Annotated in this window: 109 protein-coding genes, 1 tRNA gene and 1 pseudogene (1 of these 111 cut by a window edge); 92 read left to right on the top strand and 19 right to left on the bottom strand. The window is 60.3% G+C overall.

The window, feature by feature from the left end; all coding sequences use genetic code 11:
• The 11 genes from rpmD to dsbD all read left to right on the top strand — a co-directional run.
• Positions 1 to 59, top strand: the final stretch of a protein-coding gene (rpmD, locus tag AC1RBA_RS12310; RefSeq protein ID WP_010394435.1) for a 50S ribosomal protein L30. 121 nt of this gene lie to the left of the window's left edge; the window shows 59 of its 180 coding nt (coding positions 122–180); its start codon lies beyond the left edge, outside the window; the stop codon is at positions 57 to 59.
• Between the two features lie 30 nt (positions 60 to 89).
• Positions 90 to 521 carry a 50S ribosomal protein L15 gene (gene rplO, locus AC1RBA_RS12305; RefSeq protein WP_034753211.1) on the top strand — a complete coding sequence of 144 codons (432 nt, stop codon included), beginning with the start codon at positions 90 to 92 and terminating at the stop codon, positions 519 to 521.
• Positions 522 to 553: 32 nt separating this feature from the next.
• The gene (gene secY / locus AC1RBA_RS12300) at positions 554 to 1,888 is read left to right on the top strand and encodes a preprotein translocase subunit SecY (protein WP_010394438.1); all 1,335 of its coding nucleotides are present in this window, start codon (positions 554 to 556) and stop codon (positions 1,886 to 1,888) included.
• An 18-nt stretch (positions 1,889 to 1,906) separates the two neighbouring features.
• Positions 1,907 to 2,125 carry a translation initiation factor IF-1 gene (gene infA, locus AC1RBA_RS12295; protein ID WP_005663428.1) on the top strand — a complete coding sequence of 73 codons (219 nt, stop codon included), beginning with the start codon at positions 1,907 to 1,909 and terminating at the stop codon, positions 2,123 to 2,125.
• A 42-nt stretch (positions 2,126 to 2,167) separates the two neighbouring features.
• Positions 2,168 to 2,281, top strand: a complete 114-nt coding sequence (gene rpmJ, locus AC1RBA_RS12290) for a 50S ribosomal protein L36 (RefSeq protein WP_010394471.1) — start codon at positions 2,168 to 2,170, stop codon at positions 2,279 to 2,281.
• A 14-nt stretch (positions 2,282 to 2,295) separates the two neighbouring features.
• The gene (gene rpsM / locus AC1RBA_RS12285; RefSeq protein ID WP_046681666.1) at positions 2,296 to 2,661 is read left to right on the top strand and encodes a 30S ribosomal protein S13; all 366 of its coding nucleotides are present in this window, start codon (positions 2,296 to 2,298) and stop codon (positions 2,659 to 2,661) included.
• 17 nt (positions 2,662 to 2,678) lie between these two features.
• Positions 2,679 to 3,083, top strand: a complete 405-nt coding sequence (rpsK, locus tag AC1RBA_RS12280) for a 30S ribosomal protein S11 (protein ID WP_010394475.1) — start codon at positions 2,679 to 2,681, stop codon at positions 3,081 to 3,083.
• Between the two features lie 258 nt (positions 3,084 to 3,341).
• Positions 3,342 to 3,965, top strand: coding sequence for a 30S ribosomal protein S4 (gene rpsD, locus AC1RBA_RS12275; RefSeq protein WP_010394478.1), 624 nt, complete (start codon positions 3,342 to 3,344; stop codon positions 3,963 to 3,965).
• 111 nt (positions 3,966 to 4,076) lie between these two features.
• The gene (locus AC1RBA_RS12270; RefSeq protein ID WP_008444343.1) at positions 4,077 to 5,054 is read left to right on the top strand and encodes a DNA-directed RNA polymerase subunit alpha; all 978 of its coding nucleotides are present in this window, start codon (positions 4,077 to 4,079) and stop codon (positions 5,052 to 5,054) included.
• A gap of 133 nt (positions 5,055 to 5,187) precedes the next feature.
• On the top strand, positions 5,188 to 5,580 hold the full coding sequence (gene rplQ / locus AC1RBA_RS12265) for a 50S ribosomal protein L17 (RefSeq protein ID WP_034753219.1): 393 nt from the start codon (positions 5,188 to 5,190) through the stop codon (positions 5,578 to 5,580).
• Between the two features lie 158 nt (positions 5,581 to 5,738).
• Positions 5,739 to 7,688, top strand: coding sequence for a protein-disulfide reductase DsbD (gene dsbD / locus AC1RBA_RS12260; protein WP_492418424.1), 1,950 nt, complete (start codon positions 5,739 to 5,741; stop codon positions 7,686 to 7,688).
• 112 nt (positions 7,689 to 7,800) lie between these two features.
• Here the strand turns inward: dsbD and AC1RBA_RS12255 are convergent, their stop codons facing one another.
• Entirely contained in the window at positions 7,801 to 8,334 is a 534-nt protein-coding gene (locus AC1RBA_RS12255; RefSeq protein ID WP_492418422.1) for a Spy/CpxP family protein refolding chaperone, read from the bottom strand.
• A 186-nt stretch (positions 8,335 to 8,520) separates the two neighbouring features.
• Between AC1RBA_RS12255 and AC1RBA_RS12250 the strand changes: the two genes are divergently transcribed.
• The 5 genes from AC1RBA_RS12250 to AC1RBA_RS12230 all read left to right on the top strand — a co-directional run bounded on the left by AC1RBA_RS12250 (position 8,521) and on the right by AC1RBA_RS12230 (position 16,139).
• Positions 8,521 to 9,249, top strand: a complete 729-nt coding sequence (locus AC1RBA_RS12250; protein ID WP_034753223.1) for a response regulator — start codon at positions 8,521 to 8,523, stop codon at positions 9,247 to 9,249.
• The gene (locus AC1RBA_RS12245; RefSeq protein WP_070292329.1) at positions 9,246 to 10,604 is read left to right on the top strand and encodes an ATP-binding protein; all 1,359 of its coding nucleotides are present in this window, start codon (positions 9,246 to 9,248) and stop codon (positions 10,602 to 10,604) included. The genes AC1RBA_RS12250 and AC1RBA_RS12245 overlap by 4 nt, the downstream gene beginning before the upstream one ends.
• Positions 10,605 to 10,692: 88 nt before the next feature.
• Positions 10,693 to 11,865, top strand: coding sequence for an efflux RND transporter periplasmic adaptor subunit (locus tag AC1RBA_RS12240; RefSeq protein WP_492418420.1), 1,173 nt, complete (start codon positions 10,693 to 10,695; stop codon positions 11,863 to 11,865).
• Positions 11,862 to 14,972 (top strand): efflux RND transporter permease subunit, encoded by a 3,111-nt coding sequence (locus AC1RBA_RS12235; protein ID WP_492418418.1) that lies wholly within the window; start codon positions 11,862 to 11,864, stop codon positions 14,970 to 14,972. Before AC1RBA_RS12240 ends, AC1RBA_RS12235 begins: the two co-directional genes overlap by 4 nt.
• Before the next feature lie 318 nt (positions 14,973 to 15,290).
• Positions 15,291 to 16,139, top strand: coding sequence for a hypothetical protein (locus AC1RBA_RS12230; RefSeq protein WP_083287974.1), 849 nt, complete (start codon positions 15,291 to 15,293; stop codon positions 16,137 to 16,139).
• A gap of 76 nt (positions 16,140 to 16,215) precedes the next feature.
• Here the strand turns inward: AC1RBA_RS12230 and yihA are convergent, their stop codons facing one another.
• A complete protein-coding gene (gene yihA / locus AC1RBA_RS12225; RefSeq protein WP_070221698.1) occupies positions 16,216 to 16,953 on the bottom strand; it encodes a ribosome biogenesis GTP-binding protein YihA/YsxC in 738 nt (245 codons plus the stop codon).
• Between the two features lie 186 nt (positions 16,954 to 17,139).
• Here yihA and AC1RBA_RS12220 point away from each other — a divergent pair, with 186 nt between their 5' ends.
• The 5 genes from AC1RBA_RS12220 (at position 17,140) to msrQ (ending at position 23,034) form a co-directional block, all read left to right on the top strand.
• Positions 17,140 to 17,811, top strand: a complete 672-nt coding sequence (locus AC1RBA_RS12220) for a c-type cytochrome (RefSeq protein WP_492418416.1) — start codon at positions 17,140 to 17,142, stop codon at positions 17,809 to 17,811.
• A gap of 185 nt (positions 17,812 to 17,996) precedes the next feature.
• Positions 17,997 to 20,093 carry a cytochrome c biogenesis protein ResB gene (locus AC1RBA_RS12215; protein WP_492418414.1) on the top strand — a complete coding sequence of 699 codons (2,097 nt, stop codon included), beginning with the start codon at positions 17,997 to 17,999 and terminating at the stop codon, positions 20,091 to 20,093.
• A gap of 64 nt (positions 20,094 to 20,157) precedes the next feature.
• Entirely contained in the window at positions 20,158 to 21,309 is a 1,152-nt protein-coding gene (ccsB, locus tag AC1RBA_RS12210) for a c-type cytochrome biogenesis protein CcsB (protein WP_070221695.1), read from the top strand.
• 84 nt (positions 21,310 to 21,393) lie between these two features.
• On the top strand, positions 21,394 to 22,371 hold the full coding sequence (gene msrP, locus AC1RBA_RS12205) for a protein-methionine-sulfoxide reductase catalytic subunit MsrP (protein WP_070221694.1): 978 nt from the start codon (positions 21,394 to 21,396) through the stop codon (positions 22,369 to 22,371).
• 9 nt (positions 22,372 to 22,380) lie between these two features.
• Positions 22,381 to 23,034, top strand: a complete 654-nt coding sequence (msrQ, locus tag AC1RBA_RS12200) for a protein-methionine-sulfoxide reductase heme-binding subunit MsrQ (RefSeq protein WP_492418412.1) — start codon at positions 22,381 to 22,383, stop codon at positions 23,032 to 23,034.
• Here msrQ and lptM read toward each other — a convergent pair.
• Positions 23,031 to 23,213: an LPS translocon maturation chaperone LptM gene (gene lptM, locus AC1RBA_RS12195; protein WP_070221692.1), complete on the bottom strand. Its 183-nt coding sequence runs from the start codon at positions 23,211 to 23,213 to the stop codon at positions 23,031 to 23,033. The two genes, msrQ and lptM, sit on opposite strands and share 4 nt — an antisense overlap.
• Positions 23,214 to 23,253: 40 nt before the next feature.
• Between lptM and cyaY the strand changes: the two genes are divergently transcribed.
• Entirely contained in the window at positions 23,254 to 23,583 is a 330-nt protein-coding gene (gene cyaY, locus AC1RBA_RS12190; RefSeq protein ID WP_070221691.1) for an iron donor protein CyaY, read from the top strand.
• A gap of 138 nt (positions 23,584 to 23,721) precedes the next feature.
• Here the strand turns inward: cyaY and AC1RBA_RS12185 are convergent, their stop codons facing one another.
• Positions 23,722 to 26,067 carry a penicillin-binding protein 1A gene (locus tag AC1RBA_RS12185; RefSeq protein WP_070221690.1) on the bottom strand — a complete coding sequence of 782 codons (2,346 nt, stop codon included), beginning with the start codon at positions 26,065 to 26,067 and terminating at the stop codon, positions 23,722 to 23,724.
• Positions 26,068 to 26,367: 300 nt separating this feature from the next.
• On the opposite strand from AC1RBA_RS12185, the gene pilM reads away from it, so the two are divergent.
• The 10 genes and pseudogenes from pilM (at position 26,368) to AC1RBA_RS12135 (ending at position 40,769) form a co-directional block, all read left to right on the top strand.
• A complete protein-coding gene (gene pilM / locus AC1RBA_RS12180; protein ID WP_070292335.1) occupies positions 26,368 to 27,000 on the top strand; it encodes a pilus assembly protein PilM in 633 nt (210 codons plus the stop codon).
• Positions 27,001 to 27,005: 5 nt separating this feature from the next.
• On the top strand, positions 27,006 to 27,572 hold the full coding sequence (locus AC1RBA_RS12175; RefSeq protein ID WP_492418409.1) for a PilN domain-containing protein: 567 nt from the start codon (positions 27,006 to 27,008) through the stop codon (positions 27,570 to 27,572).
• Positions 27,573 to 27,722: 150 nt separating this feature from the next.
• The gene (locus tag AC1RBA_RS12170; RefSeq protein WP_492418408.1) at positions 27,723 to 28,736 is read left to right on the top strand and encodes a pilus assembly protein PilP; all 1,014 of its coding nucleotides are present in this window, start codon (positions 27,723 to 27,725) and stop codon (positions 28,734 to 28,736) included.
• 92 nt (positions 28,737 to 28,828) lie between these two features.
• Positions 28,829 to 30,154 (top strand): annotated as a pseudogene (locus AC1RBA_RS12165) (type IV pilus secretin PilQ); the annotation flags it as partial.
• A 112-nt stretch (positions 30,155 to 30,266) separates the two neighbouring features.
• The gene (locus tag AC1RBA_RS12160; RefSeq protein WP_162995528.1) at positions 30,267 to 32,477 is read left to right on the top strand and encodes an Ig-like domain-containing protein; all 2,211 of its coding nucleotides are present in this window, start codon (positions 30,267 to 30,269) and stop codon (positions 32,475 to 32,477) included.
• Between the two features lie 102 nt (positions 32,478 to 32,579).
• Entirely contained in the window at positions 32,580 to 34,199 is a 1,620-nt protein-coding gene (gene aroKB / locus AC1RBA_RS12155) for a bifunctional shikimate kinase/3-dehydroquinate synthase AroKB (protein WP_070292465.1), read from the top strand.
• A 2-nt stretch (positions 34,200 to 34,201) separates the two neighbouring features.
• On the top strand, positions 34,202 to 35,353 hold the full coding sequence (locus AC1RBA_RS12150) for a deoxyguanosinetriphosphate triphosphohydrolase (protein WP_070312504.1): 1,152 nt from the start codon (positions 34,202 to 34,204) through the stop codon (positions 35,351 to 35,353).
• A gap of 357 nt (positions 35,354 to 35,710) precedes the next feature.
• Positions 35,711 to 36,421, top strand: a complete 711-nt coding sequence (gene dsrO / locus AC1RBA_RS12145) for a sulfate reduction electron transfer complex DsrMKJOP subunit DsrO (protein WP_070221683.1) — start codon at positions 35,711 to 35,713, stop codon at positions 36,419 to 36,421.
• 3 nt (positions 36,422 to 36,424) lie between these two features.
• Positions 36,425 to 37,537 (top strand): NrfD/PsrC family molybdoenzyme membrane anchor subunit, encoded by a 1,113-nt coding sequence (nrfD, locus tag AC1RBA_RS12140; RefSeq protein ID WP_492418406.1) that lies wholly within the window; start codon positions 36,425 to 36,427, stop codon positions 37,535 to 37,537.
• 10 nt (positions 37,538 to 37,547) lie between these two features.
• The gene (locus AC1RBA_RS12135) at positions 37,548 to 40,769 is read left to right on the top strand and encodes a molybdopterin dinucleotide binding domain-containing protein (protein WP_492418404.1); all 3,222 of its coding nucleotides are present in this window, start codon (positions 37,548 to 37,550) and stop codon (positions 40,767 to 40,769) included.
• Here the strand turns inward: AC1RBA_RS12135 and AC1RBA_RS12130 are convergent.
• From AC1RBA_RS12130 to mutM, 5 genes are read right to left on the bottom strand one after another with little or no spacing between them, the layout of a single operon-like run.
• Positions 40,766 to 41,389 carry a response regulator transcription factor gene (locus AC1RBA_RS12130; RefSeq protein WP_070221680.1) on the bottom strand — a complete coding sequence of 208 codons (624 nt, stop codon included), beginning with the start codon at positions 41,387 to 41,389 and terminating at the stop codon, positions 40,766 to 40,768. The genes AC1RBA_RS12135 and AC1RBA_RS12130 overlap by 4 nt on opposite strands.
• On the bottom strand, positions 41,386 to 43,188 hold the full coding sequence (locus tag AC1RBA_RS12125) for a sensor histidine kinase (RefSeq protein ID WP_492418402.1): 1,803 nt from the start codon (positions 43,186 to 43,188) through the stop codon (positions 41,386 to 41,388). The genes AC1RBA_RS12130 and AC1RBA_RS12125 overlap by 4 nt, the downstream gene beginning before the upstream one ends.
• Positions 43,188 to 44,351 carry an A/G-specific adenine glycosylase gene (gene mutY, locus AC1RBA_RS12120; RefSeq protein WP_492418400.1) on the bottom strand — a complete coding sequence of 388 codons (1,164 nt, stop codon included), beginning with the start codon at positions 44,349 to 44,351 and terminating at the stop codon, positions 43,188 to 43,190. Before mutY ends, AC1RBA_RS12125 begins: the two co-directional genes overlap by 1 nt.
• Positions 44,352 to 44,385: 34 nt before the next feature.
• Positions 44,386 to 46,287 (bottom strand): dynamin family protein, encoded by a 1,902-nt coding sequence (locus AC1RBA_RS12115; RefSeq protein WP_492418398.1) that lies wholly within the window; start codon positions 46,285 to 46,287, stop codon positions 44,386 to 44,388.
• A gap of 22 nt (positions 46,288 to 46,309) precedes the next feature.
• On the bottom strand, positions 46,310 to 47,146 hold the full coding sequence (gene mutM, locus AC1RBA_RS12110; RefSeq protein WP_070221676.1) for a bifunctional DNA-formamidopyrimidine glycosylase/DNA-(apurinic or apyrimidinic site) lyase: 837 nt from the start codon (positions 47,144 to 47,146) through the stop codon (positions 46,310 to 46,312).
• A gap of 167 nt (positions 47,147 to 47,313) precedes the next feature.
• On the opposite strand from mutM, the gene AC1RBA_RS12105 reads away from it, so the two are divergent.
• The 7 genes from AC1RBA_RS12105 to pth all read left to right on the top strand — a co-directional run bounded on the left by AC1RBA_RS12105 (position 47,314) and on the right by pth (position 53,427).
• Entirely contained in the window at positions 47,314 to 49,104 is a 1,791-nt protein-coding gene (locus AC1RBA_RS12105) for a tetratricopeptide repeat protein (RefSeq protein ID WP_070221675.1), read from the top strand.
• Between the two features lie 61 nt (positions 49,105 to 49,165).
• On the top strand, positions 49,166 to 49,816 hold the full coding sequence (locus AC1RBA_RS12100) for an outer membrane lipoprotein LolB (protein ID WP_230506592.1): 651 nt from the start codon (positions 49,166 to 49,168) through the stop codon (positions 49,814 to 49,816).
• Positions 49,813 to 50,697 carry a 4-(cytidine 5'-diphospho)-2-C-methyl-D-erythritol kinase gene (gene ispE / locus AC1RBA_RS12095; protein ID WP_492418396.1) on the top strand — a complete coding sequence of 295 codons (885 nt, stop codon included), beginning with the start codon at positions 49,813 to 49,815 and terminating at the stop codon, positions 50,695 to 50,697. The genes AC1RBA_RS12100 and ispE overlap by 4 nt, the downstream gene beginning before the upstream one ends.
• A 78-nt stretch (positions 50,698 to 50,775) precedes the next feature.
• Positions 50,776 to 50,852 (top strand) — tRNA-Gln (locus AC1RBA_RS12090).
• A gap of 150 nt (positions 50,853 to 51,002) precedes the next feature.
• Entirely contained in the window at positions 51,003 to 51,953 is a 951-nt protein-coding gene (locus tag AC1RBA_RS12085; protein WP_034753270.1) for a ribose-phosphate pyrophosphokinase, read from the top strand.
• A gap of 165 nt (positions 51,954 to 52,118) precedes the next feature.
• Positions 52,119 to 52,727 (top strand): 50S ribosomal protein L25/general stress protein Ctc, encoded by a 609-nt coding sequence (locus tag AC1RBA_RS12080; protein ID WP_070221672.1) that lies wholly within the window; start codon positions 52,119 to 52,121, stop codon positions 52,725 to 52,727.
• 115 nt (positions 52,728 to 52,842) lie between these two features.
• Positions 52,843 to 53,427, top strand: a complete 585-nt coding sequence (gene pth, locus AC1RBA_RS12075) for an aminoacyl-tRNA hydrolase (RefSeq protein ID WP_034753275.1) — start codon at positions 52,843 to 52,845, stop codon at positions 53,425 to 53,427.
• Here pth and AC1RBA_RS12070 read toward each other — a convergent pair whose 3' ends face one another.
• On the bottom strand, positions 53,428 to 54,525 hold the full coding sequence (locus tag AC1RBA_RS12070) for a serine hydrolase domain-containing protein (RefSeq protein WP_492418394.1): 1,098 nt from the start codon (positions 54,523 to 54,525) through the stop codon (positions 53,428 to 53,430).
• A gap of 118 nt (positions 54,526 to 54,643) precedes the next feature.
• Here AC1RBA_RS12070 and AC1RBA_RS12065 point away from each other — a divergent pair, with 118 nt between their 5' ends.
• From AC1RBA_RS12065 to AC1RBA_RS12035, 7 genes are all read left to right on the top strand, one after another.
• On the top strand, positions 54,644 to 55,219 hold the full coding sequence (locus AC1RBA_RS12065; RefSeq protein WP_492418392.1) for a hypothetical protein: 576 nt from the start codon (positions 54,644 to 54,646) through the stop codon (positions 55,217 to 55,219).
• Entirely contained in the window at positions 55,219 to 55,452 is a 234-nt protein-coding gene (locus AC1RBA_RS12060) for a helix-turn-helix domain-containing protein (protein ID WP_034778346.1), read from the top strand. The genes AC1RBA_RS12065 and AC1RBA_RS12060 overlap by 1 nt, the downstream gene beginning before the upstream one ends.
• A 151-nt stretch (positions 55,453 to 55,603) precedes the next feature.
• Positions 55,604 to 56,695, top strand: a complete 1,092-nt coding sequence (ychF, locus tag AC1RBA_RS12055; protein ID WP_071325626.1) for a redox-regulated ATPase YchF — start codon at positions 55,604 to 55,606, stop codon at positions 56,693 to 56,695.
• Positions 56,696 to 56,920: 225 nt separating this feature from the next.
• On the top strand, positions 56,921 to 58,093 hold the full coding sequence (locus AC1RBA_RS12050) for a tyrosine-type recombinase/integrase (protein WP_492418390.1): 1,173 nt from the start codon (positions 56,921 to 56,923) through the stop codon (positions 58,091 to 58,093).
• A complete protein-coding gene (locus tag AC1RBA_RS12045) occupies positions 58,090 to 58,809 on the top strand; it encodes a hypothetical protein (protein ID WP_492418389.1) in 720 nt (239 codons plus the stop codon). Before AC1RBA_RS12050 ends, AC1RBA_RS12045 begins: the two co-directional genes overlap by 4 nt.
• Before the next feature lie 3 nt (positions 58,810 to 58,812).
• Positions 58,813 to 59,118, top strand: coding sequence for a cyclic-phosphate processing receiver domain-containing protein (locus AC1RBA_RS12040; protein WP_492418387.1), 306 nt, complete (start codon positions 58,813 to 58,815; stop codon positions 59,116 to 59,118).
• Positions 59,119 to 59,211: 93 nt separating this feature from the next.
• Entirely contained in the window at positions 59,212 to 60,399 is a 1,188-nt protein-coding gene (locus AC1RBA_RS12035) for a hypothetical protein (RefSeq protein ID WP_492418385.1), read from the top strand.
• Between the two features lie 234 nt (positions 60,400 to 60,633).
• Here the strand turns inward: AC1RBA_RS12035 and AC1RBA_RS12030 are convergent, their stop codons facing one another.
• Positions 60,634 to 60,768 carry a hypothetical protein gene (locus tag AC1RBA_RS12030; RefSeq protein ID WP_436512181.1) on the bottom strand — a complete coding sequence of 45 codons (135 nt, stop codon included), beginning with the start codon at positions 60,766 to 60,768 and terminating at the stop codon, positions 60,634 to 60,636.
• An 8-nt stretch (positions 60,769 to 60,776) separates the two neighbouring features.
• On the opposite strand from AC1RBA_RS12030, the gene AC1RBA_RS12025 reads away from it, so the two are divergent.
• The 16 genes from AC1RBA_RS12025 to AC1RBA_RS11950 all read left to right on the top strand — a co-directional run bounded on the left by AC1RBA_RS12025 (position 60,777) and on the right by AC1RBA_RS11950 (position 74,638).
• A complete protein-coding gene (locus AC1RBA_RS12025) occupies positions 60,777 to 60,959 on the top strand; it encodes a helix-turn-helix transcriptional regulator (protein ID WP_082260922.1) in 183 nt (60 codons plus the stop codon).
• Positions 60,960 to 61,185: 226 nt separating this feature from the next.
• Complete coding sequence (locus AC1RBA_RS12020) at positions 61,186 to 61,725, top strand: hypothetical protein (protein WP_492418383.1); 540 nt, start codon at positions 61,186 to 61,188, stop codon at positions 61,723 to 61,725.
• A gap of 8 nt (positions 61,726 to 61,733) precedes the next feature.
• Positions 61,734 to 62,009 (top strand): hypothetical protein, encoded by a 276-nt coding sequence (locus AC1RBA_RS12015; protein ID WP_492418381.1) that lies wholly within the window; start codon positions 61,734 to 61,736, stop codon positions 62,007 to 62,009.
• On the top strand, positions 62,009 to 63,880 hold the full coding sequence (locus AC1RBA_RS12010) for a replication endonuclease (RefSeq protein ID WP_492418379.1): 1,872 nt from the start codon (positions 62,009 to 62,011) through the stop codon (positions 63,878 to 63,880). The genes AC1RBA_RS12015 and AC1RBA_RS12010 overlap by 1 nt, the downstream gene beginning before the upstream one ends.
• A 106-nt stretch (positions 63,881 to 63,986) precedes the next feature.
• Positions 63,987 to 64,325 carry a single-stranded DNA-binding protein gene (locus AC1RBA_RS12005; RefSeq protein WP_492418377.1) on the top strand — a complete coding sequence of 113 codons (339 nt, stop codon included), beginning with the start codon at positions 63,987 to 63,989 and terminating at the stop codon, positions 64,323 to 64,325.
• A gap of 21 nt (positions 64,326 to 64,346) precedes the next feature.
• Positions 64,347 to 64,433: a tail virion protein G7P-2 gene (locus AC1RBA_RS12000; protein WP_492418790.1), complete on the top strand. Its 87-nt coding sequence runs from the start codon at positions 64,347 to 64,349 to the stop codon at positions 64,431 to 64,433.
• 301 nt (positions 64,434 to 64,734) lie between these two features.
• Positions 64,735 to 64,950, top strand: coding sequence for a major coat protein (locus tag AC1RBA_RS11995; RefSeq protein ID WP_492418375.1), 216 nt, complete (start codon positions 64,735 to 64,737; stop codon positions 64,948 to 64,950).
• 65 nt (positions 64,951 to 65,015) lie between these two features.
• Positions 65,016 to 66,587, top strand: a complete 1,572-nt coding sequence (locus tag AC1RBA_RS11990) for a hypothetical protein (RefSeq protein WP_492418373.1) — start codon at positions 65,016 to 65,018, stop codon at positions 66,585 to 66,587.
• A 23-nt stretch (positions 66,588 to 66,610) separates the two neighbouring features.
• The gene (locus tag AC1RBA_RS11985; RefSeq protein WP_492418372.1) at positions 66,611 to 67,021 is read left to right on the top strand and encodes a hypothetical protein; all 411 of its coding nucleotides are present in this window, start codon (positions 66,611 to 66,613) and stop codon (positions 67,019 to 67,021) included.
• 10 nt (positions 67,022 to 67,031) lie between these two features.
• On the top strand, positions 67,032 to 67,334 hold the full coding sequence (locus AC1RBA_RS11980) for a hypothetical protein (RefSeq protein WP_070345888.1): 303 nt from the start codon (positions 67,032 to 67,034) through the stop codon (positions 67,332 to 67,334).
• 188 nt (positions 67,335 to 67,522) lie between these two features.
• Positions 67,523 to 68,677, top strand: a complete 1,155-nt coding sequence (locus tag AC1RBA_RS11975) for a zonular occludens toxin domain-containing protein (RefSeq protein WP_492418369.1) — start codon at positions 67,523 to 67,525, stop codon at positions 68,675 to 68,677.
• Positions 68,674 to 69,963: a type II secretion system protein GspD gene (locus AC1RBA_RS11970; protein ID WP_492418367.1), complete on the top strand. Its 1,290-nt coding sequence runs from the start codon at positions 68,674 to 68,676 to the stop codon at positions 69,961 to 69,963. Before AC1RBA_RS11975 ends, AC1RBA_RS11970 begins: the two co-directional genes overlap by 4 nt.
• A gap of 355 nt (positions 69,964 to 70,318) precedes the next feature.
• Positions 70,319 to 70,546, top strand: coding sequence for a hypothetical protein (locus tag AC1RBA_RS11965; RefSeq protein WP_492418365.1), 228 nt, complete (start codon positions 70,319 to 70,321; stop codon positions 70,544 to 70,546).
• 1,024 nt (positions 70,547 to 71,570) lie between these two features.
• Entirely contained in the window at positions 71,571 to 72,272 is a 702-nt protein-coding gene (locus AC1RBA_RS11960) for a hypothetical protein (protein WP_492418364.1), read from the top strand.
• 793 nt (positions 72,273 to 73,065) lie between these two features.
• Positions 73,066 to 73,944 carry a hypothetical protein gene (locus AC1RBA_RS11955; protein WP_492418363.1) on the top strand — a complete coding sequence of 293 codons (879 nt, stop codon included), beginning with the start codon at positions 73,066 to 73,068 and terminating at the stop codon, positions 73,942 to 73,944.
• Positions 73,937 to 74,638: a hypothetical protein gene (locus AC1RBA_RS11950; RefSeq protein ID WP_492418361.1), complete on the top strand. Its 702-nt coding sequence runs from the start codon at positions 73,937 to 73,939 to the stop codon at positions 74,636 to 74,638. Before AC1RBA_RS11955 ends, AC1RBA_RS11950 begins: the two co-directional genes overlap by 8 nt.
• A gap of 263 nt (positions 74,639 to 74,901) precedes the next feature.
• On the opposite strand, the gene AC1RBA_RS11945 is transcribed toward AC1RBA_RS11950, so the two are convergent.
• Complete coding sequence (locus AC1RBA_RS11945; protein WP_492418359.1) at positions 74,902 to 75,738, bottom strand: MipA/OmpV family protein; 837 nt, start codon at positions 75,736 to 75,738, stop codon at positions 74,902 to 74,904.
• On the bottom strand, positions 75,735 to 76,127 hold the full coding sequence (locus tag AC1RBA_RS11940) for a hypothetical protein (RefSeq protein ID WP_492418357.1): 393 nt from the start codon (positions 76,125 to 76,127) through the stop codon (positions 75,735 to 75,737). Before AC1RBA_RS11940 ends, AC1RBA_RS11945 begins: the two co-directional genes overlap by 4 nt.
• 133 nt (positions 76,128 to 76,260) lie before the next feature.
• Between AC1RBA_RS11940 and AC1RBA_RS11935 the strand changes: the two genes are divergently transcribed.
• The 3 genes from AC1RBA_RS11935 (at position 76,261) to AC1RBA_RS11925 (ending at position 79,529) form a co-directional block, all read left to right on the top strand.
• Positions 76,261 to 77,355, top strand: coding sequence for a type II asparaginase (locus tag AC1RBA_RS11935; RefSeq protein WP_121668345.1), 1,095 nt, complete (start codon positions 76,261 to 76,263; stop codon positions 77,353 to 77,355).
• Positions 77,356 to 77,485: 130 nt separating this feature from the next.
• Positions 77,486 to 78,337 carry an MOSC domain-containing protein gene (locus tag AC1RBA_RS11930; protein WP_492418355.1) on the top strand — a complete coding sequence of 284 codons (852 nt, stop codon included), beginning with the start codon at positions 77,486 to 77,488 and terminating at the stop codon, positions 78,335 to 78,337.
• A gap of 34 nt (positions 78,338 to 78,371) precedes the next feature.
• Positions 78,372 to 79,529 carry a GGDEF domain-containing protein gene (locus AC1RBA_RS11925; protein ID WP_492418353.1) on the top strand — a complete coding sequence of 386 codons (1,158 nt, stop codon included), beginning with the start codon at positions 78,372 to 78,374 and terminating at the stop codon, positions 79,527 to 79,529.
• 14 nt (positions 79,530 to 79,543) lie between these two features.
• Here AC1RBA_RS11925 and AC1RBA_RS11920 read toward each other — a convergent pair whose 3' ends face one another.
• The gene (locus AC1RBA_RS11920; protein WP_492418351.1) at positions 79,544 to 81,523 is read right to left on the bottom strand and encodes a cation:proton antiporter domain-containing protein; all 1,980 of its coding nucleotides are present in this window, start codon (positions 81,521 to 81,523) and stop codon (positions 79,544 to 79,546) included.
• Between the two features lie 84 nt (positions 81,524 to 81,607).
• On the opposite strand from AC1RBA_RS11920, the gene AC1RBA_RS11915 reads away from it, so the two are divergent.
• The 8 genes from AC1RBA_RS11915 to AC1RBA_RS11880 all read left to right on the top strand — a co-directional run bounded on the left by AC1RBA_RS11915 (position 81,608) and on the right by AC1RBA_RS11880 (position 88,320).
• Positions 81,608 to 82,642 (top strand): KpsF/GutQ family sugar-phosphate isomerase, encoded by a 1,035-nt coding sequence (locus tag AC1RBA_RS11915; RefSeq protein WP_492418349.1) that lies wholly within the window; start codon positions 81,608 to 81,610, stop codon positions 82,640 to 82,642.
• Entirely contained in the window at positions 82,642 to 83,175 is a 534-nt protein-coding gene (locus tag AC1RBA_RS11910; RefSeq protein ID WP_070221654.1) for a KdsC family phosphatase, read from the top strand. Before AC1RBA_RS11915 ends, AC1RBA_RS11910 begins: the two co-directional genes overlap by 1 nt.
• A 42-nt stretch (positions 83,176 to 83,217) precedes the next feature.
• Positions 83,218 to 83,829, top strand: coding sequence for an LPS export ABC transporter periplasmic protein LptC (gene lptC / locus AC1RBA_RS11905; protein ID WP_070221653.1), 612 nt, complete (start codon positions 83,218 to 83,220; stop codon positions 83,827 to 83,829).
• 25 nt (positions 83,830 to 83,854) lie between these two features.
• Positions 83,855 to 84,436 carry a lipopolysaccharide transport periplasmic protein LptA gene (lptA, locus tag AC1RBA_RS11900; protein WP_492418347.1) on the top strand — a complete coding sequence of 194 codons (582 nt, stop codon included), beginning with the start codon at positions 83,855 to 83,857 and terminating at the stop codon, positions 84,434 to 84,436.
• Positions 84,436 to 85,191 (top strand): LPS export ABC transporter ATP-binding protein, encoded by a 756-nt coding sequence (lptB, locus tag AC1RBA_RS11895; protein WP_034753325.1) that lies wholly within the window; start codon positions 84,436 to 84,438, stop codon positions 85,189 to 85,191. The genes lptA and lptB overlap by 1 nt, the downstream gene beginning before the upstream one ends.
• Before the next feature lie 4 nt (positions 85,192 to 85,195).
• The gene (locus AC1RBA_RS11890) at positions 85,196 to 86,674 is read left to right on the top strand and encodes an RNA polymerase factor sigma-54 (RefSeq protein WP_070221651.1); all 1,479 of its coding nucleotides are present in this window, start codon (positions 85,196 to 85,198) and stop codon (positions 86,672 to 86,674) included.
• Positions 86,675 to 86,743: 69 nt separating this feature from the next.
• Positions 86,744 to 87,103: a ribosome hibernation-promoting factor, HPF/YfiA family gene (hpf, locus tag AC1RBA_RS11885; RefSeq protein ID WP_070221650.1), complete on the top strand. Its 360-nt coding sequence runs from the start codon at positions 86,744 to 86,746 to the stop codon at positions 87,101 to 87,103.
• Positions 87,104 to 87,234: 131 nt separating this feature from the next.
• Positions 87,235 to 88,320 (top strand): enoyl-CoA hydratase/isomerase family protein, encoded by a 1,086-nt coding sequence (locus AC1RBA_RS11880; RefSeq protein WP_492418345.1) that lies wholly within the window; start codon positions 87,235 to 87,237, stop codon positions 88,318 to 88,320.
• Here AC1RBA_RS11880 and rapZ read toward each other — a convergent pair whose 3' ends face one another.
• From rapZ to ilvA, 5 genes are all read right to left on the bottom strand, one after another.
• Positions 88,321 to 89,184: an RNase adapter RapZ gene (gene rapZ / locus AC1RBA_RS11875; RefSeq protein WP_492418343.1), complete on the bottom strand. Its 864-nt coding sequence runs from the start codon at positions 89,182 to 89,184 to the stop codon at positions 88,321 to 88,323. It abuts the gene before it with no gap.
• 166 nt (positions 89,185 to 89,350) lie between these two features.
• A complete protein-coding gene (gene hprK / locus AC1RBA_RS11870) occupies positions 89,351 to 90,286 on the bottom strand; it encodes an HPr(Ser) kinase/phosphatase (protein WP_034753337.1) in 936 nt (311 codons plus the stop codon).
• Positions 90,287 to 90,322: 36 nt separating this feature from the next.
• Positions 90,323 to 90,805, bottom strand: coding sequence for a PTS sugar transporter subunit IIA (locus tag AC1RBA_RS11865; RefSeq protein ID WP_034753339.1), 483 nt, complete (start codon positions 90,803 to 90,805; stop codon positions 90,323 to 90,325).
• A 343-nt stretch (positions 90,806 to 91,148) separates the two neighbouring features.
• Positions 91,149 to 91,991 (bottom strand): NADPH-dependent 7-cyano-7-deazaguanine reductase QueF, encoded by an 843-nt coding sequence (gene queF, locus AC1RBA_RS11860; RefSeq protein ID WP_492418342.1) that lies wholly within the window; start codon positions 91,989 to 91,991, stop codon positions 91,149 to 91,151.
• A 95-nt stretch (positions 91,992 to 92,086) separates the two neighbouring features.
• Positions 92,087 to 93,622 (bottom strand): threonine ammonia-lyase, biosynthetic, encoded by a 1,536-nt coding sequence (ilvA, locus tag AC1RBA_RS11855; RefSeq protein WP_034753344.1) that lies wholly within the window; start codon positions 93,620 to 93,622, stop codon positions 92,087 to 92,089.
• 201 nt (positions 93,623 to 93,823) lie between these two features.
• Here ilvA and AC1RBA_RS11850 point away from each other — a divergent pair, with 201 nt between their 5' ends.
• The 19 genes from AC1RBA_RS11850 to AC1RBA_RS11760 all read left to right on the top strand — a co-directional run bounded on the left by AC1RBA_RS11850 (position 93,824) and on the right by AC1RBA_RS11760 (position 112,204).
• On the top strand, positions 93,824 to 94,315 hold the full coding sequence (locus AC1RBA_RS11850; protein WP_070221645.1) for a YqaA family protein: 492 nt from the start codon (positions 93,824 to 93,826) through the stop codon (positions 94,313 to 94,315).
• Positions 94,316 to 94,571: 256 nt separating this feature from the next.
• On the top strand, positions 94,572 to 98,612 hold the full coding sequence (locus AC1RBA_RS11845) for a DUF3683 domain-containing protein (protein ID WP_070221644.1): 4,041 nt from the start codon (positions 94,572 to 94,574) through the stop codon (positions 98,610 to 98,612).
• On the top strand, positions 98,609 to 99,061 hold the full coding sequence (locus tag AC1RBA_RS11840) for an HIT family protein (RefSeq protein WP_492418339.1): 453 nt from the start codon (positions 98,609 to 98,611) through the stop codon (positions 99,059 to 99,061). Before AC1RBA_RS11845 ends, AC1RBA_RS11840 begins: the two co-directional genes overlap by 4 nt.
• 9 nt (positions 99,062 to 99,070) lie before the next feature.
• On the top strand, positions 99,071 to 99,523 hold the full coding sequence (locus AC1RBA_RS11835; RefSeq protein WP_492418337.1) for a gamma-butyrobetaine hydroxylase family protein: 453 nt from the start codon (positions 99,071 to 99,073) through the stop codon (positions 99,521 to 99,523).
• A gap of 97 nt (positions 99,524 to 99,620) precedes the next feature.
• The gene (locus AC1RBA_RS11830; protein ID WP_492418335.1) at positions 99,621 to 99,965 is read left to right on the top strand and encodes a YciI family protein; all 345 of its coding nucleotides are present in this window, start codon (positions 99,621 to 99,623) and stop codon (positions 99,963 to 99,965) included.
• 2 nt (positions 99,966 to 99,967) lie between these two features.
• A complete protein-coding gene (locus tag AC1RBA_RS11825) occupies positions 99,968 to 101,209 on the top strand; it encodes an RNA polymerase sigma factor (protein WP_492418333.1) in 1,242 nt (413 codons plus the stop codon).
• Positions 101,210 to 101,238: 29 nt separating this feature from the next.
• The gene (gene ubiE / locus AC1RBA_RS11820) at positions 101,239 to 101,973 is read left to right on the top strand and encodes a bifunctional demethylmenaquinone methyltransferase/2-methoxy-6-polyprenyl-1,4-benzoquinol methylase UbiE (RefSeq protein ID WP_034753359.1); all 735 of its coding nucleotides are present in this window, start codon (positions 101,239 to 101,241) and stop codon (positions 101,971 to 101,973) included.
• Positions 101,974 to 102,004: 31 nt separating this feature from the next.
• Positions 102,005 to 102,946: a Tim44 domain-containing protein gene (locus tag AC1RBA_RS11815; RefSeq protein WP_492418331.1), complete on the top strand. Its 942-nt coding sequence runs from the start codon at positions 102,005 to 102,007 to the stop codon at positions 102,944 to 102,946.
• A 152-nt stretch (positions 102,947 to 103,098) separates the two neighbouring features.
• Entirely contained in the window at positions 103,099 to 103,737 is a 639-nt protein-coding gene (locus AC1RBA_RS11810; RefSeq protein WP_070292362.1) for a ubiquinone biosynthesis accessory factor UbiJ, read from the top strand.
• A complete protein-coding gene (gene ubiB, locus AC1RBA_RS11805) occupies positions 103,734 to 105,305 on the top strand; it encodes a ubiquinone biosynthesis regulatory protein kinase UbiB (RefSeq protein ID WP_070221638.1) in 1,572 nt (523 codons plus the stop codon). Before AC1RBA_RS11810 ends, ubiB begins: the two co-directional genes overlap by 4 nt.
• A gap of 19 nt (positions 105,306 to 105,324) precedes the next feature.
• The gene (locus AC1RBA_RS11800; protein ID WP_492418329.1) at positions 105,325 to 105,927 is read left to right on the top strand and encodes a methyltransferase; all 603 of its coding nucleotides are present in this window, start codon (positions 105,325 to 105,327) and stop codon (positions 105,925 to 105,927) included.
• Positions 105,928 to 106,007: 80 nt separating this feature from the next.
• Positions 106,008 to 106,316: an FmdB family zinc ribbon protein gene (locus AC1RBA_RS11795; RefSeq protein ID WP_070221636.1), complete on the top strand. Its 309-nt coding sequence runs from the start codon at positions 106,008 to 106,010 to the stop codon at positions 106,314 to 106,316.
• Positions 106,317 to 106,356: 40 nt separating this feature from the next.
• Positions 106,357 to 106,998 (top strand): DUF502 domain-containing protein, encoded by a 642-nt coding sequence (locus AC1RBA_RS11790; protein ID WP_070292364.1) that lies wholly within the window; start codon positions 106,357 to 106,359, stop codon positions 106,996 to 106,998.
• Between the two features lie 69 nt (positions 106,999 to 107,067).
• Positions 107,068 to 108,864 carry an aspartate--tRNA ligase gene (aspS, locus tag AC1RBA_RS11785; RefSeq protein WP_070221635.1) on the top strand — a complete coding sequence of 599 codons (1,797 nt, stop codon included), beginning with the start codon at positions 107,068 to 107,070 and terminating at the stop codon, positions 108,862 to 108,864.
• An 84-nt stretch (positions 108,865 to 108,948) separates the two neighbouring features.
• Complete coding sequence (gene nudB / locus AC1RBA_RS11780) at positions 108,949 to 109,413, top strand: dihydroneopterin triphosphate diphosphatase (protein WP_070221634.1); 465 nt, start codon at positions 108,949 to 108,951, stop codon at positions 109,411 to 109,413.
• A 19-nt stretch (positions 109,414 to 109,432) separates the two neighbouring features.
• Complete coding sequence (locus AC1RBA_RS11775; protein ID WP_099409257.1) at positions 109,433 to 109,726, top strand: hypothetical protein; 294 nt, start codon at positions 109,433 to 109,435, stop codon at positions 109,724 to 109,726.
• A 97-nt stretch (positions 109,727 to 109,823) separates the two neighbouring features.
• Complete coding sequence (locus AC1RBA_RS11770; protein ID WP_070221632.1) at positions 109,824 to 110,645, top strand: endonuclease/exonuclease/phosphatase family protein; 822 nt, start codon at positions 109,824 to 109,826, stop codon at positions 110,643 to 110,645.
• Positions 110,646 to 110,654: 9 nt separating this feature from the next.
• Positions 110,655 to 111,818, top strand: coding sequence for a cardiolipin synthase ClsB (gene clsB, locus AC1RBA_RS11765; protein ID WP_070221631.1), 1,164 nt, complete (start codon positions 110,655 to 110,657; stop codon positions 111,816 to 111,818).
• Positions 111,815 to 112,204, top strand: coding sequence for an RNA-binding S4 domain-containing protein (locus AC1RBA_RS11760; protein ID WP_492418326.1), 390 nt, complete (start codon positions 111,815 to 111,817; stop codon positions 112,202 to 112,204). Before clsB ends, AC1RBA_RS11760 begins: the two co-directional genes overlap by 4 nt.
• The last annotated feature ends 112 nt before the right edge of the window (positions 112,205 to 112,316 follow it).

The raw sequence follows: 112,316 nt of genomic DNA, 5'->3' as shown, positions 1-112,316 counted from the left end.
CCCCATCCGTACGCGGCATGATCAATAAAGTATCGTATCTCGTTAAAGTTGTCGGGTAAGCCTTCGGGCTTACACGAACGGAGCAAATCATGGAATTGAATACTATTGCACCAGCCGAAGGCGCTAAGCACTACAAGCGTCGCGTCGGTCGCGGTATCGGCTCCGGCCTGGGTAAAACCTCGGGTCGTGGTCACAAAGGTCAGAAATCGCGTTCGGGCGGCTTTCATAAAGTCGGTTTCGAAGGCGGTCAGATGCCTCTGCAACGCCGTCTGCCTAAGCGCGGTTTCAAATCGATGCACGCAACCTTCAAAGCTGAAGTGCGCCTGTCCGATCTGAACAACCTGGCTGTTGGCGATGTCGACATTCTGGTCTTGAAGCAAGCTGGCGTTCTGGGCGTGTTGGCCCGTGACGTGCGCGTGATCTTGTCCGGCGAAATCACCAAAGCGGTGAATTTGAAGGGCTTGAAAGTGTCCGCTGGCGCGAAAGCCGCCATCGAAGCAGCCGGCGGCTCGGTAGCCTGAGTTGACCGCTAACAGCTTGATCGGAGCGAAAATTGGCGACTAATCCACAACTTGCTAAAAGTGCAGCGGCCGGTTTCCCTTGGGGACGGCTCTGGTTTTTGCTTGGCGCATTGGTGGTTTATCGTATCGGTGCTCACGTCCCGGTTCCCGGGATTGACCCGACACAATTAGCCTCGCTGTTCAAGGAGCACGAAGGCGGCGTCCTGGGCATGTTCAACATGTTCTCGGGCGGTGCCTTGTCTCGTTTTACAGTGTTTGCGCTGGGTATCATGCCTTATATCTCGGCCTCGATCATCATGCAATTGCTGTCGATCGTGTCACCGCAGATGGAAGCGTTGAAAAAAGAAGGCGAAGCAGGTCGTCGCAAGATCACCCAGTACACCCGGTATTTCACGGTTGCCCTGGCACTGTTCCAAGCGTTAGGCATTGCAGTCGCACTGGAGTCGCAAGCTGGTCTGGTGTTGGAACCTGGTCTTGCATTCCGCTTCGTGACGGTCGTCACTTTGTTGACCGGAACAATGTTTTTGATGTGGTTGGGTGAGCAAATTACCGAGCGTGGCTTGGGGAATGGCATCTCGATCATCATTTTTGCCGGGATTGCAGCAGGTCTGCCGTCGGCGTTGGGTGGCTTGTTCACTCAGGTGTCGAATGGTTCGATCGGCAGCTTCAGCGCGATTTTCATCGTGATCCTGGTAGCACTGGTAACGTACTTCGTTGTATTCGTCGAACGTGGTCAGCGCAAAATATTGGTCAATTACGCGAAGCGCCAGGTAGGCAACAAGATTTATGGCGGTCAAACCAGCCATTTGCCGTTGAAGCTGAACATGGCCGGCGTGATCCCGCCGATCTTTGCTTCTTCGATCATCTTGTTCCCGGCCACTATCGTGGACTGGTTTTCAAAGGGCGCCGACAACGCTAACCCTGCGGTGCGGTTCTTGAAAGATTTGGCAGCATCGATGGGGCCTGGTGAGCCTATCCATGCGCTGTTGTACGCAGTGGCGATCGTGTTTTTCTGTTTCTTCTATACAGCGCTGGTATTTAACAGCAAGGAAACAGCGGATAACTTGAAGAAAAGCGGTGCGTTCATTCCCGGGATCCGTCCAGGCGAGCAGACAGCCCGTTACATCGACAAGATCCTGACACGCTTGACACTTGCCGGCGCAGTCTACATCACCCTGGTGTGTTTATTGCCGGAATTTATGCAAGCCCAGTGGAAAGTACCATTCTATTTCGGCGGTACTTCTTTATTGATTATTGTAGTTGTCACCATGGATTTCATGGCGCAAGTACAGAACTACGTGATGTCGCAGCAATATGATTCGCTGCTGCGCAAAGCAAATTTCAAGGGCGGAATTCCGACGCGTTAAGCGCGGTAAACATACCGAATGGCAAAAGACGACGTCATACAGATGCAGGGCGAGATTCTTGAGAATCTCCCAAATGCAACATTTCGAGTGAAGCTGGAGAACGGACACGTGGTGCTCGGGCATATTTCAGGTAAAATGCGGATGAACTATATTCGCATTCTCCCTGGAGACAAGGTGACGGTGGAGTTGACGCCGTACGACCTGAGCCGAGCCCGCATTGTGTTCCGTACCAAGTAACACACTGAATCAAACCAAAGAAGCGAAAGAAAGAGCCCCAAAATGAAAGTTCTCGCATCAGTCAAGCGGATCTGCCGCAACTGCAAGATCATCAAGCGCAAAGGCGTAGTCCGCGTAATCTGCGTGGAACCACGTCACAAGCAGCGTCAAGGTTAATCGAGGAATAACAAATGGCACGTATTGCAGGGGTTAATATCCCAAATCATCAGCATACCGTTATCGGCCTGACGGCCATCTACGGTGTGGGCCGTCCACGCGCAGAGAAAATCTGTGCATCGACCGGTGTAGCAACCAACAAAAAGATCAAAGATCTGGATGACAGCGAACTGGAAAAGCTGCGCGATGAAGTAGGTAAATTCATCGTCGAAGGCGATCTGCGTCGTGAACTGTCCATGAACATCAAGCGTTTGATGGATCTGGGTTGCTACCGCGGCATGCGTCATCGTAAGGGTCTGCCTTGCCGTGGCCAGCGTACGCGTACGAACGCACGTACCCGCAAGGGACCGCGTAAAGCCGCTCAATCGCTGAAAAAATAATCCGCTAGGGAATAATTATGGCTAAGTCGCAAAATAACGCCGCATCAGCACGCGTGCGTAAAAAAGTTAAAAAGAACGTCGCTGAAGGCATCGCGCATGTCCACGCATCGTTCAATAACACCATCATTACCATCACCGATCGTCAAGGCAATGCCTTGTCGTGGGCTACCTCCGGCGGTGCAGGCTTCAAGGGTTCGCGTAAATCGACCCCGTTCGCAGCGCAGGTCGCCGCGGAAGCCGCTGGTAAAGTGGCTGTTGAGTGTGGCGTCAAGAACCTGGAAGTACGTATCAAGGGCCCAGGTCCTGGTCGTGAATCCGCCGTTCGCGCGCTGAACAACCTGGGCATCAAGATCACCGAGATCCAGGACGTGACGCCGGTACCGCACAACGGTTGCCGTCCACCGAAACGTCGTCGTATCTAAGATAGTGTTGCAGAGGGCGCTTCGGCGCCAGCTGCTTTGCTGTCTGTTGTAACTCAGTACAGTTGTGTGAAAACGCTGGAGCAGGGAGCCGGAAACGGTTATACTGCCCGGCTGTTCTTGCCTGTCAAATTCTGTTTGACGGGTTTTTCGTTTTCAGCCACCGTCTGATTGAAACCAAATCAGACTAGCGCCTAACCGCATCAGTGTGTTTGATCATGCATGTGGCTGGGGCGTTATCATTTAAAAAAAGGAAGTATCGTGGCACGTTATATCGGACCTAAAGCAAAACTTTCCCGCCGTGAAGGTACAGACCTGTTCCTGAAGAGCGCCCGCCGCTCGCTGGACAGCAAGTGCAAACTGGACGTCAAGCCAGGCCAGCACGGTGTCAAATCCGGCGCCCGCACCTCGGACTACGGTAACCAACTGCGCGAAAAGCAAAAAGTCAAGCGCATGTACGGCGTGCTGGAACGTCAATTCCGCCGCTACTTCGCTGAAGCAGACCGTCGTAAAGGCAACACCGGCGAAACGCTGTTGAAGTTGCTGGAAACGCGTCTGGACAACGTTTGCTACCGCATGGGCTTTGGCTCGACCCGCGCTGAAGCGCGTCAATTGGTCAGCCACAAAGCGTTCACCGTGAACGGTATCGTTGTGAACATCGCTTCGTACGCAGTCAAAGTTGGCGACATCGTTGCTGTTCGTGAAAAATCGAAAAAGCAAGTGCGTATCGTTGAAGCACTGTCGCTGGCTGAACAAGTTGGTATGCCTAGCTGGGTTTCGGTTGATGCCAAGAAAATGGAAGGTACCTTCAAGTCCCTGCCAGAGCGTAACGAAATCGCTAACGACGTCAACGAATCGCTGATCGTCGAGCTGTACTCGCGTTAATAGTAGTCAGTAGCAAGATCTCCGCCCACTTTGCTTTTGTAAAGTGGGCGTTTCACTAATGCCATCAGCCTTATCGGTGTAATGAGCCGAGGGTATTGAAAAGGACATTTCATGCAAAACAGTTTGTTGAAGCCACGTATTATCGATGTTGAAGCTCTCGGTGCAGGTCACGCCAAGGTCGTGATGGAACCGTTCGAGCGCGGCTATGGCCACACATTGGGTAACGCGTTGCGCCGCGTTCTGCTGTCGTCGATGGTAGGCTACGCGCCGACCGAAGTGACGATCGCTGGCGTCGTCCACGAATATTCCTCCCTCGATGGCGTGCAAGAAGACGTCGTCGATCTGTTGCTGAACTTGAAGGGTGTGGTTTTCAAAGTCCACAACCGCGATTCGGTAACCCTGACCCTGAAAAAAGAAGGCGAAGGCGCGATCCTGGCCTCCGACATCGACCTGCCGCATGACGTCGAACTGATCAACCCTGACCACGTGATCGCCCACCTGACCGCTGGTGGCAAGCTGGACATGCAGATCAAGGTTGAAAAAGGCCGCGGCTACGTTCCTGGTAACGTGCGTCGCCTGTCGGAAGACACGAACAAGACCATCGGCCGCATCATTCTCGATGCATCGTTCTCGCCAGTGCGCCGTGTATCGTACTTCGTTGAATCGGCCCGCGTTGAACAGCGTACCGACCTGGACAAGCTGATCATCAACATCGAAACCAACGGCGTGATCTCGCCGGAAGAAGCGATCCGCCAGTCGGCCCGCGTCCTGGTGGACCAGTTGAATGTGTTCGCTGCCCTGGAAGGCACGGAAGCTGCCGCCGAAGCGCCATCGCGCGCTCCGCTGGTCGATCCTATCCTGTTGCGTCCAGTCGACGACCTGGAGTTGACCGTGCGTTCGGCAAACTGCCTGAAAGCGGAAAACATCTACTACATCGGCGACCTTATCCAACGTTCGGAAAACGAACTGCTGAAAACGCCAAATCTGGGCCGCAAGTCCCTGAACGAAATCAAGGAAGTGCTGGCATCGCGCGGCTTGACCTTGGGCATGAAGCTGGAAAACTGGCCGCCTGCCGGCCTGGAAAAGTAATTCGTAGTTGTAGCAAACTGCCTGGGACAGGTGTCCCAGGCTTTTATTTTGTAGTACCAAACCGGCCCGCGATGAAGCTTCTGCCTCATTGATCGAAGAGCTGGAATTTAAACACTCACCGAAAGGATTTATCATGCGTCACGGTCACGGCCTCCGTAAACTGAATCGTACCTCGTCCCACCGTCTGGCAATGCTGCGCAACATGACAGTATCGCTGCTGCGTCACGAAGCGATCAAAACCACCCTGCCAAAAGCAAAAGAACTGCGCCGCGTTGTCGAGCCAATTCTGACCCTGGGCAAAACCGACTCCCTGGCAAACAAGCGTCTGGCCTTCAACCGCCTGCGCGACCGTGAAATGGTCGTCAAACTGTTCGCTGAACTGGGCCCACGTTTCGCCAACCGTAACGGTGGTTATGTGCGTATCCTGAAAATGGGCTTCCGCGTCGGCGATAACGCTCCTATGGCGTTCGTTGAACTGATGGATCGTCCAGATACGACCGAAGCAGTTGAAGTTGCTGGCGAGTAATCCCAGTAATTGCATCTGAGAAAGCCAGGCCTAGCCTGGCTTTTTTGTTTTCTGCTGCAGCTATCCTTTCAGCGGTGTACTATTCTTCTTTCGCGCCGGCCCGGCACAAGCGCTGCCTGCTCCGCGCGTCCTCTGTCGAATGGTCGAAAAGGTAGTTCATGTCCCGTTTCCCCTCCAGCGCCTCCGCGCGCGCCGCTCCATTACATCAATTGCTGATCTGGCTTGCCGCCTGTTTACTGCTGGCCATGGCCGTCTTCGGCGCCAGTCATGCCCGCGCTGACGATGAGTTCCTCGATCCGGAACTGGCGTTCAAGTTTTCCGCCCGCATGCAGGATCCGTCCACCATCGCCGTCACCTACGTGATCGCCGACGGCTACTATATGTACCACGAGCGCTTCAAGTTCGAGGCCGTGGGCGCCAAGCTGGGCACGCCCGTGTATCCGGCTGGCAAGGTCAAGTTTGACGACACCTTCCAGAAGAATGTGGAAACCTTCCGCAAGACCCTGACCATCACCATTCCCGTTGTGGCGGCCGGCGCGTTCACCTTGAAAGCGACAGGCCAGGGCTGCTCCGACAAGGGCCTGTGCTATGCGCCGCAGGATGCGACAGCCCAGCTGGTGGGCGGGGGCGGCGGCCAGAGCGTGGCGCCCGGCGCCGGCCTGCCGTCGAAATTCGCCTTGCCCGCCGCGCCGGCAGTCGACACGGCTGCCATCAACGGTCCGCAGGCGCAGGCGTCGCCCGGCGTGTCCGTGCTGAGCATTCCCCAGGCCGATATTATCAGCACGCCAGAGCCGGTAGCGGCGGCGCCCGTGGCGGCAAGCGCCGCGCCCGCGCAAAGCGAGATGGGCAAGATCGAGGCGGCCCTGAAGGGCGGCAAGCTGCTCGTCATCGTGCCCCTGTTCATGCTGCTGGGCCTGGGGCTGGCGTTTACGCCGTGCGTGCTGCCGATGGTGCCGATTTTGTCGTCGATCATCATCGGCGATGGCGCCAAGGTCAGCCGCTCACGCGGCTTGCTGCTGTCGCTGACCTACGCGCTGGGCATGGCCATCGTCTACACGGCGCTGGGCGTGGCGGCTGGCCTGGCGGGCGAAGGCCTGGCGGCGCAACTGCAAAACCCGTGGGTGCTGGGCTTCTTTGCCTTGCTGATGGCGGGCCTGGCCTTGTCGATGTTCGGTTTTTATGAGCTGCAAGTGCCGGCTTTCCTGCAAGGCAAGCTGACGAGCGTATCGAACCAGCAATCGTCGGGCCGCCTGGCGGGCGTGTTCGTCATGGGCGCCATTTCCGCGCTGATCGTGGGGCCCTGCGTGGCCGCGCCGCTGGCCGGCGCCTTGCTGTACATCAGCCAGACGCGCGACGTCGTCATCGGCGGCAGCGCCCTGTTTGCCATGGCCGTGGGCATGAGCGTGCCGCTGCTGCTGGTGGGTGTGTCGGCCGGCACCTTGCTGCCGCGCGCCGGCGCGTGGATGGGTGCCGTCAAACGCTTCTTTGGCGTGCTGCAGCTGGGCGTGGCCTGGTGGCTGGTCTCGCCCGTGCTGCCGGGTGCCGTGCAAATGCTGGGCTGGACGGTCTTGTTCGTCGGCTACGGCATGTATCTGCTGGTGGGCAAGAGCGGCGCGCAACACGCCTGGGTGGCCAAGGCCTTCGGCCTCGTGTTTGCCGTGCTGGGCGCGATGCAGCTGGTCGGCGTGGCCAGCGGTGGCCGCGATCCGCTGGCGCCGCTGGCACACCTCGGCGGTGGCCAGGTGCACGCACAACCGTTTACGCGGGTAAAGACCGTGGCGCAGCTCGATGCGGCACTGGCGCAGTTGGGTGGCAAGCCGGCTTTGCTGGACTTTTATGCGGACTGGTGCGTGTCGTGCATCGAGATGGAAAAGCTGACCTTCGTCGACCCCGCCGTGCGCGCGAAGATGGGGCAAGCCGTGCTGCTGCAGGTGGACGTGACGGCCAATGACGCGGACGACAAGGCCATGCTGAAACGTTTTCAGCTGTTCGGCCCGCCGGGCATCATCATGTTCAACCCGCAGGGGCAGGAAATCGCCCAGTCGCGCGTGATCGGCTTCCAGAACGCTGCCACCTTCCTGACTTCGTTGCGCAAGCTCGAGCAGTAGGAGGGGCAGGTCGGGTAGGTCGGGTTAGCCCGTCAGGGCGTAACCCGACGCCACCGCATACGTCAACCATGTTGTCGGATGACGCGGCGTTGCCGCTAATCCGACCTACGATTTACCCTGCTTTCGGATGCTGCTGCATGCCATGGTGGCCACCGCGATGGCCGCCGTGCCGGCCGGCCGGCACGCTGTCATCAAACACTTTCTTTTGCTCCGGCGTCAGCACGGCATAAAAGGTTTTCAACGAGGCCAGGCGGCTTTCCTGGTCTGCGATGCGTTCCTTCGACATGGCGATCCATTGTTCCATGCGTTCCGGCGCCGACAGCTTGGCCATCGCTTCGTGCCTGGCCTTCCAGTCGCCCATCGGTTTTTTCGGCGCATTGGCGGCCGTGAACGTGGCCCAGGCCGGTTCCTGGGCGGCCGTCAGCTTCAGCTTGTCATGCAGGCGGCCCTGGTACTTGGCCATGCGCTCGGCCGGGTTGCCACCGCGGTGCTGGCCGCGCTGGCCTTCATGTTGCATCTTGGTGCTGGCCGCAGGCGCGCTGGCGGCCGCTTCCTGGGCGTGGACGGTCAGCGATGCCGCACCCATGCCGAGTACGCTCATGGCGATGATCAAATTCTTGCGCAAGGTTGTCATTGAGGCGTTCATCTGGATTCCTTTGTAAAAGTGAGGGATGTACATGTTGCTGCACATGAATCCATGTTGGACGCCCCATGTTTCCCCGAAGTGTCCGCTGCCAGACAGTTTGTATCTATATGTTTCTTCGGGTCTTCTATATACAAGACGATACAAATGCGTTGTGCAAGGGCGGGGGAAGTGGGGATAATTCGTACCATGGAACCCACTTCTACAATTCTCATCGTCGACGACGACCGCGATATCCGCAGCTTGCTGGCGGACTACCTGGAAACGAACGCCTACCGCACCCTGGGCGCGGCGGATGGCACGGCCATGTGGAAAATCCTCGATGAAACGCGGCCCGATTTGATCGTGCTCGACTTGAACCTGCCCGGCGACGACGGCCTGACCCTGTGCCGCAAGCTGCGCGCCCAATCGACGGTGCCGGTGATCATGTTGACTGCGCGCAATGAGCCGCTGGACCGTATCCTGGGCCTGGAGATGGGCGCCGACGATTACTTGCCGAAACCGTTCGAGCCGCGCGAATTGCTGGCGCGCATACGCAGTGTCTTGCGCCGCAGCCATGCCATGCCGTCGAACGTCCCGTCGGACAAGGCGCAGCAAATCCGCTTTTCCGGCTGGACCCTCGACTTGACGGCGCGCCACCTGCTCAATCCCAGCGGCCTGGTGATCATGCTGTCGGGCGCGGAATTTCGCTTGCTGCGCGTGTTCCTCGAGCACCCGAACCGCGTGCTCAACCGCGACCAGTTGCTGAACCTGACGCAGGGCCGCGACGCGGACCCGTTCGACCGCTCGATCGATATCCAGATCAGCCGCCTGCGGCAAAAGCTCGGTGAAGATGCCCGCTTGCCGCAAATCATCAAGACCGTGCGCAACGGCGGCTACGTGCTGGCCGGCCAGGTCAATGTGGAGCCGCACGCGTGAAGGCCTTCCTGGGATCGATGACGGGCCGTGTTTTTATGTTTTTGCTGATCGGCATCGTCGCTTCGGCCGCGCTGACGCAGTGGCTGGCCGTGGGCGAACGCCAGCGCGCCATCGAGCAATACCGCGACTACCACGCCGTCGAGCGGGCCGAGCAGCTGGTGATGGCGGCCGACGTGGTGCCGCTGGCCTCGCGCGCCGCGTACCTGAAGGTGGCCAACAAGGGCAGCGTACGCCTGGAATTGCGTCCCGACGTCGAGCATGTGCCGGGCAAGCCGACGGAATTTTCCTCCGCCCTGCAAGCCAAATTGGGCGAAGGCTTCAAGGTCAGCGCGCTGGCCGAGCGCCCGGAAGCCTGTGTCAAGCCGCGCCAGTCGCCGGGCATGTTTTCCGCCAAGCCATGGGGCGGTACCTGCGAAAACCTCGACGTGCGCATGCAGGATGGCCACGTGTTGCGCCTGATGGTCTTGCCGCCGCGCCAGCAGCCGCCGTTCAATGAACATAACGACTGGATGACTCTGCTGCCTTTCCTGATCAGCATCGCCATCCTCGCCTACCTGGTCACGCGCATGACCATGCGCCCGCTCAAGCAACTGGCGCAGGCGGCGAAAGACCTCGGTAACGACATCAACCATCCGCCGCTGACCCTGTCGGGCGCCAGCGAGATCCGCCAGGCCAGCGCCGCCTTCAATGCCATGCAGGCGCGTATCCGTCAGCATATTTCCCAGCGTACACAGATGCTCGCTGCCATCACGCACGACTTGCAGACGCCGCTGACGCGCTTGCGCCTGCGCCTGGAAAAAGTGGCCGATACGGAATTGTATGACCGTCTGGTGGGCGACCTGTCGGCCATGCAGAGCATGGTCAAGGAGGGGCTGGACCTGGCCCGTTCGATGGATAGCACGGAAGCGATGCAGGCGCTCGATCTCGATTCGCTGTTGGATAGCGTTTGCTCCGACGCGGCCGATGCGGGCCAGAATGTGACCCTGGCCGGGCAGGCCGGCATGGCCTTGATGGCGCGCCCGATCGCCATGCGGCGCTGCCTGGTGAACCTGATCGACAATGCCGTCAAATATGGCCAGTACGCGCAGGTGACCGTCGAGCGCATCGCCGGCGCGGCACGCATCCGCATCCGCGATGGCGGGCCGGGGATTGCGCCAGATCAGCTGGCCAAGGTGTTCGAACCGTTTTACCGGATAGAAACCTCGCGTTCGCGCGAATCGGGCGGTACGGGCCTGGGCCTGACCATCGCGCGCAATATCGCCGAGCAGCACGGCGCCACGGTTTTGCTGGCCAATCACGTCGACGGTGGACTGGAAGTCACCCTCATCGTGCCAGAGTATTACGCAGGAAAGTGAGCATTTCCGTGCGACAATATTGCGCGTTAGGCCTCCCTGGCAACTACATTCAACCTGCAGCCCTGCGCTGCGACAGCGTGACAGAACAATGAAAAAGACTAGTCTGGCAATCCTCGTGGGTGCGGCCCTGTGTATCGGTGGCGGCATCTGGTATTTCAATCATCAGCCGGGCAAAGCGGCCGCTGGGCAGGATGGCAAAGGGGGCAAGGGCGGGCAGGCGCCGACGACGGTGAGCGTGGTCGCGCCGGTGCGCCAGGATGTGCCGATGCTGCTGCAAGCCAATGGCAGCGTGACGCCGATCAGCAGCGTCGACTTGCATCCGCAGACGACCAGCACGATTACCAAGGTGCACATCCGCGAAGGCCAGTTCGTCAAGCAGGGCGAGCTGATGTTTACGCTGGATGCGCGCAGCGAGCATGCGAACGTCGACAAGGCGCAGGCGCAGGTCTTGCGCGACCGCGCCTCGGTAGCCGATCTCGAACGCCAGCTCAAGCGCAACCAGGATTTGTTGAGCAAGAATTTCATCGCCCAGGGCGCCGTGGACACGCTGCAAAGCCAGCTCGACGCGGCACGCGCCTTGCTGGCCGCCGACCAGGCCGCCTTGCGCGCCGCCCAGGTCGACTCCAGCTACACCGTCCTGCGCGCGCCGCAGGCGGGCCGGGTGGGCGCCATCAATGTCTACGCGGGCAGCCTGGTGCAGCCGGCCACGTCGCTCACCAGCATCACCCAGCTCGACCCGATCGACGTGGTCTTCACCTTGCCGGAAAGCAGCCTGTCGGGCTTGCTGGCGGCGCAAAAGGCGGGCGAGGTACCCGTCACGGCCCTGTTGTCGGACGCGGGCGGCAAGCAGCTCGATGGCAAACTGAACTTTATCGACAATGCCGTCGACCCCGCTACGGGCGTCATCAAGGTCAAGGCGCGCTTCAACAATGGCGGCACCGACCTGTGGCCTGGCCAGTACGTGAATACGCAGCTGACCGTGCGCACGCTCAACGATGCGCTGGTGATCCCGCAAAACGCCATCATCACGAGTACCGCCGGCACCTTCGTGTACTCGATGGAGGCGGACAACACGGCCAAGATGCGCAAGATTACCCGCGTGTATGCATTCGGACCGAGCGCCGTCGTCACCGGCCTGGTGGGCGATGAAAAAGTCATCGTCGACGGCAAGCAGAACTTGCGCCCGGGTAGCAAGGTGCGCCTGGCGGAAAAACACAAGGCTGCCGACGGCGCCGCCGCAGCGCAGGGCAAGCCAGCATGAACCTGTCCGAACTGAGCATCCGCCGCCCCGTCATGGTGGTGTTGCTGTCCCTCTCCATCATCCTGGCCGGCGTGCTGGCCTATCTGCAAATTCCCGTGGCGGCCTTGCCGAGCTACAACACGCCCGTCATCAACGTCAGCGCCGACCTGGCCGGCGCCAGCCCGGAAACCATGGCCTCGTCGGTGGCCTTGCCGCTGGAAAAGCAGTTTTCCACCATTTCCGGCCTGAGCCTGATCACGTCCACGAGTACCCTGGGCAATACGTCGCTGACCCTGGAGTTTGACGCCAGCATCAATGTCAACGAGGCGGCCGTCGATGTGCAGGCGGCCCTGCTGCGCGCACAGCGACAGTTGCCGACGGAAATGACGGATTTGCCGTCTTACCGCAAGGTCAATCCGGCCGATGCGCCGGTGCTGTTCATCCAGATGACGTCGCCCTCGCTGAACTTGTCGGATCTCAATGATTATGCGGAAAACCTGATCGCGCCCAGCCTGTCGACCCTGCCTGGCGTCGCCCAGGTCATCGTCAATGGCCAGAAACGCTTCGCCGTGCGCGTGCGCGCCCGTGCCGACCTGATGAATGCGCGCAACCTGACGATGGACGAGCTGGCTGTTGCTTTGCGCACCTCGAACACGAATTCCCCGCTGGGCATCCTTGACGGTCCGAGCCAGACCCTGACTATCCAGGGTAATCCACAAATGATGAAGGCGGCTGATTTTGCCGAACTGATCATCGCCAGCCGCAACGGCCAGCCCGTGCGCCTGAAAGACGTGGCCGAGGTGGAAGACAGCTTTCAATCGATCAAGTCCGTCGGCAGTTTCAACGGCGAGCGCTCGATCAGCCTGATGGTGCAGCGCCAGCCGGACGCCAACACCGTGCAAGTGGTCGACGGCGTGCGCCGTTTGCTGCCGGGCTTCAAGGAGCAATTGCCGCAGTCGATACAAATCAGCCTGGTCAACGACCGTTCGCTGTCGATCCGCGAAGCCATCCACGACGTCAATCTGACCCTGGCGCTGACGGTGGTGCTGGTGGTGCTGGTGATCTTTTTGTTCCTGCACCGCGCGGCCGCGACCTTCATTCCGGCCGTCACCATGCCGATCTCGCTGCTCGGTGCGCTGGCCCTGCTGTACTGGCTCGGCTACAGCCTCGACAACGTGTCCCTGCTGGGCATTACCTTGGCCGTGGGCTTGGTCGTCGACGATGCCATCGTGGTGCTGGAAAACATCGTGCGCCATATCGAGATGGGCAAGAAACCGATACGCGCGGCCCTGGAAGGGGCGAAAGAGATGGGCTTTACCATCATCTCGATTTCCGTCTCGCTGGTGGCCGTGTTCATCCCCATTTTCTTCATGCCGGGCGTGATCGGCTTGCTGTTCCACGAGTTCGCCGTTGTCGTCTCGCTGGCCGTGCTGGTGTCCGCCGTCGTGTCGCTGACCCTGGTGCCGATGCTGGCCAGCCGCTTCCTGCCGGCCGACTCGCGCGAGCACAATGACAGCGACCCCAGTCATGGCGAGAAAACCTTTATCGGCCGCCATTTCGAAGCCGGTTTCACGAAATTGCGCAACGGCTATGTGCATCTGCTCGACAAGGCTCTGGCGCACCGCAATGTGGTGCTGTTCGTTGCCGTGTGCACCTTTGCGCTGACGGTGCTGCTGTACGCGACCATTCCCAAAGGTTTCTTCCCCGAAGAAGACCTGGGCCAGATCCAGGTGAATACGGAAGCGTCGGAAGATATTTCGTCCGCGGCATTGCAGGACTTGCAAGCCCGCGTGGCGGCCGTGCTCAAGGCGGACCCAAGCGTGCAGGACGTGACGTCGTTCGTCGGCGGCGGCAACACGGGCCGCATGTTCATGGTCTTGAAACCGCGCAGCGAGCGCCCGAAAATGCCCGTGGTGCTGGAAAACCTGCGCCGCGCGGCGGGCACCGTGCCCGGCATGGCCGTGTATTTCCGGCCCGTGCAAAACTTGCAGCTGGGCGGGCGCCAGAGCAAGAGCCGCTACCAGTACACCTTGCAAAGCGTCAGTCCCGACGCCCTGAATGACTGGGCGGAAAAGTTCATTGCAGGCATGCGCACCGATCCCGCCTTCCGCGACGTCACCAGCGATTCGCAGATCAAGGGCTTGCAGGCATCGCTCCGGATCGACCGCGACAAGGCCAACCTGCTGGGCGTGCAGATGTCCGATATCCGCACGGCACTGTACAGCGCCTTTGGCGAGCGGCAAGTGTCGACCATCTATTCGTCGGCGGCCAGCTATTACGTGATCCTGGAAGCGGCCACGGCGGACCGCCAGTATGACGATGCGCTCACGCGCGTGTCCGTGCGCAGCAAGTCGGGCGAACTGGTGAAATTGTCGAGCATTGCCTACGTGGGACGCACGATCGGCCCCACCTCCGTCAACCACCAGGGGCAGCTGCAAGCCGTCACCATCGCCTTCAACCTGGCGCCGGACGTGCCGCTGGGGATCGCCACGGGCAAGATCGACGCAATGGCCAAGGACATGAGCTTGCCGGCCTCCATCATCACGCGCTACGGCGGCGACGCGGCCGTGTTCCAGAGCTCGCAATCGAGTCAGATCATCCTCATCATTGCCGCGCTGGGCGTGATCTATGTGCTGCTCGGCGTGCTGTATGAAAGCTATATCCACCCGCTCACCATCCTGGCCGGCTTGCCGTCGGCGGCCGTGGGCGCGCTGTTGACCTTGCGCCTGTTCGGCATGGACCTGACCATGATCGCCATCATCGGCATTTTGATGCTGATCGGTATCGTCAAGAAAAACGCCATCATGATGATCGACTTCGCCCTGCATGCGCAGCGCAACGAAGGGCTGGCGCCGGTAGAGGCCATCCGCCAGGCCTGCATCCTGCGTTTTCGTCCCATCATGATGACGACGGCGGCGGCCCTGATGGGCGCCTTGCCGATCGCTCTGGGCCTGGGCGCCGGCGCCGAGCTGCGCCAGCCGCTTGGGCTGGCCGTGGTCGGTGGCTTGTTGTTTTCACAAGTGATTACCCTGTTCATCACCCCCGTCATCTATTTATTCCTGGACAAGTACAGCGGCACGGGGCCGATGACGGACGAGCAACTGGTGGCGCTCGACAACAAGGCTTGAGCGCATGCGTGACTGATGACCCGTGACCGGCGCCCCATTTCTGCGTGAATGGGGCGCCGGTTTTGTATGGGCAGTGATACATACGGTAACAACCGTCAAGGGATGGCTCGGGTACTCTGGTCAGCGCTGCAAGGAATGTCGCTATCCTGTACGCTTCGGGTTGGAAAGGCCGAGGAAGTGTTCCCAAAAGCAAGGGACTCTGGCACTATGGCTGCCCTGTAATGTTATTTCTTCGCTACACAGAAAGCACGATTCATTTTGCATGACACGACCCATTTGTTGGCTGCCGATTCCGATGTTTGCCCCACCTGCGGGCAAGTGATCCAGCCACCTCCGGCCTACGGGTCCAAGACCAGCACCACGCGCAAGGTTGCGCTCGGCGTGTCCGTCTTGCTGCACGTGCTGCTGGCGGCGTATGTCCTGTTGCGCAGTGACACCATCGAAAAGATTCCGCCGCCGAAGAAGGAAAGCGCGATGGTCTACATCGCGCCGCTGAAGGACAAGCCGCAACCGAAGCCGCAGCCCAAGCCCACACCCAAGCCAAAGGACACGAAAGTGGCCAAGGTGAAACCGCCGCCGGCCCCGAGCAAGCGTGTGGTCACAAAAGACGTGCCGCGCGATAAACCGAAACTGGAAACCTACACGCCGCCGCTGGTATCGAAAGTGCCGTTGCCGCCGCCGCCCGCTGAAGACATGAGTTCGATGATCGAGCAGCGCCGCAAGCAGCGCGAGGCGCAGAACCCCGCGCCGCCGGCCGAAGAAAGCGAAAACGACCGTGCCATGCGTGTTGCCAAGGCGAATATCGCCGGCGCGCAGGGACGCAATTCCGGCAGCGACCGCGAGGATTCGGGCGGCGTGTTTTCCATCGTCAACCAGACCTCGTTCAGCGCCGAAGTCAAGTTCAAGGGCTGGAACGGCAACTTCAAGCGCAACTGGCTGAAGCAGGAAAAAGTGGAACTGGGCAACGAGCCCGATATCGAAACGGCCATCATCAAGAAGATGATCCAGCTGATCCGTGCCGAAAAGCCCGGCGATTTCGTCTGGGAATCACGCCGCCTGGGGCGTAACGTCAACCTCAGCGCCCGCGTGGAAGACACGGCCGAGCTGAGCGCCTTCCTGCGCCAGGAATTCTTTTCCGAGAAGCGGCCAGGACCGGGACGGCGCTAGGCGCCCGGCGCCCGCGCAATAAAAAAGGCTGTACCGTGTGAACGGGCAGCCTTTTTTTACGCAGCGTTGATCTCGATCAAGCCGGCTTGTCGGATTCCGGCTCGACGTCGTCTTCCATGTCGATCAGGTCGACCATCTGGGCCGCGCCATCTTCGCTGATGCCGGCCAGTTCCATGATCTTGTCGTTGGCTTCGTCGATACCGACTCTTTTCAGGGCCGAGAACAGTTGCACGGTGAACGGGAAGCCGACGCCGTCTTCGTCCACATAGCTGTCGAGCTTGGCTTTCGCCTGGCGCAAGGCATTCACGGATTCATTGCGGTTCAGCTTATCGACTTTCGTCAGGATGCAGTGAATCGGTTTGCCCGTCGGGGCGAACCATTCCAGCATCTGGATGTCCAGGTCGGTGAACGGGCGGCGCGAATCCATGATCAGGATCAAACCGGCCAATTGTTCGCGGCGCTGCACGTAGTCGCCCAGCAGGCGCTGCCAGTGCAATTTCGCCGAGCCCGATACTTCCGCGTAGCCGTAGCCCGGCAAGTCGACCAGCAGGCATTCGATCTCTTCGACGATGGTGGCATCCTTGCGGTGCTGCGCCACGTGGGCGCCGCCGATGGAGAAGTAGTTGATGTGCTGGGTACGGCCAGGTGTCTTGGAGGCGAACGCCAAACCTTTCTGATTACACAAGATGTTGATGGCGGTCGATTTACCGGCATTGGAGCGGCCGGCAAAGGCGATTTCCGGCACCGTGGTATCGGGCAGGTCACGCAATTGGTTGACGGTCGTAAAGAAGCGGGCTTGCCAGAGTTTTGACATGGGAGTAGTAAAGCAACAAAAGGGAGCGATAAGGGAGCGATAACGCCAAGAAGCTATTGTACAATAAGGGGTTGTTTATTGTTGCCGGCGTAGCAGCGATGCGGCTTGCGGCCCTGAAAATAAAGCAAAAATCCACAGGGCGCGGCAATGTCCACCACTAATTTCTCACTGTCTCAGGGTGCCTGAATGAATCGTGCGTTTTCACCGTTGTTCAAATCCATGCTGCTCGCTTTGCTGGCTGTATCGGCAACTGCCTCCGCGGTCGAAGCACCAAAACCGGCCGTCAAGGCCGACGCTGCCAAGGGCGCTACCCTGTACGCCGATGGCGATGCGGCGCGCGGCTTGCCCGCCTGCGTCTCCTGCCATGGCGCGGCCGGCAATTCGACCATCACGGTCAATCCGAAGCTGGCCGGCCAGCACGAAAGCTATATCTACAAGCAACTGGTCGACTTCACCACGCCGGAACGCAACCAGCCCGTCATGACGACGTACGCGAAGATGCTCAGCGACGCCGACAAGAAGAATATCGCCGCCTACCTGGGCGCGCAGCTGTCCAAGCCGGGTGCCGCGAAAAACAAGGATACGATTGATTTGGGCAAGAAAATCTACCGTGGTGGTATTGCTTCCAAGCAAATTGCCGCCTGCGCCAGCTGTCATGGCGCGACGGGCAATGGCATTCCCGTCCAGTATCCGCGCATCGCCGGCCAGCACCAGGATTACACGGTGGCCCAGCTGACGATGTTCCGCAGCACCAAGGCGGACGCCCGCAAGAACAGCGCGCAAATGCACACCATCGCCGCCCGCATGTCGGATGACGAAATCGCCGCCGTGGCCGACTATATCGCCGGCCTGAAGTAAGTTTTCATAGTGGCAAGAGATTGCCAGGCGCAGCAGCGCGCGTGAACAAGGGCGGCCGTTTCCACAGGCTGCCCTTTTTCATGGCAGGGGCCAAACAGGAGTATGCTGCCGCCTTGCGCGGAGAAACACTCTGCTCCATGCCTACATTTCCTTGAAGATTGCATATCCCGTATGAGTATCCACGTATGAGCACAGGCACGACCGGAATCGAGTTAAAGAACCAACGCCGCAGCCTGGCTGAATTCGTCGAGCTGGTCTCGTCGATGCGCTTTGCCATCAGCTTGCTGACCCTGATCGCCGTCGCCTCCATCATCGGCACCGTGCTCAAGCAAAACGAGCCCATGCCCAATTATGTCAACCAGTTCGGTCCGTTCTGGTTTGCCGTCTTCGACAAGCTGAGCCTGTATTCCGTGTATTCGGCCTGGTGGTTCCTCGTCATCATGGGCTTCCTCGTCGCCTCGACCTCGCTGTGCATCGTGCGCAATGCGCCGAAGATGCTCAAGGACATGCGCAGCTGGCGCGAAACCGTGCGCGAGCAATCCTTGCGCAATTTCCACCACAAGCTGGAATGGCAGGCGCCGCTGCCGCGCGCCGTGCTGGCGCAGCAGATGGTGATGCGCCTGAAAGACGCCGGTTACGGGGCCAAGGTGGTCGAGAAGGACAACGCCACCCTGGTGGCGGCCAAGCGGGGCGCCGCGAATAAATGGGGCTATATCTTTGCCCATGGCGCCATCGTCATCATTTGCGTGGGCGGCTTGCTCGATTCGGAAATGCCGATCCGCGTACAGCAATGGTTCTTTGGCAAGACGCCGTTTTCCGGCAGTGGCGTGATCGCCGACATTCCCGCCCAGCACCGTCTGAGCCTGTCGAATCCTACTTTCCGCGGCAACACCATGATCCCGGAAGGCTCGTCGAGCAACACGGCCATCATTCCCCAGGCCGATGGCGTGCTGATCCAGGATCTGCCCATCACCATCCTGCTGAAGAAATTCCACATCGATTTCTACAGCACGGGCATGCCCAAGCTGTTCGCCAGCGATGTCGTCATCACCGACCATGCAACGGGAGAAAGTTTTCCTGCAACCATCAAGGTCAACCAGCCGCTGCTGTACAAGGGCCTGGCCCTGTACCAGTCCAGCTTTGAGGATGGCGGCAGCAAGCTCAAGTTGACCGGTTTTCCCATGACGGGCAAGACGACGAAACGCTTCGATATCGGCGGCGAAGTGGGCGGCAGCACGCCGCTCGAGCGCAGCGACGGCAATTCCTACACGGTGGAATGGTCGGGTTTCCGTCCGTTTAACGTGGAAAACCTCAGCGCGGGCCAGGACGTGCGCGCCGTCAACAAGGCGGAAAGTTTCAATGATAAATTCGCCGTCGGCCTCGATAAGCGCCTCGGGTCGGCCGCGAAAAACGCCAACAACAAGGATCTCAAGAACGTGGGGCCGTCGGTGCAATACAAATTGCGCGACAAGACGGGACAGGCGCGCGAGTACCAGAACTATATGCAGCCGGTCACGGTCGATGGCACGACGGTGTTCCTGGCCGGCATGCGCGTCAACCCCAGCGACCCGTTCAGCTATCTGCGCATTCCCGCCGACGACAATGTCAGCGTGAATGAGTGGATGCGCTTGCGTGCCGCGCTGCAAGATCCAGCGCTGCGCCAGCAGGCCGCCGCCCGCTATGCGGCGCGCGCCATGCCGCAGGCGAACGCGGAAGCCTTGCGCGGCCAGTTGCAGGAATCGGCGGCGAAAAGCCTGGGCATTTTTGCCGGCAACGGGCAAGAGGGCGGTTTCCTCGCCATTTCTCGTTTCCTGGAGAAAATCCCTGCCGCCGAGCAAGAAAAAGCGGCCGATATCTTCATGAAAATCCTCAATGGCAGCCTGTGGGACTTGTGGCAGGCGGCACGCGCCCAGGATGGCTTGAAAGCCGTCGAGGCCGATGACAAGCACGGCCGCTTCCTGCAGCTGGCCACGAATGCGCTGTCCGACAGCTTCTTCTATGGCGCGCCCGTGTACCTGCAGCTTGACGACTTTACGGAAATCAAGGCCTCCGTGCTGCAGGTGACGCGTTCGCCGGGCAAGAGCGTGGTCTACCTCGGTTGCCTGTTCCTCGTGATCGGCGTATTTTCCATGTTTTATATCCGCGAGCGCCGCCTGTGGGTGTGGATCAAGGATGGCGAGGGCGGCAGCGAGGCCCTGATGGCCATGAGCACGCAACGCAAGACGCTGGATTTTGAAAAAGAATTTGAGAACTTGAAGGCAAAGCTGCCGCAATCGGCGTAAGCTGCGCTGAGTTGGATTGGCTGAGTTTCGGGACGCTTGCGCGTCGCCGGGAATGGAGAAAATGATGGAATTGGCAAACAAGCAAATATATACGCAGGAAGCAGGATTTTTCAAGCGCCTGAGCCTGATCGATTGGCTGTACGGCGCCGGCTTGCTGGCGGCCTCACTGTTCGGCCTGATGCGCTTTGGCGCCTTCATGGATATCTATGAAAAGGCCATCCTGCTGGCCGCGGCGCCCACGTTCGCGTGGCTGGGCTGGTACTGGAAGCCCGTGCGCTGGCTGATCCCGCTGGCTGCCGTGCTGTCGTTGTTCGCCATCGAACTGTATAGCGGCCACCTGGAGATGGCGAACCAGAAATTCTTCCTGAAATACATCTTGTCGAGCCAATCGGCCATCCTGTGGATGGGCACCCTGTTCGTGCTGTCGACCCTGTTCTACTGGATCGGCCTGGTGGCGCGTTCTGAATTCGGTTCGTCCGTCGGCTCCCTGCTGTGCTGGGCCGGCGTGGTGCTGGGCCTGACGGGCATGCTGGTGCGCTGGTACGAGTCTTACCTGATCGGCGCCGACGTGGGTCACATTCCCGTGTCGAACCTGTATGAAGTGTTCATCCTGTTTTCCCTGATCACGGCCATGTTCTACCTGTATTACGAGCAGCATTATGCGACGCGCCAGCTGGGCGCCTTCGTCATGCTGGTCATTTCGGCGGCCGTCGTGTTCCTGATGTGGTACACGGTCACGCGCGACGCGGCGGAAATCCAGCCGCTGGTGCCGGCCCTGCAAAGCTGGTGGATGAAGATCCACGTACCGGCCAACTTCATCGGCTACGGCACGTTTGCCCTGTCGGCCATGGTGGCGGCGGCCTACCTGCTCAAATCGAGCGGCTATCTGGTCGACCGGCTGCCGTCGCTGGAAGTGCTCGACGACGTCATGTACAAGGCCATTTCCGTCGGTTTCGCTTTCTTCACGGTAGCGACCATCCTGGGCGCCCTGTGGGCGGCTGAAGCGTGGGGCGGCTACTGGTCGTGGGACCCGAAGGAAACGTGGGCGCTGATCGTCTGGCTCAACTATGCAGCCTGGCTGCACATGCGATTGATGACGGGCTTGCGCGGCCGCGTCGCCTCGTGGTGGGCGCTGGTGGGCTTGCTGGTGACCACGTTTGCCTTCCTGGGCGTGAATATGTTCCTTTCAGGTTTGCACTCTTACGGCAAGCTGTAATTCATTTTTGCATGACAGAAGCGTCATGAACGGCCCGGAAAAACTGGTGTAAGGTATATCCAATCACCTTTTTCCGGAGCCGCCATGTTGATCAAGCGCAGTCCCAACGGCATTGAGTTGCCGTACTCTTCCGAAATCACGCCGCGCGCCGTGTTTGAATCGCGCCGCAGCTTCATCAAGCAAGTGGCGCTGGGCTCGATGTCCAGCGCGGCCTTGCTGGAAATGGCCAGCCGCGAAGCCTTCGCGCAAGGCACGAATCCCAAGCTGGCAGCCAAACTCAATCCCGCCTATTCGGCGCTGGACAAGCAGACGGCCTATAAAGACGCCACCAGCTACAACAATTTCTACGAATTCGGCACGGACAAGAGCGACCCTGCGCAAAACGCGGGCACCCTGCGCACGCGGCCGTGGACGGTCAGCATCGAAGGCGAAGTGAAAAAGCCGATGACGCTGGACCTCGATGCGTTGCTCAAGCTGGCGCCGCTGGAAGAGCGCGTCTACCGGCTGCGCTGCGTGGAAGGCTGGTCGATGGTGATCCCGTGGGTCGGTTACTCCTTCTCGGAAATCATCAAGAAGGTCGAGCCGACGGGCAATGCCAAGTACGTGGAATTCATCACCCTGGCCGACAAGAAGCAGATGCCGGGCGTGGGCAGCCGCGTACTGCAGTGGCCCTATACGGAAGGCTTGCGCATCGACGAAGCGAACCATCCGCTGGCGCTGCTGACCCTGGGCATGTACGGCGAAACCTTGCCGAACCAGAACGGCGCGCCCGTGCGCATGGTCTTGCCGTGGAAATATGGCTTTAAATCGGCCAAATCCATCGTCAAGATCCGTTTCGTCAAGGAACAGCCGCGCACGTCCTGGAACCTGTCGGCGCCGTCCGAATACGGTTTTTATTCGAACGTGAACCCGAACGTCGATCATCCGCGCTGGTCGCAGGCGTCCGAACGGCGCATCGGCGAAGACGGTTTTCTTGCGCGCAAGCGCAAGACCCTGATGTTCAACGGCTACAACGATGTTGCTTCCTTGTACGCGGGCATGGATCTGAAAAAGTTCTTTTAAGGAAAGACCATGGCCCTCAATCCCTCGATCAGGCAGTTGTCGCTGCTTAAAAGCCTGATCTTTTTGCTGGCGCTGCTGCCGTTCGTGCGCATGGTCTGGCTGACATACACGGGGCAACTGGTGGAGCCGCTGGAATTCATCACGCGCGGCACGGGCGACTGGACCCTGTATTTCCTGTGCATCAGCCTGGCGGTGACGCCCTTGCGGCGCTTCACCCAATGGAATTGGCTGATCAAGCTGCGGCGCATGCTGGGCCTGTTTGCGTTTTTCTACGCGGCGCTGCACTTCACCACGTTTTTATGGTTCGATCACTTTTTCGATCTGCAGGAAATGTGGAAGGATGTGCTCAAGCGGCCGTTCATCACGGTGGGCTTTATTGCCTTTGTGTTGCTGATTCCGCTGGCCGTGACGAGCACGAACGGCATGGTCAAGCGCCTGGGCGGCAAGCGCTGGCAGTGGCTGCACCGGTTGATCTATGTGATCGCGCCGCTCGGCATCCTGCACTTCTGGTGGATGAAGGCGGGCAAGCACAATTTCGCGCAACCGATCCTGTTCGGCAGCATCGTCGCGCTACTGCTGTTAATCCGCGTGGTTTTCGCCTGGAGCAAGCGCGCCAAGAACGCCAGGGCGGCGCATGCCGCCGCCCCGGTGCGCTCCGTTTAGGTCGCCGGCACGATGACGGGCGGCGGCGGCACGGGGGCCGGTTCGACGGGGCCTTTGGCCGGTGCGCCCTTGGCCGCTGGTGGCTTGGGCAGATACAGGGGACCGGGCTGGCCGCAGCCGGCCAGGACGCTAGAAACCACAATGGCGATGCCGATATAAAACGCTGAGGATGACTTCACGATTAGAATCACGGTTTGATTAAGATCTTTGGAGTGTAGCATGAGCGAATCGGAATTCCTGGCCCTGGCCGAAGCCACCCTGACCCAGATCGAGGCGGCGCTGGACCGGCTGAACGATGAAGATGTGCTCGACGTCGAATGCAGCCGCAGCGGCAATGTGCTGGAAATCGAATTCATCGACAACGGCACGAAAATCATCGTCAACAGCCAGGCTCCCATGCGCGAAATGTGGGTGGCCGCCCGTTCCGGCGGTTTCCACTACAAGCGCGTGGGCGACGAGTGGATCAACACGCGCGACGGCTCGGAACTGTTTGCGGCCTTGTCCGGCATGGCCAGCGAGCAGGCGGGCGCACCGGTGGTATTGAAGTAATTGTTTTAGCCGCGCGCAATAAAAAAGGGCAGCCTGCATGGGCTGCCCTTTTTGCTTGCGTAATCCGACAACATTTGGCGCCGGCGTGGTGTCGGGTGACGGCCTGCGGCCTAACCCGACCTACTCCATGCGCTGCCGTCAGAACAACTCGTTCTTCACGGCTTCTTTCGCCTTTTCTTCTTCCGGCGTACCGCGCGCCGCGCCTTCCAGGCTGCCGACGCCCGTGCCCGGCGGATTTTCCGCATAGTAGTACTCATCGCCCACGCGGATCAGGCCTTCCGGCACGGCGCGCTCCTCGACGGGAATGCTTTTCAGGGCTTTCGCCATGTAGCTGATCCAGATCGGCAAGGCCAGGCCGCCGCCCGTTTCCCGGTTGCCCAGGTTGCGCGGCTGGTCGTAGCCGATCCAGGCGATGCCCACCAGCTTGGCCTGGTAGCCGGCGAACCACGCATCGATGGAATCGTTGGTCGTACCCGTCTTGCCGGCCAGGTCAGGGCGCTTCAATGCCATGGCTTTATTGGCCGTGCCGAAGCGCACGACGTCGTTGAGCATGCTGTTCATCATGAAGGCATTGCGCTCGTCGATAACGCGGTTGGCTTCCTCGCCCGCCAGGTCCGGCTTGGCTTGCGACAGGACATTGCCGTCGCTGTCGGTCACCTTGGCGATCAGGTACGGGTTGATCTTGTAGCCGCCGTTGGCGAACACGGCGTAGGCGCCGGCCATCTGCAGGGGCGTCACGTTACCGGCGCCCAGTGCCAGGGTCAGGTACGGCGGGTTCTTGTCCGCGTCAAAGCCGAAGCGCGTCGCGTATTCCTGGCCATACTTGGCGCCGATCTTGTGCAGGATGCGGATGGAAATCATGTTCTTCGATTTCATCAAGCCCTTGCGCATGGTCATCGGGCCATCGTATTTGCTGTCGTAGTTCTTCGGTTCCCACGCCTGGCCGCCCGTCTGGCCCGCGTCGAACGAGATCGGCGCATCGTTGATGATGGTGGCCGGCGACAGGCCCCGTTCCAGCGAGGCGGAATAGATGAAGGGCTTGAACGCGGAACCGGGCTGGCGCCACGCCTGCGTGACGTGGTTGAACTTGTTGCGGTTGTAATCGAAGCCGCCCACCATGGCGCGGATGGCGCCGTCCGTGGTGCTGGCCGAGATGAATGCCGATTGCACTTCCGGCATCTGCGTCAGGACCCAGGCGTTGTTTTCCTGCATGACGCGGATCACGGCGCCGCGCTTGATGCGGCGGTTCGGCGCCGCTTTTTCCGACAGCCAGGCCGCGCCGAAGGTCAGGCCGGGGCCGGTAATGGTGATTTCCTCGCCGGCCGAGGTGACAGCCTGCAACGATTTGGGCGAAGCTTGCAGCACCATGGCGGCGATGATGTCGTCGCTGTCCGGGTGGTCGGCCAGCTCCGTCTCGATCGCGTCATCGGCTTCGGCCTTGGTCTTCGGAATCTCGATATACGCTTCCGGGCCGCGGTAGCCGTGGCGTTTTTCGTAATCCATCACGCCCTTGCGCAAGGCGATGTAGGCGGCGTCCTGGTCGGCCTTGGTGATGGTGGTGTAGACGTTCAGGCCGCGCGTATAGGTGTCTTCCTTGAATTGCTCGTAGACCAGCTGGCGCGCCATTTCCGACACGTATTCCGCGTGCACGCCGAAGGCGCTGCTGTCGGTTTTCACTTTCAGCTCTTCATTTTTCGCTTCTTCGTACTGCGCCGGCGTGATGTAGCCCAGCTGCGCCATGCGCTGCAGAATGTATTGCTGGCGCATGCGCGCGCGTTTCGGATTGACGACGGGATTGTAGGCCGACGGCGCTTTCGGCAAGCCGGCCAGCATGGCCGCTTCGGCCACGGTGAGGTCCTGGATATTCTTGCCGAAATAGATTTGCGCGGCCGAGGCGAAGCCGTAGGCGCGCTGTCCCAGATAAATCTGGTTCATATACACTTCGAGGATCTGGTCCTTGCTGAGGTTTTTCTCGATCTTCCATGCCAGCAAGACTTCATACGCCTTGCGTTTCAAGGTCTGTTCGCTGGACAGGAAGAAATTGCGCGCCACCTGCTGCGTGATGGTCGAGGCGCCTTGCTTGGCGCCGCCCGTCAGGTTGTGCAGGGCAGCGCGCGTGATGCCCAGGTAATCGACGCCGCCATGCTCATAGAAGCGGTCATCTTCGATGGCCAGCACGGCTTTCTTCATGACATCGGGAATATCCTTGATGTGCACCATGTTGCGCCGTTCCTCGCCGAACTCGCCGATCAGCACACTGTCGGACGTGAACACGCGCAGCGGCATCTTGGGCTTGTAATCGGTCAAGGTATCGAGCGCCGGCAGGTTCGGATAGGCCATGGCCAGACCGAAGACCACCAGCAACACGCCGACGATGCCCAGGCCCAGCAGCGATGCCAGGGCCATCAGCAGGAAACGTTTGGGTTTGCTGCCCTTGGTGGGCGGCTTCGAGCCAGCGGGGCCAGCGGATTTTGAAGATGTCATGCGTCGTATGTCTTTCGGTTAATTATGCCGGCCAATTATAAGCGAGCTTGCCGGGGTGGCAGCGCGCCGTGGCGCTTGCCGGGGGAGTGTTGAAACTTGCCGATACTCTATATAAGCGTGTATTGGCCCGCTGGCAACCAGGATTTGGTAACAATTATCCTGCGCCAGATCACGGCCCCGCCAGATAGGCGCCGCGCGCCGCAGACACCAGCGTGAAATCCGTTTACAAGCCAGCGCTGCCGGGACTAGGCTTGCGGATGGCAGGACTTCCTTCCACGCTGACGTTTCTCTATGAAAAACATGTCCATCAGCAGTCTTCTTGGCACCGGCTTGCTGGGCGTCGACATCGCGGACGACGCCGTGCGCGTGGTCGAGTTGATACGCCGGCGGGGAACACTGGCGTGCCGGCATTGCGGCAGCGCCGCGCTGGCGGCAGGAGTAATGCGTGAGGGCATGATCGAAGATCTGCAGGGCCTGGCTGCCGCCGTGCGCCTGGCATGCCGCGACAGTGGCAGCGGCTGCACGCGCGTGGCGCTGGCCATGCCGGCCACGGCCCTGATCACGCATGCGATCCGCCTGCCTGCCGGATTGCCGGAGGAACAACTGGAAATCCTCGTGGAACTGGAAGCGGGACAATACATGCCGTTTGCGCTGGAAGACGCCAACCTGGATTTTTTCATTCTCGGCCCTGCGCCGCCGCTTGCCGGCCAGACCGGCAGCGAGATCGACGTGTTGCTGGTGGCGGCGCGGCGCGCCAGCGTGCAGCGCCGTCTCGATGCGGCCAAGGCGGCCGGCTTGACGCCCGTCATTATGGATAGCGAGGCGCTTGCCTTGCAGGCGGCGCTCGCGCAGGGCGGCTGGCAAGCCTTGCCCGGCGGCGGCCTGAACTATCAACTGGCCTGGGGCCTGGCCATGCACCGGTACGCCCGATGAAGGCCGTGGCGGAAGTGCCATGCATCAATCTTTTGCCGTATCGCCAGGCGGCACGCCGCAGGCGTATTCAGCGGCTGCTGTGGCAACTGGCCGGCGGGGCGCTGTTGGGATTGCTGACGGCCTTGGCGGCGGGTGCCTGGCTGCAGCACCAGCTCGACGTGCAGTTGCAACGCCAGGAGGGCTGGCGCCATGCCATGCAGCAAGTCAATACGGTCCTTGTCACAGGCAAGCGCGTGCAGGGCGAGACGGCGGCCCTGCTGCTGCGCCAGCAAGCCATTGCCAGTCTGCAAGAGCAGCGCGATGCCTGGGTGCGCATGCTGGCGGCCCTGGCCCAGGCGATGCCGGCTGGCGTCGCCCTGCACAGTGTGCGCCAGGAAACGGCGATGGTGCGCCTGCAAGGGCAGGCCGTTTCGCAGGAAAAGGTCGCGGCACTATTATTGGCGCTGGCGCAGGCCGCGCCTTGGTCCCGGCCGGAAGTGATGGAAGTGCGCGGCGCGGCCGATGGCGCCGTGGAATGGACGATACGGCTGGCTTTGGCACCCGCTGGACAATCTTGGAGCCTATCCCAGTAGGGAGTGTCTTTTGCAGGCAGCACATCAGGAGCGCGGACAAGGCGCGAGGAGGACGCGTGGCGAGCCACGCGACGACTCCCCGCTTCTGAGGGGCGCTTGCAAGAGATGTATTCATCTACTGGGATAGGCTCTTAGTCGTGGAGGTTGATCATGCTGAGCTTGAAGACCGCGTCACTGTGGCCGCTGCCGGCGCGCCTTGCTTGCGCTGCGCTGGCCGGCATGCTGCTGACTGCCCTGCTGCACGCCACATGGCTCGATGGACTGATGGCTGCAGTGCGATTGGCGCACAGTGAGGAAGCCCGCTTGCGCGCCGATTATCTGGCGGCGCAGGCCAGGGCAAAGCAGTTGCCGCAGTGGCGTGCAGAGCAGCGTCAGGCCGGCGCCGAGCTGGCCCTGCTGGAACAGCAACTGCCTGACCAGCAGGCGATGGCGGCGCTGTTGACGGACATTAATGCCGCCGGCCGGTCGCGCGGGCTGCAATTTTCACTGTTCAAGCCGGGCGCGGCGCGGCCGCAAGCGCCGTATGTCGCCTTGCCGATCACGATACAGTTGCGTGGCGGCTACCACGCCATGGGCGCGCTGCTGGCAGACCTGGCGCGCCTGCCGCGCATCGTCACGGTGCATGCGCTGGCCTTGACCCTTGGCAAGGATCGCTTGTTGACCCTGGATGCCGTGTTGCAGGCGTATCGTTTGCCCGAAGCGGGGGAGCGGGCGGCGCAAGCGGCATTGCCTTCAAAGGGCAGTGCGCCGGCATGGCGCCCGCTTGCCGCTGTCGCGCCGCATCCTTACGAGGCGGCCGCCCTGGCCGATCCATTTAATGCCTTGCCGCCCGCGCCCGGACAGCGTGGGGGCGTGGCGGGACCCGATCCGCGCCGGGTGCGCGAGCCGCTGGAAAGCGTGGCCTTGCCTGCCATCACCATGGTCGGCAGCGTGCAACAGGACGGGCGCCTGAACGCGCTGCTGCTGGCGGGCCAGCGCATGTACCGGGTGGCCGTGGGCCAGTATCTGGGGCAAGACCACGGTGTGGTGACGGGCATCAGTGAACAGGCCGTGCAGTACCGTGAATTGCTGCGCGAGGCGGATGGCCCCTGGCGCGAGCGGCGCGGCAGCCTGGCCTTGCAGGTGGCAGGGGCGAAGGCCAGCCTGCCCGAGGCGGCGCCATGAGGCCGCTCCGCATGCTCGTGGCCGCCATGCTGTGTCTGCATGCCGGTGTCCTTGCCCAGGAGGCGGTGGTGCAGGTGACGGCGCCGCGTCTGTATGCGGGCGACAAAATTTCCGTCGATTTCCAGAACGTGGGCGTGCGCGCGGCCTTGCACATCCTGGCCGATGCGTCCGGGCAAAACATCATCGCCAGCGATAGCGTGGCGGGCAATGTAACCCTGCGCCTGCGCGACTTGCCGTGGGACCAGGCGCTCGACGTGCTGCTGCAGGCCAAGGGCCTGGACATGCGGCGCAATGGCAACGTGCTGTGGATCGCGCCGCGCGAGGAAATCCTCGCGCGCGAAAAACTGGAGCTCGAAACGCGCGCGCAGATCGCGGAACTTGAACCCTTGCAATCAAACATCTTCCAGCTCAATTACCAGAAGGCCGAAGCGTTCCGTACCGTGTTCGGCCTGGACGCGGGGGAAGGGCGCAGCCGGCTGCTGTCGCGCCGTGGCAGCGTGCTGATCGAGCCGCGCACGAATCAGCTGTTTGTCACCGACGTGCCGGCGCGCCTGGAGCAGATCCGTCAGCTGATCGCCAAGACGGATATTCCAACCCGACAAGTCATGATCGAGGCGCGCATCGTCGAGGCGAACGACAGTTTCAGCCGCAACCTGGGCGCGCGCCTCGGTTTTACGGACCAGCGGCTGGCGGCGGGCCAGGTGCCCGGTTTTTCGCTGGGCGGCAGCGGACGCCGCGCGGCCATCGGCGGCACGTATCAGGGCATGGGCGAGGCGACGGGGCAAACGGTGGCGGGCAGCGGCGCCTTCGTGCCGAACACGCAATTCGTCAACTTGCCGGCCGCCAGCATCAATGGCTTGCAGCCGGCCAGCTTCGCCCTGAGCCTGTTTTCGGCGGCCGCCAACCGCTTTCTGAACCTGGAGTTGTCCGCGCTGGAAGCGGACGGCAGGGGCAAGATCATTTCCAGCCCCCGCGTGGTGACGGCCGACAAGGTGCTGGCGCTGATCGAGCAGGGCATCGAACTGCCGTACCAGGTGGCCACCAGCAGCGGCGCCACGTCGATCACGTTTCGCAAGGCGAACCTGCGTCTGGAAGTGACGCCGCAAATCACGCCCGACGGCAACGTGGTGCTGGAAGTGGACGTCAACAAGGACAGTGTGGGGCAGGAAACCCGTTCCGGTTTCGCCATCGACACCAAGCACGTGCGCACGCAAGTGATGGTGGAAGATGGCGGAACCGTGGTGCTGGGCGGTATTTATCAGCAATCGGAGCGGGGCACGGACAGCAAGGTGCCGCTGCTGGGCGACATCCCCGTGTTTGGTGTTTTTTTCCGCAGCACGGGCCGCAGTCAAGAAAAAACGGAACTGATGGTGTTTATTACGCCGAAAATAGTGGCAGATCGGCCAGCAACACGTTAATGTCACATCTTTACGTTTAAGTAACAATGCAAACGAAAGCGGACTGATGGCGACTATGCGGAATTTTTCTTTTGGCAATACTTCTTGGAGTAGGGTATCGAATTGGCTGGTCATGCTGGCGCTGGGCTCCCTGCTGGCCGCCTGCGGCGGCGGCGGCGGTGATCCGACCCTCGATGGCGGCAGCAGCGGCGGCACGACGGGCGGCGTGGCCGCGACGGTCATGGTAAGCCTGTTGAACGCCGCTGGCCAGCCTAGCAATGCATTGAGCAGCACGACGCCGCTGACGGCCAAGGCGCTCGTCAACGATAAAAATGGCGTTCCTATCAGCAATGCCGTGGTCACGTTTTCGGCCGACCCCGCGCTGGTAACGTTGTCATCGACCAACGGCACGGCGCTGACCGACGCCAAGGGCTATGCCAGTATCACCGTCTCGGCCTTGAATGCGACGGTCACCGGTGCCGGCAAGCTGACGGCCACTGTCGCGGCAGGCACCGCTATGGTCACCGGCGACGCCAGTTATGAAATCAAAACGGCCCAGGCATCGGGCGCCAAAATGACACTGGCGCTGCTCAATGGCGGCAGCGCCAGTAACGCGCTGTCGAGCGCCATGCCGCTGACGGCCAAGGCGTTGGTGACCGATTTGAACGGAAAACCGATCAGCGACGTGTTGGTGGCATTCTCGACTGACAATACCATGGCAGTGATGTCACCATCGGTAGGGACGGCACTGACCGATGCGACAGGTACGGCCAGCGTAACGCTGCGTCCTTTCAGTCTGTCGGCCAGCGGCGCCGCCACGTTGCGGGCGACCACGACGGCCAATGGTGCCGTTGCCAGCAGCCAGATCAATTATGTGCTGGGAGCCACCGACCTGAGTGCGGAGAACATGCGGTTTTCGCCCGCCAGCATCCCGGCCTATGGCACCACCAACGTCACGGTTGATGTCATGGCTGGCACCAGCCTGTACACAGGATCAGGCCAGACGGTAAATTTCAGTTCGACTTGCGTGCAGGCCGGCAAGGCTAGCGTGACCAGCGGCGTGCCGGTAGTCAATGGCAAGGCCACAGCTGTTTTCCGCGACCTGGGTTGCAATGACTACGATATGGTCAATGCCACAGTGGCGGGCAGCGCTTCCATGTATCACGCGACGCTGCCGATCGGCCGCGTCGCGCCGGCATCGGTACAATTTTCCAGCGTCAGTCCGGTAGGAAAATCGATCGTGATTCAAGGGCAGGGCGGCATAGCGCGCACGGAAATGGCTACGCTCACTTTCCGCGTATTCGATACTTTCAACAAACCTCTGGTCGGCCAGGAAGTGACGTTTTCGTTGTTGAACGGCCCTGGCATGACGCTCAATAAAGTGAAAGACACCACGGATGCCAATGGTGACGTCATCACCACCGTGAATTCCGGCAACACCCCGACCACCTTCCGTGTTAAGGCCAGCCTGGCCTCTGGCATTTCCACCTTGTCCGATTCCATCCTAGTAACGACGGGTTTGCCTGTGCAAACGGCGTTTTCGCTCAGCTCCGTCAAGTCTAGCGTGGAAGGCTGGTCGTATGACAGCCCCTTAGGCACCCCTGCCACGACCGTCACTATCTTGCTGGCAGACCAAGCGGGCAACCCTGTTCCTGACGGCACGCCGGTGGTATTTCAGAGCAATTTGGGCGCCATCGGCTCGTCCAGCATGGGCGGCTGCACTACCATGAATGGTGGCTGCTCGGTCGACTTCCGCAGCCAGAACCCGCGTGTGGCGACCAATCCACCTGTCACGCCCTGCAATGATGTCAGCAATGGCGGCACGGCCGACAGCCTGTGGCCCGGTCTTGCTACCGTCTGCGCCAGCACTTCGGACGGGAACAAGACGTTGTTCGCGAAGATCGCCATCTTCCTGAGCGGCAGCCGTCCCGAGAATGTCATGCTGTTCGATCAGTCGGCCCAGGTAAGCCTGGATCGCAGCACCTATGATCTTGGAAGCGTTTCAGCCGCTGCAGTGCGTCAATTCAGCTTGAGATTCAGCGATTTGCATCAAAACCCCATGCCCTCTGGGACCACGGTCGCGATTACGAATATGATCAATGGCGTTGGATCCATTACTCCGGACAGCATACAAAATATCTATCCGCACAACACGCTTGGCGTGGATGACCGTACCGGAGGCAACATTCAAGGTAACCAGGGAGGCCGGCATGCCGTTACAATTAACAGTCTGACGCCGACAAATTGTGTAGCGAATGTGGTCAGCACGTTTAATGTAACAGTGACGACGCCGCTGGGTAACGCCACCAGTTACCCGTTTAGACTGACATTCTCCTGTCCTTGACGTAAGGGGAAACGGGCGCCGTAGAGGCGGCGCCTGCTTATTTTCTGATTGATATAAAAAGTGTCCGAAATTTCCAACAGTAATATCTTTCTTGTCGGCCTCATGGGCGCAGGCAAAACCACGATCGGGCGCATCCTGGCCCGCAAGCTGGGCTTGCGCTTTGTCGATTCCGACCACGAAATCGAGGCACGCACGGGAGCGACCATCCCGTGGATCTTCGAGATCGAGGGCGAGGCCAGCTTTCGCCGGCGCGAGGCCGAGGTCATCCGCGACCTGAGCGCCCAGGAAGGCATCGTCATGGCCACGGGCGGCGGGGCGATCCTCAACGCCGACAGCCGCGCCTACCTGAAGGAACGGGGTACGGTCGTGTACCTGCGCGCCAGCGTCAGCAACATCCTCGCGCGCACCAGCCACGACAAGAACCGCCCCCTGCTGCAGACGGCCGACCCGCGTAAAAAGCTCGAGGAATTGACTGCGCAGCGCGAGCCCCATTACATGGAAGTGGCCGACATTGTGATCGACACGGGCCGTCCTAACGTACAATCGATGGTTCAGACCATCCTGATGCAGCTGGCCAGCCTCGAGTGCGAGGCCTCGCCCAACTGCGTCATTCATGCAGAGCCTTCGATGAACGAGCAATCCAAAATGTTGTTGAGCGTAGACCTCGACGAACGCAGTTATCCGATCGCCATCGGTCCCGGCCTGCTGGCCGACGCCGATGCGCTGCTGCGCCATATCAGCGGCCACAAGGTGGCCATCGTCACCAATACCACCGTCGCGCCCCTGTATCTGGGCCGCCTGCAGGCGGCGCTGGCCAGCGATGGCCGCGAAGTGATCTGCATCGTCCTGCCGGACGGCGAAGAATATAAAAACTGGGCCAGCCTGATGCAGATCTTCGACGCGCTGCTGGCCAATAAATGCGACCGCAAGACCACCCTGGTGGCGCTGGGCGGCGGCGTGATCGGCGACCTGACCGGCTACGCGGCGGCCAGCTACATGCGCGGCATCGGCTTCGTGCAGGTGCCGACCACCTTGCTGGCGCAGGTCGACTCTTCCGTCGGCGGCAAGACGGGCATCAACCATCCGCTGGGCAAGAACATGATCGGCGCCTTCTACCAGCCGCGCGCCGTGATCGCCGACACCTCGACCCTGGAAACCCTGCCGGCGCGCGAGCTGTCGGCAGGCTTGGCCGAAGTGATCAAGCATGGCGCCATCATCGACGCCGCGTTTTTCGACTGGATCGAAGCGAACATGGACAAGCTGATGGCGCGCGACAAGGGTGCGCTCGCCTATGCGATCGCCCGCTCGTGCGAAATCAAGGCCGACGTCGTGCGTCAGGACGAGCGCGAAGGCGGCTTGCGCGCCATCCTGAACTTCGGACACACCTTCGGCCACGCCATCGAGGCGGGCCTGGGCTACGGCCACTGGCTGCACGGCGAAGCCGTCGGCTGCGGCATGGTGATGGCGGCCGACCTGTCGTGCCGCATGGGCTATATCGACCAGGCGGCCGTCGAGCGCGTGCGCAAACTCGTCGCCGCCGCCGGCCTGCCCGTTAAGGCGCCGGACCTCGGTGTCGAGCGCTGGCTGGAACTGATGGAAGTGGACAAGAAGAACGAGGGCGGCGCCATCAAGTTCATCCTGTTGAAACCCTTGGGCAGCCCGTGCATCACGTCCGCGCCGCACGAACTGGTGCTGGCCACCCTGGCCGCCGGAGTGCAATAGCCATGACGCCGGAAGACGCCCTCGCCCAAGGATGGCTAGCCCCCTATGCCGCCCATTCGGCACAGGGGCAGGGACGTCGCTTTGCCGAGGCGGCGCACGCCTCGCGCAGCCAGTTCCAGCGCGACCGCGACCGCATCATCCATTCCTCGGCTTTCCGCCGCCTCGAATACAAGACCCAGGTTTTCCTCAATCACGAGGGAGACCTGTTCCGCACGCGCCTCACGCACAGCCTGGAAGTGGCGCAGGTCGGCCGCTCCATCGCGCGCAACCTGCGCCTGAACGAAGACCTGGTCGAAGCCATCGCGCTCGCGCATGACCTGGGCCACACGCCGTTCGGCCACGTGGGCCAGGACGTGCTCAACGAGTGCATGCAGGCGCACGGCGGCTTCGAGCACAACCTGCAAAGCCTGCGCGTGGTCGATACCCTGGAAGAGCACTACGGCGCCTTCGATGGCTTGAACCTGATGTTCGAGACGCGCGAAGGCATATTAAAACACTGCTCGCTCGCGCATGCGCGCGAACTGGGTCCCGTGGCGCAGCGCTTTATCGACCGCACGCAACCGACCTTGGAAGCGCAGCTGACCAACCTGGCCGATGAAATCGCCTACAACAGCCACGATATCGACGATGGCCTGCGCTCGGGCCTGATCACCATCGCGCAGTTGGAAGAAGTGGAATTCTTCGGCCGCCTGTGGCGCGACGTGCAGCAGGCGTTTCCCGGCCTGTCGGGCCGGCGCGCCATCTACGAAACCCTGCGCCGCCTGATCACGGCCCTGGCCGACGATCTGATCGTCACGTCGAATGCCCTGATCCTCGACGCCGCGCCGCGCGACGTCAGCGAAGTGCGCGCCAGTCCGCCGCTGATCCGTTTTTCGGACGCCATGCGCAAGGATGCGACGGAGCTGAAGCGCTTCCTGCGCGCGAACCTGTACCGCCACTACCAGGTCAACCGCATGCGCGTGAAGGCCAGCCGCATCGTGCGCGAACTGTACGACAGCTTCATGGCCGAACCGGCCCTGCTGCCGCCCGATTATCAGGTCAACGGCGATGATGTGACAAAGCAGGCGCGCAAGATCGCCGACTATATCGCCGGCATGACGGACCGCTACGCGATCCGCGAGCACCGCCGGCTGTATTCGCTCGACGAGCTGTAACGGTCACTGCGGGCACTGACCTGCCCGCGCGACGCTGCGTGTCGGGTTACGCCGTGCCGGCTAACCCGACCTACCGATGCAAACGGCCATGGGGAATCCGACGTAGGTCGGATTAGCGTAGCATAATCCGACCTGTCTGCGCGATACCACGACACTTCATGCCAACAATGTTGTCGGATTACGCGCTGGCGCGCTTCGGCGGCTCCGCTAATCCGACCTACTCCGCATTGTCGATCCTGTCAATTGGCATGATCATCTAGGTCCCCGCACGATCACCCCAATATCCGTACGGCAACTTCTTTTCTATCATGGCAGCAAGTCAACAAGGGCTTGCCGCCCATCGTCAAGGAGAGTGTCATGATCGAATCGCGCCGCAGTTTCTTGCGCGCCTTGCCCGCCGTTACCATCGGGGCGGCCATCGCGCCGCTGCCAGGCAAGGCCGCCACCAGGGGCGAAGGCGGCCAGCGCTGGGCGATGGTGGTCGATGTGCAGAAATGCATCGGCTGCCAGGCGTGCACGGTCTCCTGCATCATGGAAAACGCCGTGCCGGAAAACAGCTTTCGCACCGTCGTCTCGACCTATGAAGTCAAGGAAGAGAACCGCTGCGGCACTTACATGCTGCCGCGCCTGTGCAATCACTGCGCCAATCCTCCCTGCATCCCCGTCTGTCCCGTGGGCGCCACCTTCCAGCGCAAGGATGGCGTCGTCGTCGTCGATGGCGACCGTTGCGTGGGCTGCGCCTACTGCGTGCAGGCCTGCCCCTACGATGCGCGCTTCATCAACCACGAGACGGGCAAGGCCGACAAGTGCACGTTCTGCGCGCACAGGGTCGATGAAGGCCTGCTGCCGGCCTGCGTGGAAACCTGCGTGGGCGGCGCGCGCATCTTCGGCGACCTCAATGATCCGGACAGCATGGTGCATCAGCTGCTCAGCGAGAACAAGGTGAAGGTGCTGAAGCCTGAACAGGGTACCCAGCCCCACGTGTTTTACCTGGGACTGGACACGCGCTTCGCCGGCCACGTCGAGGGCGAAGCGACACTTTGGCAACCGAGCAAACACGGGAAATAAACCATGGACAGCCACATCACCGAAATTGTCAACGTCACGCGCGAAGCGGCATGGCTGCCGTGGGCGGTGCAGTATTTTTTCCTCATCGGCCTCAGTTACGGCAGCTTCATGCTGACCCTGCCGTACTTCGTCTTCGGCCGCAAGGCGTATGAACGCCTGGGGCGCATCGCGCTGCTCGCGTCCCTCGTCTGCGGCATGACGGCGCCCGTGGCGCTGCTGGCCGACTTGCACGGGCCGGGCCGCTTCTACCATTTCTACATTTACTTCCAGCCGCAGTCGTGGATGTCGTGGGGTTCGTTCTTCATTCCCCTGTATCTGGGCTGTCTGATGCTGTACGCGTGGCTGGCGCTGCGCGGGGACTTCGCCACGCGGGGGCAGGGTCGGGACCGCCTGGCCTTTGCCTATCGGCTGCTGGGACGTGGAGGCGCCGCATCGCGCCAGGCCATCATCACCGCCGCCGCCTTAACCCTGCTCGCCGCCTTCGTGGTGGGGCTGTACACGGGCATGGAAGTAATGGTGGTGCGCGCCCGTCCACTGTGGTTCACGCCGTTCCTGCCGGCGCAATTTGCCGCCACGGCCTTTGTCGGGGCGGTGGGCCTGGCGCTGCTGTTCAACCGTTTCCTGCCGGGCCGCGACATGGCGCTGGAAGTGTCCTTGAACCGCGCGCTGGCCCTGTCGCTGGCGCTGGTGCTGGCATTGGGCGGCGGCTGGCTGTTCGTCAGCCTGTCCGGCGTAAGCGCCAGCCACAGCATGGCCTTTACCCAGGTGGCGGGCATGCCGCAATGGCAGTTCACGGCAGTCTGGGCCGTGCTGTCGTCGATCGTGCCGATGGCCCTGGCCATCTGGCGTCCCGCCACGAGTGGCCTGGTCAACGGCCTGATCGCGCTGCACAGCGCCTGGATGATGCGCTGGACGATTTTCATCGGCGGGCAGAACATCCCGAAGACGGGCGCGGGCCTGTACGACTACCACCTGCCGATGGGGAACGACGGCTTGATGGGGATTATCGGCACGGCCGGCCTGTGGATCGCGCTGCTGTTGCTGATGCTGGAATTTTTGCCATGGGCCGGACGCGTCGTCGCTGCACGCAGCCGTCCCGCCATGGCCACGCACTGAGGAGTCAACAATGAACGATCAAATACACAACGACGACCGCAACGACGTCCCTGAAGACGAAAAAGAAAAACGCCGCAAGCTGCTGCGCTACGGCGCCATCGGCGGCGGGCTGGCCGCCTTTGCCGCCAGCTTTTCCACCACGGCCGGCCGCATGGTCGACCACGCGCTGGGCAAGGACAAACCCGTACAGCGCTTGCACGGCAATTCGCTGGCGCCCGAGTTTTCCGTCGACACGGCCACGGGAAAATTGACGGTCAATCCCGACCAGCAGGTCAGCTACACCATGTGCATGGGCTGCACCACGTTTTGCGGCGTGCGCGTGCGCCTGGATAAAAAAAGCGGCAAGGTGCTGCGCGTGGCGGGCAATCCGTACAGCCCCCTGTCGGCCGATCCGGCGCTGCCGTACCAGACCCCGATACGCGACAGCTTCATTTCCCTGTCGCGTTTCGAGGAAAAGGGCTTGAAGGGACGTTCCACCGCTTGCGGCCGCGGCAACGGCGTGCTGGAACAGATGGAGTCGCCGTTCCGCGTGCTGGCGCCCATGAAGCGCGTGGGACCGCGCGGCGGCGGCCAGTGGGAGCCGATCGCCTTCGACCAGTTGGTCAAGGAAGTGACGGAAGGCGGCGACCTGTTTGGCGAAGGCCACGTGCAGGGCTTGCGCGCCTTGCGCGAGCTGGAAAAACCGATCGATCCGGCGCAGCCGGAACTGGGTCCGCAAGTCAATCAGGTGGGCCTGATGTGCAGCACCGACGATGGCCGCCTGGCGTTCGGCACGCGTTTTTTCAAGCAATCGTACGGCAGTCTGAACCTGGTCAACCACGGCTCGTATTGCGGCGGCTCCTACCGCAGCGGCTCGGGCGCCATGTTCGGCGACATGAAGAAAATGCCGCATGCGAAAGTGGACCTGGAAAACACGGAGTTCTGCATCTTCGTCGGCACGGCGCCCGGCAATGCGGGCAACCCGTTCAAGCGCCAGGGCACCTTGATCGCGAAAGCCCGTTCGGGCAAGCGCGAATTCAGCTACGTCGTCGTCGACCCCGTGCTGACGAATGCCGACAGCCTGGCCGCGGGCGACCGCAGCCGCTGGGTGCCGATCAAGCCGGGCACGGATGGCGCGCTGGCCATGGCCATGATCCGCTGGATCATCGAGCACGAACGCTATGACCGCAACTTCCTCGTGCAGCCGAACCTGAAGGTGGCGGAAGCGGCAGGCGAAGCCGCCTGGTGCAACGCCACGCATCTGATCATCAGCGAGAAGGGCCATCCGCGCGACGGCCGCTACCTGCGCGCGTCGGACATCGGCGCGGTGGAACTGGCGGAAGAGGAGCGCTACAAGGATGGCGACGCGTTCTGCGTGATCGACGCGGCCACGCAAGCGATCGTGCCGCACAATGCCGCCAAGGGCGAAGCGCGCCTGTTCTTCGACGGCCCGCTGGACGTGGCCGGCGCGCCGCTGCACCTGAAGACGGCCATGACGATGCTCAACGAAGAAGCGCAGCGCCACAGCATGGAGGACTATTCCAGCGCCTGCGGCATCCCGCTTGACATCATCGAAGGCCTGGCGCGGGAACTGACCAGCCACGGCAAGCGCGCCGCCGTCAATGCGCACGGCGGCATGATGTCGGGCGCCGGCTTTTATAACGCGTATGCGCTGGTCATGCTCAATACCCTGATCGGCAACTTGAACCGCAAGGGCGGCACCCTGATCAACGGCGGCAGCTTCAAGGATGCGGGCCCCGGCCCGCGCTACAACCTCGAAAGTTTCGACGGCGAGATCAAGGCGGCCGGCATGCCCATCGGGCGCAACGTGCCGTATGAAAAAACCTCGGAATTCAAGTTGAAGAAGGAAGCGGGCAAGGCGTATCCGGCCAGGGCGCCGTGGTATCCGAACGCGCCCGCGCTGGCCACCGAATGGCTCACCAGCGCCATGAACGGCTATCCGTACACCTTGAAGGCGCTGATCCTGTGGAGCTGCAATCCCGTCTACGGCATCACGGGCTTGCGCGCGCAGATCGGCAAGGAGCTGGCCGATCCGAAGAAGATTCCCCTGATCGTCGCCATCGATCCCTTCATCAATGAAAGCTCGGCGTTTGCCGACTACCTGCTGCCCGATACCTTGCTGTATGAAAGCTGGGGCTGGGCCGGCGCCTGGGGCGGCATGCCCGTCAAAATGAGCACGGCGCGCTGGCCCGTGGTCGAACCGCGCGTGCAAAAGACGCCGGACGGCCAGAGCATCTGCATGGAATCGTTCTTCATCGCGCTGGCCAAAACGATGGCCTTGCCCGGCTTCGGCACGGAAGCCCTGCAAGACATGGAGGGCCGGCGCTTCCCCCTGCAGCGCGCGGAAGACTGGTATCTGCGCGGCGGCGCCAACATCGCCTGGCAAGGCAAGGCGGCCGTGCCGGAGGCGAGCGACGACGATATCGCGCTGTCCGGCGTGGCGCGCATCCGCCCCGAACTGGAGCGCACGCTGAAGCCGGAAGAGTGGCGCAAGGTGGCCTTCATGCTGGCGCGGGGAGGGCGCTACCAGAGCTATGGCGAGATGTTCGGCCTGCGCCTGCCGCCGCCCGCCAACCCCAAGGCGCCCGCCGCGCCCGTGCCGGTGCTTGATGAGACGCCGTATCCGCAGGACTGGTCCACGCACCGCTACCTGAAGCCGATGATGCTGTACAACGAGGGCCTGGGCGTGAGCAAGAACAGCTTGAGCGGCAAGCGTTTCCCCGGCACGCCCGCGTGGAGGGTGGCGGCTTTCGCCGACGGCACGCCCGTGCGCAAAACCTACCCGGCCAGCGAGTGGCCGTTCGAGTTGATCAGTTTTAAATCTGCGCTGCAAAACTCGTACAGCATCGGCGCGCGGCGCTTGCGCGGCATCCATCCGGACAACCCCGTCGCCGTGCATCCCGACGATGCGGCGCGCCTGAAGCTGGAAAATGGCGACCAGATTTATCTGGAGACGCCGGGCGGCAAGGCCAGGGCCACGGTGATGCTGCGCCACGGCGTGCAGCGCGGCGTGATCGCCGTCGAGCACGGTTTCGGCCACAAGGAGCACGGCGCGCGCGCCCACCGCATCGGCAAGTTGCGCCAGCCCGACGAACCGGCCATTGGCGCGGGCATCAACCTGAACGACCTGGGGCTGACGGATCCGAGCCGCGGCGACAAGAACGTGTTCGTCGATCCCGTTTCGGGCACGTCGGTGCGGCAGGGGCTTCCTGCCCGCATCGTGCGGGCTTAGATTTGCCCACCCGCCATCAGCAGCCGGGCTACCTCGGCTGCTGAATGCAGGCCCAGTTTCTCCATCGCGTTATGGCGGTGCACCTGCACCGTCTTGTCGCTGATACCGAGTTCGCGGGCGATGACTTTCGAGGCCTTGCCTTCGGCCATCAGCAGCGCCACTTCGCGCTCGCGCGCGGTGAGCCTCGCCAGCGCCGTTTGCGCCGTATTCGCGCTGGCGGCGCTGCGGCTTTCTTCCACGCTGCGGGCCACGGCACGCGAGACGGCGTCCAGCAATACCTGGTCCTTGCACGGCTTTTCCAGAAAATCGCAGGCGCCCGCCTTCATCGTCTGCACGGCCATGGCCAGGTCGCCGTGGCCGCTGAGGAAAATCACGGGCAGCGATATGGCGTGTCCGGTCCTGTTATTCAACTCCTGCTGCAGTTCCAGTCCGCTCATCAATGGCATGCGCACGTCGAGCAGCAGGCAGCCCGGCACATGGCCCTCGTAGCGCTGCAGGAAGTCGCGCGCCGATTCGAACGTCTGCACTTGCCAGCCGGCCGAATCGAACAGATAGGCCAGCGAGCGGCGCATGGCGGCGTCGTCGTCGACGACAAAGATGATCGCATCGCTTTCATTCATGGTGTTTCCTTATCTGCTTCCATATGCGTATCTTCGGGCAGGCGGAACCAGACCGTCAAGCCTGGCGCATCGGCGTTGGCGTGGGCCGACAGGCTGCCGCCGAACGACTCGATGATGCTTTTGCTGAGGGACATGCCCAGTCCCAGGCCTTCGGCCTTGGTGGTAAAGAAGGGCTCGAACAGGCGCGCCATCTGCGCCGCATCGAGGCCGCAGCCGGCGTCGCGCACGGCCACCGTGCAGGCGCCGTTTTCGCGGTGCAGCAGCACGCCGATCGGGTGCTGCGGATGGTCGTTTTCGACCTGCGCGTCGAGCGCATTTTTCAATAAATTGAGCAGCACCTGCTGCACCTGCTGCGGGTCGGCCAGCACCCGCGGTGCAGCGCTGGCCGCCTCGTGACGCCAACTGATATTGGCTTGCGGATGGGCCGCGCGGAACAGCGATACCGCCTGCTCCACGGCGTCGGCCAACGCGAAGGCCGTGCTGTGCGCGGGACGCTTTTGCGCCATCGCGCGGATGTGCCGGATGATGGCGCCCGCGCGCTCGCTTTGCGTGGCGATTTCCTGCGCGCCGTCGAGCAGCGGTGCCGCGTCGAGCCGTCCCGCCGTGATGCGGCGCGCCATGCCGCGCGCGAAATTGCCGATGGCCGCCAGCGGCTGGTTCAATTCGTGCGCGATGGCGCTGGCCATTTCGCCCAGGATGGCCAGGCGCGCCGTGTGGTCGAGCGTGGCCTGGCGCTGGCGCGCCTGTTCTTCCAGCGCGCGCTGCTGGTGCTGCGCCGCGCGCAATTGCTCCGTGCGCCGGCTGACCAGGTATTCCACGCGCACCGTATGCACGGCCCAGGCCACCAGCAAGGCCAGCACCAGCAGCATCCAGCCCCAGTAGCGGCGCAGGGCCGTCTCGAACGTCAGCTTGTTCAGATAGGCGTAGGGGCCGATGCGCAGTTCGCGGAACAGTTCATCGACGATCTGGTAATCGCTGGGTACCGTCCAGCTGTAGCCTTCGCTGGTGCGCGGCATGGCCAGCAGGGCCTGCGCCACTTTTTTCGCCAGCGGGGGCGGCGTCTGGCGCAGGGCCACGAAGGGCCAGTCCGGATACAGCCGCGACGAGCTGGCGCAGCGAAAGCCGGGAATCGGGCGCGTGGTGATGACGCGCAGTTCCTCGGCCCGCACTTCGCCGCTTGCCACCATCTGTTCGAGCAAACAGGTGCGCACGATGCCGGCATCCATGCGGCCAGCACGCACGGCCTCGACGATCTGCTGCGAGGGAAAACCGCTGTAGCGCAGGCTGGCAAAATCGTGCGCGGGATCGATGCCCGCTTCCTGCAGTTCGCGCGCGGCGATCTGGTAGCCGCCAAACGCGTCGGGCGCCACCGCCATCACGTTCTTGCCCGCCAGGTCGGCCAGGTCGTGCAGCGGCGACGCGCTGCGCACGACGATGGCCGAGCCGATGGCCTGGCGCGGCGAGTCCGTCCACGGCGACTCCAGCGTGGCGATGCGGCTGGCGCCGTCGCTGTGTTCGAGCGCCACGTAATGGCCGCTGCTGGTGATGGCAAAGGCGATGGCCTGCGCCTGCACGGCGCGCGTCAGGCCCGCCTGGTCATAGTCGGCCAATGTAAAACGGATGCCGGGGATGCTGGCCTGCAGGTGGCGCGTCACGTACGACCAGTCCTGCTGCACGGCGTCGCCGCCCTTGTAGGCGAGCACGCCTATTCTCACCTCTGGTACCTCCGGCAGCGCGTCAGCCGCTTGCGCGCCGTGCAGGCACAGCGCCGCCAGCGCCAGTGCTACAAGCCTGCGCACTAGAACATGCTGCGCTGCGCCGCGCGCGCATCGCCGAACAGGTCCAGCAGCAGTTTCTTGATCGGTGCAGGCAGCGGCGCGTCGGCGATCTTCGCGCCGTCGTACCAGACGTGCGTGGACTCTCCGGCCAGCGCCAAACGGCGCGCCAGGGTGATGCGGCAGGGGACGATGTGCAGCTTGTAGTGGGTAAACACGTGCACGATGGGCAGCAGCCGTTCCTGGGTCTCGATTTCGCCGAACGGCGACACGGCGCGCGCCAGTACCTGTTGGTCTATCTCGCGCGGTGTGACTTCATCGGCCAGCACGTGGCCATCGAGTTCCGGCAGCGACAGCAGGCCGCCCCAGATGCCCGAGCCGGGGCGCTGCTCCAGCAGCACCTGGCCATCGTCGATGATGGCCAGCATGACGGCGTGTTTTTCCGGACTGGTTTTTTTGGGTTTGCGTACAGGTAAGTCTTTGACCCGATGGGTGGCGTAGGCCACGCAGCGCGGCTGCAGCGGGCAGCGGCCGCAATCGGGGCTGCTGCGCGTGCACAGGGTGGCGCCGAAGTCCATCAGGCCCTGCGTGTAGGCCTCGATACCTGTTTCAGGCAGCAGCGCTTCGGCGCGGCGCCACATGGCTTCCTCGACCCGTTTTTCGCCGGGATAGGCGTCGATGCCGAAGGTGCGCGCAAACACGCGCTTGACGTTGCCGTCCATGATGGCCGCGCGCGTGCCGCTGGAAAACGCGGAGATGGCAGCCGCCGTCGAGCGGCCGATGCCGGGCAGCTCGGCCAGTAGCAGCGGGTCGCTGGGGAACACGCCGTCGTATTCGGCCACCACGCGCTGCGCGCACTTGTGCAGGTTGCGCGCCCGCGTGTAGTAACCGAGGCCGCTCCACTGCGCCATCACGTCTTCCACCGGCGCGCTGGCGAGGTCGCGCAGGGTGGGGAAGCGTTCGAGGAAGCGCGCGTAGTAAGCGAGCACGGCGGTGACCTGCGTTTGCTGCAGCATGATTTCGGACAGCCAGATCAGGTAGGCGTCGCGCGTATTCTGCCACGGCAGCGCATGGCGGCCATGCTGCTTTTGCCAGGCGATGACGGTGGCGGAAAAAGTCGGGTCGACGTAATCTTCCAAAGGTGCCGCGCCCGTGGTGGGCGAGAGCGGATGCAGCAGACGTTTCATGCAGGATTCCAGAGTTGTATTCAGTGCGTAGGGTTCATGCGGCGCTGGCCGTGCGCAAGGCGGCCAGCAATTGCGCCAGCTGCGCCTTGTCACGTTCGAGCGCCGCCAGGCTCGCTTCGAAGCCGGCGATTTTCTGTTCCAGGCTGCCCGTGGCGTCGTGGATGCGCTGGATCGAGGCAAAGCGCAGTTTCAGCTGTTCCTTGTACTCGACGATCTGCGCTTCGAGCGGCGCCATGATGACTTTCAGCCAGGCGCTGGCGTCGTCGTTGGCGTTGGTGAAACTGCGGCGCACGCGCGAGGCGATGGTGTCGAAGAATTTTTCCATCAGCACGACGCGGCTGGTGGTGAGCAGGGTCGCCGTGCCGAACTGCTTATGGTAGACGGCTTCGATGTCGGCGATCTCCTGGCGGTAGCGGGCCAGCGAAAACGGCATCGGCAAGGCCAGCGCCAGGCCATGTTCGGAGGCGAATTTGCGGTACATCACGTTCATCATTTCCGTGATCTCGGCCGTCTTGCCTTCCGAGCGGTCGAGGTTCTGGCCGATGCGCTCGAAATACTGGCGCACGGCTTCGCGCAGGCCCGTGAAAAAGCGGCTGCGCTGCATGGCGGCGCGCACGCCGTCGATATCGTCGCGCACGATGTCCATGCCCAGGCTCGTGTACAGCTCCGTCGACAGCCGGGTAAACACGGCGCGCGTCGCTTGCAGCTTGAACAGGCTGCTGTCGAATTCCTTCTTCTCGATGTCGATGCGCCGCATCATGTGGGCGATCACGCTCTGGTTCTTGCCGCGCAGGCTGTGCAGTTCATGCAGCTGCTCGGCGATGCCGCGCGCGCGGGCCGCCGCCTGCACCTGCTGCGCCGCTTCGATGGCGTCCAGGTCGAACGCCAGCTGGCGCCGGATGATGTCCTTGCGCGCGGGAATCAGCTCCTCGAACAGGGCCGTCTCCAGCGCCTGCAGGCGGCTCTTTTCCAGCAGCGCCGCGTCGTGGTTGATCTTGCCCACCAGGGCCTTTTGCGCCGAGACGGGAAACACCTGGCCAGCGTCCAGCGTCAACAGGTGCGCCACGCTGGCCTGCTGGCGTTCGATGGCCTGCGCCACCTCGGCATCGCCGCGCAATTCATCCCACATGCTGTCGATCTTGTTGAGCACCACCAGGCGTCCCGCGCCGGCGCCGATATGGTTGCGCCACACTTCGATGTCGCTGCGCGTGACGCCCGTGTCGGCCGCCAGGATGAACAGCACCGCGTGCGCATTCGGGATCAGGTTCAGGGTCAGTTCCGGTTCCGTGCCGATGGCGTTCAAGCCCGGCGTGTCGAGGATGACCAGGCCCTGTTTCAGCAGCGGATGGGGGAAGTTGATGATGGCGTGGCGCCACATGGAAATTTCCACCTGGCCGTCCTCGTCGAGCATGGCGGGAGCGTCCGCATTGCCGGCGTCATACAGGCCGTAGCGCGCCGCTTCTTCCACGCTGACTTTTTTCGTCAGGCTGACCTGGCGGATGGCTTCCTGCATGTCGTCGCCCGCTTCGATATTCAGGGGCAGGACGGTCCAGGCGGCGGGCAGTTCGCGGTAGTCGCTGGTCGACAGGTTCTGCGCGCGCGTCTCGATGGGCAGCAGCCGGATCGATGGCGGCCAGGCCGCGTCGTACAGCAGCTCGGTGGGGCACATGGTGGTACGGCCCGCGCCCGAGGGCAGGATGCGCTGGCCATAGCCGGCAAAGAAGATGGCGTTGATCAGCTCGGATTTGCCGCGCGAGAATTCCGCCACGAAGGCGACGGATAAACGGTCATCGAGCAGGCGGGAGCCACAGCGCGCCAGGCGCAGCGCGGAGGCGCCGTCGACCAGGCCCGCCGCGCTGGCGGCTTGCCGGTATGCCTGCAAGGCGGCCTGCACGTCCTGCCGCCATGCGCTGTATTGTTCCAGGTCTCTGACCATCTGGCTCCCTCTGTGAGTATGCTTACTTTTGACAATTCACGCAGTAAAACGTGGAACGCTGTCCCTGCACGATTTGCCGGATCGGCGCGCCGCAGACGCGGCAGGGCTTGCCCGCGCGGTTGTACGTGAAATACGTCTGCTGGAAGTAGCCGGACTGGCCGTTCACGCCGATGAAGTCGCGCAGGGTGCTGCCGCCTTGCACGATGGCTTCGGCCAGCACGTCGCGGATCGCCTGCGCCAGTTTCTCGTAGCGGGCCAGGCCGATGCGTCGGGCCGGCGTCTTCGGGTTGATCCCCGCGCGGAACAGGCTTTCGGAACAATAGATATTGCCCACGCCGACGACGATGTCGCCCGCCATCAGCACCTGCTTGATGTTGGTGCCCTTGTTGCGCGTTTTCTCGAACAGCAGCTGGCCCGTGAAGCCGCCTTCGAGCGGTTCCGTGCCCAGCCCGCGCAGCAGCGCGTGGCCGTCCAGCGGGCCGTCGGCCTCGTCATGCCACAGCACGGCGCCGAAGCGGCGCGGGTCCGTCATGCGCAGCACCTGGCTGCCGCCGTCCGCGTCCTCCACGACGAGGTCGAAATGGTCGTGCTTTTGCGCCTGCGTCCCCGTCGGCAGCACGCGCAAATGGCCGGACATGCCCAGGTGGATGATCAGGGTGCCGTGGCGGAAGTGGATCAGCAGGTATTTGCCGCGCCGCCCCGTCAGGCCGATGGTTTGCCCCGACAATTGTTCGCCCAGGGCAGGAGGGAAGGGCCAGCGCAGGCCGTCGCGGCGCAGCACGACGGAGCGCACGGCGCGCCCTTCGAGATGGGGCGCGACACCGCGCCGTGTGACTTCGACTTCTGGCAATTCTGGCATAGGGCTCGAATGGTTGAAAACCGGGTAAAAAACAGGCGGCTTGCCGGCCGAGGGCTGGCTCTGGCAGGCTACGCCGCCACGACGCATATATTTCGTTACATACGTGAAGTACGCGATAGCCGCGTTGGGCGTAGAATCAAACTTTGCCGTTTAGCCAGGATCAGCCTTTGAAAAACGCTTTCGCCATTGTAACCTTGTCCGCCCTGATGGCCACGCATGCCATGGCACAGACGCCTGTCGCCCCCGCCGATGCCGCGGCCAGCCCCTCTGCGTCTGCGCCCGCCGCGCCGCAGGAGCCGGACGCCACCTCCAAGGAGGGGCCCGCCGGCGATGAGCTGCCGAAGGTCGAATTGAGCAGCGACTTGCTGTACAAGCTGACCAAGGCCGAGATGGAATTCAAGAGCGGCCAGTGGCAGGGGCCGTACGTGACGATGATGGTGGCGGCGCAGCAGACGCGCGATCCGCGCCTGGCGCGCCGCGCTTCCGAAATGGCGCTGGCCGCCAAGCAGGGCAGCGAGGCGCTGGCGGCCATCCGCCTGTGGCGCGAGCTGGCGCCCGACTCGGACGAGGCGACGCAGTTCTTCCTCGGCTTTGTCGTGTTGACGGACAAGATCGAAGAAGCGGAACCGATTTTCGCCGAACGCCTGGCCAATGCGCCGCAAGGCGCACGGGGCGTGGCCCTGTTCCAGATGCAGCAGATTTTGTCGCGCTCGAATGACAAGCTGTATGCCTATTCGATGGTGACGCGCCTGGTGCAGCCTTACCTGGACATGTTCGAAGCGCACCTGGTGCTGGCGCAGGGCGCCCTGTCGATCGGCGAGCGTGACCGTGCCATCGGCGAAGCGAACAAGGCGCTGGCGATCAAGCCAAACTCCGAGCTGGCCGTGCTGACCCTGGCGCAAGTGACGGGCGAACCCGAGGCGGCGGGCAAGGTGCTGGCCGCTTTCCTGCAAAAGAATCCGGATGCCGTCGAAGTGCGCGGCGCATACGCGCGCCTGCTGGTCGAACAGAAGCAGCTGGAACCGGCGCGCGACCAGTTCCTGCTGCTGTTGAAAAGCGCGCCCGATAACGTGGGCGCCCTGTATGCGCTCGGCATCGTGGCGCTGCAGCTGGAAGACACCAAGGGCGCGGAGCAGTACTTCAAGCGCTTCCTGGCCGTGCTCGAAAAATCTCCCGGCGACACGCGCGATCCGTTCAAGGCCCTGATGATACTGTCGCAGATCGCCGAGACGCGCGGCGACACGGCGGGCGCCATCGCCTGGCTGGACAAGGTCGACAACAGCGCATCAAGCGGCTATGTCGAGGCGCGCTTGCGCCGCGCCCAGCTGATCGCCCGCGGCGGCAATCTCGATGCGGCGCGCAAGGCGCTGACGGAAATCGAAACGGACGATCCGGCAAGCCAGGCGCAGGTGCTGCTGGTCGACGCGCAATTCCTGCGCGACGCCGGCTATGTGCAAAGCGCCTACACGGTGCTGGAAAACGCCTTGCTGCGCTTCCCCGACAATCCGGAGCTGCTGTACGACTACGCCTTGCTGGCCGAGCGCATGGACAAATTCGAGCGGATGGAGGCGAGCCTGCGCCGCGTGATGGCGCTGGCGCCCGACAACCAGCACGCGTACAACGCGCTCGGTTATTCGCTGGCCGAACGGGGCCTGCGCCTCGAGGAAGCCCATGCGCTGATCGAAAAAGCCTTGCAGATGGCGCCGGGCGACCCGTTCATCATGGACAGCATGGGCTGGGTGCAATTCCGCATGGGCAACCTGGCCGCCGCGGAAAACGCGCTGCGCCGCGCCTATGCCGTGCGCAGCGATCCGGAAATCGCCGTCCACCTGGGCGAAGTGCTGTGGCAAAAGGGCGACAAGGCCGAAGCGCAAAAACTGTGGCGCGAGGCACAAGGCAAGGACCCGAAAAACGAGGCGCTGAAAAGCACCTTGGCGCGCCTGAATGTCAGTTTGTGATTGAATCGATTATCTCAACTATAAAAAACCAGCGCCATGGCGCTGGTTTTTCCTTGTACCCATGTTAAAAAAACTGCTTCCCCTCACACTCGTCTGCCTGTCACTCTCGGCCTGCTCGACCCTGAGTTCCCCATTCTCGTCAGGCGCCGCGCCATCCGCCAACACCGTCGCGCCCTACCGCGAACAGGTGGAGCTGACGGGCCGCCTGAACGTCGTGTACCAGAAAGATGACAAGCCCGAATCGGCCACCGTCAATTTCAACTGGCAGCAGACGGCGCAGCGCACGGACGTGACCCTGTATTCGCCCGTCGGCAGCACGCTGGCGACGATTGCCGTCACGCCGCGCGAGGCCGTGCTGACGCAAAGCGGCAAGGCGCCGCGCAGCGCGCCCGATGTCGACACCCTGAGCGCGCAGATGCTGGGCTGGTCCTTGCCCGTGTCGGGCTTGCGCGACTGGCTGCAAGGCTATGCCGTGGGCGCCGATGGCAAGCGCTTTGTCGCGTCGCCCGCCAACGACAGCGTGACGACGAAAGACGGCTGGCGCTTGCGCTATGTGTCGTGGCAAGAAGTAGGGCAAAATGCGGCCGACAAGACACCGGGCGCCTTGCCCCAACCGCGGCGTATCGATGCCGAACGCAATGCCAGCGCGCAGGCCGATGCCGTGTCGCTGCGCATCGTCCTCGATCCCGCCCCATCGGCTCAAGCACAATGACGTTGACGACCCTGAATAACTGCCCGGCTCCCGCCAAGCTGAACCTCTTTTTGCACGTCAACGGCCGCCGCGCCGATGGCTACCATCTGCTGCAGACGGTGTTCCAGTTGCTCGACCATGGTGACACCCTGCACTTCGCGCTGCGCGACGACACGGCGATTGTCCGCGTGACGGAGCTGGCCGGCGTGCCGCAAGAGCAGGACTTGATCATCCGCGCCGCCAGGCTGCTGCAGGCCGAAGTGCTGCGCCGCACGGGGGCCTTGCCGCGCGGCGTCGATATCGCCATCGACAAGGTGCTGCCCATGGGCGGCGGCTTGGGTGGCGGCTCGTCCGACGCGGCCACGGCGCTGATGGCGCTCAATCGCCTGTGGCAGGCCGGTTTGACGCGCGAGGAGTTGATGGCGCTGGGCTTGCCGCTGGGCGCCGATATTCCGTTTTTCATCTTTGGCGAAAACGCCTTTGCCGAAGGCGTGGGCGAAGCCTTGCAGCCCGTCGCCACGCCCGCATGCTGGTATGTGGTGATCGAGCCGGGCGTGCAAGTGCCGACCGCCGCAATTTTTTGCGCGGAAGGCTTGACGAGAAATACCGAACCCGTCACAATAGCGGACTTTTCCAGGTACCTCGCAGAAGGAAACGATGCGGGCGGGTTTGGAAAGAATGATTTACAGCAAGTGGCATGCAGTCTTTTCAAGCCGGTAGCAGATGCGGTAGAATGGCTGGGTGCTTACGGTGAGGCCAGGATGACTGGTTCCGGTGCTTGTGTATTTAGTGCGTTTGGCAGTGAGGAAGAAGCGGACGCGGTGCTCAGCAATGTGCCACCAGTCTGGGTCGCCTGGAAGGCAAAAGCGCTGAATCGCCACCCGATGCTCACCATGTTGTAGAGAGTAAAAAAAGATTTTGCTTAGCGTCAAATAGTCGGTATAATACTGGCCAACATGACGGCAAGCAGTCAGTAACGTAGGGGAATCGCCAAGCTGGTTAAGGCACTGGATTTTGATTCCAGCATGCGAAGGTTCGAATCCTTCTTCCCCTGCCACCATTTCACCGTAGTCTGTCGATGCGAAGTTGGCGTCCAGTGCGGGAAAAAGCAGATGTGCCGCCACGCGGCATATTCTAAACAATGACTGACCGGGCCTATGCCCGGTTAGTGCTTTTCAAGACTTCTTTATCACCTCTTGGGACTCCCATGGCTTACGAAAACCTGATGGTTTTTACCGGCAACGCGAATCCAGCGTTGGCAGAGGGGGTCGCAAAAAACCTCGGCATTCCTCTCGGTAAAGCAAACGTTTCGAAATTCTCCGACGGCGAAGTAATGGTCGAGATTAACGAAAACGTACGCGGCAAGGATGTTTTTGTTTTGCAATCCACCTGTGCTCCAACCAACGACAGCCTGATGGAAATCATGCTGATGGTTGATGCCTTGAAACGTGCTTCCGCTGGCCGCATCACCGCCGCGATTCCTTACTTCGGCTACGCCCGTCAAGACCGCCGTCCACGCTCCGCGCGTGTGGCGATTTCGGCCAAGGTGGTGGCGAACATGCTGGAAGAAGCCGGTGTCGAGCGCGTCCTGATCATGGACTTGCACGCTGACCAGATTCAAGGTTTCTTCGATATCCCAGTCGATAATATTTACGCTTCGCCAATTTTGCTGGGCGACCTGCAAAAGAAAAACTACCAGGATCTGCTGGTGGTGTCGCCGGACGTCGGCGGTGTGGTACGTGCGCGCGCCCTGGCAAAACGCCTGGGCTGCGACCTGGCCATCATCGACAAGCGCCGTCCAAAAGCGAACGTGTCCGAAGTGATGAACATCATCGGTGAAGTCGAAGGCCGCAACTGCGTGATCATGGATGACATGGTCGACACGGCAGGCACCCTGACCAAGGCTGCCGAAGTGCTCAAAGAGCGCGGCGCGAAAAAAGTCGTGGCGTATTGCACGCACGCGGTGCTGTCGGGCCCGGCGATCGACCGTATTTCGGCCTCGCCGCTCGATGAGCTGGTCGTGACCGACACGATCCCCCTGTCCGAAGCGGCCCTGGCCTGCGGCAAGATCCGTCAATTGACGTGCGCGCCGCTGCTTGCCGAGACGTTCAAACGCATCATCAAGGGTGACTCCGTCATCTCGCTGTTCATCGATTAATTCGGCAAGAGCAGCAACAGACGTAATGCCTGCGGCGCGACCGGCTTTTGCCTGTTGCGCCGCAGTGTTTTAGTTTTCGGGGTGTTTACACCCATTTTCGAGGATTCCTGGTCGCGGGAGTCCTCATAACACAAGGCGCAAGCCTTGTTCTTCTTGGAGTTTCACATGAAAGTTATCGCATTTAAACGCGAATTGCAAGGTTCCGGAGCGAGCCGCCGCCTGCGCATTTCCGGCCAAACCCCTGGTATCGTCTACGGTGGCGCTGAAGCCCCGGTGCTGATCTCGCTGGATCACAACGCTCTCTACCACGCGTTGAAAAAAGAAGTGTTCCACTCGTCGATCCTGGATCTGGAAATCGACGGCGTTTCCCAGCAAGTTCTGTTGCGCGACTTCCAAGTCCACGCATACAAACAACTGGTTCTGCACGCTGACTTCCAGCGCGTTGACGCTAAGCAAGCTATCCACGTAAAAGTGGCGCTGCACTTCGTAAACGCTGACGTTTCCCCAGCAGTCAAACTGCACGGCGCGACCATCAGCCACGTAGCCAACGAAATCGAAGTTTCGTGCCTGCCAGGCCAACTGCCAGAATTCATCAACGTTGACCTGTCGAACATCGACGTCGGTCACTCGCTGCACGTTGGCGACCTGGTCCTGCCAGCTGGCGTGACCGCTGTCACCCACGGCGCCAACCTGACCATCGCTACCGCTTCGGTACCGGCTGGCCACGTTGCTGCTGAAGCTGAAGCCGCTGCTGCTGAAGCCGACAAGAAGTAATTTTGCCGCCGCAGCAATGCGGTAGTTGCAAGGAAAAACCCGCCAGGTTCGCCGCGCGGGTTTTTTTCTGCCTGTTTTCACCGATAATGCTTTCTTTTACATTGCAGACACAGCCATGCCCATACGCCTGATCGTCGGCCTCGGCAACCCGGGACCCGAATACGAACAAACCCGCCACAATGCCGGCTTCTGGCTGGTGGACAATCTTGCCAACAGTTTGCCCGGTACGCGCCTGCAGCGCGATTCGCGCTACAACGCCATGCTGGCGAAAACGTCCATTGGCGGCAACGAAGTCTGGCTGCTCGAACCGCTGACCTTCATGAACCGCTCGGGCCAGTCCGTGGGCGCGCTGGCGCGCTTTTTCAAGATCGCCGCCGATGAAGTGCTGGTCGTGCACGACGAACTGGACTTGATGCCGGGCATCGCGCGCCTGAAAAAGGGTGGCTCGGCCGGCGGCCACAATGGCTTGAAAGACATCACGGCCGCGCTGGGCACGCAGGATTACTGGCGCTTGCGCCTGGGCATCGGCCACCCGCGCACCCTGAGCCTGCAGCAGCAGGTGGCCGACTTCGTGCTGCACCGCCCGCGCCGCGAAGACCAGGAACTGATCGAGCAGGCGATCGACAAATCGTTGCAGGTCATGCCGCAGATCGTCGAGGGCAAGTTCGAGGCGGCGACGATGAAGCTGCACACCGCGTAATTATTTCCCCGCCTTGCCGAAGCCGGCCATGATGGTTTTCGCCATCTGCTGCTGGTTGGCCTGGGCGCTGCTGCCGTCGCCCGCGTTGGCGGCGATCAGCAGGCCGTCGCCGCTGCCGGGCGCCAGCGCGATCAGTGCGTGCCAGTAGCCGTTCGAGCCAAGGTGCGTGAGCACTCGCTGCGGCGCTTGCAGTGGAAAGTGCATCACGCCCCAGCCCAAGGCCGCATGCGTGTCGCCCTGCGCCGTGTGCAGCAAGACATACGTTTCCTGTTTCAGCAGCCTGCCCTTGCCCTGCTCGCCATGCAGTTGATCGAGCGCAAACTTGGCCCAGTCTTGCATGCTCAGGTGAATTTCTCCATCGGGCGCCATCATCAGTGGGTTGCTGGCCATCAAGCCGGCGATCGGCTTGCCTTCCTTGTGGCCCAGGTTCTGTCCGCGCACGGTGGGGCCGAAGGCGGCCCGCATGCCCAGCGGGCCGAACACTTCCTCCTGCATCAGCGTTTCATAGGTCTTGCCCGTGACGCGTTCGGCGATGGCGGCGGCGATCATGGCGCCGCTGTTCGAATAATGCGATTCGCCGCGCGGCGCGGCCACGGGTGCGTCGGCCAGCGCGCGCTGCGCGTATTCCAGGCGCAGCAGCGGCAATGGACGCGTGTCCGTGTACGTGGAATTGATCCATGCCTCGTCGGGATTGGGCGGCAGGCCGGCGCGGTGCGACAGCAAATCCATCAGGTTGACGTCGCGGTACTCGGCGCGCATGCCGCCGGCCAGCGCGGGCAGCATGCTTGACAGCGGCGCATCCCACGCCAGCACGCCCCGTTCCACCAGCCGCGCGATCAGGGTCACCGTCATGGCCTTGCCGTTGGAGCCGATATTCCACACGTCGTCGGCGCGCACGGCATCGTTGCCGTCATTGGCCCGTACGCCAGCCTGCGCCTGTGCCTCGATCTTGCCGTCGCGAATGACAAGCATCGCCATGGCCGGTACGCTCTTGTCGGCCAGCGCCTGCTGCAGCATGGCGTTCAAGTCATGGGCGCGGGCGGCGCCGCTCAGCAGCAAGGTGGTGCTGCAAACGAGTGCGGCAAGCAGGGTTTTCATGGAGTCTCCAGTCGATAGGGTGAGGTGAACATGTTAAAATGGTCGCAAAACATGATTTAATTATTGTTTTACGATAATTTATTCTAACCACACTTGACACTTTCGTATACTTTTAAAGATGAAAAAAAATCCAACGGGACCGGCGGCGCTGAGCCGGCGCGTGCGCTACGGCGTTTCGGGATTCTTTCTGCTGTACCTGCTGCTGACGGTGCTGGGCTGGCTGGCGCCTGCGCCGGCCGCGCAAGGCAGCCTGGGCGGCACAGGCATGTATGAACTGTTGCTGCAATTGCAGAGCCAGCCATTCGCGCGCCTGGCCGCCATGCCCCTGTGGCAGCGGGGGCTGGGTCTGGCGCTGGCCTTGCCGGCTTTGTGCGTGCTGGCCGATGCCGTGCGCCAGCTGGCCTTGGTCTTGCGCCAGTTCGAGCAGGGCGTGTTTTTTACGCCGCAGGTGGCGCGCCACTTTCGCCGCTTCGCCGGCGGCTTGCTGCTGGGAACGGTGCTGACTTTGCTGGAACCCACCGTGCGCGGCATGCTGTTTGGCTTGCTGGAAGAGGGAACGCGCCAGTTGCGCCTGGTTATCGACATCACGGGCGGCGACCTGTGGACCTTGCTGCTGTGTTCGGTTTTCTTTGCGCTGGCGCAAATCCTGCACGAAGGCCAGCGCCTGGCCGAAGAAAACAGCGGGTTCATCTGATGGGCATCGTCGTGCGCCTCGATCTGGTACTGGCCAGGAAAAAAGTGAAATCCAAGGAACTGGCCGCCTTTATCGGCATCACGGAGCAGAACCTGTCCCTTTTAAAATCGGGCAAGGTGCGCGGCGTGCGTTTCGATACCTTGTCGAAAATTTGCGAGATGCTCGAATGCCAGCCCGGCGACATCCTGGAATTCGATGCGTCGCAGCCGGATGACGGGGATGGCGACAGTTAAGGTCGCCAGGGCGGTTTTTTTGAAGAGTAGGGTGCATAGAGGTACAATTGACCCCTAGAGCATGAATACAGCAAGATTATCCAGAAAACGCCCGCAACGGCCGTTTTGCACCAGCCGCTTGCCGGCAATATTGATTATTTAAAGGTTTTCCATGAGTCTCCAATGCGGTATCGTCGGCTTGCCGAACGTCGGCAAGTCCACCCTGTTCAATGCACTGACGAAAGCCGGTATCCCGGCTGAAAACTATCCGTTCTGCACCATCGAGCCGAACGTCGGCGTCGTCGAAGTGCCGGATCCGCGCATGGATGCGCTGGCCGCCATCGTCAAGCCGGAACGCATGGTCAACGCCATCGTGGAATTCGTCGACATCGCCGGCCTGGTGGCCGGTGCATCGAAGGGCGAGGGTCTGGGCAACCAGTTCCTGTCGCACATCCGCGAAACGGACGCCATCGTCAACGTCGTGCGCTGCTTCGAAGATGACAACGTCATCCATGTGGCCGGCAAGATCAACCCGCTCGACGATATCGAAGTCATCCAGACCGAACTGGCGCTGGCCGACATGGGCACCGTGGAAAAAGCGATCCACCGCGAAAACAAGAAAGCCCGCTCGGGCGACAAGGACGCGGCCAAGCTGCTGGCCATCATGGAACGCATGATGCCGTACCTGAACGACGCCAAGCCCGTGCGCGCCATGGGCCTGGACGCCGACGAAATGGAACTGATCAAGCCTTTGTGCCTGATCACGGCCAAGCCGGCCATGTTCGTGGCCAACGTCTCCGACACGGGCTTTACCAACAATCCGCTGCTGGACCAGCTGACGGCGTATGCGCAATCGCAAAACGCCCCCATCGTCGCCATCTGCGCGGCGCTGGAAGCGGAAATCGCCGACCTGGACGACGCCGACAAGGGCGCCTTCCTGGCCGACATGGGCATGGAAGAGCCGGGCCTGGACCGCCTGATCCGCGCCGGCTACAAGCTGCTGGGCCTGCAAACCTACTTCACGGCGGGCGTGAAGGAAGTGCGCGCCTGGACCATCCCCGTGGGCGCCACTGCGCCACAGGCGGCCGGCGTGATCCACACCGACTTCGAACGCGGCTTCATCCGCGCGCAAACCATCGCCTATGACGACTTCATCGCCTACAAGGGCGAAGCGGGCGCCAAGGAAGCGGGCAAGATGCGCGCCGAAGGCAAGGAATACGTGGTCAAGGATGGTGACGTGCTGAACTTCCTGTTCAACGTCTAACTTGTCACTGCTGTTTCAACGGGTATCATATCGTTTCTCATACCCGTAAAAAACAACGCTTTTACCTATAAAAAGCCGCGAATTTCGCGGCTTTTTTGTTGCCAGGTGTTTCACGATATTTCATGTGTATTCACCGAAATCACGGGTATGTGGGTGGGTACAATCCCTTGTTGTTGTGATAAATGGTGGGTACAATCAAGAATCATCTCTAACCTGTGAAACTTGATGCTGACTGATGCACACTGTCGCAACGCGAAGCCCCGCGAAAAGCTGTACCGGCTCAACGATTTTAAAGGTCTCTACCTTGAGATAAAGCCTACCGGAGTGAAGGCGTGGCGCTATCGTTTCAAGTTGAACAGCAAGGAGTCCTTGTTTGCACTGGGGGACTATCCTGATGTCAGTCTGGCCGATGCTAGGGATGCGTGTGGCGAAGCTCGTAAGCTAGTTAAACAGGGTATAAGTCCTGTTCAGAACCGGCAGCTTGAACGTGTGAAGCGGGAACTGGATTCCGGTAATACCTTTGAGGTGATTGCTCAGGAATGGTTGGCGCTGAAGGACTGGGAGGACGTCACTAAGACGCGCCGGCTGGACATGCTTCAGAGGGTAGTATTCCCATCAATTGGCAAGCTGCCAGTGCGTCAGATTACGTCCGCACATATCCTTGATATCCTAAATAAAACGGTCGCGCGTGGTGCACCAACGGTTGCTGCTGAGGCGAAGCGAACCATGTCATCAGTGTTTGAACTTGCTGTTGCAACGTTGCGTGCAGATACGGACCCCGTATGGGCGGTACGAAAGGCGTTACCACCAAATAAAACGCAGCACAAACGAGCTTTGTCGGTTGAGGAAATTGGCAAGCTGCTTGTCGATTTTGACGGCCACAGAGGCAACTTTCAGACGCTTAATGCATTCCGCTTGATGTGGCTCACATTGGTGAGACCGAACGAGTCAGTCCAAGCTGAATGGGAAGAATTTGATCTTGATAGTGCGCTTTGGAAAATCCCGGCACAACGGATGAAAGCACGTCGCGAACATGTGCTGCCCTTGCCTGAGCAAGCCGTAAAGTTGTTAAAAGCAATGGGGCCAGTAACGGGCCACACTAAGTACGTGTTTCCCAATCGTGATGATCGTGCCCGCCCTATGGCAGACGCTGCATTGCGGCAGGCGCTTAAAAAATTAGGTTGGGCAAAAAAATATAGTCCGCATGGCACTAGGACGACCGGGAGTACACGCCTAAATGAGCTGGGCTATCGACATGATGTAATTGAGGCTCAATTAGCGCATGCTGAACCCAACGCAGTGCGGCGTACCTACAATCATGCGACATACTTGGACGAGCGCCGAGGCATGATGCAGGATTGGGCTGATCTACTGGATACTTGGAAAGCAAAAATATGAATTTTCCGGAGTTTGCGTCGCAACTTGGGATCGATGTTGATAGCTCAATGGCTGGGTTGGTTGACCGTGCATTGAAAGCTTGTGAAACCTATAAAGTATCAAAACGTGACGAGTGTGTCCGCGCTTTCGTGTCGCTTGCTGATTACGCAAGGGTACTCATTGATGGTCGAATGGATTTCAGGCCAAGGCAACTGGATAAATTTAGTGATATTCGTGATCTGGCAGGAAAGCTCAAGGAAAAAATTGATGCGCTAAGCGACTCCGAGGCTGATGCCTTAGCGCATTGCAATTTGTCCTCACTAGACCTCACACATGACTTTGCTGAAGCACTGAACGTCGCCAGCAAAGCTATCTGTGGGCTTAGAAGCAAGCGAGACGTGATTACCTTTGTCGGGAAGCGTTTTGTTGTCCTATGTCACGAGTACGGCATATCCGTAAGATGGAGCAAAAATCTTTATAAGTGCTCTGACTATTGCTCAGCTAAATTTCTTGCAGCATTATTTGAGGCTGCTCATGTGCCTTTTAGTGGTGATGGGGAGAAACGTACTGCCGCAGATAGTGCTAATAATTGTCTGTCTACGCTTTCAAAAGGTTTTGAGTGGGAGTTCCACGACGAACATCACAAACACCATGAATTTGGGTTGGTTTACCTGGATAAAATTGTTCGCGAAAACGACCTTGAGGATTTACCTCCATTTACTGTCTCTGGAGTATAAGAAATGAAGGTCTACCTCGACGACGAGCGAAATACACCTGAAGGATGGACTCGAGTGTACTGGCCTGATGAGGCGGTATCTCTATTGACCTCCGGCGAGGTTGTCGAGATCAGCCTCGACCATGATCTTGGAGATGATGAGCGAGGCACCGGGTATGACGTCATCTTGTGGATTGAGGAAGCGGTCGCGTTGCGCGGCTTTAATCCTCCAGTTATCTTCGTTCATTCGGCCAACAGCTCCGCACGTGAGAAAATGGAGGCAGGAATCGCTGCGATCAGCCGGTTGGCTGTCGAGCGTAAAGTCAGTTGACGGCCACGACCAACTGGTCGCCAAGGCCAGCTTTCGTACCGGGGCAGCAACGGCTCGGCCGGAGCGACTGCAAACGCTTTCTTGGGATATTACATGGCCACCACCCGTACCATTGGACCCCTGCACTTCGAAGACCTGGACCCAAAGAGATTTGAAGACCTCGTGCGTCAGCTTGCGTACGAGTTTAAACCATGGCGGCGGCTTGAGGCCACGGGGCGCTCAGGCGGCGACGATGGATTCGATGCGCGAGGCTACGAGATCGTTGCGAGGGAGGCCGAAACCTCTGCTTCAGCGGAAGAAGGCGAAACGGTCGAAGAGCGATCGACCTTCAACGAGGGCATTGATGATAGGCTCTGGCTCATCCAGTGCAAGCGTGAGCGCGCTATTGGGCCGACTGCGTTGGTCAAATACTTGGACGATACCGTGCTCGGCGAGGATGAGCGGCTTCACGGACTTGTGTTCACGGCGGCTTGCGATTTCTCCAAAAAAGCCCGCGATGGCTTTGCTAAAAAGTGTCGCGAGATGGAAATCGAGGAGTGGCATCTCTGGGGTAAGGCTGAGCTCGAGGACCGGCTCTTCCGCCCCGAAAACGACCACCTCTTATTCGCCTACTTCGGCGTTTCTCTGACCATCCGTCGGCGCTCACAACGAGCCGACCTGCGAGCCCGGTTGGTGATGAAGCGGAAGACGCACCGCATTCTGAAGGACCGTTCTCACGCGGCATTATTGCTGCGCTCACCTGACGCCACAGAGTACCCATACATCGATGACCTCGCTGACTTCAAAAAGAATCCGCGGTGGATGGTGTGGCCGTATCGGGGCATGTCGTTTGACGGACTTAAGTTTTGCGTGCAACGCTACTTCGCATACCTCTCAGACGATGGCAAATCCTGGGATGCCGCGATGGCTGTGAACGACGCGAGAAGCGGTACACACGACGACCCTTGGTTGGGCGAAGACGGGCACGACGATAAGCGGCAGACTATATTCGAGTTCTGGAGCAACATTCCGAAAGCGAACCAAGCGTGGGTCGAAGTTGTCGGCATTGTGCTGTTTGAAGATGTCTTGGACATTGATGATCTCGGCGACGAGTGCGTGCAAGTCCCTCACGTCTACGCGCCGTTCGCATCTGGAAGGCGTGGTCCTTTTAAAAGATTCATCGCCGTGGTCGAGGCCATTGATGGGTGGGACGGGCGCTCGTTCTACCCCGAAAAAATGTCTGATGGCCGTATCGAGTACTTCCCTGCTGTGGTCCGTGAGCTCAACGATGACAGCAAATGAACAAGTGCCCAATGAGGAGTCTTGTTGGCGGTGCATTCGCCTACTAGGCAAGCATCACGTGACGGGTATGCCCGCTTTGGGGTGAAACCTGCCGGTGCTTAGACGCGAAGTATAAGGTTGAGTCTGAGCTACTACACCTATTTCTACAAAGGCGAAGGCAGAGTCATTGCAGCGGTGACAAGCGCTTTCCCGTTCGCATCGAGTTGATCTTCGATGCTGTAGAGCCGAGCCGCGTCATGCGTGAGATGCTTGCTCCTCCCCAATGAGGTGAAACCTGCGATCATCATTGGGGAGAAATCTATCTTTAAAAACTCCCTTTAATTTCGCTTCATCAATAGCCAGAATGCCACCACGATTAACTTGTTTCACGGTGGTTCATGCAAATTCTGCGCATCCCAGCTGTATGTCAAATGCTTGGCTTGTCTCGCGTTACCGTATGGCGACGTGTCAAGCTCGATCCATCTTTTCCACGCCCAGTTCGCCTGGGAACCTCCGATAAGTCTGCTGTTGGATTTCTTCAGCATGAATTAAACGCTTGGATTGCGGGGAATCGCAATTGAACCATTCCCCACACCAATCTGAGTGTGCAATCGCCATCGGTCACGGACAGATCGCTCTGAGGCAGAATGGCATTGCCCAGGCGATAGACAGGATTGCTCAATATTCGACTAACCAATCCGCCACGAGGTTGGAATGGTGGTCGCACCCTGAGCGTGCCGCGATGCGTGATGAGCCACATTGGTCATTGGTCTTTTCTCACATCTTGCGTGCAGATGGAGATTCAGAATGATGACTCTCTATTGCCCTCCTTTTGAAATGGATGCTGGGCCACGCCCCTTGCCATTAAAGCCTATCGCCGGAACCTCTCCTTGCGTGCAGTCAGTGTTTACGTATCGAATTTACGCCGGTGCAACCATGCTTTCGCAAGCTGCTTTCGACGATTTCTTACTTTGCGTATTGACCGCTCGGCAGATGAAACGCGAATACCTTTCGAAACATTTGGAAGGTGTTTTACGTGTTGAGACTATTTATCCTCATGGCGCACGTGTCCCATCTGCAGACCTTGCTGCTGCTGAAGCCGCTCTCGCTGCACCTGCGCCTGGAACTGAGTTTGGCTGTCCGATTCGGGAAAATATAGGACAACTTGTTGAGTCTCGTCGCGGTTTAGCCTCGCCGAGTTTCATGGTTGTTGACGCTCCTGGGACTGCTTCACGGCAAAGCTCGAACGTGCACGCGGTAGCGGGTGCGGGCGAATTTTGCCGTGTGTCCGCCATGGGCGGACCTGTTTGTCAGAGTACTTTGATTTCAAGGGAACTTGCGGCATGAAGAGGTCCATGCAAATGACTGGTTTCAACCCGGCTATTCGTGCCGTTGATGCAGAAGCTGTCCGTGGAATTTTTTGGATGCGCGCGTCAATCTCAGCCCGTACTGTCGCCGTTATGGCTGCAAATTTTCCTGCTGAGCGCGCCACTAGCAGCCTTATGTCTTTTGATACGCGAGAGCGAGATATCGTTTGGAATGCACTTCAAAGGTTGTTGTGTGAACTGATCGTGATACAGAAATGCATGTGTGACACGGCTATGAACAATCCTGCCAGCAAGGTGCACTGATGCAGAACATGGGGATACCCTTACGTATGGCAAATGCCGTGCATCGTTTGTTTGGTGGATTGAACATGCGCCGACAGCGCGTAATTGATGCCTTATTGGCTGACGATTTGCGTCTACCGCTGGTAGATCAATACGGTGTTATGACAGGGCCTATCGCTATTTCGGTGGCTGCGGAACAAGCGGCACGGGAGTGCTATTTAGTTTGTGATCGCGTCCAGACCGCTGACGCTATTCAGGCAGGTATTGCCGAAGTGTGCGCGCGCCGAGGCGTTTCAGAACCCGTGGCCAGAACCCTGGGCGGGTATATCGCGCGTGCTGTTGATAAGGGATGGTGGCGACGGAGGTTGCGCAAGGAACTTGTGCGCCGGTTTGAACACACGTCGATACAGCTTGGCCTGACACACTTGCGTGCTGATCCTTACATCAGCCGTGAAATAGCGATAGCGCAGGCGGCGCAAAACAATGAAAACCAAAAATTGTTGGAATTATGTATCGCTACTAATGAGTACGGTGATGTGTACAGCTTAGCCAAGCTGGCTACGTTGGGGACTGCGAATAAGGCGATTCGTCGTGGTGAACTGATGCTACGTATTCGAGGATTTGAAGAGGTGGCGAGCGTGCTGGGGCATGTCGGTATGTTCTGGACGATTACTTGTCCCAGTAAATTCCATAGCGTAGGTGGTACGAACGATGGTTACAAAGACTTTACGCCATCCGACGCGCAGAAGTATCTAGTTGGCGTGTGGGCCTTGATTCGTTCAGCACTCCATCGTCGTGGCATTAGGCCCTATGGTTTCCGTATTGCAGAGCCTCATACAGACGGCTGTCCGCACTGGCACATGCTGCTTTTCTTAGCTCCGCACGAAGTTGAGATCATGGAGCGTGTAATCCGTAAGTACGCGCTGCAAATGGATGGAGACGAGGATGGTGCCCAGAAAAACCGAGTCAAATTGGTCGAGATCGAGGCAGGGAAGGGGACCGCAGCGGGTTACATCGCCAAGTACGTAAGCAAGAATATCGATGGGACGGGCGTAGGCGATCATAAGACTTTCGAAAGTGGGAAGACTTACGTCATTACTGTGGACAGATTCGGTGATGTTGAATTGACGGCGTCCCAGCGTGTGACGTATTGGGCGCAAGTTTGGGATATTCGTCAGTTCCAGCCAATTGGCGGGCCGCAAATCTCGGTATGGCGCGAGCTAAGCCGTTTAGACGAAGGTGCTTTGCTGCACGCGGATGAGCTAATTCGTGACGCGTACCAAGCGACGCAAAAGGTTGAGTCGGATGATCCGGCAGTTGTACAGCGGGCGGATTTCGCGCGATTCATTTGGGCTATGGGCGGACCTCAATGTGGCCGCGATACACAGATACGGTTGGCTTCGAGAGAGGTGATGGTCGCTGGCCGGTATGAGACTGAGGAAGTGGAAAAGCCTGTAGGCGTGTACTTGGCGCGCCAGCCACAAGTCGTTTATGAGTCCGTGCGTTACCAATGGACGATCACAGGACCCGGCGGGAGCGTCGGATCGTCCTTTGCCGGTCATAGCGTCGGGGCGTGCCCATCTCCGCCCTGGACTCGAATCGCGGCCGCTTCTGCCTCTACTTGGACTAGTGTAAATAAGTATACGCAGTCCGCAGAAGCGAAGCCAGCGGCTCAGCCAAAAAATAAAATTGTCTCTTCGCCCTTCGATGCTGGACGAATTTCTGATCGTAATCACGTTCGATGTGCAGAGGTGGACCACATCGCTGTCTACCTGCGGCATCGGAAACGTGCCCCAGGTGCCCCGAGCGTGCATTTGGAATACCTACGCGAAAAATATAGGGACCGCCATGAGATACCCGTCACAAGCTTGCGCACGCCATCAGTGCATTAAAAATAGCTTCAAAGGTTTAGCAAGCGATTGTGTTTTGTACCGGCGCGCAATCGTGAGAAGTAGCACGCAAGCCGGAAATTATGCAGATAGTTTAGGGGAATAAAAAATGGCGGAATCGAACGTAATGATGAAGATGGACGACAAGAAGGGCCATCAGGCAAGCAAGGCAATGCAGGTGATGGTGAGCGGTCGTATCGAGGGTTCCAAAACCTATGAAGGAAAACGCTATACACAGGTGATCACCCCTGCGGCCGATGTCTATTCGCGGCCGCAGATGGTTGAGATTCGTAGCAAAGCTCGTTTGGGCGATAAGGGCGAGGAAATCTCCGCCCCATGTGTGTTGGGCGGTTTCCAGCGCAAGCCGTATGAAACGAAGGATAAGCAAACCGGTGAGGTTGTGAAGGTAGTGCCGGTTGAGCATACGCTCGATCTCATCGAAGAGTAATCGTTGCTAGGCGAGGAAGACATGGATGCTGTTTCATCTCAAGTTGTGATTTCAATTGCAGTTGTTGTCTTGTTCGCTCTCGGTTGGATTGCCGGAGGGCAGCGATGAGTGGTCTGTTCGAGTCTCTCGGGCCGATCCTACTCCTGACAGGACTATTTGTCGCCGCCGTCTATCTTGTCAAGTACGTCATTCATCGGATGGTGGACCACAAATGACCATTTACCAAGTTGTCGGCTACTGCCTAACTGCGTTCGGCCTGGGCTATGCGGGTGGCGCGATTCGACGTATTGCCCGTCAGGCTATCGAGTCGCTTGACTAGGCCCATGGCTTACCGAGATAAATTTTTCGAAGTACTCCCAGGCGTCGCCAAACCAGGGTTTTATTAACGGCATTTTTTAGAGAGTCACACATGAAAGTAATCATCAAAAAGGCGCTGGTAGCCGCTTCCGCAATGGCAGCTACCGGTGCAGCCTTTGCCGCTGGTGACCCGGGCGTCGAAGCCATTACTGCGCTGTCCGCGCAGGCGCAGACTTACATCACTGCTGCTTTCGCGGTCGCCGTGTTGGTTGCTGGGGGCTTCTGGGGCATCAAGATGATGAAGAAAGCATTTGGTAAAGCTGGCTAATCTTTTCCCGATTTACCTTGCGGCCAGCGTTTAATCACCTGGCCGTTTTATATGGCATCCACTCCATGGCATCGTTCAAGAAAACTGTCGTCATCCTATTTGTATCTGCCACGCTTGCGTTCGTGCCAATCCGGTCTCAGGCGATTGTTCCATTGATTGCGGGCTGGCTTTTAGAGATCACGTACGGTTCTATTCTCATCAGCGATATTGTTGCCGGGGTGACTGGCTCGATATCTGCACTTTTTTGGTATGAGTGCAATAAGTTTGGAAGTATCAATACGAGTGTGTGCAATAACAAGCCTCCATCGATGCCTGCCGCACAGGCTCCCAAGCCAGCTATCACCGTTAACCTTAAGCCTGATGCAAAACGAGAAAATCCTGATCCAAAGAAGTTTTCCGACCCGGCCCCAGGTAGTGGCAAGCGCGATGTGACGCCGAAACCGCAGATTGCAGCTAGCGGTAATCCACCCCCTCCACCTCCTGCCGGTCCGATTAGCATTGGTGTCTTTGCACAAAATCCGTCCGAACCGCACAACGATCCTTCTGCTGAGTCCACCCGTATTTGGATGGCCAAACAGTCACATGCCTATGGAGATGGGTATGTTGCCGGTGTTATTACCGTTAAGCAGATGTTTGCGCCAGACCGCGCTTTTCCTTTTGTCGCCAAAGTTGTCACATGCAGGTTTCGTCCAGATATTAATCCTAGCTCCGAAGAAGGGTTGGCTGAGAGCGCTGATTGTCTGGCAAAAGCAGACGCGAGTAATGCTGCCCTAGAAGCGCGTTATCTTACGTCTGCTCGCGATTCATATTGGATTCGCATTCCCTCAGACGGGCTACGCCCAGGTGACCTTAACGTTAGCACTGATGTTAGAGGCAAAGCTGTTGTGTTCTATGATCAGGCCCGTGATGTCGATGTTAGCTGCGATCCTGGCTACAGTGCGTCGGCTTCTGATTCGAGCAAGTGTGATCTCACGAATGTATCTGCGGTGAAGAAGCCTGCCGATACAACTTGTGAAATTTTGTTCGACCCTGCGACCAAGCAAATGTTGACGGATAAGGCGAACCCGGCGTGTGATGGTTTGTCCGATACGGCCAAACTGACGCTTGCATCCCAGGACGGCTCTCAATCCATCGAGGTGGGCGCCAACGCTGGTAATGGATTCGACATCAGCATCACCAAGTCGGATGGCAGCAAGACGGGCCTCGACACTGGAGTGTACGATCCTGGAACCGGGGGCTATGTCATCGTACACGTTAACATTACGCCTCCCGAGAATCCCGACAAAGGCTTGGGTTGTGGTGGGCCTGGTCAAAGCGCGTGCAGCGTTGAGTTTGCACGCGACGATGCCACTAGTGTCAAGTCCAGTGATACCAACGCCGCCAACCGGGCTGCCGACACGGGCATGAAGGGCAAGCTCGATGCGATTAGTTCAAGTCAGTTCAACTGGTCTTTCATTCCCTCGATACCTACGGCAGTCTGTAAAAATCCGTCGCTCAAAAGTCCCATAGGCAACGTTACCATCAACATGGATATTTGCGTCTGGTTTGACCGTCTCTCGTTCTTTATCAACGCTGTGCTTGGTGTGCTGTGTATTTACGGCTGCGTTAACCAAATTCAATCTGCCATTCGGGACTGATCATGAGGCGATTCCCTTTCCTAATGCTGGGTTTATCCGTCGTAGGCCTTGCAGCGACAGCCTCGGTCAATACCCAGACCACTAGCACGGCATGTGGTGGTTCTTCGCAGCCTCGCTGTCAAATCACAGCACCTGCCGATCAAGCGACAACCGATTACACGAAATCGAACACGGACAATATTGGCGCTTGGAATACTTATTCTCAGTCGCAGATAAATGTCGCATCGAACCGTTTCACTTGGTCGTTTGTACCGAAAATTCCGACTGCGGCTTGCGTCAATCCCATGATCGACGGCCCCAATGGTAGTGGTGCGGTGATGATGGACATTTGCTCCCCGCTTGCCACCTTCCAGACGTTCATTAATGGCGTCTTGGCTTTCTTCTGTCTGCTGGGCTGTGTCCAGCAAATTCGGGCCGCACTGGCCGTCAACTAGGAGCATCATCATGTGGGCAACTCTTATTGGTTATCTCGGCTTCGAGAATACCGCCAAAGTCGGGATGCGCGTTTGGGCTGTCACCACGCTAACGGCAATGGTCGCAGCGTTATGGGCCGCTGGCCAGGTCTGCGCAAACGTTGTTTGCGGTCCCGTCATTCAAGGCATTAGCCAGTCTCACCCTAACTTCGCAGTGGGCTTGTCGCTTGCATTCAACCCGGTCACGTACACGCTCGCCAGCGTGTATTGCAGCGTGTGGGCAGCATGCGCCCTATACACGTACAAGAAGACCATCCTCGACAAGCTGATTTGACATGTTCGTCTCTACGAGCTGGCGCGCCGCTATATGTCCGTCTAAAGGCGTGTCAGCTTTACATCTACAAGAAACTCACTTTGGATAAATGATGATAATTTTAAAATTCTTTCTGGTCTTTTTGTCTGGCTTGATTGTCGGTTTTATTTTCGGCTTGTTCTCGTCTAAGCGCTATTGGAGATCGTGACATGGCGGTCTACGCAATCACCGGCAAGCTCGGAAGCGGCAAGGGCAAGGGTGCAATGAAGCTGTTGCGTGACTATCTGCGCGCTGGCAAGCGCGTTGCGACAAACTGTGACGTGTTCATGGAACATATGATGCCGGGGCAGTCGAGGCAGACCGTTATTCGGGTGCCGGACAAACCCACGTCGGCGGACCTGTACGCCATTGGCTCAGGCAACCGCTTCATCGACTTCGAGCCTGTGCTCAAATACACCGCCAAGGGGTTCGAGTACACGCCTCCCGCGCCGCAGCTTCTCCCCGGTTTCGACGAGTCGCACAACGGGGCGCTGTTCCTCGACGAATGCGCGTCCTGGTTGAATACCCGGGACTTCCAAGCTGGCGGACGTAAGGAGCTGCTGGAATGGGCGATCCATGCACGTAAGTACGGATGGGATGTGTACTTCATCTGCCAGAACATCAGCCAGATTGACAAGCAGTTGCGTGACAGCCTGTTCGAGTACGTGGTGCGCATGAGCCGCCTCGACCGGATGAAAGTGCCGTTTGTTTCGGCCGCCTTCAAGCTGATCACGGCGGGCTTCAGCGACGGCTCACTGCCTCGCATGCATATCGGCGTGGTGCGCCTCGGTTGCTCTCCTGATGGCGTCGTAGCCGACCGCTGGCACTTCCGGGGTGATGACCTGAACCGGGCCTATAACACCACACAGGTGTTCTCGGACAGCTACCCGCACGCTATCCACTGCTTGCTGCCTAGCTGGCACTTGCAGTCCCGCACGGGCATCCGTCCTGGCTTCATTGGTCCTGTACGTATTCCCCAGGACTACGAATTGCTCGCAGGCCGCCCGATCCCTCCCAAACCACCGCACAAGCACATGACCAAGTTTCTCGCAATAGCTCTAATGTTTGGCCTCGTCCTCGGGGGCGTAGGTTCCCATGTACTTAGACCGATGTTTTTCACCCCCTCTGCCGCCGTAGCCGATGCTGCCAAGCCTGTTAAATTCTCCGAGACTGTTACCGGCAAAGGGTTTCTCACCAATTCCGGTTCGGTGAGCGTGGTTCTTTCCGATGGCCGTGTTGTATCGCCGCTGCGCTTCAAGTCTGGTGCCAGCGGTTGGGAGGCCGAAATCGAGACAGGTCTGTGGGTCAGAGGAGGTGCGCAATGAAGCGCTTCCTGTCTGCCCTGATCCTCGCCCCGGTCTTGGCGTTTGCCGCACCTGCTCCGGCTCCGGTTTCATTGAGCTTCGATGCCACGCCGCTGATGGCGTTCGGCGAAGCTATGTTTAAGGCGATCATGCATCGGGACTTCGTGGTATCACCCGACGTTATCGGAATCGACAAAAGAATTACGATCAAAGTAAAGAACATCGACCTCGCCGAGCTGCCACGCTTCGTTGAAGACCTGCTGCTGCGCGAAGGAATTGCGACAACGCTCAAGGGCGGTATCTACTACTTGTCGCTGAACCGTGAGAGCGGCCCTCAGGATGTCATTGCAAGCCAGCAGCTACCTGCGCACTCGGCTAATCAGGCAATGAGCCTCACTGGCCCGCAAATCGCGCCGATTGGCATCGATGGTCACGTGATGCAAGATGCCGCAGGTTTTCAGACGCGGAAAGAAGACGAAGAATCGGAACTTTTTGCTCCCATTCACCGGACCAGCGAATTTGTGAGCGCAGTTGTCGCCGCTGGTTTCGGTGCTAAGGCGGCCACCGTCGCTGGCGAATTGGTGGTGCTTACTGGCTCAAAAGCAGCTGTTTCTAAGATGCTTTTGTTGTGCCGCAGTCTTGACACGCACGCTAAGATGGTCGACGTCTCCGCATCGTGGATTGAAGTCACTAACAGCAGCGGCTCTGGCCGTGGCATTTCATTGGCGGCTTCCTTTCTGGGGGCCAAGCTGGGAGCCTCGCTCGGTACAACCAATTCGGGTTCGGTCATCAGTCTGAAGAACACACGCTTTGAGCTGGTGATCGATGCGCTTAATAGCGATACACGTTTCAAACAGGTTACGAACAGCCGTCTTGTTGGCTATGACAGGACCAAGCTTAAATTGACGGTGGGTGACAAGACGGCCACTGTTTCCAGTAGTGGCAACGACAATGCAGGCAATCGGGTTCAAAACATTGTGTATACGCCGTCCGGGGTCATCATTGACGCCTTGCCTCGCGTATTGGGGAACGGAGAGATTAGCCTGGACGTGGATGCGCAGATCAGTAGCTTTAAAGCAAATAGTAGCGGGCTTGTCGGGTCCCCGACACTCATCCTGCGCCAGTTGACCACCACCGTAGGTCTTAAAGATGGTGACGTAATGCTCCTGGGCGGATTGCAGGATACCCAGTCGTCGGAATCGAAATCTGGGTTGAGTTTCCTGCCTGCATCATGGTCCGCTGGGTCGGACAGCAAGACTCAGACCGATCTAGTGCTCGTGGTATCTGCAAAGGTCTTAGAGGACTAGGGTAAATTGTATTGCTATTTGCAACAGCTGCAACAGCTGCAACAGGCTGATGAACGAACGTTTCATCGCCGTATGTTGTTGCGATTCTGGGATTATCATGGGATGGTTGGACGGGGTAACGGCTCAACTAAATGAGGATGGCAACTCAGCTCAATCACGACGCGCACTCGACTTCTGAGTGTTTATGCGTGAATATATTCGGAACATCAGTCAAGGGCACGTTGAATATCTTAAGAGGTTTTATCGACGAGGAAATGTCGCGAAAAGCATCTGAAACCTGACCGTCGGCGCTGACGACTAAGCGACCCAGATTGCTGAAAATCGTTGATCTGGCTCAATGACCCAAGGGAAATAAATGAATACATATGTTCACCTAACCGATGTTGGATTCATGGCCAAGATGGAAGATGGGCGTTGCTTCGAGCTCTTCGATTTGCTTGGCTTGGCTCATGAGCTACACGCCGCTGGTGTAACTGCTGACGATGTGTCTTGCGGCGATTGGCGCGAAGGAGAGCATGTTTTGATGTCAGGTCAGCAGGTGGCCTTGAAATTTGAGTTACGCCGACTTGGGTTGCGCGCATGATTCTATTTTTGAATGTTGGCTCTGACGTCGAATTGCCCCTGAGTGTCAATCCCTAGCGCCCGTTGGGATCTGAGTGTTTATTCGTTGCATTCTGAGTGTTTATGCGTGAACAGTCTTGCCTCATATGTCATCTTGAACGACTCCCTTGGTTAAGTTGCGCTCTATTTAGGACGTTGTAGACATGGAAAAGAAAGGGGTTTTGTTCTTGGATTTTGATGGTGTTTTGTATCCAAACGCTAGAATTTCTCTCCTTGGGCCGCACACCAACTTGAACTGGAAGTCGGAAGGTATATCGTACTTCCAAGGCGTGAGATTTCGCGTATTTTTCAGATGTGCAAGATGCTATCCTCGCGATTGCCAGCTGAGTTCGGCCATCAACAGACATTTTTCCATTTGGGAAAATATTCGAGTTTGGATGCTTCGCAGTTTGTTATGCTCTTGGGAGATCACCGACCAAAAGTTGCTGCGTACTGGACATAAGCACTTCCTGACAGTGGGCCGGCGACTCTTCCCCACAAAGAGATAACCAATAATTGAAAGGGAGTAAAAATGAGTTCTGGACAATATTACATACAAGACGGTTACATATACGGGCCGAAAATGTCCGGGCAGTTTTACATCAAAGATGGGTACATCTACGGACCTCAGAATAGCGGGAAATATTATATCCAGAGTGACTATATTTATGGTCCAAAGAGGACAGGGTTATTTTATATAAGCAACAACTATATCTACGGACCTAATGAACCATTGCCCTGGATGGAAGAGTAACGCCAAATATTGCACGAGAGGTTACTTCGGTCATTTTTCCCAGCTACGGAAGGCAAAAATCGGCCAGCAGCCACTCGTCTGCTCGAGTGGCCATCAGCTCGCAAACAATTAATGCGATTGAAAGCCTTGATCTGGGATGCCATGCCAGCGAAACCTCTACAACGACACACTTCACACTAAGGGGAGAAAGAATGGAAGCAAGTCCCTGGGTTTGTGTTCCCAATGCCTGCACTTGCAGCCTAGTCGTCAAATTATGAACCTCATTATTCCCCCACATGAGGTCTACCGCACACACATGGCAGATGCAAAGCTCAGGATCGTCTCGTCCGAAAAGATCCTTGCTGCCGTAAAGCCCCTCACCGGTTACGCTGCTCTAGACATAGAGTTCTGTTTCCTACAAATTCGTCGTGTTATTGAGGCGATCACCTTCGGCGCAATGATCTGTGAGGAGGCTAGATATGCCGCATTGCGCGGTATTGAGAAAAGTATAAACGCACGAGATCACGGGGATGCCTCACGGGATTGGCAAGCGCCCGAGATACTCAAGCGTTTGGTTTCTCTCAGCCCGCATGTCTTGCCAATTCCACATAAAGAAGGGAAGGTGGTTTCGCCTGGCTTGATTCACTTTGATCGACAAAGGATTGAGATTAGTCATGCTCGCCTCATTGATTTGTACACGCGAAGTGGTGGTTTTCTTCATGCCAAAAATCCGATAAGTCGAGACTTTGTAGCACTGGTCGAAGCCCAACGAGAAAAGTACGTCGCAGCGCCGCTTGAAGTAAGTCGAGCGCTTACATTTCTCCGTCAACTCCTCTGGCAGCATGCGGTAGTTATCCTTGAACCGTCCGGCCAACATGACCCACGCACTCCAGCAAATCCGAAGCATGCCTGGCTGGTAAATTTCGGCATCAATGATGGGCCAGATGTCAGTATCGTTCTCGCAGAGGCCGTGTGACGTGGCCTTTAAGCGCTGCATTGCGCTTAACGCCCCTTATTTCAATCGCTAATGGGCCTCCTCACGGTCGCGTTAGCGTTGGTTTTGGGGCGAAGGCAGCATTTCGGTTATTTGCAACATGAGCATATCCGGCAGAAGAATGACTGCCCGGCTTGAGATGCTAATAGGTGTCCTCCGTCAAATGCCATCAGTTCGTAATGGATAGTTTTTCGTAGTTTGGAAGCCTATATTCTGAACGTTTGCGGGACCCTTTTCGAGGCAGCCGCAGCGTCCCGGGAGGGCGCTGGGTTTCGGCTGGCGCTCACGGCGAGCAGGCGCCCGAAGCCCCGCAAGGGGTGAGCCGGTAGGAGCCGGGCCGGTAGGCCTTGGCCGTACACGGCCAACTCCGTATCCCGGTGAAGGTCTGCGAATCCGACCACTAGATGTCGATCCCCCTACCGGACTTCTCGACGGCATTTGGACTTGCCCTTGGGAGGGCCGTCGGTGATAGTTCTACTCTGATGCGCTGTCCACATAAAGTGACTATTTGATGGATGCCGAGTGATCTCCAGGACGTTTCCTGGTGGCTCGATCGCAGCCATTCTCACCGTGCGAACTTTTGCGGCCGCTCAAATGGTACCCGTCCGAACCCCGGTATAATTGCAGTTCGCTTGGAGTCCGAATTGTCATTTTCCTTGTTCTTTGCACTGTTTCGATTGTGTTAATTTTACAGCATGAGTTAATCTCTCCTTAATTTTTCTTGCTTTGGATTCGATACTCGGCTAGTGTTTGATTTTGTTAACTCAAGGCAAACATGTCGGCCATTATTCAGCTTACGTTCGATGGGGCGCTCGTTCGGAATCATCATCAGGTCACGATGAGGGATTTGAGTAAGACCATGGTTTCAATTCAGTCGGCGGCTGATCGCGCATGTTTAGACGTGCTACATGGCAATGTTTGGAAGCACCAGAAACTTCGCCGCCAACAGTATGAAATGGTCGAGTTCATTGTTGGTGATCCTCAAGAAGGTAGCTATGTAATTGATTTCATTTCCCATCTGGCAGGAAATATTGTCGACCGGATGCGGAGAGCTATCGAAAATCCATACGGCCAGGCCATCGCAGAAGCAGAGGCAGAAATATACACGATCGGACATCAGATTGCAGGTAGAAAAGACCTTGCAGACAACCCTGATAATCTGATCAAATTCAACGATCTGAAGGATGCTAAAAATCCCCTGATTACCCGAAGTTACGGAGACAAATCAATTAACAAGGAATTCGCACAAATGCTGAATTCTGTAGCGAGAGAGCCTGAGGGTTATCTAAGGCTGGTTCTGAAGGCCGATGATTATTCTCCAGCTTATACGTTTGAATTTGATAACGAGATTGCGAAGAAATTTAAGCGGATAGTTGGAGCGCGTCAACTTGGACATCCTGTAATATATGAAGGGTCTGTACGTCAGCTAGACAAGGGAACTGCGCGTATGAAGAATTTCACCGGTAAATTCATCAATGTAGCGAACAATAAGACTGTAGTTTTGAAGATCGAAGATCGAGAGGATTTTGACACTTTGGTGCCGTTCCTCACTAGCGATGAGCCAATAAAAATTGTGGCGTCGCCGATCATTGAATTTGCATCGTTCGATCCAACAGGCGGCGACATCCAATTTTTGAAAATGTATAATGGCTGACGGTCTAAAACTAGATAAGGTGAAAGAGCAGTATGTGGATGCTGTCGTTTCTATTGTGCCCTTCGCCCAAGCGTTGTTCATAGTGTTGATGGTGATGGTTGCCGACCAATTTTCAGAGAGAGGATCCACCTCGCTTTTACATGCGTTGAGTAATATTGGCTTCAAATCCGCATTAGGCCCCGGAGTAGGTAGATTTTGGGAAGTTGGTTTTATCGGGATTGCTGTCTCGTTTCTATTGGCGCTAGTCAACATATTCATCTTGCGTTCCGCTCTTGAATACTCAATTCAAACAGCAGGTCTGAATCAAGCAATCAGCACTTGGCAAGTGTCTGCTGCTCGAAGCTTGCTGAGCTTGAATGACGCTCAAAAAACGGCAATAAAAGATTCTTTTCGATTAGAAATCGATCTACGTTTGAAAAGATACCGTACAAGACGGATCGCCGCTGAAGTTGTTGCATCGCTAACCGCTGTTGGAGTCTACGCAACTTTGCTCCTCGGATGGTTAGCTTTTCGAAGTGGTTTCTCGTTAGCATATTCCTGGCCAGATGCGATATTTATTGTTACGGCACTAATATCTAGCTTTATTCTGCATCGTGGATCGTTGCAATATGCGATAAAGAAAATTCTTCCGTTGAAGGTATATCTCGCAGTCTTAACCGGAGAGATCGTATTCTTTGAGGAGCTAACTAGCTAGAGCGGCGGGGGAATTTTCAAACGCCTGCGTGGTTGACCTCCCGACGCAGTTTGTACTCTCCCGTAAAGTGGGTACGCAAGTGAGTATAAACGGATGAGATTGTTATTTTGTTCAATAAAAACAACGTTATTTTAGCCTTCTTTCGGTTTAACGTCTAATCCCTGCGCCGGTCCCATACGGGACGACAACGAACCCTGCAAGTCATTGATTTGCAGGGTTTTTTATTGCCCGGATGGCCAGCATGTCTGCCATCGGCTGGTTCTCTAATCGTCGTGGCCCCGTGCCAGGCTCTCCGAGCGCTGCCACGTCCACATCAGGCCGATGCCGGCCGAGGTGCCGCTGTTCTGGCGCAGCAGGGGGCTGGCGCGGTTGGCGGCGCCCGTGTAGTTGTCGTAGCGTAAAAAGGCAAAGGCGCGCCAGTCCCGCTGCAGCCGGTAGGAGCCGCCCAGGCCCAGACGGGTGAGCATCAGCCCGCTTTTGGCCGCATACGCGGGGCGCCCATCGGTGGCAAACGCGGGGCTGACGCCATACAAGTAATCGTTGATGGCGGCATTGCCCAGCACGGCGCCGACGCTGGCATCGACATGCCATGCCTGCTGCTCGCCTTGCAGCGCGTACACGAGGCGCGGTTCGAACGTGGCGCCCTGGCGGTGCAGGCCGCCGCGCGCTTCGATGACGGCGCGCAAGGGCAGTTCCAGGCCCAGGCGGCTGTGCTGCGTCGGCTCGGCCAGCTTGATTTTCAGGCGCGGGCCAAATTCCACCAAGGTGCCCAGGTCGGGCATGCCGCGCCGGGCCGGCACGTCGCTGGAGCGGGCCGGCAAGGACAGGGCAAAACCGATATCGAAGTCGAGGCGATCCGTATCGAGCAGGCGCGCGCCCACGCCGGAACGGTCGGCGCGCAATACTTTCCCGCGATAAATCAGATAGGGCAGGGCCAGGCTGCGCGTCGAGCGTTCGCTGGCGCCAGGATAGGCGGGCGTGACGGCCGTGCCGCCAAACACGCCCGCTTCCCATAAAGGCAGCGGTTGTTCAACGGCGCGCACCGGCGCCATGGCGGCGAGGAGGGTGGATGCTGCCAGCAAGGTGCGCGCGACGCTCATGGGGGACCTGCGCAAGGTTTGCCGGCCTGTAGCGATTCCAGCGCCTTGTCGCTGAGGGCGCTCGATGTACGGGCCTGCTTTGCCAGCGCGTTAGCCTGGCGGAAATGAAATGCGGCCGCATCGTAGCGGCAGGCGGCGCTGGCGGCGCGTCCCGCTTCGTGGTGCAGCCGCGCCTGCCAAGCTGCATCGCCATGGCACAGTTCGGCATTCTCGGCCGCGGCCGCGTAGTTGCGCATGGCTTGCACCCAGTCGCCCTGGCCAGCGGCTTCACGTCCCCACTGCTCCTGCTGCGCCGCCGCGCGCAGTTCGACCTGGGTGGAGCAGGCGCCCAGCGCCATCAGGACGAACGGCAGTACGAGGCAAGAGCGGAAGGACGGGAGTGTGGACATGGCGCCACTGTAGCGCATGGGAAGGCGCGCACGTTTGCGCAGAACGCGTCAATCGGGACTTTTTTGTAGCACTGATGACATATAATTTGCACACGACTTTGTTATCTTTGACACATCACCGAACAGGAGCACCATGTTTTCACGCAAATTCCATTCTTGTGCACAGCTGATGCTGGCCACCTTGCTGATGGGCTTTGTTGCCGCGTCCCCCGCACGCGCGCAGCAGGCGGCCGTCAAATTGCCGAATGTGGTGATCCTGGCCACGGGCGGCACCATCGCCGGCAGCGGCGCCGACAGCACCACCACCGTCGGCTACACCTCGGCCACCGTGGGCGTCGAGCGCCTGATCGCGGCCGTGCCGGAATTGAAGAAAGTGGCGAATGTGAAAGGCGAGCAAGTGTTCCAGATCGCCAGCGAAAGCATGGGCAACAGCCACTGGCTGGCCCTGGCCAAGCGCATCAACGTGCTGCTGGCCTCGAACGATGTCGATGGCGTGGTCGTCACGCACGGCACCGACACCATCGAGGAAACGGCGTATTTCCTGAACCTGACCGTGAAAAGCCACAAGCCGGTCGTGGTGGTGGGCGCCATGCGTCCCTCGACGGCCATCTCGGCTGACGGTCCCATCAACCTGTACAACGCCGTGATGCTGGCCGGCAGCAAGGAAGCCGTGGGCAAGGGCGTGCTGGTGGCCTTGAACGACCAGATCAACGCGGCGCGTGAAGTGACCAAGACAAATACGTCCACCACCGACACGTTCAAGTCGCCGGAACTGGGCATGCTCGGCTACATCCAGGGCAGCAAGCCTTTCTTCTATCGCCAGTCGACGCGCAAGCACACCCTGGAATCGGAATTTGACATCAGCAAGCTCGACGCTTTGCCCCAAGTGGACATCGTCTACGGCTATGCCAACATGAACCGTGTCGGCATGGACGCCTTCATTGCCGCCGGCGCCAAGGGCATCATCCACGCGGGCGTGGGCGATGGCAGCGTGGCCGCGCAAATGAAGCCGGCCCTGGTGGAAGCGCGCCAGAAGGGCGTGCTGATCGTGCGTTCGAGCCGCGTCGGCCAGGGCATCGTGGCGCGCAATGGCGAAGCCAACGACGATGAACTCGACAGTGTCGTATCCGACACCCTGAACCCGCAAAAAGCCCGCATCCTGCTGATGCTGGCCTTGACCAAAACCAACAGCACGCAAGAAATCCAGCGTATTTTCTACACGTATTGATCATGACCGCGCCAGATTCAGCCTCATTGGCTGAATCTGGCTGATTTACGCTTGCCCGCTTTGCTGCCATACTTCGCTTCTGAATAATTTCCTGGCAGAAGCAGCAACACTGTTCCTTCTCCCCCTGTCCATGGCTATCCTGTCCGACATCATCCTGTATCCGATCAAATCGTGCGCCGGCATCCATTTGTGCGAGGCGGTCCTGACGCGCTCAGGGCTGATGAGCGAGCACGTGTTCGACCGCGAATGGATGGTGGTCGACCCGCAGGGCCGCTTTCTGACCCAGCGCGAGCATCCGCGCATGGCGCTGATCGTGCCATCCATCAAGGCCAGCACGCTGGAATTGCGCGCGCCGGGCATGCTGCGCCTGGAAATCGAACTGGGCTTGCCGCATCCGCAACTGGCACCGGTGCTGGAAGTGCAGGTGTGGGACGACAGCGTGCGCGCCTACGATTGCGACGAGGTGACGGCGACATGGTTTTCCCAGGCCATCGGCGTGCCGTGCCGCCTCGCGCGCTTTCACCCGGACGTGGTGCGCGCCACGAGCACCAAATGGACGGATGGCGTTGCCGCCTCGACGATGTTTGCCGACGGCTACCCGGTGCTGATCGCGGGTGCCGCCTCGCTGGCCGATGTCAACGACAAGCTGCGCGCCGCTGGCCGTGAACCGCTGCCGATGAACCGCTTCCGGCCCAACCTCGTCATCGGCGATATCGGCGCCTTCGAGGAAGACTACGCCGCGTTCCTGCAATTGGGCGCGACGACCTTGAAACCCGTCAAGCCGTGTTCGCGCTGCCCGATCCCGTCGGTGGACCAGGCCACGGGCGTGCCCGGCCCGGATCCGCTCGACGTCATGCATGGCTATCGCGCCAAGCCCGAACTCGACGGCGCCATCTGCTTCGGCATGAACGCCATCGTCACCGAAGGCGGCGATGAGCGTATCGTGGTGGGGCAGGACATCGGTTTCGAACTGGCATTTTAAGCATGGCGCCCGTACACAAGGGTTTAAGGTTTCTATGAATCAAGCAATACCGCCGGACCCGCGCATTGCCAGCCTCGAAGCCGAAAACCAGGCCTTGCGCGCGCGCATGGCTTTCCTGCTGGAACAGGTCGAGCGCAACCACGACATCATGTGCCGCCACCAGGCGTTCGACCTGGAAATCGTCAGCGCGTCCACGTTTCCCGAGTTGATCGGCACCATCTTCCGCACCTTGCCCGTGATTTCCGACCTCGACGGCGTCACCTTGAGCCTGCTCGACGAGGATGACGATATCGTGCTGGTGATGGAAAAGCTGGGCGTCGATTTCAGCGCCTTCCCGCAGTTGCTGTTCGTGCATGCCGTGGCGGAGCTGGGGTTTACGTCGCCGGTGCCGGCGGCCGAGGGCGAAGCGGCCTTGCCGCCATCGCCGTTGCTCGGTGCCTTCGACGCGGCCGTGCATGGCCCGCGTTTTCCGCAGATAGCATCTCTGCGCAGCGTGGCGCTGGTGCCCTTGTTGCGCAACAAGCGCCTGATCGGCAGCCTGAACCTGGCCAGCAGCGACGTGACGCGCTTTACGCCCGCGCTGGGCACGGATTTCATCAAGCACATGGCGTCCATCATCGCCATTTGCCTGGAAAACGTGATCAGCAATGAAATGCTCAAATACATCGGCTTGACCGATTCCCTGACGGGCGTCTACAACCGCCGCTATATCGACCGCCGCCTGCTGGAAGAAATCGCCCGCGCGCGGCGCCAGAATTATTGCATCTCATGCATGTATATCGATATCGACCATTTCAAGCTGTTCAATGACAAGCATGGCCACCAGGGCGGCGATGAAGTGCTGCGCGAAGTGGCTACGCGCATCCGCACGGAATTGCGCCGCTCCGATGCGCTGGGCCGCTTCGGCGGCGAAGAATTCGTCGTGCTGCTGATCGACGCCGACCTCGACAGCGCAACGTTTGTTGCCGAACGCATCCGCGCCAGCATCGCCGGCACCATGTTTGACTTGCCGGGCAGCGCGCAAGCGTGGGTCAGCGTGTCGATCGGCGTGGCCAGTCTGGACGCGGACGCGGCGCTGCTGCCGATCGAAACGGTGGCGCAGCAACTGGTGTCGCACGCCGACCAGGCCCTGTACCAGGCCAAGGCCGATGGCCGCAACAAGGTCGTCAGCTGGCAGCCGCAGAGCAGCTGAGCAAGATCGGCTGATTATTTCAATAGCAAGGTTTCGGCCTTGGCCACGGCGTCGGCCGTGCCGCGCAGCACCACCACGTCGCCGCTGGCCAGCTGCGTTTCGGGGCTGACATCGAGGCTGCCGCGGCCGCGGCGGATGGCCGTCACAAACGCGCCGCAGCCGGCCACGTCGATCGCACTCAAGGGCAAGTCCACGCAGTGCGCCCCTTCGCTGACGGTGACCGTATGCAGGCGCTCCAGTTCGGCATCGTCGCCCGCGTCGCTGGAACCGTGGAAATAGCCGCGCAGGGACGCATAGCGCTCCTCGCGCGCCGCCTGCACCCGGTGCACCACGCGGCGCAAGGGCACGCCCATCATGATGAGCGCGTGCGAAGCGAGCATCAGGCTGCCTTCCATCAATTCCGGCACGACTTCGGCCGCACCCGCGCTTTTCAGCTGGTCGAGGTCGGTATCGTCGTGGCTGCGCACGATGACGGGCAAGGTCGGCGCCATTTCTTTGAGTAAATGTAATAACTTCAGTGCCGACGCGGTATTCGCATACGTGATCACCACGGCGCTGGCCCGGTAGATGCCGGCCGCCACCAGGCTTTCGCGCCGGCCCGCGTCGCCATACGAGACGTGGGCGCCGGCCAGCTGCGCTTCCTGCACCCGTTCCGGGTCCAGGTCCAGCGCGTGGTATTCGATCTTTTCTTCCGCCAGCAGGGTGGCCAGGCTTTGCCCGCTGCGCCCGAAGCCGGCGATCAGCACGTGTTTCTGCGAAGCCATGGTGCGCGTGGCGATCTTCGTCAGCGCCAGCGATTGCATCATCCAGTCGTTGGCGGCCAGTTTCATGACGATGGCGTCCGACTTGGCGATGAGGAAGGGCGCCACCAGCATCGACAGCACCATCGAGGCCAGCACCACCTGCACGACGAACGGGTCCATCAGCTTGATGCCGCCAGCCAGATTCAGCAGCACGAAGCCGAACTCGCCCGCCTGCGCCAGCGCCAGGCCCGTGCGCAATGACACGCCTGTCGATGAGCCGAACAGCCGGGCCAGGCCCGCGATCAGGGTGAATTTCAGCAGCACGGGGCCGCACAGCAAGAGCAGGACGAGCCACCAGTTATCAAGCACCACGCGGATATTGAGCAGCATGCCGACGGTGATGAAGAACAGGCCCAGCAGCACGTCGCGGAACGGTTTGATATCCTCTTCCACCTGGTGCTTGAATTCCGTTTCGGAAATGAGCATGCCGGCCACAAACGCCCCCAGGGCCAGCGACAGCCCGGCGCGCTCCGTGATCCAGGCCGCGCCCAGGGTGATCAGGAGCAGATTGAGCATGAACAATTCCTGCGAGCGGCGCTTGGCGACGATGGTCAGCCAGCCGCGCACCATCTTCTGGCCGAGGAACAGCAGCAAGATCAGCACGACCAGGGCCTTGCCGCCGGCCCAGGCCAGGGTTTCGGCCAGGTTGTCCGAATCGCGCGTGAGGGCGGGAATCAGGATCAGCAGGGGCACGACGGCCAGGTCCTGGAACAGCAGGATGCCGATGATTTTGCGGCCGTGTTCGCTTTCGAGTTCCAGCCGTTCCGTGAGCATTTTCGAGACGATGGCCGTCGACGACATGGCCAGCGCGCCGCCCAGGGCGAACGCGGCTTGCCAGCTCAGGTGGATGTAGGCGGACAGGTAGCGCCCGACGAACCAGCCGAAGACGACGGTGGCGATGATGGTGGTGACCACCTGCGCCATGCCTAGGCCGAAAACGATGCGCCGCATGGCGAGGAACTTGGGCAAAGAAAACTCGAGTCCGATGGAAAACATCAGGAAGACGACGCCGAACTCGGCCAGGGTATGGCTGGCTTCGTTTTCCGCCGCCAGGCCCAGCGCATGGGGGCCGATGACGATGCCGACGGCCAGATAGCCCAGCATGGGCGGCAAATGCAACATTCTGAAAGCGACCACGCCCAGCACGGCGCTGCCGAGTAACATCAGGGTCAGTTCAAGCGAGGAAAACATGGGTTGCCCGGTACGGTCAATGGAAATCGTTGTTTGTTGTGACTGGCAAGTTTTTTGCTTTCCTAATTCGTTTATACTTTGGGCATGAGTGTAACCCATGAAAAAACAATGCTGAAAGCTTTTGATCGAATTGACATGCAAGCGACCACCAAGCGCGCTGTCGCGCTGGCCCGCACCACCTTGCAGATCGAGTCCGACGCCATCAATGCGCTGCACGCGCGCCTGGCAACGGACGACAGCGTGGGCCGCGCCGTGGCGCTGCTGCTGCAGTGCAAGGGGCGTGTCGTCGTCTCGGGCATCGGCAAGTCCGGCCATATCGCGCGCAAGATCGCCGCCACCCTCGCTTCCACCGGCACGCCGGCCCTGTTCGTGCATCCGGCCGAAGCGGCCCATGGCGACTTGGGCATGGTCACCTCGGACGATGCTTTTATTGCCATCTCGTACTCGGGCGAGTCGTCCGAACTGATGGCCATCATGCCCGTCGTCAAGCGCATGGGGGGCGTACTGATTTCCATGACGGGTAAACCGAATTCCAGCCTGGCCCAGCTGGCCGATGTGCACCTGGATATTTCTGTTGAAAAAGAGGCCTGTCCGCTGAATCTGGCGCCGACGGCCAGCACCACCGTCACCCTGGCTCTGGGCGATGCGATCGCCGTGGCCTTGCTCGACTTGCGCGGCTTCAAGGAAGAAGATTTCGCCCGCTCGCACCCGGGCGGCGCCCTGGGCCGTCGCCTGCTGACGCACGTGCATGACGTCATGCGCAGCGGCGAACGGGTGCCGAAAGTACCCGTGGACGCCTCGCTGCTGCAGGCGCTGGAAGAAATGACGAAGAAGGGCATGGGCATGACGGCCGTCGTCGATGCGGACAACCGCCCCGTGGGCGTGTTTACGGATGGCGACTTGCGCCGCATGTTCGAGCGCGTGCAGGACTTCACGCAAGTGGCGATCCGCGACGTCATGCATGCGCAGCCGCGCAGCATCGCGCCCGAACGCCTGGCTGTCGATGCCGTGGCCGTGATGGAACAGTTCCGCATCAACCAGATGCTGGTCGTCGATGCCGACGGCAAGCTGGTGGGCGCCCTGCATATCCATGATCTGACGCAAGCGAAGGTGATCTGATGGAGAGCGTAGCGGACAACCTGGCGCGCGCGGCCAAGGTCAAACTGATGATCTTTGACGTCGACGGCGTGCTTACCGACGGCAGCCTGCATTTCGGCCCGGACGGCGAAATGATGAAAACGTTTAATGTGTATGATGGCCTGGGCATCAAGCTGCTGCAGGAATCCGGTGTGCAGACGGCCATCATCAGCGCGCGCCGCTCGGCCATCACGGCACGCCGCGCGCAAGACCTGGGCATTACCCATGTGCACCAGGGCGGTCACGACAAGCTGACGCCGTTTCGCGAACTGCTGGCGCTGACGGGCTTGACGGAAGAGCAATGCGGCTACATCGGCGACGACGTCATCGATGCGCCCATCCTGCGTCGCGTGGGCTTTGCCGTCAGCGTGCCGGGCGGGCGTCCGGAAGCGCAGGGCCTGGCACACCATGTGACGCAGGCCGGCGGCGGCCGCGGCGCGGTGCGCGAAATCTGTGAATTCCTGCTGCGCGCCCAGGACAACTATGCGCGCGTCATGGCGCCGTTCCTGGAGTGAGGTGCGCCTTGCCGCCAGTGACCTATGAAAGAGTGAAACCCTATGCGTAAGCCAGGAGGCGCCCATCGCTGGCGCATGATTTTTACCCTGCTGGGCGCGGTCGTCGTCGCGCTGGCCAGCTTTTGGCTGCTTGAAGTGATGAACAAGAATGGCCAGGACATCAAGGCCAGCAAGAATTTGGGTGAGCCCGACTATTTCATCACCAATTTCAGCCTGGTGCGCATGGACTTGACGGGTAAGCCCAGCTATATCGTGTCGGGCAACAAGCTCACGCATTATCCGGCCGACGATTCGTCCGATATCGACCAGCCCTTCGTGCGCAAGCTCACGCCGGGCATGCCGCCGTTGAACATGAATGCGGAACTGGCGCATATCGACCAGGACAATACCCGGCTGCAACTGCACCGCAAGGTCGTGATCGACCGCGTGGCCAGTCCGAAGGCGCAGAACCTGACCGTGAGGACGGAAGCGCTGACGGTGTTTCCGGACGAAGAAAGAATGGAAACGGACGTGCCTGTCGATATCCTGACGGGCGCCTCGCGCATCAATGGTATCGGCATGAAGGCCAATAACGCCACCGGCGTGGTGGAAGTGCAGAATGCCTTGCGCATGGTCCTCCCGCCGAAACCGCGCCCGGCCGCGGCGGCAAAATGACAGAATGAAACAAGGAAACCATACTATGAAGAACATCTTGCTGTTGAGCGTATTTTCTCTGGCCCTCATGGGCGTGGCGCATGCCGAGAAGGCCGATTCCGAGAAGGAAGCCGTCATCACGGCGCGTAGCGGCCACGTCGATGACGTCAAGCAGATTCGTACCCTGACGGGCGACGTCGTGCTGGTCAAGGGCACGCTGACCATGAAGGCGGGCCGGGCCCTGATCACGGAAGACCCGCAAGGCTACCAGTTCATCACCTTCTGGGCAGATCCCGGCAAGCTGGCCACGTTCCGCCAGAAGCGCGATGGCGCCGGCGACCTGTGGGTCGAAGGCGAAGCGGAGCGCGTGGAATACGACAACAAGACGGAAGTGGTGAAACTGTTTTCCAAGGCCAAGCTGACGCGCCTGGAGGGCACGAAAGTGACCGATGTGGCCAATGGCGCCTTCATCTCGTATGACAGCCGCAAGGAAGTATTCAAGATGGAAAATTCCGACAGCGGCACCAGCACCTCCGATGGCGGCAGCGTGCGCATGGTGATCCAGCCGAAGACCAAGGCGCCCGCGGCGGAGAGAGCGCCGGCCACACCTGTGCCAGGAACGAAATAATGGACAATACCCGTTGCGGCAGCACCCTGATCGTTCGCGGACTGCAGAAAACCTATGGCAAGCGGCAGGTCGTGCATGATGTCTCGCTGCAAGTCGAATGCGGCGAAGTGGTGGGGCTGCTGGGCCCGAACGGCGCCGGCAAGACCACCTCGTTCTACATGATCGTCGGCCTGGTGCCGTCGGATGGCGGCAGCATCGACATCAGCGGCGTGGACATTTCCAGCCTGCCGATCCACCGCCGCGCGCAGATGGGCCTGTCGTATCTGCCGCAGGAGGCGTCCGTGTTCCGCAAGCTGACGGTGGAAGACAATATCCGCGCCGTGCTGGAAATCCAGACCGTCGAAGGCCGTCCTTTGAAGAAGGCCGAGATCGAGGAACGCCTGGATAAACTGCTGGCCGACTTGCAGATTGAAAAGTTGCGCGAGAACCAGGCGCTGTCCCTGTCGGGCGGCGAGCGCCGCCGCGTGGAAATCGCCCGCGCCCTGGCCACCGATCCCCGTTTCGTGCTGCTCGACGAACCGTTCGCCGGCGTCGACCCGATCGCCGTGATCGAGATCCAGCGCATCGTGCGCTTCTTGAAGGAGCGCAATATCGGCGTGCTGATCACCGATCATAATGTGCGCGAGACGCTGGGTATTTGCGACCGTGCCTACATCATCAACCAGGGCTCGGTACTGGCGTCGGGACGCCCCGACGACATCATCGCGAACGAGTCGGTACGCCGGGTCTATCTGGGCGAACACTTCCGCATGTAAGCCAATGAAACAATCATTGCAGCTGCGCACTTCGCAGCACCTGGCACTGACGCCGCAGTTGCAGCAATCGATACGCCTGTTGCAATTGTCTACTCTGGAATTGCATCAGGAACTCGAGCAACTGCTGACGGACAATCCCTTGCTCGAGCGCCTCGACGATCCGCTCGACCGTTCGCTGCGCCTGCTGTCCGACGGGGCCTTGAGCTCCACGGCCGCGCCGGCCGAAGCGCCGCCCCAGCCGCCAGGCCAGGAGGCGCCCGCGGCGCCGGCCGAAGCGGAAACCTTTGACGGCGAGGCGGGCGAGGGCCCGGCCGCCGCGGATGGCGGCGACAGCGACTGGAGCGAAGCGAGCCGGGGCAAGGCGCCCGACGACGAAGATTCCCGCCCGCAACTGGAGGCCCATCACTGTACCCTGCGCGAACACCTGATGGAGCAGATGCGCGTGACGGTGCTCGAATTGCGCGACCGCGCGCTGGTCGAGCTGATCATCGACGCGCTCGACGACAATGGCTACCTGGAAGAGTCGCTCGACGACATCCTGGCGCGCCTGCCGGAAGAGCTGGAAATCGATGCCGACGAGATGCGCACGGCCTTGTCGCTGCTGCAAAGTTTTGATCCGCCCGGCGTGGGCGCGCGCAATGCGTCCGAATGCCTGGCGCTGCAAATCAAGCGCTTGCCGCACATCGCCATGGTGACGCGGCGCATGGCCCTCGTCATCGTGGAAAAGCACCTGGCCTGGTTTGCCCAGCGCGATTTCAACAAGCTGAAAAAAGCCCTCGATTGCGACGATGAAGACTTGCGTGAAGCGCAGACGGTAATTCGCCAGTGCAACCCGCATCCGGGCGCCGTGTTCGCTGCGGACGTGTCCGATTACGTGGTGCCCGACGTCGTCGTCAAGCGCGCGCGCAATGGCTGGCAAGTGACCCTGAACAACGACGTCATGCCGCGCCTGCGCGTCAACGCCATGTACGCCAACTTGCTCAAGCAGGGCAAGGGCGAGGGCGCCATGGGTGCACAGTTGCAGGAAGCCAAGTGGCTGATCAAGAATATGCGCCAGCGCTTCGACACGATTCTGCGCGTGGCGCAGGCGATAGTAGAAAGACAAAAGAACTTTTTTTCGCATGGGGCCGTTGCCATGCGCCCCCTTGTGCTCCGTGAAATAGCTGATACACTGGGTTTACACGAGAGTACTATCTCGCGGGTAACAACTCAAAAGTACATGCTGACCCCGCACGGCATGTTCGAGTTGAAATATTTCTTTGGTAGCCACGTCGCCACCGAAGCGGGGGGCGAAGCGTCATCGACGGCGATACGGGCATTGATCGTGCAACTGACAGGAGCAGAAGACCCTAAAAATCCTTTATCCGACAGTAAGATTGCGGACATGCTGGGGGAACAAGGCATGGTGATTGCGCGACGTACTGTTGCCAAATACCGGGAAGCGTTAAAAATTCCGCCAGTGAGCCTGCGTAAGTGTTTGTAAGTTTTTTTCGGTTCCTCTGCGGGCCGGATACGATGGACCGCACGAACCCGATCATCTTTAGGAGTGTGTATGAATCTCACCATCAGCGGACATCATCTCGAAGTGACACCAGCCATCCGTGAATACGTACAAACGAAGCTGGAGCGCGTGAAACGTCATTTCGATCAAGTTATCGATATCGCCGTGATTCTGACCGTGGATAACCTCAAAGAGAAAGAAAAACGTCAAAAGGCCGAAGTCAACCTGCGTCTGAGTGGCAAAACTGTCTATGTGGAAAGCCTGGCGCACGACCTGTATGCCGCGATCGATACCCTGATCGACAAGCTCGATAGGCAAGTGATGAAATACAAAACCAAAGTGCAAGGGCACGGTAAAGAGGCGATCAAGCATCTGCCAGACAGTTCGGAAGAAGAATTCGCCCCCGCCTAAGCGGCCCGCGACTTTCAACCGGCTGTGATCAACTAAGGGCGCACATTGCGCCCTTTTTTGCGTCCAGCGAAACGCAATGTTCGCCGCGCAGGCGCTAGAATGTTTGCACTTTCACTTCTTTCCTGCCTGCCATGAGCGACCTCGTCCAGATTTCCATCCGCCACCGCACGGGCCACATCGTGCTCGACCGTCCGAAAGCCTTGAATTCCCTGTCGCTGGAGATGGTGCGCGCCCTGAGCGCGGCCTTGCTGGCCTGGCGCGACGATCCGCAGGTGGACGCCGTGGTGATCCGCTCCAGCAGCGAAAAAGCCCTGTGCGCGGGTGGCGACATCCGTTTCTTTTACGACGCGGGCCTGGCCACGCCGCAGGGCGGCAGCGCCTTGCTGGAAGATTTCTTTACGGAAGAATATGCTTTAAATCATCTGATTCACTTCTACCCGAAACCGTATATCGCCGTCATGGATGGGGTGGTGATGGGCGGCGGCATGGGCGTGGCGCAAGCGGGGCCCGGCAACCGCCTGCGCATCGTCACGGGCCGCACGCGCATGGCTATGCCGGAAGTCAATATCGGCCTGTTCCCCGACGTGGGCGGCAGTTACTTTTTATCCCGTCTGGCGGGTCAGCTGGGCCTGTACCTGGGCTTGACGGGTTTGACGATCAACGCGGCCGACGCCCTGTACACGGGCCTGGCCGACGTGTATCTGCCCGAGGCGCAGATGGGGGCGCTGCTGGCCCTGTTCGAGTCCACGCCGGGCGAAGGCTTGCCGGTCGCCATCAAGGCGCTGGCGGCGCCTTTCCAGGCCGAGGCGGGCGCTTCCCCCCTGGCCACGGCGCGCGCGGCGCTGGACCGCCACTTCAGCGCGGGTTCGGTGGCCGCCATCATGGCCTCGCTGGCGCAGGATGACGGCGCGTTCGCGGCGAAGGCGCTGGCGGCCATGCGCCTGCGCTCGCCCTTGATGATGTCGGTGACCCTGGAGTTGCTGCAGCGGGGCGCCCACCTGGGCGTGGCCGATTGCCTGCGCATGGAGCGCACGGTGGTGCGCCACAATTTCGAACATGGCGAAGTGCTCGAGGGCGTGCGCGCGCTGGTGGTCGACAAGGACAATGCGCCGCGCTGGCAGCCTGCCAGCCTGGACGGGGTCGACGCGGCCATGGTGGCGCGTTTCTTCGCCCCCGTCTGGCCGGCGCAAGCCCATCCGCTGCGCCACCTCGACTGATTAAGAACGCTCGCGGTGGCGCAGCACGACTCTTTCTTTGGGGCCGAAATACTGCGCCAGCCGTTCCGCCATGTACACGGAGCGGTGCTGGCCGCCCGTGCAGCCCAGCGCCACCGTCAGGTAGCTGCGGTTGTCGGACTTGAACGACGGCAGCCATTTCTCGATGAAGGCGCGAATGTCGGCCAGCAGCTCCAGCGCGCTCGGTTGCGCGTCGAGGAAGGCGATCACGGGCGCGTCGCGGCCGTCGAGCGGGCGCAGGGCCAGGTCGTAATAGGGATTGGGCAAGGCCCGCACGTCGAAGACGAAATCGGCATCGAGCGGCACGCCCAGCTTGAAGGCGAACGATTCGAAGAACAGGGTCAGCGGCGCGCGCTCTGAGGCGACGATATCCTTGATCCACGCGCGCAGTTTGTTGGCGCTCAGGTCCGAGGTATCGATCACATGGCCCAGCTGTTCGATGGCCGACAGGCGTTCGCGTTCTTCCGAGATGCACTCGATCAGGGTGCGGCGGCTGGCCGGATTCTGGTTCGGACGCAACTCGTGCGACAGCGGATGGCTGCGCCGCGTTTCCGAGAAGCGCGCCACCAGCGAATGCGTGGTGGCTGTCAGGAACATGACCTTGACGTCATGCCCCTGGTCGCGCAACAGCGCGACATTGTGCGGCAAGCTGACGAGCGATTCGGCGCTGCGCGCATCGACGGCGACGGCCAGTTGCGGCGTGCCTTCGTCGAGCAAGGTTTGCACCAGGCTCGGCAGCAAGGCCGGCGGCAGGTTGTCGACGCAATAGTAGCCGGTATCTTCCAGCACATTGAGCGCGACGGATTTACCGGAGCCGGATATTCCGGTGATAAGGACGATATGCATAGCCCGATCATACAATAAAGACCGGCACCGCGCTCCCGATGCAATTATCTTTACAAATTATTGCAATTTGGGCTGTGATATTTCTTTGCTGCACGCGCCAACAATGCTGTCGGATTACGCGGGGCCTTGCCCCACCTCGGCGGCCCCGCTAATCCGACCTACGTTGCTAATCGCCGCTCATGGCGAGGCGTTGCCGTTCCATGAACTCCTGCAAGGTATCGATGCCGCGCAGTTGCAGAATCGTGTTGCGCACGGCCGCTTCCAGCAGGACGGCGATGTTGCGGCCGGCGGCGACGGGGATGACGACCTTGCGCACGGGCAGACCGAGTACGTCTTCCGTGGGAAACAGGAAAGGCAGGCGCTCGACTTCCTCTTCCAGCGCGTTGCGGCGCACCAGATGGACGATCAGTTTCAGGCGCATCTTGCGGCGCACGGCCGTTTCGCCAAAGATGGCCTTGATGTCGAGCAAGCCCAGGCCCCGCACTTCCAGCAGGTTTTGCAGCAGGGGCGGGCAGCGGCCTTCGATCATGTTCGGCGCGATGCGCGAGAATTCGACGGCGTCGTCGGCCACCAGGCCGTGGCTGCGCGAAATCAGCTCCAGCCCCAGCTCGCTCTTGCCCAGGCCCGAATCGCCCGTGATCAGCACGCCCACGCCCAGCACGTCCATGAACACGCCATGCATGATGATGCGCTGCGCCAGTTTTTTCGACAGGTAGACGCGCAGAAAGTCGATCACTTGCGCGGCCGGCAGCGGGGTGGAGAACAGGGGGATGTTTTGCTCGTCGCAGATGGCGAGGATGTCGGGCGGCGTTTCCAGCCCTTGCGCGATGATCAGCGCGGGCGGACCGCCGGCGATCAGTTCGCCGATCACGTGGGTACGCGTGTTGACCTTCAGGCGCTGATAGTAGTTGATTTCCTGGTGACCGAAGACCTGGATGCGGCCCGGATGGATCAGGTTCAAGTGGCCTACCTGGTCGGCGGCCGACGAGACGTCGCCCGAGATCAGGCGCTCGCCGCCGGGGAAGCCGGCGAACCAGCCCAGTTGCAGACTTTCACGATTATCGTCGTACAGGCGTTGTATCGTCAGCGGCGTTTGCAACATGGCAGTCTTCTTCAGGAGTGGAGGAATACCTGAAGTTTAACCCGCCGCTTGCAGACTGGGTTGCCAATTGACGATGCGCGAATGCACGGATTTCGGTTCCGGATCCGTGGCCAATGCCGTACGGAAGGCGTCATCGGAAAACATTTCGGCGATTTCCGACAGGATTTCCAGATGTTGCTGGGTGACATGATCGGGAATCAGCAGGAAAAACAGCAGATTGACGGGCTTGCCATCGGGCGACTCGAACGGAATCGGTTCGGCCAGGCGCACGAAGGCGCCCAGCGGCGATTTCAAGGTCTTGCTGCCCTTGACTCTGCCATGCGGCACGGCCACGCCATGACCCAGACCGGTCGAGCCCAGACGTTCGCGGGCAAACAGATTGTCCGAGACGGTAGAGCGGGCGATGCCGTAATTGTTTTCGAAGATCAGGCCGGCTTGCTCGAAGGCGCGCTTCTTGCTGGAAACTTCCAGATCCAGCAGGACGTTTTCGAGGGATAATATTTTGCTAAGATTAGTCATGACACTCAATGAAATGGTGCAATGCACAGAGGGCTTGCGAGCCGAATTATAGGCCTGTTTTCGCGGCCTGTAACGCCAATTCTCAACAGTATACGTCCGCTGCGGGCGCAGTGGGCGCTACAGCCAATGTGACCATCATTTTAGCAAAAAAATAACATCGGCGTGTATCGGCTATTTCTTGATTAAAAACACGCGGCGCGCCGGTTTTTCCGCCGCCGAATGCCGATTTTCCGATTTTTCAGCGTCTTTGACATGCTCTGCGGCACTACTGCAACGTTGTTTTAAAACACAGCCAACATTCCTGTTGGCATGGTTTTGGGGTGTTGCGCGGTGTTGCCTAGCGTTACTGGCGCGCGTTGCGCAGATTGCCCGGCATCGCTCCCGTGCTGAAGTTGCTGCGCCAGGGATTGATGTCGAGGCCGCCGCGGCGCGTATAGCGCGCATACACGGACAGTTTTTGCGGTTTGCATTGACGCAAAATATCAACAAAGATGCGCTCCACGCATTGCTCGTGGAATTCATTGTGTTCGCGGAAACCGATCAGGTAGCGCAACAGGCTTTCCTGGTCGATCTGCGGCCCCGCATACGCGATCTGCACGCTGCCCCAGTCGGGCTGGCCCGTCACCAGGCAATTCGATTTGAGCAGGTGCGAGACGAGTTTTTCTTCCACCGGCGCTGCATCGAGCGCCGCCTTCAAGAGCAGCGGCGAGGGCGTGTATTGCGTGATTTCCAGGTCCAGGCGGTCGAGCAGCACGCCGTCGAACTCGCCCATTTTGAGCTTGCCGAAATCTTCCTGCAAAGTCAGTTCCACTTGCACGGGCGCGCCGAAACCGTTCGACAAATCCTGCTTGAGCAGTGCCAGCAGGGCTTGCGGGCTGTCCAGCTTGGTCTGGTTGAACGAGTTCAGGTAGAGCTTGAACGATTTCGATTCGATGATGTTGGGCGAATCGGCCGGCGCGCTGACCTTGGCAATGGCCACCTGCGGCTTGCCGCGCTGGTTCAGCCACGACAGTTCGTAGGCGTTCCAGATATCGATGCCGAAAAACGGTAATGTACCGTGCAGTTCCAGCTCGTCGCGCTTGCCCTGGCGCGGAATCGGAAACAGCAATTCCGGCGCGTAATCGGTGCGGTAGGCGGAGCTTTTGCCCAGCGGGGATTGTTCGGCGAGGTCGTTGGTGGTGGTCATGGTCGTGTGGCGTGAATTCAGTCAAGCACGCATGGTAGCCTATTTCGGGGTCAGACCCGTCGGGTCTGACCCCAGCTTGTTCGCCTGGGTTAGAACTAACCTAAAAACAGCTTGTAGACGGGATTGCTGCTCTCATCCCAATAACGGTAACCGAGGGTATCGAGGAAGCGGGCGAATTCTCCCATTTCATCGGGCGGCACTTGCAGGCCGATCAGGATGCGGCCCACGTCGCCGCCCTGGCTGCGGTAATGGCACAGGGAAATATTCCAGTTCGGCGCCATGCTGTCGAGGAAGCGCATCAGCGCGCCCGGGCGTTCGGGGAATTCGAAGCGGTACAGCAGCTCGTCCTGCGCCAGCCGGCTCTTGCCGCCCACCAGGTGGCGGATATGCGACTTGGCCAGTTCGTCGTGGGTCAGGTCGAGGGTCTTGAATTCGTGTTCCTCGAAGGTCTTCGCCAGCACGCTGGATTCATGCCTGTCGGCAATTTGAATGCCGACGAACACGTGCGCGGCTTTTTCATCGCTGATGCGGTAGTTAAATTCCGTCACGTTGCGCGCGCCAATGAGCGAACAGAAGCGCTTGAAGCTGCCCCGCTGTTCGCGCATGGTAACGGCGAACACGGCTTCGCGGAATTCGCCCAACTCGGCCCGTTCCGCCACAAAACGCAGCCGGTCGAAATTCATGTTCGCGCCGCTGGCGATGGTGACCAGGGTTTCATTGTTGACGGGGTGCTTGGTCAGGCTGGCCCGTTCCACATAGGCCTTGGCGCCGGCGATGGCCAAGGCGCCGGACGGCTCCAGAATGCTGCGCGTATCCGTAAACACATCCTTGATGGCGGCGCAGATGGCGTCCGTGTCGACGGTGATGATTTCATCGACATACGCCTGCACCAGGCGGAAGGTTTCCTCGCCGGCCAGGCGCACGGCCGTGCCGTCGGCGAACAGGCCCACGTCGTTCAGGGTCACGCGCTCGCCCGCCTTCAGCGAGCGGGCCATGGCATTTGAATCGACGCTTTGCACGCCGATGATCTTGATGTCGGGGCGAATCTGTTTTACGTAGGCAGCAATGCCGGCGATCAAACCGCCGCCACCGATGGGGGCGAAGATGGCGTGGATGGGGCCGGCGTGCTGGCGCAGGATTTCCATGCCGATCGTGCCCTGGCCGGCGATCACGTCCGGGTCGTCGAACGGGTGCACGAAGGTCAGCTTCTGTTCCTTTTCCAGGGTCAGCGCATGGTTGTAGGCATCCGTGTACGACTCGCCGTGCAGCACCACTTCCACGTTCACGCCGCCGCGTCCCTTGACCGCCTCGACCTTCACCAGCGGCGTGGTAGTGGGCATGACGATGACGGCACGGCAACCCATGCGGGCGGCCGACAGGGCCACGCCCTGGGCATGGTTGCCGGCCGAGGCGCAGATCACGCCGCGCTTGCGTTCCGCTTCGCTGAGCTTGGACATCTTGTTATAGGCGCCGCGAATCTTGAAGCTGAACACGCTTTGCATGTCTTCGCGCTTGAAGTAAATCTGGTTGTTCAGGCGCTGCGACAGGGCAGGGGCCAGTTCCAGCGGCGTTTCGGTGGCGACGTCATAGACGCGGGCGGTCAGGATTTTCTTGAGGTAGTCGATGTTCATAGTCTGCAAGCAAGTGATTCTGGGCCAGAAAGGGTCTGGAGCGTGTCTGTCGATAGCGGCGGCGCGGCGGCGGATAGCCTGGCGACAATAATGCTCTGTGGAACTGCGGGCGGGTCTGCCTTTGCCAGCCGGCGCGATGTGTGCGGCGCCCAGGCTGCTCTTCATTATAATGGAGAGCCTTACCGCATCGCGAAGTGTTCCATGATCGAATCCGCAATCGCCTGGCTGCTGCAGCTGATCGCAGCACCGGAAGTCGGGCTGACATCGGTCTTTCTGATCAGCTTTATTTCCGCTACCCTCTTGCCGCTCGGCTCGGAGCCGGCCGTGTTTGCCGTGATCAAGGCCAATCCCGCGCTGTTCTGGGCCGCCATCGGCGTCGCCACCCTGGGCAATACCCTGGGCGGCATCGTCGACTACTGGATGGGCTACCGGGCCAAGCAGGCGTTCGCCAAGGAGCGCGATACGCGCTGGTTCCGCTGGCTGGCCCGCTATGGCGCCAAGACCATGCTGCTGGCCTGGCTGCCCCTCGTGGGCGATCCCCTGTGTACCCTGGCGGGCTGGCTCAAGTTGCCGTTCTGGCCCAGCGTGGCCTATATGGCCATCGGCAAGTGCGCACGCTACCTGACCATGACAGGCTTGCTGCTCTACGTCCCCGATGGTGTTTGGCACCGGATCGGCCAGATGCTGGCTTGAATGGGACGGCCTGCAACGCCAGTTTGCCCCATTTCGTGCAGTTCGATAGTTCGCAGCAGGGTCTGATTTTTGGTATTTTTTCGTTGAAAATTCGTAGAATCTGGTTTTTTATTCGGCAATGGAGGGCTTTTCCATATTTGCTATGGTGGCGGATGCGGTGCTTAAACCTTAGGCTGCCTAAGGCTGTTCCCGCATGGTGCGGCGCAATAAGATAAAATGGGTCTTTAGGGTCCAGTCCACATCGTCACCACACTCCATGAACGCTCCCGCACAAATCCAAGCTTTACTGGCAGAAACGCCGAATGGTCCCGCAGCAAGCCGCCTGCGCGAAATCCCGTATAACTACACGTCGTTTTCCGATCGCGAGATCGTCATACGCCTGTTGGGGGAGGACTCCTGGCGCCTGCTCGACGAGCTGCGCGGCGCCCGCCAGACGGGCCGTTCGGCCCGCATGCTGTACGAGGTGCTGGGCGATATCTGGGTCGTGCGCCGCAACCCCTATCTGCAGGATGACTTGCTCGACAATCCGAAGCGCCGCCAGGGCTTGATCGATGCCTTGCATCACCGCCTGGCCGAAGTCGACAAGCGCCGCCTGTCCATCGATGCGGCCGGCGGCGACGTGGCCGCCAGCGGCGAGACGCCGGAAGTGGCGCAGGCGCGCAGCCATAACGTTGAACTGCTGCTCAAGGCCGCCAGCAAGGCCGTGGCCGACTTTGGCGATGAATTCCGCAAGACCTACGACTTGCGCAAGCGCACGGTCAAGGTGCTGGGCCGCTACACGGAAAAGCACAATGTGCGCTTCGACGGCATGACGCGCGTGTCGCACGTGACGGATGCCACCGACTGGCGCGTGGAATACCCGTTCGTCGTGCTCACGCCCGACACGGAAGAGGAAATGGCCGGCCTGGTCAAGGGCTGTATCGAGCTGGGGCTGACCATCATCCCGCGCGGCGGCGGCACCGGCTACACGGGCGGCGCGATTCCATTGACGCCGATGTCGGCCGTCATCAACACAGAAAAACTGATCACCCTGGGCGCCGTGGAAATGACGGTCTTGCCTGGCTTGACGCACGAATACGCGACGATCAATTCGGGCGCGGGCGTGATCACGAACAAGGTCTCGGAAGCGGCGGAGAAGGCCGGTTTCGTGTTTGCCGTCGACCCCACCTCGGCCCACGCCTCTTGCATCGGCGGCAACGTCGCCATGAATGCGGGCGGCAAGAAAGCCGTGCTGTGGGGCACGGCGCTCGACAACCTGGCCTCGTGGCGCATGGTCGACCCGAACGGCGACTGGCTCGACGTCACGCGCCTCGACCATAACCTGGGCAAGATCCACGATATCGCGCTGGCACGTTTCCAGCTGGAATGGCGTCACCCGAGCACGCGCGACGCGACAAAACCGAACGCGCCGTTCAAGACGGAAATCCTGGAAATTCCTGGCCGTAAATTCCGCAAGGAAGGCCTGGGCAAGGATGTGACGGACAAATTCCTCGCCGGCTTGCCGGGTATCCAGAAAGAAGGCTGCGACGGCCTGATCACGTCGGCGCGCTGGATTCTGCACAAGATGCCGAAGTTCGCCCGCACCGTCTGCCTGGAATTCTTCGGCCAGGCGCGCGACGCGATCCCGTCGATCGTGGAAATCAAGGATTACCTCGATGGCTTGCCGGCCAAGGGCGAGCAATACACGAGCATCCGCCTGGCGGGCCTCGAGCACCTGGACGAGCGCTACCTGCGCGCCGTCGGCTACGCCACCAAGTCGAAGCGGGGCGTGCTGCCGAAGATGGCCCTGTTTGGCGACATCGTCGGCGACGATGAAAACGCCGTCGCGCAAGCGGCGTCGGAAGTGGTGCGCATCGCCAACACCCGCGTGGGTGAAGGCTTTGTGGCCGTCAGCCCCGAAGCGCGCAAGAAATTCTGGCTGGATCGTGCCCGCACGGCGGCGATCGCCAAACATACCAATGCGTTCAAGATCAATGAAGACGTCGTGATCCCGCTCAATCGCATGGGCGAATACACGGATGGCATCGAACGCATCAATATCGAGCTGTCGATCAAGAACAAGCTGCAACTGGCCGACGCCCTCAGCGAATTCTTTGCCAAGGGTAATTTGCCAATCGGCAAGAGCGACGATGCATCGGATGACCGCGTCGACGATGCTGAAATGCTGGGCGACCGCGCCGAGCAGGCGCAGCAGCTGCTGGCGCAAGTGACGGCGCGCTGGACCTATCTGCTGGCCCAGCTGGACCGTCCGCTGGTCGACGTGAAGGGCGAACTGGCCGAACTGGGCATGGAGCGCCTGTTGCCCGTGTTCGATGCGCGCCTGCAAACGCAGCCGAACGCCACCCTGTTCGACGTGGTACAGGACCGCACCGTGCGCATCACGTGGAAGCAGGAAATTCGCGCCCAGCTGCGCCAGATCTTCAACGGCGCCGCCTTTAAACTGATTCTCGACGAGGCCACTGCCATTCACGCGCGCATTTTGCGTAGCCGCGTGTTTGTCGCGCTGCACATGCATGCGGGCGACGGCAACGTGCACACGAACTTGCCCGTCAACTCGGACAATTACGAAATGCTGCAGGACGCCCACGAAGCCGTGGGCCGCATCATGATCCTGGCCCGCTCGCTCAATGGCGTCATTTCCGGCGAACATGGTATCGGCATCACCAAGCTGGAATTTTTGACGGAAGAAGAGATCGGCGACTTCCGCAGCTACAAGCAGCGCATCGATCCCGAAGGCCGTTTCAACAAGGGCAAGCTGCTGAACCTGCCGGGCATGGGCGCCGACTTGCGCAATGCCTACACGCCATCGTTCGGCCTGATGGGCCATGAGTCGCTGATCATGCAGCAAAGCGATATCGGCGCCATCGCCGACAGCGTCAAGGATTGCTTGCGTTGCGGCAAGTGCAAACCCGTGTGCTCGACCCACGTACCGCGCGCCAACTTGCTGTACTCGCCGCGCGACAAGATCCTGGCGACCTCGTCCCTGATCGAAGCCTTCCTGTACGAAGAGCAGACGCGCCGCGGTATTTCCATCAAGCATTGGGAAGAGTTCGAGGACGTGGCCGACCACTGCACGGTCTGCCATAAATGCGTGACGCCTTGCCCCGTGAACATCGACTTCGGCGATGTGTCGATGAACATGCGCAATTTGCTGCGCAAGATGGACAAGAAGAGCTTTAATCCGGGCACCAAGGCGACGATGATGTTCCTCAACGCCACCGATCCCGTGACCATCAACGCCACGCGCAAGGTCATGATCGGCTGGGGTTACAAGGCGCAGCGCCTGGGCCACGATTTGCTGAAGAAATTTGCGAAAAAGCAAACCAAGGCGCCGCCGCCATCGACGGGCAAGCCGCCCGTCAAGGCGCAGGTGATCCACTTCATCAACAAGAAGATGCCGGGCAACCTGCCGAAGAAGTCGGCGCGCGCGCTGCTCGACATCGAAGACGACAAGGTCATCCCGATCATCCGCAATCCGAAGACGACGACGGCCGATACGGAAGCCGTGTTCTACTTCCCTGGTTGCGGTTCGGAACGTTTGTTCTCGCAAGTGGGCCTGGCGACGCAGGCGATGCTGTGGGAAGTGGGTGTGCAGACGGTCTTGCCGCCTGGCTACCTGTGCTGCGGTTATCCGCAGCGGGGCGCGGGCGAGTTCGACAAGGCCGAGAAGATGATGACGGACAACCGCGTCCTGTTCCACCGCATGGCCAACACGCTCAATTACCTGGACATCAAGACGGTGCTCGTCTCGTGCGGCACCTGCTACGACCAGTTGGCCACCTATCAGTTCGAGAAGATTTTCCCTGGCTGCCGCATCATGGATATCCATGAGTATTTGCTGGAGAAAAACGTCAAGCTGGAAGGCGTCAACGGCACGCGCTATATGTACCACGAGCCATGCCACAATCCGATGAAGCTGCAGGAATCGGGCAAGACGATCAACTCCCTGATCAGCACGGTAGACAACGTGAAGATCGAGAAGAATGACCGTTGCTGCGGCGAATCGGGTTCCTTGGCCGTTACGCGTCCCGATATCTCCACGCAAGTGCGTTTCCGCAAGGAAGAAGAGATGGTCAAGGGCGCCGACAAGCTGCGCGGCGACGGTTTTACCGGTGACGTTAAAATCCTCACCAGCTGCCCGTCGTGTCTGCAAGGCTTGTCGCGCTACAATGACGATTCGGGTACGACGGCCGATTACATCGTCGTCGAGATCGCCAAACACTTGCTGGGAGAGAACTGGATGCCCGATTACGTGAAACGCGCCAATGACGGCGGCATCGAACGGGTGCTGGTGTGACGTCCTCGACCTGCGATCTGTGCAACTTGCTCGATGGCTTTGCCAAGAAGCAGGGCTGTGAGGTCTTGCTGTGGCGCAGCGAGCGCCTGTCCGTGGTGGCCGTCGACGACCCAAGCTACCCCGGCTTTTGCCGCGTGATCTGGAACAAGCACGTGAAGGAAATGACGGATCTCACGCCCGGCGAGCGCAATTACGTGATGGAAGTCGTGTGGCAAGTCGAGCTGGCCGTGCGCGAAGTGATGGCGCCCGAAAAGGTCAATGTGGCCAGTTTCGGCAACATGACGCCGCATGTGCACTGGCACGTGATCCCGCGCTATCGTGACGACGCGCATTTCCCGCACCCGAGCTGGGCAGTCGTGCAGCGCGAGACGGCGCCCGAGGTGCTGGCCGCGCGCCGCGCCCTGTTGCCGGCCTTGCGCGAGGCCATCATTCAACGTTTATCCGCATAAAGTATCGTCATGACCGAAAAAATAGCAACACCCCAACCGACCGGCTTGACCGTGCACAACCAGTCGCGCGTGCTCGACGTGGCTTTCGACGATGGCAGCACATTTGCGCTGCCGTTCGAATACCTGCGCGTGTACTCGCCATCGGCCGAAGTGCAGGGCCATGGCAAGGGCCAGGAAACCTTGCAATTAGGCAAACGCCTGGTCGGCATCACGGGCATCGAGCCCGTCGGCAACTACGCCGTGCAGCCTACCTTCAGCGACGGCCACAATTCCGGCCTGTACACCTGGGCTTATCTGTACAAGCTGGGCTCGGAAAAGGACAAACTGTGGCAAGCCTACCTTGACCAGCTGGCGGCAGCCGGCTACCCGGGCGACAGCGGCCGCGACGCCAAGGCCGACATGACGGTCAAGCAGTCGTCCGGCGGCCACGTTCACGGTCCGAGCTGCGGGCATAAACACTAAGCTGAAAAAATAATGCGGTACTCTTGTCGGATTGCCGCCGCCCCATTCGTCGTATGAATGCCCGCGCTTGCGGGCATTTTTCTTTGGAGAAGAGACTATGGAATACATGATCCTGATCTACGCCGATGAATCCCGTTATGCATCCATGCCGGAAGGGCAGATGGCCAGCCTGATGGCCGACTTTGCCAGCTACACGCAGGCGCTGGAAGCGGCCGGCGCGCTGCGCGGCGGGGCCGAGCTGGCGCCGGTGGGCAGCGCCACCTGCGTGCGTGTGCAAAATGGCAAGCCTGTCATCACGGACGGGCCGTTCGCGGAAACCAAGGAGCAGCTGGGCGGCTACTATCTGCTGGACTGCGCCCACCTGGACGAAGCGCTGGCCTGGGCCGGGCGTTGTCCGGCGGCTTCCCTGGGCACGATCGAAGTGCGGCCCGTCACGGCTTGACCATGGCCGGCGACGCCGTTACGGCCGTCGAGCACGTCTTTCGCCAGGAAAAGGGCAGGGTGCTGGCCGGCCTGATGCGGCGTTTCGGCGACCTGGGCCTGGCGGAAGATGTGCTGCAGGAAGCGTGCCGCAAGGCGCTGGAGCTGTGGCCGCGCACGGGCATCCCCGACAATCCTGCCGCCTGGCTCAGTGCCGTGGCGCGCAACGCGGCTCTCGACCACGTGCGCCGGGCGGGCAAGAGCGTCAGCGATGCCGAGGCCGTGCTGTCGTGCCTGCCTGCGGTCGAGACTGTTGACGCGCAGCCTATCGAAGACGACCGCCTGCGCCTGCTGTTCATCTGCTGCCATCCCGCGCTGGCGCCCGAGGCGCAGGTGGCGCTGGCCCTGCGCACCCTGTGTGGCCTGTCCACGGGCGAGATCGCGCGCGCCTTCGGCGTGGCGGAAGCGGCCCTGTCGCAGCGTTTGTTGCGCGCCAAACGCAAGATCGCCGAAGCGCGCATTCCCTTCGAGTTGCCGCCGGAGCAAGAACTGCAGCTGCGGCTGGCGCAAGTGCTGCACGTGATTTACCTGGTGTTCAGCGAAGGTTATTGCGCCAGCGGCGGCGACACGTTGCTGCGCGCAGACCTGTGCGCGGAAGCGCTGCGCCTGGGGCGCCTGCTGGACAGCCTGCAGCCCGGCCAGCCGGAAGTGCAGGGGTTATTGGCCCTGATGCTGCTGCAGGCGTCGCGCGGCCCGGCCCGCCTCTCGCCAGGCGGTGAACTGCTGACCCTGGAAGAGCAGGACCGGCGCCTGTGGGATGACGCCCTGATTGCCGAGGGATTGGCCGTGCTGGCGCTGACCTTGCCGGCGCGCGCGCCAGGGCCGTATCAGCTGCAGGCCGCCATTGCCGCCTTGCACGCGCAAGCGCCCACGGCCAGCGGGACGGACTGGCGCCAGATCAGCGCCCTGTATGGCGCCTTGCTGCGGCACAAGCCGGAACCCATGATTTTGCTCAATGCCGTGATCGCCTGCGCCATGGCGCACGGCGCCGCACACGGGCTGGCGTGGCTGGCGCGGCTCGAAGCCGTGTCCAGCCTTGCCAACTCGCATTATCTGCACGCGGCCCGGGCCGACTTGCTGCGCCGCCAGGGCGACCGGCCGGGGGCGCTGGCGGCGTATGCGCGGGCGGCCATGCTGGCGTCGAATGCAGTGGAAAGGCAATACCTTCTCCGGCGTCACGGGGAAATGCGCCTGCCGCTTGTATAATGCATGCAAGTTCAAACAGACTGCCTACCATGACCAATACGACCCATTTCGGATACAAAACAGTTGCAGAAGACGACAAAGTGCGCGAAGTCGCCAAGGTGTTCCATTCCGTCGCTGCCAAATACGACGTGATGAACGACTTGATGTCGGGCGGGCTGCACCGTCTGTGGAAGACGTTTACCATCGCCAACGCGGGCGTGCGCCCCGGTTTCAAGGTGCTCGACATCGCCGGCGGCACGGGCGACCTGTCGAAGGCGTTTGCCAAGCAGGCGGGTCCTACGGGCGAAGTCTGGTTGACCGATATCAATGAATCGATGTTGCGCGTGGGCCGCGATCGCCTCTTGAATCGCGGCTTGCTCACCCCCACCTTGTTGTGTGACGCGGAAAAACTGCCATTCCCCGATAATTATTTCGACCGCGTCAGCGTGGCCTTCGGCCTGCGCAACATGACGCACAAGGACGTGGCGCTGGCGGAAATGCGCCGCGTGCTGAAACCGGGCGGCAAGCTGCTGGTGCTGGAATTTTCCAAGGTGGCGGCGCCGCTGCAAAAACCGTACGACCTGTATTCGTTCTCGGTCTTGCCGTGGTTCGGCCAGAAAATCGCCGGTGACGCGGAAAGCTATCGCTATCTGGCCGAATCGATCCGCATGCACCCGGACCAGGAAACCTTGAAGACCATGATGGAAACGGCGGGCCTGGAGCGCGTGCAGTACTACAATTTGACGGCAGGCATTGCCGCTTTGCACACCGGTATCAAGATGTAATGCATCAACGTTGGTGATTTTAGGAGATGGAATGAAATTGAAGAAATTTATGGTCGGCATGATGCTGGCCGCGGCTGCGGTATCCATGCTGGGCGAGGCGCTGGCCCGTCCCATGGGCGGTGGCCGTTCGTTTGGCCGCCAGTCGCAAAACGTGGGCCGCCAGGCGCCTGCACCTGCGCCCACCCCGGCGCCGGCTGCCGCGCCACGCCAGGCACAACCGGCTCCTGCCCCCGCACCGGCGCCTGCCGCCAAGGCACCGAGCCGCTGGAAGGGCTTGCTGGGCGGCGCCTTGCTGGGCCTGGGTCTGGGCGCCTTGCTGTCGCACTTTGGCCTGGGCGGCGCCCTGGCCAGCATGATCAGCACCCTGCTGATGGTGGCCTTGCTCGCTGGCGTGGCCTTCTTCATCTACCGCATGGTGCGCGGCAAGCGCGACAACAATACCAGCGGCAATGCGCCGTTCGCCGGTTTCGGCAACCAGCCTGCACCGGCCGGCAATGTGCCCGACATCGGTTCGCACATCCCGCCGCTGCCGCCGCTGCAACCCGTCTCGTCCGGCGTCGGCCTGGACAAGCCGGCACCGGCTGCCGCGCCATGGGGCGTACCAGGCGACTTCGACAAGGAAGCCTTCCTGCGCCACGCGAAAAGCAATTTCATTCGCCTGCAAGCGGCCTGGGACAAGGCCGACGTCAACGATATCCGCGAATTCACGTCGCCGGAAGTGTATGCGGAACTGCGCATGCAAATCCAGGAACGGGGCGCGCAGCCGGACTTTACGGATGTCGTCACCATCGATGCCGAACTGCTCGGTATCGAGACGAGCGTCAACGATTACCTGGCCAGCGTCAAGTTTACGGGCCTGATCCGTTCGGCGCCGGGCGCGGCAGCGGAACCGTTTTCGGAAGTGTGGAATATGTCGAAACCCGTCAGCGGCAACAGCGGCTGGGTCCTGGCAGGCATCCAGCAATTGAATTAATTGTCAAAACTTGCTGAATAATGGCTTAAGTCCATGCGGAATGCATGATGCTTGACAGATATTTCCTGCTGAACTGGTAAGATCGAAACCGCCCGCGTTGTTGTACGGGCGGTTTTTCATTTTTAGGGGCGCGTTTGGCGCGCAGGCACACGATGGCACCACTTTCCGATCTTTCCCTGATGACGCCCGTCATCGCCACTATCAACCATTTGCTGGCGCAAGAGCCGTGGGCGCGCCAGCAGCTGGCCGTGCACGCCGGCAAGCTGGCCTGCATCGATACGGGCGCCGTGGCCTTGCGCCTGCGCGTCGACAGCGCCGGCATGCTGGAGGCGGCACCGGCGGACGTAGTTGCTAATGTGACCATCCGCGTGAAATTGTCCGATGTGCCGCTGATCCTGCAAAACCGCGAGCGGGCGTTTTCCTACGTCAAGATCGAAGGCGATGCCGAGTTTGCCAATGCGATTTCGCAATTGAGCAAGGGTTTGCGCTGGGAAGCCGAGCACGACCTGGAAAAGGTCGTCGGCCCCATGCTGGCCACGCGCCTCGTTTCCGGTGCGAAAGATGCCGCCGCCTTTGTGCGCACGGGCCAGCAAAAGCTGGCGGAAAACGTGGCCGAATATTTTCTCGACGAACAGCCCATGCTGATCCGTCCTTCTACCCTGCAAGAGTATTCCGCTGGCGTGACGCGCGTGCGCGATGACGTCGAACGCCTGGCCAAGCGCCTTGCCCGGCTGGAAAAGGCGGCCGCCGCCGTCCAGCCGCAGTCCTCCTCACCGGATTTGTCTACATGATATTGAAATTCCTGCGCCTGTTTAAAATCATCCGTGTTTCCATCAAGTACGGTCTGGATGAGATAGCGATTTCTGGTCTGCAAGTTCCCCGCACCGCCAAATTGATCGACACCCTGATTTTCTGGCGCGACCTGTCGTCGCCACGGGGCTTGCGCCTGCGCCTGGCGCTGGAAGAGCTGGGTCCGATTTTCGTCAAGTTCGGCCAGGTGCTGTCGACCCGGCGCGATTTGATGCCGCCCGATATCGCCGAAGAACTGGCGCGCCTGCAAGACCGGGTGCCGCCGTTCGATTCCGATCTGGCCATCGCGCAGATCACCAAGTCGCTCGGTGCGCACCCCGATCAACTGTTTGCCCGCTTCGAGCGCGAGCCGGTGGCGTCCGCATCTATTGCCCAGGTGCACTTTGCCACCTTGAAAGACGGCCGCGAAGTGGCCGTGAAGGTCTTGCGTCCAGGCATGAAAAAGCTGATCGACGAAGATGTGGCCCTGATGCACATCGCCGCCGACTGGACCAGCCGCCTGTGGGCCGACAGCAAGCGCCTGAAGCCGAAAGAGGTGGTGGGCGAGTTCGACAAATACCTGCACGACGAGCTGGACCTGATGCGCGAGGCGGCCAACGCCAGCCAGCTGCGCCGCAACTTCGCCAATTCGGACTTGCTGCTGGTGCCCGAAATGCACTGGGATTATTGTTCCAGCAGCGTCATCGTCATGGAGCGCATGTACGGCATCCCCGTGTCGCAGACCGAGCGCCTGGTGGCGGCCGGCGTGGACTTGCGCAAACTGTCCAGCGATGGCGTGGAGATTTTCTTCACGCAAGTGTTCCGCGACGGCTTTTTCCATGCTGACATGCACCCAGGCAATATTCTCGTGTCGATCGCGCCCGACTCGTTCGGCCGCTACATCGCGCTCGACTTCGGCATCGTGGGTACCTTGAATGACTACGACAAGGATTATCTGTCGCAAAACTTCCTCGCCTTCTTCCGCCGCGACTACAAGCGCGTGGCCGAGGCGCACATCGAATCGGGCTGGGCGCCGAAGGACACGCGCGTCGACGAGCTGGAAGCGGCCGTGCGCGCCTGCTGCGAGCCGATCTTCGACCGCCCGCTGAAGGATATTTCTTTTGGGCAAGTATTGCTGCGGCTGTTCCAGACCTCGCGCCGCTTCAACGTGGAAGTGCAGCCGCAACTGGTGCTGCTGCAAAAGACCCTGCTCAATATCGAAGGCCTGGGCCGCCAGCTCGATCCGGAACTGGACCTGTGGCAAACGGCCAAGCCCTACCTGGAAAAATGGATGAGCAACCAGGTGGGGCCGCAAGGCTTCATGGAGCGTTTGCGCGCGGAGGCGCCCCGTTATGCGCACATTTTCCCGCAACTGCCGCGCTTGCTGCACCAGGCCTTGACCGTGCATGGCGAACCGCGTGAAAACGACGTGGAATTGATGAAAACCTTGCTAGCGGAGCAACGCCAGACGAACCGCTTGCTGAGTTTTATCGTGTACTTTGTCGGTGCCTTCGCGCTCGGCGCGCTGGGCTTGCAAGTGTTCATGCGCTGGCATCAACTGCCGTTTTAACTCGCTGAGGACGTAAGTGATGGCTGACTTCCACAACCGCGACCCGCTCTCGCCTGCCTTCTGGGACGAGCGTTTCGAAAAGCAATTCACGCCCTGGGACCACGGCGGCGTGCCGTCGCGCCTGCGCAGCTTCGTGGCCGGCAGTCCGGCGCCGCTGCGCTGCCTGATACCCGGCTGCGGCTCCGCCTATGAACTGGTCTTCATGCTCGACCAGGGCTGGGATGCCACGGCCATCGACTTTTCGCCGGCCGCCGTGGCCGCCGCGCGTGCCCAGCTGGGCGAGCGGGCAGGGCAGGTGGTGGAAGCGGATTTCTTTGCCTGGCAGCCCGAGGCACCGCTGGACCTGATCTATGAACGGGCGTTTTTGTGCGCCATGCCGCGCGCCATGTGGCCGCAAGTGGCGGCCCGCTGGGCGCAGCTGCTGGCGCCGGGCGCCATGCTGGCCGGTTACTTTTTCTTTGACGACAACGCCAAGGGGCCGCCGTTCGGCATTTCGCGGGAGAAACTGCAGGAATTGCTGGTGCCGCATTTCGACTGCCTGGCCGATGAGGCCGTCGGCGATTCCATCGCCGTCTTCGCCGGCAAGGAGCGCTGGATGAGCTGGCGCCGCCGGGCGGACTGAAGCGGGCGGGGCATTTTCCGCTGGCGACAAAGGAAAAGCTTTATAATTCAGGGTTTTTGAAGTTTTTTCTCGGAGTAGAGATGCCGATTTACGCTTACCGTTGTGACGAGTGTGGTTTTGCCAAGGATGTCTTGCAAAAGATCTCCGATCCAGTACTGACGGTGTGCCTGTCGTGCGGCAAGCCCAGTTTCAAGAAACAATTGACGGCCGCCGGTTTCCAATTGAAGGGCACTGGCTGGTACGCGACCGATTTCCGCGGCGGTACGGCGCCCACCACGGCCATTCCGACGGGCCCGGCCGATAACGCCAAGCCTGCCCCGGCCGCCGAGAGCGCGCCTGCCGCTGCGCCTGCGCCCGCTCCTGCTGCCACCGCGCCGAAAGCGGACTGAAAAGCGCGCCGCGCCGATACGATCCATTACCGAGAAACTGATGCGTAAATACTTTATTACCGGATTACTGATTTTGGTGCCCCTGGCCATTACGGCCTGGGTGCTGAATCTGGTCATCAGCACGATGGACCAGTCGCTGTTGCTGGTGCCCGGCAGTACGCAGCCCAGCGTCTGGTTCGGCCACAAGATTCCCGCGCTGAGCACCATTCCCGGCCTGGGCACGGTATTGACGGTGCTGATCGTGTTCTTCACGGGCTTGCTGACGAATAACCTGGTCGGCAATTACGTGGTGAAACTGTGGGAAAAATTGCTGCAACGCATACCCATCGTCAATTCCCTGTATTCGAGCGTCAAGCAAGTATCCGATACCCTGTTTTCCCCGTCGGGCAATGCCTTCCGCAAGGCCGTGCTGGTGCCGTATCCGCACCAGAACTCCTGGACCATCGCTTTCCTGACGGGCGTGCCGGGCGGCGATGCGGCGAACCACCTGGTGGGCGACTATGTCAGCGTGTACGTGCCGACGACGCCGAACCCGACGTCAGGCTTTTTCCTGATGATGAAGCGCAGCGATGTCGTCGAACTCGACATGAGCGTCGATGCGGCGCTCAAATATATCGTCTCGATGGGCGTGGTGGCACCTGCGGAAGTTGTTGCTGTACCGGCCCCGGCAGCCAAAGAATAAAGGCAGGCGTCCCATGCGGGACGTGGCCGGATTGAACACTCACTAACCTGAACTGAGAATTTTATGTCTATGCGTACTGAATACTGCGGCCTCGTTACCGAAGCCATGCTGGGACAAACCGTCAGCCTGTGCGGCTGGGTACATCGCCGCCGTGACCACGGCAGCCTGATTTTCATCGACTTGCGCGACCGCGAAGGCCTGGTGCAAATCGTCTGCAACCCGGAACAAGCGGAGATGTTCAAGGTCGCCGAAGCCGTGCGCAACGAATTCTGCCTGCGCGTGACGGGCGTCGTGACCAACCGTATCGAAGGCACGATCAACAACAACCTGAAGTCGGGCAAGATCGAAGTGGTCTGCTCGGAGCTGGAAGTGCTGAACCCGTCCGTGCCCGTGCCGTTCCAGCTGGACGACGACAACCTGTCGGAAACGACGCGTCTGACGCACCGCGTGCTGGACCTGCGCCGCCCGCAAATGCAAAACAACCTGCGCCTGCGCTACAAGGTGACGATGGAAGTGCGCAAGTACCTCGACGCGCTGGGCTTCATCGACATCGAAACGCCGATGCTGACCAAGTCCACGCCAGAAGGCGCGCGCGACTATCTGGTGCCGTCGCGCGTGAACGCCGGCAGCTTCTTCGCCTTGCCGCAATCGCCACAGTTGTTCAAGCAACTGTTGATGGTCGCCAACTTCGACCGTTACTATCAGATCACCAAATGCTTCCGCGACGAAGACTTGCGCGCCGACCGCCAGCCTGAATTCACGCAGATCGATTGCGAAACCTCGTTCCTGACGGAACAGGAAATCCGCGACCTGTTCGAAGACATGATCCGCGTCGTCTTCAAGAACACCCTGAACATCGACCTGCCGAACCCGTTCCCGGTGATGGATTTCGCCGAAGCGATGGGCCTGTACGGTTCCGACAAGCCGGACATGCGCGTCAAGCTGGCCTTCACGGACTTGACCGAAGTCATGAAGTCGGTCGAGTTCAAGGTCTTCAACGGCGCCGCCAACATGAAAGGCGGCCGCGTGGTGGCCCTGCGCGTACCGCAAGGCGGCAGCATGCCCCGTTCGGAAATCGACGCCTACACGCAATTCGTCGCCATCTACGGCGCCAAGGGCCTCGCTTACATCAAGGTCAACGAGAAAGCCAAGGGTCCTGAAGGTCTGCAGTCGCCGATCGTCAAGTTCCTGCCTGCCGACGTGCTGGCCACGATCCTTGAGCAGACGGGCGCGCAAGACGGCGACCTGATCTTCTTCGGCGCCGACAAGGCGAAAGTCGTCAACGACGCCATCGGCGCGCTGCGCGTGAAAATCGGTCACAGCGAGTTCGGCAAGAAAGCCGGCCTGTTCGAAGACGTGTGGAAGCCATTGTGGGTGGTCGACTTCCCGATGTTCGAGCACGACGAAGAAGCGGACCGCTGGACGGCGACCCACCATCCCTTCACGGCGCCGAAAGACGGCCATGAAGACATGCTGGAAAGCGATCCGGGCGCCTGCATCGCCAAGGCCTACGACATGGTCTTGAACGGCTGGGAACTGGGCGGCGGTTCGATCCGTATCCACCGCGAAGAAGTGCAGTCGAAAGTGTTCCGCGCATTGAAGATCGATGCGGAAGAAGCGCAGCTGAAGTTCGGCTTCCTGCTCGACGCCCTGCAATACGGCGCGCCACCGCATGGCGGCCTGGCATTCGGCCTGGACCGTATCGTGACCATGATGACGGGTTCCGAATCGATCCGCGACGTGATCGCCTTCCCGAAAACCCAGCGCGCGCAAGACTTGCTGACCCATGCGCCGTCGGAAGTGGACGAAAAGCAATTGCGTGAACTGCACATCCGTTTGCGCAGCGCCGAGCCTAAAGTAGTGTAATGAAGCATGCGGCTGCCCCGGCGGCCGCTGTTTGATCCACTATGCAAAAAAAGGCGCTGTCGTGGCGCCTTTTTCATTGTTGATATGACTCATAAAATTCCTGTTTCCGTGCTGGTCGTCATTCATACGGCTGACCTTGACGTCTTGCTGATCGAACGCGCGGGCCAGCCCGGCTTCTGGCAATCGGTGACGGGTTCCGTCGATGCCGTCGACGAACCGCTGCTGCAGACGGCCGCACGCGAACTGTGCGAGGAGACCGGCATCGTTGCCGATGGATGCGATATCGTGCTGCGCGACTGGAACTTGTCGAATGTGTACGAGATCTATCCGATCTGGCGCCACCGCTATGCGCCCGGCGTGACGCGCAACACGGAACACGTGTTCAGCGTGCAAGTGCCGCGCGACATCGCCATCACCCTGAGCCCCCGCGAACACCTGCAATACGCGTGGCTGCCTTATCTGGCGGCGGCCGACCGCTGTTTCTCGTCGTCCAACGCGGAAGCGATTCTGCAATTGCCGGCCATGACGGGCCTGGCGCGCCATCGTTGATCTCATTCGAAAGCTATCCATGTTGAACTGGTTTAATCTCTCCTTGCAACAAAAACTGGCCGGCACATTCTGCCTGGCGCTGTGCCTGGTCGTGATTGTGGCGGCCAGCCTGTACACGCCGCCCGAACGCACGCCGCCCGTCGGCTTGCCGCTGATGGTGGTGGGACTGCTGTTGCATCCCGGTATGTTTAGCAAGGGCAAGCGCACGGTGGCCTGGCGCGGCGCACCGTTGCTGGTCAAGGTGGTGTGGTCCGCCGGCATCGCGGCGGCCGGCGTCAGTGTCGCCAGCGGCCTGGCGCGCATGTTTGCCTGAGCCAGGCGAGGCCGAAGGCGAGCCAATCGAGGAATTAGGTGCGCACGCGCACCTACGCTGGCGCCGCGCGGGGCCCGTCTGGGAGTAGAATCCATGCATGAAAATCCGCGTAGCAACTTATAATATCCACAAGGGCGTCTCTTCCGTGCGGGGCTTGCCCAGAGTCCACGCATTGAAGCAGGCGATCGCCCTGTTCCATGCCGATGTCGTCTTCCTGCAAGAGGTGCAAGGCAAGCACGACCGCAATGCGGCCCGCTTTGGCGCCGAGAAAAATGGCCACAAGCATTGGCCGGAAGCGTCGCAGCATGAATTCTTTGCCGGCGCCGAGCACCATTCCGCCTACGGCATGAATGCCGTGTACGACCATGGCCACCATGGCAACGCCTTGCTCAGCAAATTTCCCATCGCCTCGCAAACCAACCATGACGTGTCCGACCATGCCTACGAGCAGCGCGGCATCCTGCATTGCGTGCTCAAGACGCCGCAGGCCGACGTGCATTGCTACGTGGTCCACCTGGGCCTGTTCGAATCGGGGCGGGGACGGCAGACGCAGGCGCTGATCGATGCCGTGATGGAATCGGCGCCCAACGGCGAACCCGTCATCATCGCGGGCGACTTCAACGACTGGCGCAACACGCTCAGCGACAAGCTGCGCAATGCGCTGGGCGTGGTGGAAGTGTTTGACCAGCGTGCATCGAACTCGGCCCTGGGTGACCTCGTGCGCACCCTGGCGCGGCGCCAGACGAAAACACCCGTCCCCGTACCGGCACGCACCTTTCCCGCCGCCTTGCCGTGGTTCCGCCTGGACCGCATCTATGTGCGCGGTTTCCACGTGGAAGGTGCACAAGTGATGCATGGCACCCTGTGGGCAAAATTGTCGGACCACGCGCCGATAGTTGCTGCTTTGAAACTCGCGTAGACTGCCGGCATGCGCACAGTCAATTTCATCGCCCACAACGACATCAAGCTGCTGTATTGCGGCACCGATTACTTTCCCGCGCTCATAGCGGCCATTGACGGCGCACGCTCGGAAGTCTATTTCGAAACCTATATCTTTGCCGATGACGCCACGGGCACCCTGGTGCTCGACGCCCTGAAACGGGCGGCCGCGCGCGGCGTGCTGGTGTGCATGATCACGGACTGGTTCGGCACGGGCAACCGCCGCGTCAAGGCCATGCATGCGCAGCTGGAAGCGGCCGGCGTGCACCACCGCATCTTCAATCCCTGGTTCCGGCGCGGCATCACGCGAACGCACCGCAAGATCTGCGTCGCCGATGGCGAGATCGCCCTGGTGGGCGGCATCAATATCAACGACGACATGTTTTGCGACTACGATCACAGCATCAGCCTGGAAGCGCCGCGCTGGGATTTCGCCGTGCAGGTGAAGGGTCCGCTGGTGGACGCTATCCATGAAGAGGTGCAGGCGCAGTGGGCGCGTCTGGGCAAGATGAACCTGGTGCGGCGTATCAAGCTGTACCGCAAGATGCGCGTCGTCAGCAAGGAGCTGGCGAAAAACCCCGTCGTGGCCGGTTTTGTCGTGCGCGACAACCTGCGCAACCGCCGCACCATCCAGCGCGCCTACCTGCAGGCGCTGGGCCAGGCGAGGAAAAGCGTGATGCTGGCCAACCCGTATTTCGCGCCCGGTCACAAGCTGCGCCACGCCCTGGCCCAGGCGGCCCAGCGGGGCGTCGACGTGGTACTGCTGATCGGCGTGGGCGAATTCCGCATGCAAGATGCTGTGGCGCACTCGTTTTACCCGAAACTGCTAGCTGCCGGCGTGAAAATCGTCGAATACCGCAAGACGCAGCTGCACGCCAAGGTCGCCGTCGTCGACGACGACTGGGCGACGGTGGGTTCGAGCAATATTGACGCGCTGAGCCTGTTTTTGAACCAGGAAGCGAACGTGGTGATCAAGGACGTGGCCTTCGCGCAAAGCCTGCGCCAGCATATCGAGCAAGGCGTGGCCGACGGCATCGTGATTCACCAGGATGATTTCAAGCACATCGGCCGTTTCCGGCGCATCGGTTACGAAGCCGCCTTCCTCGTGTACCGGCTGGTGATGCGCATTTTTTCAGTAGGCAAGTACGCATGAACGAGATGACAACGGTCAGGCTGGACAAATGGCTGTGGGCGGCGCGCTTCTTCAAGACGCGCTCGCTGGCCAGCGAAGCCGTCGACACGGGCAAGGTCAAAGTGGGCGGCGAGCGCGTGAAACCGGCGCGCAGCCTGCGCGTGGGCGACGAGCTGGCCATCGACAATGGTGCGGAGACGTGGGAAGTGACCGTGCTGGGCCTGTCCGACAAGCGCGGCGCGGTACCCGTGGCGCGCCTGCTGTATGAAGAAACGCCGGCCAGCATCGCCCGCCGCGAGCAGCTGGCCGAGGAGCGCAAGCTGTTCCGCGAACCGGGCACCACCATCAAGGGGCGGCCGACCAAGCGCGACCGCCGGCAATTGAGCAAGGCTGGCGGCCTCGACTGAGGCGCGATTGTTGCTGCAAGGCAAGGGCGCACGGCGCTTTTGCCGTCTGAAACCGATACAAACACGCAGTCAGAAAATGCTGCGCTGCACCAATAGAACGCCGGCTCTAAAG

It is taken from the genome of Janthinobacterium sp. GW823-FHT03B06 (assembly GCF_058796955.1).
Note: the sequence above shows the minus strand (reverse complement) of the source record. Positions and strands in the feature narration are given on the sequence as shown.

What these genes read in the sequence shown, in the direction of transcription:
- ubiB (WP_070221638.1), top strand. Translation starts at nt 103,734, where the DNA reads ATGATATTGAAATTCCTGCGCCTGTTTAAAATCATCCGTGTTTCCATC.
- AC1RBA_RS12085 (WP_034753270.1), top strand. Translation starts at nt 51,003, where the DNA reads ATGGCTTACGAAAACCTGATGGTTTTTACCGGCAACGCGAATCCAGCG.
- AC1RBA_RS12045 (WP_492418389.1), top strand. Translation starts at nt 58,090, where the DNA reads ATGAATTTTCCGGAGTTTGCGTCGCAACTTGGGATCGATGTTGATAGC.
- rpsM (WP_046681666.1), top strand. Translation starts at nt 2,296, where the DNA reads ATGGCACGTATTGCAGGGGTTAATATCCCAAATCATCAGCATACCGTT.
- AC1RBA_RS11810 (WP_070292362.1), top strand. Translation starts at nt 103,099, where the DNA reads ATGGCACCACTTTCCGATCTTTCCCTGATGACGCCCGTCATCGCCACT.
- AC1RBA_RS11770 (WP_070221632.1), top strand. Translation starts at nt 109,824, where the DNA reads ATGAAAATCCGCGTAGCAACTTATAATATCCACAAGGGCGTCTCTTCC.
- AC1RBA_RS12035 (WP_492418385.1), top strand. Translation starts at nt 59,212, where the DNA reads ATGGCCACCACCCGTACCATTGGACCCCTGCACTTCGAAGACCTGGAC.
- AC1RBA_RS11990 (WP_492418373.1), top strand. Translation starts at nt 65,016, where the DNA reads ATGGCATCGTTCAAGAAAACTGTCGTCATCCTATTTGTATCTGCCACG.
- AC1RBA_RS12235 (WP_492418418.1), top strand. Translation starts at nt 11,862, where the DNA reads ATGAACCTGTCCGAACTGAGCATCCGCCGCCCCGTCATGGTGGTGTTG.
- nudB (WP_070221634.1), top strand. Translation starts at nt 108,949, where the DNA reads ATGACTCATAAAATTCCTGTTTCCGTGCTGGTCGTCATTCATACGGCT.
- rplO (WP_034753211.1), top strand. Translation starts at nt 90, where the DNA reads ATGGAATTGAATACTATTGCACCAGCCGAAGGCGCTAAGCACTACAAG.
- AC1RBA_RS11835 (WP_492418337.1), top strand. Translation starts at nt 99,071, where the DNA reads ATGACCGAAAAAATAGCAACACCCCAACCGACCGGCTTGACCGTGCAC.
- AC1RBA_RS11960 (WP_492418364.1), top strand. Translation starts at nt 71,571, where the DNA reads ATGAACCTCATTATTCCCCCACATGAGGTCTACCGCACACACATGGCA.
- AC1RBA_RS11975 (WP_492418369.1), top strand. Translation starts at nt 67,523, where the DNA reads ATGGCGGTCTACGCAATCACCGGCAAGCTCGGAAGCGGCAAGGGCAAG.
- pilM (WP_070292335.1), top strand. Translation starts at nt 26,368, where the DNA reads ATGTCCATCAGCAGTCTTCTTGGCACCGGCTTGCTGGGCGTCGACATC.
- rpmJ (WP_010394471.1), top strand. Translation starts at nt 2,168, where the DNA reads ATGAAAGTTCTCGCATCAGTCAAGCGGATCTGCCGCAACTGCAAGATC.
- AC1RBA_RS11790 (WP_070292364.1), top strand. Translation starts at nt 106,357, where the DNA reads ATGCGTAAATACTTTATTACCGGATTACTGATTTTGGTGCCCCTGGCC.
- rapZ (WP_492418343.1), bottom strand. Translation starts at nt 89,184, where the DNA reads ATGCATATCGTCCTTATCACCGGAATATCCGGCTCCGGTAAATCCGTC.
- AC1RBA_RS12015 (WP_492418381.1), top strand. Translation starts at nt 61,734, where the DNA reads ATGCAAATGACTGGTTTCAACCCGGCTATTCGTGCCGTTGATGCAGAA.
- AC1RBA_RS12020 (WP_492418383.1), top strand. Translation starts at nt 61,186, where the DNA reads ATGATGACTCTCTATTGCCCTCCTTTTGAAATGGATGCTGGGCCACGC.
- AC1RBA_RS11985 (WP_492418372.1), top strand. Translation starts at nt 66,611, where the DNA reads ATGCTGGGTTTATCCGTCGTAGGCCTTGCAGCGACAGCCTCGGTCAAT.
- AC1RBA_RS11915 (WP_492418349.1), top strand. Translation starts at nt 81,608, where the DNA reads ATGAGTGTAACCCATGAAAAAACAATGCTGAAAGCTTTTGATCGAATT.
- hprK (WP_034753337.1), bottom strand. Translation starts at nt 90,286, where the DNA reads ATGTTGCAAACGCCGCTGACGATACAACGCCTGTACGACGATAATCGT.
- pth (WP_034753275.1), top strand. Translation starts at nt 52,843, where the DNA reads ATGCCCATACGCCTGATCGTCGGCCTCGGCAACCCGGGACCCGAATAC.
- AC1RBA_RS11955 (WP_492418363.1), top strand. Translation starts at nt 73,066, where the DNA reads ATGTCGGCCATTATTCAGCTTACGTTCGATGGGGCGCTCGTTCGGAAT.
- rplQ (WP_034753219.1), top strand. Translation starts at nt 5,188, where the DNA reads ATGCGTCACGGTCACGGCCTCCGTAAACTGAATCGTACCTCGTCCCAC.
- AC1RBA_RS11925 (WP_492418353.1), top strand. Translation starts at nt 78,372, where the DNA reads ATGAATCAAGCAATACCGCCGGACCCGCGCATTGCCAGCCTCGAAGCC.
- AC1RBA_RS11890 (WP_070221651.1), top strand. Translation starts at nt 85,196, where the DNA reads ATGAAACAATCATTGCAGCTGCGCACTTCGCAGCACCTGGCACTGACG.
- AC1RBA_RS12080 (WP_070221672.1), top strand. Translation starts at nt 52,119, where the DNA reads ATGAAAGTTATCGCATTTAAACGCGAATTGCAAGGTTCCGGAGCGAGC.
- AC1RBA_RS12060 (WP_034778346.1), top strand. Translation starts at nt 55,219, where the DNA reads ATGGGCATCGTCGTGCGCCTCGATCTGGTACTGGCCAGGAAAAAAGTG.
- AC1RBA_RS11945 (WP_492418359.1), bottom strand. Translation starts at nt 75,738, where the DNA reads ATGAGCGTCGCGCGCACCTTGCTGGCAGCATCCACCCTCCTCGCCGCC.
- AC1RBA_RS11845 (WP_070221644.1), top strand. Translation starts at nt 94,572, where the DNA reads ATGAACGCTCCCGCACAAATCCAAGCTTTACTGGCAGAAACGCCGAAT.
- AC1RBA_RS12270 (WP_008444343.1), top strand. Translation starts at nt 4,077, where the DNA reads ATGCAAAACAGTTTGTTGAAGCCACGTATTATCGATGTTGAAGCTCTC.
- nrfD (WP_492418406.1), top strand. Translation starts at nt 36,425, where the DNA reads ATGGACAGCCACATCACCGAAATTGTCAACGTCACGCGCGAAGCGGCA.
- AC1RBA_RS12130 (WP_070221680.1), bottom strand. Translation starts at nt 41,389, where the DNA reads ATGAATGAAAGCGATGCGATCATCTTTGTCGTCGACGACGACGCCGCC.
- AC1RBA_RS11865 (WP_034753339.1), bottom strand. Translation starts at nt 90,805, where the DNA reads ATGACTAATCTTAGCAAAATATTATCCCTCGAAAACGTCCTGCTGGAT.
- infA (WP_005663428.1), top strand. Translation starts at nt 1,907, where the DNA reads ATGGCAAAAGACGACGTCATACAGATGCAGGGCGAGATTCTTGAGAAT.
- mutM (WP_070221676.1), bottom strand. Translation starts at nt 47,146, where the DNA reads ATGCCAGAATTGCCAGAAGTCGAAGTCACACGGCGCGGTGTCGCGCCC.
- AC1RBA_RS12070 (WP_492418394.1), bottom strand. Translation starts at nt 54,525, where the DNA reads ATGAAAACCCTGCTTGCCGCACTCGTTTGCAGCACCACCTTGCTGCTG.
- AC1RBA_RS11995 (WP_492418375.1), top strand. Translation starts at nt 64,735, where the DNA reads ATGAAAGTAATCATCAAAAAGGCGCTGGTAGCCGCTTCCGCAATGGCA.
- AC1RBA_RS12170 (WP_492418408.1), top strand. Translation starts at nt 27,723, where the DNA reads ATGCTGAGCTTGAAGACCGCGTCACTGTGGCCGCTGCCGGCGCGCCTT.
- AC1RBA_RS12000 (WP_492418790.1), top strand. Translation starts at nt 64,347, where the DNA reads ATGGATGCTGTTTCATCTCAAGTTGTGATTTCAATTGCAGTTGTTGTC.
- aroKB (WP_070292465.1), top strand. Translation starts at nt 32,580, where the DNA reads ATGGGCGCAGGCAAAACCACGATCGGGCGCATCCTGGCCCGCAAGCTG.
- ychF (WP_071325626.1), top strand. Translation starts at nt 55,604, where the DNA reads ATGAGTCTCCAATGCGGTATCGTCGGCTTGCCGAACGTCGGCAAGTCC.
- AC1RBA_RS12100 (WP_230506592.1), top strand. Translation starts at nt 49,166, where the DNA reads ATGTTAAAAAAACTGCTTCCCCTCACACTCGTCTGCCTGTCACTCTCG.
- AC1RBA_RS11965 (WP_492418365.1), top strand. Translation starts at nt 70,319, where the DNA reads ATGAATACATATGTTCACCTAACCGATGTTGGATTCATGGCCAAGATG.
- dsbD (WP_492418424.1), top strand. Translation starts at nt 5,739, where the DNA reads ATGTCCCGTTTCCCCTCCAGCGCCTCCGCGCGCGCCGCTCCATTACAT.
- AC1RBA_RS12185 (WP_070221690.1), bottom strand. Translation starts at nt 26,067, where the DNA reads ATGACATCTTCAAAATCCGCTGGCCCCGCTGGCTCGAAGCCGCCCACC.
- AC1RBA_RS12215 (WP_492418414.1), top strand. Translation starts at nt 17,997, where the DNA reads ATGAGCACAGGCACGACCGGAATCGAGTTAAAGAACCAACGCCGCAGC.
- hpf (WP_070221650.1), top strand. Translation starts at nt 86,744, where the DNA reads ATGAATCTCACCATCAGCGGACATCATCTCGAAGTGACACCAGCCATC.
- AC1RBA_RS11795 (WP_070221636.1), top strand. Translation starts at nt 106,008, where the DNA reads ATGCCGATTTACGCTTACCGTTGTGACGAGTGTGGTTTTGCCAAGGAT.
- AC1RBA_RS11920 (WP_492418351.1), bottom strand. Translation starts at nt 81,523, where the DNA reads ATGTTTTCCTCGCTTGAACTGACCCTGATGTTACTCGGCAGCGCCGTG.
- AC1RBA_RS12010 (WP_492418379.1), top strand. Translation starts at nt 62,009, where the DNA reads ATGCAGAACATGGGGATACCCTTACGTATGGCAAATGCCGTGCATCGT.
- AC1RBA_RS12160 (WP_162995528.1), top strand. Translation starts at nt 30,267, where the DNA reads ATGCTGGCGCTGGGCTCCCTGCTGGCCGCCTGCGGCGGCGGCGGCGGT.
- queF (WP_492418342.1), bottom strand. Translation starts at nt 91,991, where the DNA reads ATGACCACCACCAACGACCTCGCCGAACAATCCCCGCTGGGCAAAAGC.
- AC1RBA_RS11760 (WP_492418326.1), top strand. Translation starts at nt 111,815, where the DNA reads ATGAACGAGATGACAACGGTCAGGCTGGACAAATGGCTGTGGGCGGCG.
- AC1RBA_RS11980 (WP_070345888.1), top strand. Translation starts at nt 67,032, where the DNA reads ATGTGGGCAACTCTTATTGGTTATCTCGGCTTCGAGAATACCGCCAAA.
- AC1RBA_RS12025 (WP_082260922.1), top strand. Translation starts at nt 60,777, where the DNA reads ATGCAAATTCTGCGCATCCCAGCTGTATGTCAAATGCTTGGCTTGTCT.
- cyaY (WP_070221691.1), top strand. Translation starts at nt 23,254, where the DNA reads ATGAGCGAATCGGAATTCCTGGCCCTGGCCGAAGCCACCCTGACCCAG.
- AC1RBA_RS12250 (WP_034753223.1), top strand. Translation starts at nt 8,521, where the DNA reads ATGGAACCCACTTCTACAATTCTCATCGTCGACGACGACCGCGATATC.
- AC1RBA_RS11815 (WP_492418331.1), top strand. Translation starts at nt 102,005, where the DNA reads ATGAAATTGAAGAAATTTATGGTCGGCATGATGCTGGCCGCGGCTGCG.
- AC1RBA_RS11950 (WP_492418361.1), top strand. Translation starts at nt 73,937, where the DNA reads ATGGCTGACGGTCTAAAACTAGATAAGGTGAAAGAGCAGTATGTGGAT.
- msrQ (WP_492418412.1), top strand. Translation starts at nt 22,381, where the DNA reads ATGGCCCTCAATCCCTCGATCAGGCAGTTGTCGCTGCTTAAAAGCCTG.
- lptA (WP_492418347.1), top strand. Translation starts at nt 83,855, where the DNA reads ATGAAGAACATCTTGCTGTTGAGCGTATTTTCTCTGGCCCTCATGGGC.
- ccsB (WP_070221695.1), top strand. Translation starts at nt 20,158, where the DNA reads ATGGAATTGGCAAACAAGCAAATATATACGCAGGAAGCAGGATTTTTC.
- AC1RBA_RS11970 (WP_492418367.1), top strand. Translation starts at nt 68,674, where the DNA reads ATGAAGCGCTTCCTGTCTGCCCTGATCCTCGCCCCGGTCTTGGCGTTT.
- AC1RBA_RS12255 (WP_492418422.1), bottom strand. Translation starts at nt 8,334, where the DNA reads ATGAACGCCTCAATGACAACCTTGCGCAAGAATTTGATCATCGCCATG.
- ispE (WP_492418396.1), top strand. Translation starts at nt 49,813, where the DNA reads ATGACGTTGACGACCCTGAATAACTGCCCGGCTCCCGCCAAGCTGAAC.
- AC1RBA_RS11910 (WP_070221654.1), top strand. Translation starts at nt 82,642, where the DNA reads ATGGAGAGCGTAGCGGACAACCTGGCGCGCGCGGCCAAGGTCAAACTG.
- dsrO (WP_070221683.1), top strand. Translation starts at nt 35,711, where the DNA reads ATGATCGAATCGCGCCGCAGTTTCTTGCGCGCCTTGCCCGCCGTTACC.
- aspS (WP_070221635.1), top strand. Translation starts at nt 107,068, where the DNA reads ATGCGTACTGAATACTGCGGCCTCGTTACCGAAGCCATGCTGGGACAA.
- AC1RBA_RS11850 (WP_070221645.1), top strand. Translation starts at nt 93,824, where the DNA reads ATGATCGAATCCGCAATCGCCTGGCTGCTGCAGCTGATCGCAGCACCG.
- lptB (WP_034753325.1), top strand. Translation starts at nt 84,436, where the DNA reads ATGGACAATACCCGTTGCGGCAGCACCCTGATCGTTCGCGGACTGCAG.
- AC1RBA_RS12050 (WP_492418390.1), top strand. Translation starts at nt 56,921, where the DNA reads ATGCTGACTGATGCACACTGTCGCAACGCGAAGCCCCGCGAAAAGCTG.
- AC1RBA_RS11935 (WP_121668345.1), top strand. Translation starts at nt 76,261, where the DNA reads ATGTTTTCACGCAAATTCCATTCTTGTGCACAGCTGATGCTGGCCACC.
- rpsK (WP_010394475.1), top strand. Translation starts at nt 2,679, where the DNA reads ATGGCTAAGTCGCAAAATAACGCCGCATCAGCACGCGTGCGTAAAAAA.
- AC1RBA_RS11775 (WP_099409257.1), top strand. Translation starts at nt 109,433, where the DNA reads ATGTTGAACTGGTTTAATCTCTCCTTGCAACAAAAACTGGCCGGCACA.
- AC1RBA_RS12135 (WP_492418404.1), top strand. Translation starts at nt 37,548, where the DNA reads ATGAACGATCAAATACACAACGACGACCGCAACGACGTCCCTGAAGAC.
- yihA (WP_070221698.1), bottom strand. Translation starts at nt 16,953, where the DNA reads ATGTCAAAACTCTGGCAAGCCCGCTTCTTTACGACCGTCAACCAATTG.
- clsB (WP_070221631.1), top strand. Translation starts at nt 110,655, where the DNA reads ATGCGCACAGTCAATTTCATCGCCCACAACGACATCAAGCTGCTGTAT.
- msrP (WP_070221694.1), top strand. Translation starts at nt 21,394, where the DNA reads ATGTTGATCAAGCGCAGTCCCAACGGCATTGAGTTGCCGTACTCTTCC.
- AC1RBA_RS12005 (WP_492418377.1), top strand. Translation starts at nt 63,987, where the DNA reads ATGGCGGAATCGAACGTAATGATGAAGATGGACGACAAGAAGGGCCAT.
- ilvA (WP_034753344.1), bottom strand. Translation starts at nt 93,622, where the DNA reads ATGAACATCGACTACCTCAAGAAAATCCTGACCGCCCGCGTCTATGAC.
- AC1RBA_RS11825 (WP_492418333.1), top strand. Translation starts at nt 99,968, where the DNA reads ATGGCCGGCGACGCCGTTACGGCCGTCGAGCACGTCTTTCGCCAGGAA.
- AC1RBA_RS11940 (WP_492418357.1), bottom strand. Translation starts at nt 76,127, where the DNA reads ATGTCCACACTCCCGTCCTTCCGCTCTTGCCTCGTACTGCCGTTCGTC.
- AC1RBA_RS11800 (WP_492418329.1), top strand. Translation starts at nt 105,325, where the DNA reads ATGGCTGACTTCCACAACCGCGACCCGCTCTCGCCTGCCTTCTGGGAC.
- mutY (WP_492418400.1), bottom strand. Translation starts at nt 44,351, where the DNA reads ATGAAACGTCTGCTGCATCCGCTCTCGCCCACCACGGGCGCGGCACCT.
- AC1RBA_RS11930 (WP_492418355.1), top strand. Translation starts at nt 77,486, where the DNA reads ATGGCTATCCTGTCCGACATCATCCTGTATCCGATCAAATCGTGCGCC.
- AC1RBA_RS12040 (WP_492418387.1), top strand. Translation starts at nt 58,813, where the DNA reads ATGAAGGTCTACCTCGACGACGAGCGAAATACACCTGAAGGATGGACT.
- AC1RBA_RS12065 (WP_492418392.1), top strand. Translation starts at nt 54,644, where the DNA reads ATGAAAAAAAATCCAACGGGACCGGCGGCGCTGAGCCGGCGCGTGCGC.
- AC1RBA_RS12150 (WP_070312504.1), top strand. Translation starts at nt 34,202, where the DNA reads ATGACGCCGGAAGACGCCCTCGCCCAAGGATGGCTAGCCCCCTATGCC.
- AC1RBA_RS11830 (WP_492418335.1), top strand. Translation starts at nt 99,621, where the DNA reads ATGGAATACATGATCCTGATCTACGCCGATGAATCCCGTTATGCATCC.
- ubiE (WP_034753359.1), top strand. Translation starts at nt 101,239, where the DNA reads ATGACCAATACGACCCATTTCGGATACAAAACAGTTGCAGAAGACGAC.
- AC1RBA_RS12220 (WP_492418416.1), top strand. Translation starts at nt 17,140, where the DNA reads ATGAATCGTGCGTTTTCACCGTTGTTCAAATCCATGCTGCTCGCTTTG.
- lptC (WP_070221653.1), top strand. Translation starts at nt 83,218, where the DNA reads ATGCGTAAGCCAGGAGGCGCCCATCGCTGGCGCATGATTTTTACCCTG.
- AC1RBA_RS12240 (WP_492418420.1), top strand. Translation starts at nt 10,693, where the DNA reads ATGAAAAAGACTAGTCTGGCAATCCTCGTGGGTGCGGCCCTGTGTATC.
- AC1RBA_RS11880 (WP_492418345.1), top strand. Translation starts at nt 87,235, where the DNA reads ATGAGCGACCTCGTCCAGATTTCCATCCGCCACCGCACGGGCCACATC.
- AC1RBA_RS12115 (WP_492418398.1), bottom strand. Translation starts at nt 46,287, where the DNA reads ATGGTCAGAGACCTGGAACAATACAGCGCATGGCGGCAGGACGTGCAG.